General features: G+C 71.6%; 98 protein-coding genes, 2 tRNA genes, 3 pseudogenes and 1 riboswitch (2 of these 104 only partly in view). Of the genes and pseudogenes, 44 read left to right on the forward strand and 59 right to left on the reverse strand.

Translation table 11 applies throughout. From position 1 onward, the window contains the following. The 3 genes in view from ACGFQC_RS05650 to ACGFQC_RS05660 are tightly spaced (each overlapping or abutting the next) and all read right to left on the reverse strand, a layout consistent with a single transcriptional unit that may run on beyond the window. On the reverse strand, positions 1-323 hold the 5' portion of the coding sequence (locus tag ACGFQC_RS05650; protein ID WP_363090987.1) for a DUF742 domain-containing protein. It extends 139 nt beyond the left edge of the window; the window shows 323 of its 462 coding nt (coding positions 1-323); its start codon is at positions 321-323; its stop codon lies beyond the left edge, outside the window. Beyond that, positions 320-823, reverse strand: a complete 504-nt coding sequence (locus ACGFQC_RS05655; RefSeq protein ID WP_363090988.1) for a roadblock/LC7 domain-containing protein — start codon at positions 821-823, stop codon at positions 320-322. The genes ACGFQC_RS05650 and ACGFQC_RS05655 overlap by 4 nt, the downstream gene beginning before the upstream one ends. Continuing rightward, complete coding sequence (locus ACGFQC_RS05660; RefSeq protein ID WP_363090989.1) at positions 820-3,672, reverse strand: nitrate- and nitrite sensing domain-containing protein; 2,853 nt, start codon at positions 3,670-3,672, stop codon at positions 820-822. Before ACGFQC_RS05660 ends, ACGFQC_RS05655 begins: the two co-directional genes overlap by 4 nt. Before the next feature lie 368 nt (positions 3,673-4,040). Here ACGFQC_RS05660 and ACGFQC_RS05665 point away from each other — a divergent pair, with 368 nt between their 5' ends. Continuing rightward, entirely contained in the window at positions 4,041-4,826 is a 786-nt protein-coding gene (locus ACGFQC_RS05665) for a protein phosphatase 2C domain-containing protein (RefSeq protein WP_363090990.1), read from the forward strand. Positions 4,827-4,880: 54 nt separating this feature from the next. Here ACGFQC_RS05665 and ACGFQC_RS05670 read toward each other — a convergent pair whose 3' ends face one another. From ACGFQC_RS05670 to ACGFQC_RS05680, 3 genes are all read right to left on the reverse strand, one after another. Further along, the gene (locus tag ACGFQC_RS05670; RefSeq protein WP_363090991.1) at positions 4,881-5,396 is read right to left on the reverse strand and encodes a MarR family transcriptional regulator; all 516 of its coding nucleotides are present in this window, start codon (positions 5,394-5,396) and stop codon (positions 4,881-4,883) included. 530 nt (positions 5,397-5,926) lie between these two features. Beyond that, the gene (gene lon / locus ACGFQC_RS05675) at positions 5,927-8,350 is read right to left on the reverse strand and encodes an endopeptidase La (RefSeq protein ID WP_363090992.1); all 2,424 of its coding nucleotides are present in this window, start codon (positions 8,348-8,350) and stop codon (positions 5,927-5,929) included. Positions 8,351-8,437: 87 nt separating this feature from the next. After that, positions 8,438-8,881 carry a hypothetical protein gene (locus ACGFQC_RS05680; protein ID WP_363090993.1) on the reverse strand — a complete coding sequence of 148 codons (444 nt, stop codon included), beginning with the start codon at positions 8,879-8,881 and terminating at the stop codon, positions 8,438-8,440. A gap of 67 nt (positions 8,882-8,948) precedes the next feature. Here ACGFQC_RS05680 and ACGFQC_RS05685 point away from each other — a divergent pair, with 67 nt between their 5' ends. The 7 genes from ACGFQC_RS05685 to ACGFQC_RS05715 all read left to right on the forward strand — a co-directional run bounded on the left by ACGFQC_RS05685 (position 8,949) and on the right by ACGFQC_RS05715 (position 18,293). Further along, positions 8,949-9,626 (forward strand): spermidine synthase, encoded by a 678-nt coding sequence (locus ACGFQC_RS05685; protein ID WP_363090994.1) that lies wholly within the window; start codon positions 8,949-8,951, stop codon positions 9,624-9,626. 123 nt (positions 9,627-9,749) lie between these two features. Beyond that, positions 9,750-10,490: a response regulator transcription factor gene (locus tag ACGFQC_RS05690; protein WP_363090995.1), complete on the forward strand. Its 741-nt coding sequence runs from the start codon at positions 9,750-9,752 to the stop codon at positions 10,488-10,490. Next, a complete protein-coding gene (locus tag ACGFQC_RS05695) occupies positions 10,487-11,590 on the forward strand; it encodes an ATP-binding protein (RefSeq protein WP_363090996.1) in 1,104 nt (367 codons plus the stop codon). Before ACGFQC_RS05690 ends, ACGFQC_RS05695 begins: the two co-directional genes overlap by 4 nt. A 311-nt stretch (positions 11,591-11,901) precedes the next feature. Then, a complete protein-coding gene (locus ACGFQC_RS05700; RefSeq protein ID WP_363090997.1) occupies positions 11,902-15,681 on the forward strand; it encodes a multifunctional oxoglutarate decarboxylase/oxoglutarate dehydrogenase thiamine pyrophosphate-binding subunit/dihydrolipoyllysine-residue succinyltransferase subunit in 3,780 nt (1,259 codons plus the stop codon). A gap of 173 nt (positions 15,682-15,854) precedes the next feature. Next, positions 15,855-16,034, forward strand: coding sequence for a DUF6104 family protein (locus ACGFQC_RS05705; RefSeq protein ID WP_073491365.1), 180 nt, complete (start codon positions 15,855-15,857; stop codon positions 16,032-16,034). A 203-nt stretch (positions 16,035-16,237) separates the two neighbouring features. Further along, positions 16,238-17,173, forward strand: coding sequence for a DUF4097 family beta strand repeat-containing protein (locus tag ACGFQC_RS05710; RefSeq protein ID WP_363091051.1), 936 nt, complete (start codon positions 16,238-16,240; stop codon positions 17,171-17,173). A gap of 1 nt (position 17,174) precedes the next feature. Beyond that, a complete protein-coding gene (locus ACGFQC_RS05715; RefSeq protein WP_363090998.1) occupies positions 17,175-18,293 on the forward strand; it encodes a helix-turn-helix transcriptional regulator in 1,119 nt (372 codons plus the stop codon). 112 nt (positions 18,294-18,405) lie between these two features. Here the strand turns inward: ACGFQC_RS05715 and ACGFQC_RS05720 are convergent, their stop codons facing one another. From ACGFQC_RS05720 to ACGFQC_RS05735, 4 genes are all read right to left on the reverse strand, one after another. Next, entirely contained in the window at positions 18,406-18,990 is a 585-nt protein-coding gene (locus ACGFQC_RS05720; protein ID WP_363090999.1) for a Clp protease N-terminal domain-containing protein, read from the reverse strand. After that, entirely contained in the window at positions 18,990-19,199 is a 210-nt protein-coding gene (locus ACGFQC_RS05725; RefSeq protein ID WP_363091000.1) for a sigma factor-like helix-turn-helix DNA-binding protein, read from the reverse strand. The genes ACGFQC_RS05720 and ACGFQC_RS05725 overlap by 1 nt, the downstream gene beginning before the upstream one ends. A 107-nt stretch (positions 19,200-19,306) precedes the next feature. Beyond that, complete coding sequence (locus ACGFQC_RS05730; RefSeq protein ID WP_363091001.1) at positions 19,307-20,272, reverse strand: zinc-binding dehydrogenase; 966 nt, start codon at positions 20,270-20,272, stop codon at positions 19,307-19,309. 352 nt (positions 20,273-20,624) lie between these two features. Continuing rightward, positions 20,625-21,857 (reverse strand): NADP-dependent malic enzyme, encoded by a 1,233-nt coding sequence (locus ACGFQC_RS05735; RefSeq protein WP_363091002.1) that lies wholly within the window; start codon positions 21,855-21,857, stop codon positions 20,625-20,627. A 603-nt stretch (positions 21,858-22,460) separates the two neighbouring features. Between ACGFQC_RS05735 and ACGFQC_RS05740 the strand changes: the two genes are divergently transcribed. The 4 genes from ACGFQC_RS05740 (at position 22,461) to ACGFQC_RS05755 (ending at position 26,017) form a co-directional block, all read left to right on the forward strand. Then, on the forward strand, positions 22,461-23,429 hold the full coding sequence (locus tag ACGFQC_RS05740) for an ABC transporter substrate-binding protein (RefSeq protein WP_363091003.1): 969 nt from the start codon (positions 22,461-22,463) through the stop codon (positions 23,427-23,429). A gap of 38 nt (positions 23,430-23,467) precedes the next feature. Beyond that, positions 23,468-24,406 (forward strand): amino acid ABC transporter permease, encoded by a 939-nt coding sequence (locus ACGFQC_RS05745; RefSeq protein ID WP_363091004.1) that lies wholly within the window; start codon positions 23,468-23,470, stop codon positions 24,404-24,406. Further along, on the forward strand, positions 24,403-25,176 hold the full coding sequence (locus ACGFQC_RS05750; RefSeq protein WP_363091005.1) for an amino acid ABC transporter ATP-binding protein: 774 nt from the start codon (positions 24,403-24,405) through the stop codon (positions 25,174-25,176). Before ACGFQC_RS05745 ends, ACGFQC_RS05750 begins: the two co-directional genes overlap by 4 nt. 211 nt (positions 25,177-25,387) lie before the next feature. Next, on the forward strand, positions 25,388-26,017 hold the full coding sequence (locus tag ACGFQC_RS05755) for a CGNR zinc finger domain-containing protein (protein WP_363091006.1): 630 nt from the start codon (positions 25,388-25,390) through the stop codon (positions 26,015-26,017). On the opposite strand, the gene sodX is transcribed toward ACGFQC_RS05755, so the two are convergent. Then, entirely contained in the window at positions 25,921-26,355 is a 435-nt protein-coding gene (gene sodX / locus ACGFQC_RS05760; RefSeq protein ID WP_363091007.1) for a nickel-type superoxide dismutase maturation protease, read from the reverse strand. The genes ACGFQC_RS05755 and sodX overlap by 97 nt on opposite strands. A gap of 145 nt (positions 26,356-26,500) precedes the next feature. Here sodX and sodN point away from each other — a divergent pair, with 145 nt between their 5' ends. After that, complete coding sequence (gene sodN, locus ACGFQC_RS05765) at positions 26,501-26,896, forward strand: superoxide dismutase, Ni (protein WP_356566376.1); 396 nt, start codon at positions 26,501-26,503, stop codon at positions 26,894-26,896. A 179-nt stretch (positions 26,897-27,075) separates the two neighbouring features. After that, positions 27,076-27,828 (forward strand): VOC family protein, encoded by a 753-nt coding sequence (locus tag ACGFQC_RS05770; protein WP_363091008.1) that lies wholly within the window; start codon positions 27,076-27,078, stop codon positions 27,826-27,828. A 79-nt stretch (positions 27,829-27,907) separates the two neighbouring features. On the opposite strand, the gene ACGFQC_RS05775 is transcribed toward ACGFQC_RS05770, so the two are convergent. From ACGFQC_RS05775 to ACGFQC_RS05790, 4 genes are all read right to left on the reverse strand, one after another. Continuing rightward, entirely contained in the window at positions 27,908-28,156 is a 249-nt protein-coding gene (locus ACGFQC_RS05775) for a hypothetical protein (RefSeq protein WP_363091009.1), read from the reverse strand. Positions 28,157-28,174: 18 nt separating this feature from the next. Continuing rightward, positions 28,175-28,759 (reverse strand): dihydrofolate reductase, encoded by a 585-nt coding sequence (locus tag ACGFQC_RS05780; protein ID WP_363091010.1) that lies wholly within the window; start codon positions 28,757-28,759, stop codon positions 28,175-28,177. Positions 28,760-29,058: 299 nt separating this feature from the next. Continuing rightward, a complete protein-coding gene (locus tag ACGFQC_RS05785; RefSeq protein WP_363091011.1) occupies positions 29,059-30,183 on the reverse strand; it encodes a family 2 encapsulin nanocompartment cargo protein polyprenyl transferase in 1,125 nt (374 codons plus the stop codon). Positions 30,184-30,292: 109 nt separating this feature from the next. Next, positions 30,293-31,699 (reverse strand): family 2B encapsulin nanocompartment shell protein, encoded by a 1,407-nt coding sequence (locus tag ACGFQC_RS05790; RefSeq protein WP_363091012.1) that lies wholly within the window; start codon positions 31,697-31,699, stop codon positions 30,293-30,295. Positions 31,700-31,873: 174 nt separating this feature from the next. Here ACGFQC_RS05790 and ACGFQC_RS05795 point away from each other — a divergent pair, with 174 nt between their 5' ends. Next, positions 31,874-32,785: a pyridoxal-phosphate dependent enzyme gene (locus ACGFQC_RS05795; protein ID WP_363091013.1), complete on the forward strand. Its 912-nt coding sequence runs from the start codon at positions 31,874-31,876 to the stop codon at positions 32,783-32,785. A gap of 40 nt (positions 32,786-32,825) precedes the next feature. Here ACGFQC_RS05795 and ACGFQC_RS05800 read toward each other — a convergent pair whose 3' ends face one another. Continuing rightward, positions 32,826-34,424 carry a Na+/H+ antiporter gene (locus tag ACGFQC_RS05800; RefSeq protein WP_363091014.1) on the reverse strand — a complete coding sequence of 533 codons (1,599 nt, stop codon included), beginning with the start codon at positions 34,422-34,424 and terminating at the stop codon, positions 32,826-32,828. Positions 34,425-34,484: 60 nt separating this feature from the next. Between ACGFQC_RS05800 and ACGFQC_RS05805 the strand changes: the two genes are divergently transcribed. The 3 genes from ACGFQC_RS05805 to ACGFQC_RS05815 all read left to right on the forward strand — a co-directional run bounded on the left by ACGFQC_RS05805 (position 34,485) and on the right by ACGFQC_RS05815 (position 36,581). Further along, positions 34,485-34,745 (forward strand): UBP-type zinc finger domain-containing protein, encoded by a 261-nt coding sequence (locus ACGFQC_RS05805; protein ID WP_363091015.1) that lies wholly within the window; start codon positions 34,485-34,487, stop codon positions 34,743-34,745. Between the two features lie 271 nt (positions 34,746-35,016). Then, a complete protein-coding gene (locus ACGFQC_RS05810; RefSeq protein ID WP_363091016.1) occupies positions 35,017-35,430 on the forward strand; it encodes an anti-sigma regulatory factor in 414 nt (137 codons plus the stop codon). A 17-nt stretch (positions 35,431-35,447) separates the two neighbouring features. Then, entirely contained in the window at positions 35,448-36,581 is a 1,134-nt protein-coding gene (locus ACGFQC_RS05815) for a SigB/SigF/SigG family RNA polymerase sigma factor (RefSeq protein WP_393287862.1), read from the forward strand. Between the two features lie 30 nt (positions 36,582-36,611). On the opposite strand, the gene ACGFQC_RS05820 is transcribed toward ACGFQC_RS05815, so the two are convergent. Further along, positions 36,612-37,109 (reverse strand): hypothetical protein, encoded by a 498-nt coding sequence (locus ACGFQC_RS05820; protein ID WP_363091018.1) that lies wholly within the window; start codon positions 37,107-37,109, stop codon positions 36,612-36,614. 147 nt (positions 37,110-37,256) lie between these two features. Here ACGFQC_RS05820 and ACGFQC_RS05825 point away from each other — a divergent pair, with 147 nt between their 5' ends. Further along, on the forward strand, positions 37,257-38,225 hold the full coding sequence (locus tag ACGFQC_RS05825; RefSeq protein ID WP_363091019.1) for a diacylglycerol kinase family protein: 969 nt from the start codon (positions 37,257-37,259) through the stop codon (positions 38,223-38,225). A gap of 319 nt (positions 38,226-38,544) precedes the next feature. Beyond that, positions 38,545-38,802, forward strand: a complete 258-nt coding sequence (locus tag ACGFQC_RS05830; protein WP_006142322.1) for a WhiB family transcriptional regulator — start codon at positions 38,545-38,547, stop codon at positions 38,800-38,802. 169 nt (positions 38,803-38,971) lie between these two features. Here the strand turns inward: ACGFQC_RS05830 and ACGFQC_RS05835 are convergent, their stop codons facing one another. Then, positions 38,972-40,438 (reverse strand): PAS domain-containing sensor histidine kinase, encoded by a 1,467-nt coding sequence (locus tag ACGFQC_RS05835; RefSeq protein WP_363091052.1) that lies wholly within the window; start codon positions 40,436-40,438, stop codon positions 38,972-38,974. 616 nt (positions 40,439-41,054) lie between these two features. Between ACGFQC_RS05835 and nagB the strand changes: the two genes are divergently transcribed. Next, entirely contained in the window at positions 41,055-41,840 is a 786-nt protein-coding gene (nagB, locus tag ACGFQC_RS05840) for a glucosamine-6-phosphate deaminase (RefSeq protein WP_363091020.1), read from the forward strand. An 86-nt stretch (positions 41,841-41,926) separates the two neighbouring features. On the opposite strand, the gene ACGFQC_RS05845 is transcribed toward nagB, so the two are convergent. The 4 genes from ACGFQC_RS05845 to ACGFQC_RS05860 form a co-directional block, all read right to left on the reverse strand. Continuing rightward, on the reverse strand, positions 41,927-43,420 hold the full coding sequence (locus ACGFQC_RS05845; RefSeq protein ID WP_363091021.1) for a glycoside hydrolase family 3 protein: 1,494 nt from the start codon (positions 43,418-43,420) through the stop codon (positions 41,927-41,929). An 8-nt stretch (positions 43,421-43,428) separates the two neighbouring features. Next, positions 43,429-44,304: a carbohydrate ABC transporter permease gene (locus tag ACGFQC_RS05850; protein ID WP_363091022.1), complete on the reverse strand. Its 876-nt coding sequence runs from the start codon at positions 44,302-44,304 to the stop codon at positions 43,429-43,431. Next, positions 44,301-45,287 carry a sugar ABC transporter permease gene (locus tag ACGFQC_RS05855; RefSeq protein WP_363091023.1) on the reverse strand — a complete coding sequence of 329 codons (987 nt, stop codon included), beginning with the start codon at positions 45,285-45,287 and terminating at the stop codon, positions 44,301-44,303. Before ACGFQC_RS05855 ends, ACGFQC_RS05850 begins: the two co-directional genes overlap by 4 nt. A 326-nt stretch (positions 45,288-45,613) precedes the next feature. After that, positions 45,614-46,897: an extracellular solute-binding protein gene (locus ACGFQC_RS05860; protein WP_363091024.1), complete on the reverse strand. Its 1,284-nt coding sequence runs from the start codon at positions 46,895-46,897 to the stop codon at positions 45,614-45,616. A gap of 422 nt (positions 46,898-47,319) precedes the next feature. On the opposite strand from ACGFQC_RS05860, the gene ACGFQC_RS05865 reads away from it, so the two are divergent. The 6 genes from ACGFQC_RS05865 (at position 47,320) to ACGFQC_RS05890 (ending at position 55,384) form a co-directional block, all read left to right on the forward strand. Continuing rightward, positions 47,320-48,084 carry a GntR family transcriptional regulator gene (locus ACGFQC_RS05865; RefSeq protein WP_363091025.1) on the forward strand — a complete coding sequence of 255 codons (765 nt, stop codon included), beginning with the start codon at positions 47,320-47,322 and terminating at the stop codon, positions 48,082-48,084. Between the two features lie 123 nt (positions 48,085-48,207). Next, on the forward strand, positions 48,208-48,474 hold the full coding sequence (locus ACGFQC_RS05870; RefSeq protein WP_363091026.1) for a DUF3311 domain-containing protein: 267 nt from the start codon (positions 48,208-48,210) through the stop codon (positions 48,472-48,474). Then, positions 48,471-50,111: a monocarboxylate uptake permease MctP gene (mctP, locus tag ACGFQC_RS05875; RefSeq protein WP_363091027.1), complete on the forward strand. Its 1,641-nt coding sequence runs from the start codon at positions 48,471-48,473 to the stop codon at positions 50,109-50,111. Before ACGFQC_RS05870 ends, mctP begins: the two co-directional genes overlap by 4 nt. A gap of 408 nt (positions 50,112-50,519) precedes the next feature. Continuing rightward, positions 50,520-50,663: riboswitch (cobalamin riboswitch) on the forward strand. A gap of 122 nt (positions 50,664-50,785) precedes the next feature. After that, positions 50,786-53,155 (forward strand): ribonucleoside-diphosphate reductase subunit alpha, encoded by a 2,370-nt coding sequence (locus ACGFQC_RS05880; RefSeq protein ID WP_363091028.1) that lies wholly within the window; start codon positions 50,786-50,788, stop codon positions 53,153-53,155. Continuing rightward, complete coding sequence (locus tag ACGFQC_RS05885; RefSeq protein ID WP_363091029.1) at positions 53,155-54,165, forward strand: ribonucleotide-diphosphate reductase subunit beta; 1,011 nt, start codon at positions 53,155-53,157, stop codon at positions 54,163-54,165. Before ACGFQC_RS05880 ends, ACGFQC_RS05885 begins: the two co-directional genes overlap by 1 nt. A gap of 211 nt (positions 54,166-54,376) precedes the next feature. Continuing rightward, entirely contained in the window at positions 54,377-55,384 is a 1,008-nt protein-coding gene (locus ACGFQC_RS05890; protein ID WP_363091030.1) for a helix-turn-helix domain-containing protein, read from the forward strand. Here the strand turns inward: ACGFQC_RS05890 and ACGFQC_RS05895 are convergent. From ACGFQC_RS05895 to ACGFQC_RS05940, 10 genes are all read right to left on the reverse strand, one after another. Beyond that, positions 55,365-56,735, reverse strand: coding sequence for a cytochrome P450 (locus tag ACGFQC_RS05895; RefSeq protein ID WP_363091031.1), 1,371 nt, complete (start codon positions 56,733-56,735; stop codon positions 55,365-55,367). The two genes, ACGFQC_RS05890 and ACGFQC_RS05895, sit on opposite strands and share 20 nt — an antisense overlap. After that, positions 56,732-57,787, reverse strand: a complete 1,056-nt coding sequence (gene cyc1, locus ACGFQC_RS05900) for an epi-isozizaene synthase (protein ID WP_363091032.1) — start codon at positions 57,785-57,787, stop codon at positions 56,732-56,734. The genes ACGFQC_RS05895 and cyc1 overlap by 4 nt, the downstream gene beginning before the upstream one ends. A gap of 331 nt (positions 57,788-58,118) precedes the next feature. After that, complete coding sequence (def, locus tag ACGFQC_RS05905) at positions 58,119-58,769, reverse strand: peptide deformylase (protein ID WP_363091033.1); 651 nt, start codon at positions 58,767-58,769, stop codon at positions 58,119-58,121. Positions 58,770-58,839: 70 nt separating this feature from the next. Then, complete coding sequence (locus ACGFQC_RS05910) at positions 58,840-59,820, reverse strand: hypothetical protein (RefSeq protein ID WP_363091034.1); 981 nt, start codon at positions 59,818-59,820, stop codon at positions 58,840-58,842. Between the two features lie 105 nt (positions 59,821-59,925). Further along, positions 59,926-61,182 carry an HD domain-containing protein gene (locus tag ACGFQC_RS05915; protein WP_363091035.1) on the reverse strand — a complete coding sequence of 419 codons (1,257 nt, stop codon included), beginning with the start codon at positions 61,180-61,182 and terminating at the stop codon, positions 59,926-59,928. A gap of 151 nt (positions 61,183-61,333) precedes the next feature. Beyond that, positions 61,334-62,713: an HD-GYP domain-containing protein gene (locus ACGFQC_RS05920; protein WP_363091036.1), complete on the reverse strand. Its 1,380-nt coding sequence runs from the start codon at positions 62,711-62,713 to the stop codon at positions 61,334-61,336. 213 nt (positions 62,714-62,926) lie between these two features. Then, a complete protein-coding gene (gene rsrA, locus ACGFQC_RS05925; RefSeq protein ID WP_363091037.1) occupies positions 62,927-63,229 on the reverse strand; it encodes a mycothiol system anti-sigma-R factor in 303 nt (100 codons plus the stop codon). Then, on the reverse strand, positions 63,226-63,921 hold the full coding sequence (sigR, locus tag ACGFQC_RS05930; protein WP_363091038.1) for an RNA polymerase sigma factor SigR: 696 nt from the start codon (positions 63,919-63,921) through the stop codon (positions 63,226-63,228). Before sigR ends, rsrA begins: the two co-directional genes overlap by 4 nt. Positions 63,922-64,169: 248 nt before the next feature. Continuing rightward, on the reverse strand, positions 64,170-64,844 hold the full coding sequence (locus ACGFQC_RS05935; RefSeq protein WP_363091039.1) for an alpha/beta family hydrolase: 675 nt from the start codon (positions 64,842-64,844) through the stop codon (positions 64,170-64,172). A 28-nt stretch (positions 64,845-64,872) separates the two neighbouring features. After that, on the reverse strand, positions 64,873-65,688 hold the full coding sequence (locus tag ACGFQC_RS05940; RefSeq protein WP_363091040.1) for an SOS response-associated peptidase: 816 nt from the start codon (positions 65,686-65,688) through the stop codon (positions 64,873-64,875). A 50-nt stretch (positions 65,689-65,738) separates the two neighbouring features. On the opposite strand from ACGFQC_RS05940, the gene ACGFQC_RS05945 reads away from it, so the two are divergent. The 4 genes from ACGFQC_RS05945 to ACGFQC_RS05960 all read left to right on the forward strand — a co-directional run bounded on the left by ACGFQC_RS05945 (position 65,739) and on the right by ACGFQC_RS05960 (position 69,324). Then, positions 65,739-66,461, forward strand: coding sequence for a M50 family metallopeptidase (locus ACGFQC_RS05945; protein ID WP_363091041.1), 723 nt, complete (start codon positions 65,739-65,741; stop codon positions 66,459-66,461). A 116-nt stretch (positions 66,462-66,577) separates the two neighbouring features. After that, positions 66,578-67,903, forward strand: a complete 1,326-nt coding sequence (gene aroA, locus ACGFQC_RS05950) for a 3-phosphoshikimate 1-carboxyvinyltransferase (protein ID WP_363091042.1) — start codon at positions 66,578-66,580, stop codon at positions 67,901-67,903. Between the two features lie 11 nt (positions 67,904-67,914). After that, entirely contained in the window at positions 67,915-68,925 is a 1,011-nt protein-coding gene (rsgA, locus tag ACGFQC_RS05955; protein ID WP_363091043.1) for a ribosome small subunit-dependent GTPase A, read from the forward strand. A 75-nt stretch (positions 68,926-69,000) separates the two neighbouring features. Continuing rightward, positions 69,001-69,324 (forward strand): multidrug efflux SMR transporter, encoded by a 324-nt coding sequence (locus ACGFQC_RS05960; RefSeq protein ID WP_363091044.1) that lies wholly within the window; start codon positions 69,001-69,003, stop codon positions 69,322-69,324. 161 nt (positions 69,325-69,485) lie between these two features. On the opposite strand, the pseudogene ACGFQC_RS05965 reads toward ACGFQC_RS05960, so the two are convergent. Further along, a pseudogene (locus tag ACGFQC_RS05965) lies at positions 69,486-70,019 on the reverse strand (IS701 family transposase); the annotation flags it as partial. Between the two features lie 85 nt (positions 70,020-70,104). Next, positions 70,105-70,710: a hypothetical protein gene (locus tag ACGFQC_RS05970; RefSeq protein ID WP_056789649.1), complete on the reverse strand. Its 606-nt coding sequence runs from the start codon at positions 70,708-70,710 to the stop codon at positions 70,105-70,107. 167 nt (positions 70,711-70,877) lie between these two features. Here ACGFQC_RS05970 and ACGFQC_RS05975 point away from each other — a divergent pair, with 167 nt between their 5' ends. Continuing rightward, a complete protein-coding gene (locus ACGFQC_RS05975; protein ID WP_363093106.1) occupies positions 70,878-72,092 on the forward strand; it encodes a helix-turn-helix transcriptional regulator in 1,215 nt (404 codons plus the stop codon). Between the two features lie 96 nt (positions 72,093-72,188). Next, positions 72,189-73,375, forward strand: a pseudogene (locus ACGFQC_RS05980) (IS701 family transposase). Positions 73,376-73,536: 161 nt separating this feature from the next. On the opposite strand, the gene ACGFQC_RS05985 reads toward ACGFQC_RS05980, so the two are convergent. Then, entirely contained in the window at positions 73,537-74,172 is a 636-nt protein-coding gene (locus tag ACGFQC_RS05985) for a TetR/AcrR family transcriptional regulator (RefSeq protein WP_363092871.1), read from the reverse strand. Between the two features lie 259 nt (positions 74,173-74,431). Here ACGFQC_RS05985 and hisN point away from each other — a divergent pair, with 259 nt between their 5' ends. Further along, positions 74,432-75,232 carry a histidinol-phosphatase gene (gene hisN / locus ACGFQC_RS05990; RefSeq protein ID WP_363092870.1) on the forward strand — a complete coding sequence of 267 codons (801 nt, stop codon included), beginning with the start codon at positions 74,432-74,434 and terminating at the stop codon, positions 75,230-75,232. Positions 75,233-75,374: 142 nt separating this feature from the next. Next, positions 75,375-75,770, forward strand: coding sequence for a CBS domain-containing protein (locus ACGFQC_RS05995; protein WP_363092869.1), 396 nt, complete (start codon positions 75,375-75,377; stop codon positions 75,768-75,770). Positions 75,771-75,842: 72 nt separating this feature from the next. Here ACGFQC_RS05995 and ACGFQC_RS06000 read toward each other — a convergent pair whose 3' ends face one another. Then, positions 75,843-77,294, reverse strand: coding sequence for a catalase (locus tag ACGFQC_RS06000; protein WP_363092868.1), 1,452 nt, complete (start codon positions 77,292-77,294; stop codon positions 75,843-75,845). Between the two features lie 144 nt (positions 77,295-77,438). Here ACGFQC_RS06000 and ACGFQC_RS06005 point away from each other — a divergent pair, with 144 nt between their 5' ends. After that, positions 77,439-77,867 carry a Fur family transcriptional regulator gene (locus tag ACGFQC_RS06005; protein ID WP_363092867.1) on the forward strand — a complete coding sequence of 143 codons (429 nt, stop codon included), beginning with the start codon at positions 77,439-77,441 and terminating at the stop codon, positions 77,865-77,867. Positions 77,868-78,019: 152 nt separating this feature from the next. On the opposite strand, the gene ACGFQC_RS06010 is transcribed toward ACGFQC_RS06005, so the two are convergent. The 4 genes from ACGFQC_RS06010 to ACGFQC_RS06025 form a co-directional block, all read right to left on the reverse strand. Next, a tRNA-Met gene (locus ACGFQC_RS06010) sits at positions 78,020-78,093 on the reverse strand. A gap of 126 nt (positions 78,094-78,219) precedes the next feature. Next, positions 78,220-80,091, reverse strand: a complete 1,872-nt coding sequence (locus ACGFQC_RS06015; RefSeq protein ID WP_363092866.1) for a tetratricopeptide repeat protein — start codon at positions 80,089-80,091, stop codon at positions 78,220-78,222. A 206-nt stretch (positions 80,092-80,297) separates the two neighbouring features. Further along, positions 80,298-80,371: transfer RNA gene (locus tag ACGFQC_RS06020), tRNA-Met, on the reverse strand. Positions 80,372-80,412: 41 nt separating this feature from the next. Then, positions 80,413-83,382: a UPF0182 family protein gene (locus ACGFQC_RS06025; protein WP_363092873.1), complete on the reverse strand. Its 2,970-nt coding sequence runs from the start codon at positions 83,380-83,382 to the stop codon at positions 80,413-80,415. A gap of 164 nt (positions 83,383-83,546) precedes the next feature. On the opposite strand from ACGFQC_RS06025, the gene ACGFQC_RS06030 reads away from it, so the two are divergent. Continuing rightward, positions 83,547-84,089 (forward strand): PPA1309 family protein, encoded by a 543-nt coding sequence (locus ACGFQC_RS06030; protein WP_363092865.1) that lies wholly within the window; start codon positions 83,547-83,549, stop codon positions 84,087-84,089. A gap of 45 nt (positions 84,090-84,134) precedes the next feature. Here the strand turns inward: ACGFQC_RS06030 and ACGFQC_RS06035 are convergent, their stop codons facing one another. The 4 genes from ACGFQC_RS06035 to ACGFQC_RS06050 form a co-directional block, all read right to left on the reverse strand. Beyond that, a complete protein-coding gene (locus ACGFQC_RS06035; protein ID WP_363092864.1) occupies positions 84,135-85,235 on the reverse strand; it encodes a PDZ domain-containing protein in 1,101 nt (366 codons plus the stop codon). Positions 85,236-85,298: 63 nt separating this feature from the next. Continuing rightward, the gene (locus ACGFQC_RS06040; protein ID WP_363092863.1) at positions 85,299-85,463 is read right to left on the reverse strand and encodes a hypothetical protein; all 165 of its coding nucleotides are present in this window, start codon (positions 85,461-85,463) and stop codon (positions 85,299-85,301) included. A gap of 248 nt (positions 85,464-85,711) precedes the next feature. Next, entirely contained in the window at positions 85,712-86,170 is a 459-nt protein-coding gene (locus ACGFQC_RS06045; RefSeq protein WP_363092862.1) for a molybdenum cofactor biosynthesis protein MoaE, read from the reverse strand. A 120-nt stretch (positions 86,171-86,290) separates the two neighbouring features. Continuing rightward, positions 86,291-87,400 carry an SDR family oxidoreductase gene (locus tag ACGFQC_RS06050; protein ID WP_363092861.1) on the reverse strand — a complete coding sequence of 370 codons (1,110 nt, stop codon included), beginning with the start codon at positions 87,398-87,400 and terminating at the stop codon, positions 86,291-86,293. A gap of 193 nt (positions 87,401-87,593) precedes the next feature. On the opposite strand from ACGFQC_RS06050, the gene ACGFQC_RS06055 reads away from it, so the two are divergent. Together ACGFQC_RS06055 and ACGFQC_RS06060 are read left to right on the forward strand one after the other, a co-directional pair. Further along, positions 87,594-89,081, forward strand: coding sequence for a zinc-dependent metalloprotease (locus tag ACGFQC_RS06055; RefSeq protein WP_363092860.1), 1,488 nt, complete (start codon positions 87,594-87,596; stop codon positions 89,079-89,081). Beyond that, entirely contained in the window at positions 89,078-89,599 is a 522-nt protein-coding gene (locus ACGFQC_RS06060) for an NUDIX hydrolase (protein ID WP_363092859.1), read from the forward strand. Before ACGFQC_RS06055 ends, ACGFQC_RS06060 begins: the two co-directional genes overlap by 4 nt. Before the next feature lie 61 nt (positions 89,600-89,660). Here the strand turns inward: ACGFQC_RS06060 and ACGFQC_RS06065 are convergent, their stop codons facing one another. The 4 genes from ACGFQC_RS06065 to ACGFQC_RS06080 all read right to left on the reverse strand — a co-directional run bounded on the left by ACGFQC_RS06065 (position 89,661) and on the right by ACGFQC_RS06080 (position 93,551). Next, positions 89,661-90,416: an AIM24 family protein gene (locus ACGFQC_RS06065; protein WP_363092858.1), complete on the reverse strand. Its 756-nt coding sequence runs from the start codon at positions 90,414-90,416 to the stop codon at positions 89,661-89,663. An 18-nt stretch (positions 90,417-90,434) separates the two neighbouring features. Further along, on the reverse strand, positions 90,435-91,115 hold the full coding sequence (locus ACGFQC_RS06070; RefSeq protein ID WP_363092857.1) for an AIM24 family protein: 681 nt from the start codon (positions 91,113-91,115) through the stop codon (positions 90,435-90,437). An 11-nt stretch (positions 91,116-91,126) separates the two neighbouring features. Continuing rightward, entirely contained in the window at positions 91,127-92,815 is a 1,689-nt protein-coding gene (locus tag ACGFQC_RS06075) for a TerD family protein (RefSeq protein ID WP_363092856.1), read from the reverse strand. Positions 92,816-92,951: 136 nt separating this feature from the next. Beyond that, positions 92,952-93,551 (reverse strand): M48 family metallopeptidase, encoded by a 600-nt coding sequence (locus ACGFQC_RS06080; RefSeq protein WP_363092855.1) that lies wholly within the window; start codon positions 93,549-93,551, stop codon positions 92,952-92,954. 239 nt (positions 93,552-93,790) lie between these two features. Between ACGFQC_RS06080 and ACGFQC_RS06085 the strand changes: the two genes are divergently transcribed. Together ACGFQC_RS06085 and ACGFQC_RS06090 are read left to right on the forward strand one after the other, a co-directional pair. Next, complete coding sequence (locus tag ACGFQC_RS06085) at positions 93,791-95,008, forward strand: TOMM precursor leader peptide-binding protein (RefSeq protein WP_363092854.1); 1,218 nt, start codon at positions 93,791-93,793, stop codon at positions 95,006-95,008. Further along, on the forward strand, positions 95,001-96,371 hold the full coding sequence (locus tag ACGFQC_RS06090) for an AarF/ABC1/UbiB kinase family protein (RefSeq protein ID WP_363092853.1): 1,371 nt from the start codon (positions 95,001-95,003) through the stop codon (positions 96,369-96,371). The genes ACGFQC_RS06085 and ACGFQC_RS06090 overlap by 8 nt, the downstream gene beginning before the upstream one ends. Positions 96,372-96,538: 167 nt before the next feature. Here the strand turns inward: ACGFQC_RS06090 and ACGFQC_RS06095 are convergent, their stop codons facing one another. From ACGFQC_RS06095 to ACGFQC_RS06110, 4 genes are all read right to left on the reverse strand, one after another. Then, the gene (locus ACGFQC_RS06095) at positions 96,539-96,865 is read right to left on the reverse strand and encodes a hypothetical protein (RefSeq protein ID WP_363092852.1); all 327 of its coding nucleotides are present in this window, start codon (positions 96,863-96,865) and stop codon (positions 96,539-96,541) included. Then, positions 96,862-97,230, reverse strand: a complete 369-nt coding sequence (locus tag ACGFQC_RS06100) for a WhiB family transcriptional regulator (RefSeq protein WP_030038270.1) — start codon at positions 97,228-97,230, stop codon at positions 96,862-96,864. The genes ACGFQC_RS06095 and ACGFQC_RS06100 overlap by 4 nt, the downstream gene beginning before the upstream one ends. Before the next feature lie 176 nt (positions 97,231-97,406). Continuing rightward, the gene (locus ACGFQC_RS06105; protein WP_363092851.1) at positions 97,407-97,733 is read right to left on the reverse strand and encodes a hypothetical protein; all 327 of its coding nucleotides are present in this window, start codon (positions 97,731-97,733) and stop codon (positions 97,407-97,409) included. Between the two features lie 165 nt (positions 97,734-97,898). Then, complete coding sequence (locus tag ACGFQC_RS06110) at positions 97,899-100,103, reverse strand: ATP-dependent DNA helicase UvrD2 (RefSeq protein WP_363092850.1); 2,205 nt, start codon at positions 100,101-100,103, stop codon at positions 97,899-97,901. 186 nt (positions 100,104-100,289) lie between these two features. Here ACGFQC_RS06110 and ACGFQC_RS06115 point away from each other — a divergent pair, with 186 nt between their 5' ends. Further along, positions 100,290-100,547 (forward strand): mycoredoxin, encoded by a 258-nt coding sequence (locus ACGFQC_RS06115; RefSeq protein ID WP_363092849.1) that lies wholly within the window; start codon positions 100,290-100,292, stop codon positions 100,545-100,547. A 172-nt stretch (positions 100,548-100,719) separates the two neighbouring features. Here ACGFQC_RS06115 and ACGFQC_RS06120 read toward each other — a convergent pair whose 3' ends face one another. Together ACGFQC_RS06120 and ACGFQC_RS06125 are read right to left on the reverse strand one after the other, a co-directional pair. Beyond that, positions 100,720-101,517: a hypothetical protein gene (locus ACGFQC_RS06120; RefSeq protein ID WP_363092848.1), complete on the reverse strand. Its 798-nt coding sequence runs from the start codon at positions 101,515-101,517 to the stop codon at positions 100,720-100,722. Positions 101,518-101,594: 77 nt separating this feature from the next. Further along, positions 101,595-102,260 (reverse strand): recombinase family protein, encoded by a 666-nt coding sequence (locus tag ACGFQC_RS06125; protein WP_363092847.1) that lies wholly within the window; start codon positions 102,258-102,260, stop codon positions 101,595-101,597. An 820-nt stretch (positions 102,261-103,080) separates the two neighbouring features. Between ACGFQC_RS06125 and ACGFQC_RS06130 the strand changes: the two are divergent. Then, a pseudogene (locus tag ACGFQC_RS06130) lies at positions 103,081-103,176 on the forward strand (NrdH-redoxin); the annotation flags it as partial. Between the two features lie 82 nt (positions 103,177-103,258). On the opposite strand, the gene nudC reads toward ACGFQC_RS06130, so the two are convergent. From nudC to ACGFQC_RS06155, 5 genes are all read right to left on the reverse strand, one after another. Next, on the reverse strand, positions 103,259-104,203 hold the full coding sequence (gene nudC, locus ACGFQC_RS06135; RefSeq protein ID WP_363092846.1) for an NAD(+) diphosphatase: 945 nt from the start codon (positions 104,201-104,203) through the stop codon (positions 103,259-103,261). Positions 104,204-104,359: 156 nt separating this feature from the next. Further along, a complete protein-coding gene (locus tag ACGFQC_RS06140) occupies positions 104,360-105,763 on the reverse strand; it encodes a dipeptidase (RefSeq protein ID WP_363092845.1) in 1,404 nt (467 codons plus the stop codon). 43 nt (positions 105,764-105,806) lie between these two features. Next, entirely contained in the window at positions 105,807-109,424 is a 3,618-nt protein-coding gene (locus tag ACGFQC_RS06145) for an ATP-dependent DNA helicase (protein WP_363092844.1), read from the reverse strand. 160 nt (positions 109,425-109,584) lie between these two features. Next, complete coding sequence (locus ACGFQC_RS06150; protein WP_363092843.1) at positions 109,585-113,040, reverse strand: ATP-dependent DNA helicase; 3,456 nt, start codon at positions 113,038-113,040, stop codon at positions 109,585-109,587. Between the two features lie 308 nt (positions 113,041-113,348). After that, positions 113,349-113,762 (reverse strand): MGMT family protein, encoded by a 414-nt coding sequence (locus ACGFQC_RS06155; RefSeq protein WP_363092842.1) that lies wholly within the window; start codon positions 113,760-113,762, stop codon positions 113,349-113,351. 185 nt (positions 113,763-113,947) lie between these two features. Between ACGFQC_RS06155 and ACGFQC_RS06160 the strand changes: the two genes are divergently transcribed. After that, on the forward strand, positions 113,948-114,385 hold the beginning of the coding sequence (locus ACGFQC_RS06160) for a lysylphosphatidylglycerol synthase domain-containing protein (RefSeq protein WP_363092841.1). 2,268 nt of this gene lie beyond the right edge of the window; only the first 438 of its 2,706 coding nucleotides appear in the window; it begins with the start codon at positions 113,948-113,950; the stop codon falls past the right edge of the window.

Genomic DNA, 114,385 nt, shown 5'->3' on the forward strand with positions numbered 1-114,385 from the left:
AGCGGCATCTTCAGCAGCGCGGCGATCTCGGCCACCGTGCGCATCCGGCGGCACAGTTCGACGATGGCCCGCAGCTCCGGCATGACCCGGGTGGTGAGGGAGCCTCCCCCATAGCTCAACGCATGGGCGGTACCCCCGGTCAGTTCCTTGCGCTCCTCGGGCGCCTCGAGCTCGGCCGTGGTCGCCACGAACGTCTCGACGAGGAGGACGTGACCGAAGCGGGTACGGCCGCCGGTCAGCGAGTAGGGGCGGACGCGGGCCGGCCTGCGGTCGCCGCCCCGGACGGGGAGCTGCGGCCTGCGGTTCTGCGGCGCCTTGCTCATCGGCCGCTCCCCGTCGTCTCCGACTCCAGGGATCTGCGCAGTTCGCTGCGGAGTTCGGGGGTCAGGACGTGGCCGGCGCGGCCCACGAACAGGGCCATGTGGTAGGCCACCACGTTCATGTCGCAGTCGGCGGAGCCGTGCACGCCGAGCAGCGAGCCGTCGCTGATCGACATCACGAAGAGGCTGCCCTCGTCCATGGCGATCATCGTGTGCTTGACCCCGCCGAACCCGATGAGCTTGGCGGCGCCGATGGTGAGGCTGCCGATGCCGGAGACGATGGTGGCCAGGTCGGCGGCGGAACCGCGCGGGCCGGTGGGTCTGGCTCCCAGGGACTCGCGTGCCGCGTCGTGGCGGCCCGGGTCCGAGGAGAGCAGGAGCAGACCGTCGGAGGAGACGACGGCGACGGACTGGATGCCTGGCACCTCCTCCACGAGGTTCGTCAGCAGCCAGTGCAGGTTGCGGGCTTCACTGCTCAGTCCGAAGGTACTGGACGCGGTCAACTGCTTGCCTCCTCGACTGTGCCCCCCGTGTCTTCTGCGGCGTGTGCGTGTGCTTCCTGGGACGACGGGACCTTGTTCCGGGCCGTCTGTTCGGCGATCTCCGCCTCCACGTCGCGGTATCCGGCCTCCGCCCCCCGACGGAAGCCACCGAGGCGGCGGCGGAGAGCGTCGGCGTCCACGGACCCGCTGCGCTGGCGGGGGGCCTGGGTGGGTGAGGACAGTTTGGGGGTGCGCTTCGGGAGACCCTTGTCGGTGACGACGTCTTCCGAGGCGTCGGGGGTCCGGGTGTGCTCCGCCTCGTCGGCGCCTTCGACGGCCTCGGGGACAGGTGCGGGGGCGGATTCCGGTGCGGGGGCGGCCTCGGGTGCGGGGACGGCCTCCGGCTCGGGAGCGGCCTCGGGGGCGGGAGCGGCCTCGGATGCGGGAGCGGCCTCGGGGGTGGAATCGGCTTCCGGTCCGGGAGCGGCGGGTTCGGCGGCCGCTGTGTCCGTCTCCTGTCCGGCTTCCGCGTGCGCGTCCGCCGTCCCCTCCGCATCCGTGTCCGCGTCCGTGCCCGCGTCCGCCGGGATGAGGAGTTCCATCGTCGTCTCGGCCGGGGTCTCCGGCTCCGCCGCCCTTACGGCCTGCTCGGCGGCCTCGACCAGCGGGTCGCCGCCGGACTTCGGGCGGCCGGGCAGGACGTTGGAGTTGGCCTCCGCGTCCGCGCCGGGCAGGGCGAAGGCCTGCGTCGCGGAACCCGGGGCCGACGCGGGGACCGCGGCGGCCGGCGAGGCGGCGAGCAGGGGTGTCGGGAGGACGACGACGGCCGCGATCCCGCCCTTCTTCTGCTCGCGCAGCTGCACGCGCACCCCGTGCCGGCGGGCGAGCCGCGCCACGACGTACAGGCCGAGGCCGAGTCCCTCCTCGCCCTCCTGCTCGTACGGCGAGTCCGGGGCGAACTCGGCGAGGCGGGCGTTGAGGCGGGCCAGGCGCTCCTCGGTCATGCCTATGCCCTCGTCCTGGACGGAGAGCATGACCTCGCCGTTCTCCAGGAGCCAGCCGGAGACCTCGACGGGCAGGTCCGGCGGGGAGAACGAGGTGGCGTTCTCCATGAGTTCGGCCAGCAGGTGGCTCAGGTCGTCCGCGGCGAAGCCGGCCACGTGCGCGTGCGGCGGCAGCGCGGAGATGCGGACGCGCTCGTAGCGCTCGATCTCGCTGACGGCGGCGCGGACGACGTCGACCAGCGGGATGGGGCCGGCGTGCTGCTGGACGTGTTCCGTGCCGGCGAGGACCAGGAGGTTCTCGCTGTGCCGGCGCATGACGGTGGCGAAGTGGTCCAGCTTGAAGAGGGTGGCCAGCCGGTCGGGGTCCTGCTCGCGCTCCTCCAGGCCCTCGATGACCGCGAGCTGCCGTTCGACGAGGCCCAGCGTGCGCAGCGAGAGGTTGACGAAGGTGCCGCCGATGCTGCCGCGCAGTCGTTCCAGCTGGGCGGCGGAGTCGGCGAGTTCGGCGCGCAGCTCCTCGCGGGCGTCGGCCATCCGCTGGCGCTGTCCGACGAGGTGCTTGCGGTCGGACTCCAGGGTGGTGACGCGCTCGTGGAGGGCGACGGCGTGCTCGTGCAGGGCGTTGACGGAGCGGACGACCTGGGCGAACTCGTCGTTGCGGCCGGTGAACCGGAGGGGCTCCTCGGCGGCCGGGTTCTCGGCGCCGGCCAGCCGGGCGGACCCGATGCGCAGGACGGCGAGCGGACGGGTGAGGCTGCGTGCCATGGCGGTGGCGATGCCGACGGCCAGCAGGATCAGCGCGCCGAGCAGCGCGATACGGATCTCCAGCGCGGTGACGTCGTCGTCGCGCAGCTGGGCGAGGTCCTTGGTGCGGCGGTCGTAGAGGGCGGACTCGGTGCCGCGCATCAGCTCGACGCGTGCGGCGAGCGCCGCGTCGAGCTTCTTGGTGCTGGTCCCGAGGTCGTCGTCGTTCAGTTCCGGCTGGTCGGTGAGGGACGCGAGGTACTTCTCCGCGTTCTCGACGTCCGTGCCGGTGACCGTGGAGTCGTAGGACTCGACGGCCTGTTCGGGCGCGTTCTCCCGGAAGGCGGCCACGGACGCGTCGGAGCGCAGACGGGCCTGCTGGGCGGCGGCCGTCAGGGCGTCGCGCCGCTCCGTGTCGGCGTCGGAGGAGACCTTCTCGGTGGAGGTCCCGCCGGTGACGGGGTCGTAGACGCTCTCGGTGGACGTGGGCACGTTCAGTGCGGCGAGCAGCAGTCCGCGGGTCGCGGCGGCCTGCTGGACGGCGGTGTCGAGTTCGGCGAGGGCGTACGCGCCGGAGCCCGCGCGGGACGGCATCCGCTCGGCGAGCAGCTCGGCCAGGCCGTGCAGCGCGGTGATCGCCTCGGAGTAGGCCTGGTGGGCCTGGAGCGCGGTGCTCCGGCCGGTGAGGGCCTCCTGGCGCACGGTCGCGATGCCGTCGAGGTCCTTGCGGAGCGCGGCGGGCGTGTCGGTGTCGGCGGTCAGCTCGCGCACCTGCCGGTCCACGCGGGCGCTGCCCTCCGCGGAGGGGGCCTTGGACTTGGTCCGGCCGGCCGCGACGTAGACGGTGACCTCGTCGCGCTCGTCGGCGAGCGCCTGGGCGAGCGCGAGCGCGTCCTGGGTCTGCTCGGCCAGGGTGACCAGGTCCTGGGAGTCCTTCAACCGCCCGGAGGCGTCGAGGACGGCGGGCGCGCCCGCTCCGGCGATGGCGGCGGCGACGACTGCCACCGCGACGATCAACCGGTTGCGTACGTGGGTGGGGCGGCCCTTGCCGACGGGGGTGCGCTCCGCGCCCCCCTCGGAGGCCGTGTTGCCGCCTGGGCGCCGAGGCCGCGTCTTCTGCACCGGTGCTCGCATTCCTGACTCGTGTACCCATGGGCCGGATGACACACCGTCAAGTGGCGTGTCCTGTCCGGTACGGTTCCCGACCCTCCCAGTGCCGGTGGGCAGGGGTCGCGCATCGCATGCCCCGCCACCCGAAGGAGTGAACATCGGAGGGGAGTTGGCGGGCAAGTTCCCCTGGCGTGTGCGACGGCGGTGCCCGGCGGGCCGGTTGGACGTGAGCGGCAGCCTTTGGCAATATTCGCCGCCACGCCTTACCGGAGTGCTTCATTACCGCCCAAAACAGGCTTCTGACCTGCGCGGGTACGTCGGCTCGGCAAACATTGCCGGCCTTTCACGGAGGGCGTGAAGGGGTCGTGCAGACTGGCCGGATGCGTACGGAACTTGTGTCGGAGCCCGGTGATCGCGGCCGGCCCAACGAGGACTTCGCGAGTGTCGGGCTTCCCGCCTGCGGACAGGGCGGTGTGCTGGTCGTCCTGGACGGGGTGACGCCGCCCACGGGCAGCTCGGGCTGTCTGCATTCGGTCCCCTGGTTCACCGCACGGCTGGGCGGCGCCCTGACCGAACTGACCCTTTCCCTCCCGGATGTCCCCCTGACGGAGGCGCTGGGCCGCGCCCTCGCGCGTACCGCCGAGGCGCACGCCGGAACCTGTGACCTTTCTCACCCGCGCACCCCGCAGGCAACCGTGGCCGTGGCGCGCTGGTCGCCGGAACGGGTCGACTACCTGGTGCTGTCCGACGCGGTCCTGCTGCTGGCCTCTCCCGACGGCACGGTCACGGCGGTCCGCGACGACCGCCTCGACCTGGTGCCGCGGGCCCTGCTGGCCAGCGCGGAGATCTGCGACGCGCGCGCCCGCAACCGGGAGGGCGGCTTCTTCACGGCCGCCGCGGATCCGTCGGTGGCCGTCCGTGCGGTGACCGGTTCCGTCCCGCGCGGGGGCGTGGCGGCCCTGGCCGCCCTGAGCGACGGGGTCACCCGCTGGGTGGAGACGTTCCGGGAGGGGGACTGGACGGACCTGTTCACCCACGTCGCCGGGCAGGGCGCGCAGGCGGTGGTGGAGCGGGTACGCGAACTGGAACGGGCGGACACGGAACGGGTGTTCCTGGGCCGGGCCAAGACGCATGACGACGCCACGGCCGTCTACGTGGAGCTCTGATCCCCCCATGCACAGGCCCCCGCACAGGCTCTCGCGCGAGTCCGCGCTGCGGGTCTACCTGGCCATTCCCTGGTTCAACTCGTGCAGCAGGCGGGCGAGTTCGGCGACGGCGCCGCGGTCCCAGTGGGCGAGCTGGCTGACGTACCGTGCGCGGCGGGCCTCGCGGACGCGGCCGACCCGGGTGCGGCCCTCCTCGGTCAGGGCGACCAGCCAGGCCCGTCCGTCGGCCGGGTCGGGCTCGCGGGTGACCAGTCCCAGCTGTTCGAGGGCGCGCAGCTGACGGGACATGGTGGCCTTGCCGACGCCGATGTAGGCGGCCAGCTCGGTCGCACGCTGCCGGCCCAGCTCCTCCAGCCGGACGAGGAGGCCGTAGGCGGCCGGCTCCAGGTCGGGGTGGACCTCGCGGGCCATCTCGCCCTGGTTGGCGCGGGCGCGGCGCAGCAGCACCGTCAGCTCCCGCTCGAGGGAGAGGAACTCCCGGTCCACGCCGCCCGGCGGCTCCTCGGGTGCACCGCCCGGCGGCGTCCCGGGTGCGTTCCCGCGTCCGTCGCCGTTTCCGTCCTCGTGCACGTCAGCACTCCTGATCAGGTTCCCCGCGCTGGAATTTCCCGCCCGTTTCCGCCATCGCCGCAGCTCTCCCAGTATTTCGCAGGCTCGGACCTTCGGCGTGCTCCGACCCCCCTTCCGCACTCCGGCTCTCCGTTCGCGGCTTCTTCCGGCGGCCGGCACCGGCCGCCGCGCTCCCCCACCGGTCCGCGACCCTCGCCGGTCGGCCACCCCTCGCCGGTCGGCCACCCCCGCCGGTCGGCCGCCCCCCGCCGGTCCGCGGCCCTCGCCGGTCGGCCACCCCCGCCGGTCGGCCGCCCCCCGCCGGTCCGCGACCCTCGCCGGTCGGCCACCCCCGCTGATCAGCCACCTCTGCCGGTTCGGCCGGGCGCCGGACCGGCTGGTCGTCCCGCCGCCGGCCGGGCACGCGCACGGCCGGCGGCTGCCGGGGCTGCCGGGCCCGCGGCACGGTGAAGGCCCGGGCCTCCCTCACGAAACCCGGGCCTTCCCTCATCCGGTCCCCGAGCGGGCCGGACCCGCGGCCGGAACCGGCATCACGCGGCGACCGGAACCTCCGGCGCGGCCCCGTTCGTCGCCGGGGCCAGCGCCAGCTCCAGGACCTGGCGGACGTCGGTGACGGCGTGGACGTCGAGCTTGTCCAGCACCTCCGCGGGGACGTCGTCCAGGTCGGGCTCGTTGCGCTTGGGGATGACGACGGTCGTCACACCCGCCCGGTGCGCGGCGAGCAGCTTCTGCTTCACCCCGCCGACGGGCAGGACGCGGCCGGTGAGGGAGACCTCGCCGGTCATCGCCACGTCGGTGCGCACGAGCCGTCCGCTCAGCAGCGACGCCAGGGCCGTCGTCATCGTGACGCCCGCGCTCGGGCCGTCCTTGGGCACCGCGCCCGCCGGGAAGTGGATGTGCACGCCCCGGTCCTTCAGGTCGGCGACCGGCAGTTCCAGTTCGGCGCCGTGCGAGCGCAGGAAGCTCAGCGCGATCTGCGCCGACTCCTTCATCACGTCGCCGAGCTGACCGGTCAGGGTCAGACCCGCGGCGCCCGTCTCCGGGTCGGCCAGGGACGCCTCGACGAAGAGGACGTCGCCGCCGGCACCGGTGACCGCGAGCCCGGTGGCGACACCCGGCACCGCGGTGCGCCGCTCGGCCGGGTCCTGGGCGGACTCGGGCACGTGGTGCGGCCGGCCGATCAGCTCGCGCAGGTCCTCCTCGCGGACGGTGAGCGGCAGCTCCCGCTCGCCCAGTTCGTGCTGGGCCGCGACCTTGCGCAGCAGCCGGGCGACGGACCGCTCCAGGGTGCGCACGCCGGCCTCGCGCGTGTACTCGCCGGCCAGCTTGCGCAGCGCGCCCTCCTCCAGGGTCACCTCGTCCGCGGCGAGCCCGGCCCGCTCCAGCTGGCGCGGGAGCAGGTGGTCACGGGCGATGACGACCTTCTCGTCCTCCGTGTAGCCGTCGAGGCGGACCAGCTCCATGCGGTCGAGGAGCGCCTCCGGGATGGCCTCCAGGACGTTGGCGGTGGCCAGGAAGACGACGTCGCTCAGGTCCAGCTCCACCTCCAGGTAGTGGTCCCGGAAGGTGTGGTTCTGCGCCGGGTCCAGCACCTCCAGCAGGGCCGCCGCCGGGTCGCCGCGGAAGTCCGATCCCACCTTGTCGATCTCGTCGAGCAGGACCACCGGGTTCATGGACCCGGCCTCCTTGATCGCGCGCACGATCCGGCCGGGCAGCGCGCCGACGTACGTACGGCGGTGACCGCGGATCTCGGCCTCGTCGCGCACGCCGCCGAGGGCGACGCGGACGAACTTGCGGCCCATGGCGTGGGCCACGGACTCGCCGAGGCTGGTCTTGCCGACGCCGGGCGGGCCGACGAGCGCGAGCACGGCGCCGCCGCGCCGGCCGCCGACGACCCCGAGGCCCCGGTCGCTGCGGCGCTTGCGCACCGCGAGGTACTCGGTGATCCGTTCCTTGACGTCCTCGAGGCCGGCGTGCTCGGCGTCCAGGATCGCCTTGGCGCCCCGGATGTCGTAGACGTCCTCGGTCCGCTCGTGCCACGGCAGTTCCAGGACGGTGTCCAGCCAGGTGCGGATCCAGGAGCCCTCGGGGGACTGGTCGCTGGACCGCTCCAGCTTGTCGACCTCCTTGAGGGCGGCCTCACGCACCTTCTCGGGCAGGTCGGCGGCCTCCACGCGGGCGCGGTAGTCGTCGGACTCCTCGCCCTCCTGCTCGCCGTTCAGCTCGCGGAGTTCCTTGCGGACGGCTTCCAGTTGGCGGCGCAGCAGGAACTCCCGCTGCTGCTTGTCGACGCCTTCCTGGACGTCCTTGGCGATGGTCTCGGCGACGTCCTGCTCGGCGAGGTGGTCGCGCAGCTGGCGGGTGGCGAGCCTGAGCCGGGCGACCGGGTCGGCGGTCTCCAGCAGCTCCACCTTCTGCCCGGTGGTCAGGAACGGCGAGTAGCCGGAGTTGTCGGCGAGGGCGGAGACGTCGTCGATGGCCTGGACCCGGTCGACGACCTGCCAGGCGCCGCGCTTGCGCAGCCAGGCGGTGGCGAGCGCCTTGTACTCCTTGACCAGCTCGGCGACGTGGCCGGGCAGCGGATCGGGCGCGCTCTCGTCGATCCCCGTCCCCTCGACCCACAGCGCCGCGCCGGGGCCGGTGGTGCCGGCGCCGATCCTCACCCGGCCGCGGCCGCGGATCAGGGCGCCCGGGTCACCGTCGGCCAGCCGGCCGACCTGCTCGACCGTGCCCAGCACGCCGGTGCTCGCGTACGACCCGTCGATGCGCGGCACCAGGAGGACCCTGGGCTTGCCGGGCTCGGACCGGGCGGCGGCCTGCGCGGCCTCGACCGCGGCGCGTACGTCGTTGTCGTTGAGGTCGAGCGGAACCACCATCCCGGGCAGCACGACCTCGTCGTCGAGCGGCAGCACGGGCAGGGTGAGCGGTGTGAACGCTGCGGACTCAGCAGCCATGATCTCCCCTTAGGCAGTCAAGTTGAGTTATGCCGACTCAATGCACGTGAGTCTCCGAATGTTCCCCACCCCGGCCGCCGTTCGCTGTCAGCGATCACGCCCGTCACCGCCGACCAGTCGCGCCACGCGCGCGGCACGGGCGCCGGGCACCGCCGCTCCCTGCCGCTCCCTGCCGCTCCCTGCCGCTCCCTGCCGCTCACGCGGAACGCTCCCCCGGGGCCGCCCCCAGGGCCAGGTCGCGACACCGATCACCGGCGCGCCCAGGTGGCCCCAGTCGCCCAGCGGGTCCGCGGGGGCGAGCAGGCCCTTCAGGAGCATCCCGCCGGACACCGCGAGCAGCAGTGGGCGCGGCCAGGGAACCGGCAGGCCGGCCAACGCGCCGACGCCCGCCGTGACGCCGAAGCCGAAGCCGAAGCCGTGGTCGAGGCGGTGCAGCGAACCGTCCGGAAGGCGACCCGGAAGGGTCGACTCACGGCGACCTCGCGGACACCGGCGGTACCGGCGGACGTCAACCTCGCCCGACCCGGTCACCTCCGTTCGAACGCCCGCCGCCCGATATTCCTCAACCAACCGTCAGGGCCGGTGCCAAGATGGTCCGATGCCCATCTCCTACGACTCCCCCGAGGTTCTGGACCGTCGTGAGGGCCCCTACGGCGAGGTCGTCCTGCGCCGCCACGGGGAGCTGCTCCAGATCATCGCCAACGGCTGCTTCCTGATGGACACCTCCGACGGGCGCTCGGAACGCCTCCTGATGGACGCCGCGCTCACCGCGCTGGACGGCCGCCCCGCACCGGACGTGCTGATCGGCGGCCTGGGCGTCGGGTTCTCGCTCGCACACGCCGCCGCCGACCCCCGGTGGGGCCGGATCACGGTAGTCGAGCGCGAACGCGCCGTCATCGACTGGCACCTCGACGGCCCGCTCGGCGCCGTCTCCCGCGCCGCCCTCACCGACCCGCGCACCACCGTCGTGGAAGCCGATCTCCTCGACCACGTCAATGAGACATCCGACACGTTCGACGCCCTGTGCCTAGACATCGACAACGGGCCCGACTGGACCGTCACGGAAGGCAACGACGGCCTGTACTCACCGGCCGGACTCGCAAGCTGCGCAAGGCTGTTGAGGCCCGGCGGGGTGCTCGCGGTATGGTCCGCCCGGCCGTCTCCCAAATTCGAGGGAACCTTGGGGAATGCCGGGTTCCAACAGGTGCGTACCGAAGAGATCCCGGTTGCCCGAGGCGTGCCGGACGTCGTGCACCTCGCCGTCCGACCTGGATAGCAAAGCCGTGGTGACTCCCCGTACGCTGCTGCCCTGACGCAGGTGATGAAGGCGTCAACCGCAGTCATGCGCAGAAAAGGAATCACCCCACTGGTTCCGGAAAGCACACTTCAGGGGCGGGCGATGGAGCAGACACACACCGCACACAACGGCACGACGACGGCGACACCCGGTGCGCAGCGCCGGGTGCTGGTGGTCGAGGACGACCCCACGATCGTCGACGCCATCGCGGCCCGCCTGCGCGCCGAGGGATTCCTCGTGCAAACGGCGGGTGACGGCCCGGCGGCCGTCGACACCGCGGAGGCCTGGCAGCCCGATCTGCTGATCCTCGACATCATGCTGCCCGGCTTCGACGGTCTGGAGGTCTGCCGTCGCGTGCAGGCCGCCCGCCCGGTGCCGGTACTGATGCTCACCGCGCGCGACGACGAGACCGACATGCTGGTCGGGCTCGGCGTCGGCGCCGACGACTACATGACCAAGCCGTTCTCCATGCGGGAGCTGGCCGCGCGCGTGCACGTCCTGCTGCGCCGCGTGGAGCGCGCCACGGTCGCGGCCTCGACGCCGCGCAGCGGGATACTGCGGCTCGGCGAGCTGGAGATCGACCACGCGCAGCGCCGGGTCCGGGTGCGTTCGGAGGACGTGCACCTCACGCCCACCGAGTTCGACCTGCTGGTGTGCCTGGCCAACACCCCGCGCGCGGTGCTCTCCCGTGAGCAGCTGCTGGCGGAGGTGTGGGACTGGGCGGACGCCTCGGGCACCCGCACCGTCGACAGCCACATCAAGGCGCTGCGGCGGAAGATCGGGGCCGAGCGGATCCGCACGGTGCACGGCGTGGGCTACGCGCTGGAGACCCCGACGCCATGAGCCGCGGGCCGGACGGACCGAGAAGCCCCGGGGAGCCCTGGGGCGGTGTGCGCCCGTTCTCGATCAAGACCAAGCTGGGGGCGCTGGTCGTCATCGCGGTGCTGATCACCACCGGGCTGATGATGATCGCCATGCGCACCGAGACCGAGCTGCGCTTCATCATGGTCTTCTCGATGATCGCCACCCTGCTGATCACACAGTTCGTGGCGCACTCGCTCACCCTGCCGCTGGACGAGATGAACACGGTGGCCCGGTCCATCTCGCACGGCGACTACACCCGCCGGGTGAGCGAGAAGCGCCGTGACGAGCTGGGCGACCTGGGCCGGACGATCAACGTCATGGCGGACGAGCTGGAGGCGCAGGACCGTCAGCGCAAGGAGCTGGTGGCCAACGTCTCGCACGAGCTGCGCACCCCCATCGCGGGTCTGCGCGCCGTCCTGGAGAACGTGGTCGACGGGATCGCCGAGGCCGACCCCGAGACCATGCGCACGGCGCTGAAGCAGACCGAGCGGCTCGGGCGGCTGGTGGAGACCCTGCTGGACCTGTCCCGCCTGGACAACGGCGTTGTACCGCTGCGCAAGCGGCGCTTCGAGGTGTGGCCGTACCTGTCGGGGGTGCTGAAGGAGGCCAACATGGTCGCCTCGGCGCGCGCCACGATGGGCTCGGGCGGCAGCCACACGCGCACGGACGTCCATCTGCACCTGGACGTGACCCCTCCGGAGCTGACCGCGCACGCGGACCCGGAGCGCATCCACCAGGTCGTCGCCAACCTCATAGACAACGCGGTCAAGCACAGCCCGGCGCACGGACGGGTGACGGTCAGGGCGCGGCGCGGGCGGCTGCCGGGGTCGCTGGAGCTGGAGGTCCTGGACGAGGGCCCCGGCATCCCGCGTTCGGAGTGGCACCGCGTGTTCGAGCGGTTCAACCGGGGCGCCGTCCGCCGTCCGCACGGTCCGGGCAGCGACGGCGGCACCGGACTGGGACTGGCGATCGCCCGCTGGGCGGTCGATCTGCACGGCGGCCGGATCGGAGTGGCCGAATCCGAGCGGGGTTGCCGGATTCTTATCACTCTTCCGGGAGACTCCTCCGTCCCAAATTGACGTAAAGTCTGCGGCGGAGCCACAAGATCCACAGGCGTTCGCGTGGTCGGACCCGTGTGATCAGGGAACCCGCCGGCCCAGGTGGCCCAGGTCCGCACGCCGAGCGTGCGAGACCCGCATCGACCTGCGTCGACGCATTCGTTTTCGCACGCAACCGCGTTTGTTTCCCGCCATTTCCACCCCCGAAACAGCCCTTGCGATGTGACTTACGCGACGATGCGGCGGCCCGGCCTGACCTTCACCCACTGGGAGGCGTAGCCTTTATTCCCGCTGTCCACCACCTTGTGAAGCGGAAGAGGGCGGTTGCCGCCGTGTCGCCACAGTCCCCCAGTAACGCATCGAGCATCTCCACCGACGCAGACCATGCGGGCAAGAATCCCGCTGCCGCGTTCGGAGCGAACGAGTGGCTCGTCGACGAGATCTATCAGCAGTACCTCCAGGACCCGAACTCGGTAGACCGTGCCTGGTGGGACTTCTTCGCCGACTACAAGCCGGGCGCGGCCGCGCCGTCGGCTCCGGCGGGTACTGCGGCCGCGGGGGCCGCAGCAACCTCCACCACGTCCGCGGCGCCCGCCGCACCGGCAGCTCCGGCCCAGGCCGCTCCGGCAGCTCCGGCCCAGGCCGCGCCCGCCGCCCCGAAGCCCGCCGCGGCTCCGGCGCCCGCGAAGGCCGCGGCCCCGGCCGCGAAGCCGGCCGCCAAGGCCGCGCCCGCCGCCGCCCCCGACGGCCCCGAGTTCGTGACGCTGCGCGGCCCGTCCGCCGCGGTCGCCAAGAACATGAACGCCTCGCTGGAACTGCCCACGGCCACGTCCGTGCGCGCGGTCCCGGTGAAGCTGCTGTTCGACAACCGCATCGTCATCAACAACCACCTCAAGCGCGCCCGGGGCGGGAAGATCTCCTTCACGCACCTGATCGGCTTCGCGATGGTGCAGGCCATCAAGGCCATGCCGTCGATGAACTGGCACTACGCGGAGAAGGACGGGAAGCCCACCCTCGTCAAGCCGCCGCACGTCAACTTCGGTCTCGCCATCGACCTGGTGAAGCCCAACGGCGACCGCCAGCTCGTCGTCGCCGGCATCAAGAAGGCCGAGACGCTGAACTTCTTCGAGTTCTGGCAGGCCTACGAGGACATCGTCCGCCGCGCCCGCGACGGCAAGCTGACGATGGACGACTTCACCGGCGTCACGGTCTCCCTGACCAACCCCGGCGGCCTCGGCACCGTCCACTCCGTCCCGCGCCTGATGCCCGGCCAGTCGGTCATCATGGGCGTCGGCTCCATGGACTACCCGGCGGAGTTCCAGGGCACCAGCCAGGACACCCTGAACAAGCTCGGCATCTCGAAGGTCATGACGCTCACGTCGACCTACGACCACCGGGTCATCCAGGGCGCCGCGTCCGGCGAGTTCCTGCGGATCGTCGCGAACCTCCTCCTCGGCGAGCAGGGCTTCTACGACGACATCTTCGAGGCGCTGCGCATCCCCTACGAGCCGGTCCGCTGGCTCAAGGACATCGACGCCAGCCACGACGACGACGTCACCAAGGCCGCCCGCGTCTTCGAGCTGATCCACTCCTACCGGGTCCGCGGCCACGTCATGGCCGACACCGACCCGCTGGAGTACCGCCAGCGCAAGCACCCCGACCTCGACATCACCGAGCACGGGCTCACCCTGTGGGACCTGGAGCGCGAGTTCGCCGTCGGCGGCTTCGCGGGCAAGTCCCTCATGAAGCTGCGCGACATCCTCGGCGTGCTGCGCGACTCGTACTGCCGCACCACCGGCGTCGAGTTCATGCACATCCAGGACCCCAAGCAGCGCAGGTGGATCCAGGACCGCATCGAGCGCTCGCACACCAAGCCGGAGCGCGAGGAGCAGCTGCGCATCCTGCGCCGCCTGAACGCGGCGGAGGCCTTCGAGACCTTCCTGCAGACGAAGTACGTCGGCCAGAAGCGCTTCTCCCTGGAGGGCGGCGAGTCCGTCATCCCGCTGCTCGACGCGGTGCTCGACTCGGCCGCCGAGTCGCGCCTCGACGAGGTCGTCATCGGCATGGCCCACCGCGGCCGGCTGAACGTACTGGCGAACATCGTCGGCAAGTCGTACGCCCAGATCTTCCGCGAGTTCGAGGGCAACCTCGACCCGAAGTCGATGCACGGCTCCGGCGACGTGAAGTACCACCTGGGCGCCGAGGGCACCTTCACGGGCCTGGACGGCGAGCAGATCAAGGTCTCGCTGGTCGCCAACCCCTCGCACCTGGAGGCGGTGGACCCGGTCCTGGAGGGCGTCGCGCGCGCCAAGCAGGACATCGTCAACAAGGGCGGCACGGACTTCACCGTCCTGCCGGTGGCCCTGCACGGTGACGCGGCCTTCGCCGGCCAGGGCGTGGTGGCCGAGACCCTGAACATGTCGCAGCTGCGCGGCTACCGCACCGGCGGCACGGTCCACATCGTCATCAACAACCAGGTCGGCTTCACCGCGGCCCCCGAGTCCTCGCGCTCCTCCATGTACGCGACGGACGTGGCCCGCATGATCGAGGCCCCGATCTTCCACGTGAACGGCGACGACCCGGAGGCCGTGGTCCGCGTCGCGCGGCTCGCCTTCGAGTTCCGCCAGGCCTTCAACAAGGACGTGGTGATCGACCTCATCTGCTACCGCCGCCGCGGTCACAACGAGTCGGACAACCCGGCCTTCACCCAGCCGCTGATGTACGACCTGATCGACAAGAAGCGCTCGGTGCGCAAGCTGTACACCGAGTCCCTCATCGGTCGCGGCGACATCACCCTGGAAGAGGCCGAGCAGGCGCTGCAGGACTACCAGGGCCAGCTGGAGAAGGTCTTCACGGAGGTCCGCGAGGCCACCGCGCAGCCCGTCCCCGGCAGCTCCCCCGACCCGCAGGACGGCTTCCCGGTCGCGGTGAACACCGCGATCTCGGCGGAGGTCGTCAAGCGCATCGCCGAGTCCCAGGTCAACATCCCCGACCACATCACCGCGCACCCGCGTCTGCTGCCGCAGCTCCAGCGCCGGGCCACGATGGTCGAGGACGGCACGATCGACTGGGGCATGGGCGAGACGCTGGCCGTCGGCTCCCTCCTCCTGGAGGGCGTCCCGGTCCGCCTGGCCGGCCAGGACTCCCAGCGCGGCACGTTCGGCCAGCGGCACGCCGTGATCATCGACCGGGAGACCGGCGAGGAGTTCACGCCGCTGATGTACCTCTCGGACGAGCAGGCGCGCCTGAACGTCTACAACTCCCTGCTGTCCGAGTACGCGGCGATGGGCTTCGAGTACGGCTACTCGCTGGCCCGCCCCGACGCGCTCGTGCTGTGGGAGGCGCAGTTCGGCGACTTCGTCAACGGCGCCCAGACGGTCGTGGACGAGTTCATCTCGTCGGCGGAGCAGAAGTGGGGCCAGACGTCCGGCGTCACCCTGCTCCTGCCGCACGGCTACGAGGGCCAGGGCCCGGACCACTCGTCCGCCCGCCCGGAGCGCTTCCTCCAGATGTGCGCCCAGAACAACATGACGGTCGCCATGCCGACCCTGCCGTCGAACTACTTCCACCTCCTGCGGTGGCAGGTGCACAACCCGCACCACAAGCCGCTGGTCGTCTTCACCCCGAAGTCGATGCTGCGCCTCAAGGCCGCCGCGTCGAAGGCGGAGGAGTTCACGACGGGCCAGTTCCGCCCGGTCATCGGCGACGCCTCGGTGGACCCGGCCGCCGTCAGGAAGGTCGTCTTCTGCGCCGGCAAGGTCTACTACGACCTGGAGGCCGAGCGTCAGAAGCGCGGCATCACGGACACCGCGATCATCCGCATCGAGCGCCTGTACCCGCTGCCGGGTGCCGAGCTCCAGGCGGAGATCGCCAAGTACCCGAACGCCGAGAAGTACCTGTGGGCCCAGGAGGAGCCGGCCAACCAGGGCGCCTGGCCGTTCATCGCCCTGAACCTGATCGACCACCTGGACCTGGCCGTCGGCGCGGACGTGCCGCACGGCGAGCGCCTGCGCCGCATCTCGCGGCCGCACGGCTCGTCCCCGGCGGTCGGCTCGGCCAAGCGCCACCAGGCCGAGCAGGAACAGCTGGTGCGTGAGGTGTTCGAGGCGTAGGCGTCCTCGACCACCGGACAGCGGCGGGGCCGCACCTCTTCACGGGGTGCGGCCCCGCCGTTTCGTGGGGTGCGGCCGGCTGTCACGCGGGGGCGGCCTGGCTGTTCCGCGGGGGCGGTACGGCTGTTCCGCGGGGTGCGGCCCGGCTGTTTGCGCCCGCTTATCCTTGACCCATGTACTTCACGGACCGTGGCATCGAAGAGCTGGAGAAGAGGCGCGGCGCGGAGGAGGTCACCTTCGAGTGGCTCGCCGAGCAGCTGCGGACGTTCGTCGACCTGAACCCGGACTTCGAGGTCCCGGTGGAACGGCTGGCCACGTGGCTGGCCCGGCTGGACGACGAGGACGACGAGTAGGTCCACCGGCGGCACGCCGGTCGTGTGCGGGGGCGCCCTGAGGGGCGCCCCTTTTGCGTGTCCGTCGGCTGCGGGAGCGGCACGCCCGTCGGCCGCGGGAGGCCGGTCACCGGAAAGAGCGCCTTGACTTCCGAGGTCCGCGATATATCGTGTTTTACGTGAGACGCGATATGGCGTGTCGTGCCGTCGAGGAGGTCATCACCATGTCCGAGTGGTCCGTCGCCGAGCCGAGGAAGCTCTCCTTCGACGAGCCGGTGAGTGAGCTGCACGTCCGCATCGTCGACGGAACGGTCAACGTGGTGGGCACCGACGAGGGTTCCGCGCGTCTGGAGGTCTCCCACATCGAGGGGCCCCCTCTCGTCGTGACCCACCAGGACGGGGCGCTGACGGTGGCGTACGAGGACCTGCCCTGGAAGGGCTTCCTCAAGTGGCTCGACCGCAAGGGCTGGCAGCGCAGTGCCGTCGTCTCGCTCGCCGTCCCGGCCGGCACCCGCGTGGAGGTGGGCGTGGTGAGCGCCGGCGCGGTGGTCTCCGGTATCGACGGCCGTGCCGAGGTGAGGGGCGTCTTTGGCGACACGACCCTCGTCGGCCTGGCGGGGCCGGTCCGCACGGACACCGTCTCGGGGAACGTGGAGGCGCAGGCCCTCACCGGCGACCTGCGCTTCAACTCCGTCTCCGGGGACCTGACCGTCGTCGAGGCGGGCTCCTCCGTGAAGGCCGACTCGGTGAGCGGCTCGATGATCGTCGACCTCGACCCGACGGGCCGCCCCACCGACATCAGCCTGACCAGCGTCTCGGGCGAGATCGCCATACGCCTGCCCCACCCGGCGGACGCGCAGGTGGAGGCGAACACCGCGAGCGGCTCGGTCTCCAACGCCTTCGAGGACCTCCGGGTGAGCGGCCAGTGGGGTGCCAAGCGGATCACCGGCCGTCTCGGCACGGGCAGCGGCCGCCTCAAGGCCACGACGGTCTCCGGATCGATCGCCCTGCTGCGGCGGCCTCCGGTGGAGGACGGGCCCTGGGAGGCCGGGTCGGCTCCGGGCGACGGTGAGTCCGCCGGTCCGGGAGACTGTCCCCCGTCCGGGGACGGTTCAGCGTCCGGCCCGGACGACAGCACGACCGACAAGAAGGTGCTCTGACATGCCTCCCGTCTTCGCCCACGGCCGCCTCCGCCTCTACCTGCTCAAGCTCCTGGACGAGGCTCCGCGCCACGGTTACGAGGTGATCCGCCTCCTGGAGGAACGCTTCCAGGGGCTGTACGCGCCGTCGGCGGGCACCGTGTACCCCCGGCTGGCGAAGCTGGAGGCCGAGGGCCTGGTCACCCACACCAGCGAGGGCGGCCGCAAGGTGTACGCCATCACCGACGCGGGCCGGGCCGAGCTGGCCGACCGCAGCGGTGAACTCGCGGATCTGGAGCTGGAGATCCGCGAGTCGGTCGCCGAACTGGCCGCGGAGATCCGGGCCGACGTGCGCGGAGCGGCGGGCGAGCTGCGGCGTGAGATGCGGGCGGCGGCCTCCGAGGCCCGTCAGGGCACCGGGGCGAACACCGGGCCCGGCGCCGGGGAGTACGGGGAGTACGGCGACAGGGAGTCGTGGCGGGTCGCCAAGGAGGAGATGCGGCGCGCCAAGCAGGAGTGGAAGGAACAGGCCCGCCGGGCCAAGGACGAGAGCCGGCGGGCCCGCGAGGAGGCCCAGCGGGCTCGCCGCCAGGCCAAGGAGGCCCAGGACCGGGCCGTGGCCCAGGCTCAGGAGGAGGTCCAGCGCATAGCGCGACGGGTCCAGGATCAGGTCCAGGACCACTTCGCGCGGGGCGACTGGCCGACGGGCGTCCGAGAGGGGCTGACCGAACTGGCCAAGGAGTTCGGCGAGTTCGGAAAGGACTTCGGGAAGGAGTTCGGCAAGGACTTCGGCTTCGGCCGGGGCGGCGCCGGGAGCCCGGAGCGTGCCGGGGAGACCGAGGGGCCGAAGGCCGCCGCGGGACCGGAGGGGTCGGCGGGAGGCGCGGGTGGGGCCGAGGGTCCGGTCTACACCGAGACCCCCACGGACTTCCCGGCCGGCTTCGAGCCGTCCTGGGCCCACGAGGCGCCCGGCGACGACCCGGCCCGTGACCTGGACCGGCTCCTGGACCGCTTCCGCGACGACATCCGCGACGCGGCCCGCGACCACGGCGTCACCGCCGACCAGCTCCGTGAGGCCCGCCGCCATCTGTCGACGGCGGCGGCCCGCATCGGGGCGATGCTGCGGACCGGCAAGGACTGAACGAAGACACCCGGGCGTCAGCCACCGCCCTGACCGGCCTCACCGCTGCCGCCCGCCGCCCGCCGCCACCGGGCCCGTCTCCAGCCCTCTCCCCCATTCGGCCCTCCCCGGCTCAGCCCGCCCGAGCCTCTCCCCCGGCGTACAGGACGCGGGTCAGGGAGGTGTGGGTGACGCCGTGGTCGGCGAGGACCTCTGCGGATGGGCCGGGGCGGGCGGCCAGGGCGAGCAGGAGGTGTTCGTCGCCGATGCACCGGTCGTGGTGAGCCAGGGCGATGCGCAGGGACTTCACCAGGACGTCCTTGGCATCCCGCCCGAAGCCGGGGCGCCCGAGGCCCCCGGGACGGCCGGTCCGCCGTCCCGTCTCCCGCCGCTCCCCGGACATCGCGCCGACCCCGTGCACCTCCTCGACCCGGGAGACGATCTCCGACACGTCGATACCGAGGCCGGCAAGGGCGTCGGCGTCCGCCCGGGAGAGGCCCGCGCGCCGACGCGCCTCGTCCAGCGCCTCACGGACCGGCCCCCTGCCCTCCACCGGGAGGCCGAGGGCCGCTAGCGCGAAGGAGCCGCGGCTCGCCTCACGGTCCAGCAGGGCGAGCAGCAGATGCTCGGGGCCCACGGTCCCCCCACCGGCGTTCTCGCAGTGCGCGACCGCACCGCGCACCACCTCCCGGGCGTCCTTCGTGAACCGCTCGAACATCACTGCCTCCCGTACTTCTTGTGCACGGCCTGCCTGCTGACCCCGAGTTCCGCGGCGATCTCCTGCCACGACCAGCCCTGCAGGCGCGCACTGCGCACCTGCACCGCCTCCAGCTGCTCCAGCAGCCGGCGCAGGGCGGCTACGGCACGCAGCCCGACCCGTGGATCGCGGTCACCCGCCCGTGCGGCGAGATCCGTTGCTTCGGTCATGATGTCAACTTACGTTGACACACCTGCCATGTCAACCGTGGTTGACGAGGCAGGTGTGCGAAAGGCGGGCCCGGAGCCGGACCCGCCGTCAGGGGCGCGAGAAGCCGTCAGGAGTTGGTGAGGACGATCTTGCCGAACTGGTCGCCGGACGCGAGCCGTTCGAAGCCCTCCCGGGCCCGGTCCAGCGGAAGCACCTCGTCGATGACGGGCCGGACGCCGGTCGCGGCGCAGAAGGCGAGCAGGTCCTCCAGTTCGTCCTTCGTGCCCATCGTGGAGCCGACGACCTTCAGCTCCAGGAAGAAGATCCGGGTCAGTTCGGCGTGGGAGGGGCGGTCGCCGCTGGTCGCTCCGGAGATGACGAGGGTGCCGCCGGGCCGCAGCGACTTCACCGAGTGGGACCAGGTGGCGGCGCCGACGGTCTCGATGACGGCGTCCACGCGCTGGGGCAGCCGCGCCCCGGGCTCGACGGCCTCGACGGCACCCAGTTCCAGGACCCGCTTCCGCTTGGCCTCGTCACGGCTGGTCGCGAAGACCCGCAGTCCGGCCGCCTTGCCGAGCACGATCGCGGCCGTGGCCACGCCGCCCCCGGCGCCCTGCACGAGCACCGAGTCACCGGGTCGCACCCCCGCGTTGGTGAACAGCATGCGGTAGGCCGTCAGCCAGGCGGTGGGCAGACAGGCGGCCTCCTCGAAGGACAGCTCCTTCGGCTTGGGCAGGATGTTCCAGGTCGGCACGGCGACCCGCTCGGCGAAAGTGCCCTGGTAGTGCTCGGTGAGGATGGACCGGGGCTCCCGGGGGCCGACCCCGTGGCCGGTCTGGCCGATGACGGAGTGCAGCACGACCTCGTTGCCGTCCTCGTCGACGCCGGCGGCGTCGCAGCCGAGGATCATCGGCAGCTTGTCCTCCGGGAGGCCGACGCCCCGCAGGGACCAGAGGTCGTGATGGTTGAGGGAGGCGGCCCGGACGGTGACGGTGCTCCAGCCGGGGCGGGCGTCGGGGGCCGGTCGCTCCCCCAACTCCAGTCCGGAAAGCGGCTGGTCGCGGTCGATTCGAGCGGCGTAGACGGCGAACATGCCCCCGACGATAGGGGCCCGCGGCTCCCGGCGAAACCGGGGGACACTGTGAGACATGCCCTCTTGCGCGACCGGCTCACGGACGCGAGCGGACGCCCCCGAGGGAGCGGGGAGACGCGCGGCCGGCCTTCAGGACCGCAGCCGCCGCACCACTGCCACCGCCGTCATCACCGCCACCACCTCATGACCGCTGTCACCGTCATGACTGCTGTCACCGCCGTCAGCGCCGGCGCCGATGGTCGCCGCTGTCACCCGGGAGGCGAGGCTCTCTCCTCGACCCACCCGAACGGGCGCCCGGGCGGGTAAAAAACGGTCCCGCCCGAGGAACGGGCGGGACCGTCTCAGCCGTACGTCAGCGGCGGGCGACCCCTTCGGCACGGGCAGCCGCGGCGACCGCCGCGGTGACCGCCGGAGCGACCCGCTCGTCGAACGGCGAGGGAATGACGTAGTCCGCCGCGAGGTCGTCGCCGACGACACCCGCCAGCGCCTCGGCCGCCGCGATCTTCATGCCCTCGGTGATCCGGGACGCCCGCACCTGGAGCGCACCGGCGAAGATCCCCGGGAACGCCAGCACGTTGTTGATCTGGTTCGGGAAGTCCGACCGCCCGGTCGCGACGACCGCCGCGTACTTGTGGGCGATCTCGGGGTGGATCTCCGGGTTGGGGTTGGCCATCGCGAACACGAAGGCGCCCTTCGCCATCGAGGCGACCGCGTCCTCCGGGACCGTACCCCCGGAGACGCCGATGAAGACGTCCGCGCCGGACAGCGCGTCCCCGAGGGAGCCGGTGATGCCGGCCTTGTTGGTGAACCCGGCCAGCTCGCGCTTGACGTCGGTCAGGTCCTCGCGGTCCGCCGAGACGACACCCTTGCGGTCGGTGACCGCGACGTCCCCGATGCCGGCCTCGACCAGCATCCGGGCGATGGCGACACCGGCCGCGCCGGCGCCCGAGATGACGACCCGCAGGTCGGCGATGGAGCGTCCGCTCAGCCGGGCCGCGTTACGCAGCGCCGCCAGCGTCACGACCGCCGTACCGTGCTGGTCGTCGTGGAAGACCGGGATGTCGAGCCGCTCCTGGAGCCGGCGCTCGATCTCGAAGCACCGCGGTGCCGAGATGTCCTCCAGGTTCACTCCGCCGAACGAGGGCGCGAGGCGCACCACGGTCTCGACGATCTCGTCCACGTCCGTGCAGGCGAGCGCGATCGGCACCGCGTCGACCCCGCCGAACTGCTTGAAGAGGATGGCCTTGCCCTCCATCACCGGAAGGGAGGCCTCCGGCCCGATGTCCCCGAGGCCGAGCACGGCCGTGCCGTCGGTCACGACGGCGACGACGGACGACTTCCACGTGTAGTCGTTCACCAGGTCCGGCTGTTCCGCGATCGCGGTGCACACCCGCGCGACGCCGGGCGTGTAGGCGAGGGACAGGTCGTCCTTGTCACGGATCGGAACGGTGGCCTGCACGGCCATCTTTCCGCCCCGGTGCAGCGCGAACACGGGGTCGAACGAGTCGAGAGGCTCCGCACCGCCCTCCTGGCCCCTATGGTCCGTTTCGCTCTCGCTGCGAGGATTGACGATCTCCGCTGCCACTGTGTCTTACCCCTTAGGTCTTCATGGATGAGGGTGGCCACTCCTGGTTGAGAAGTGGGCGGGCATCGCGCAGGACCCAGCGGTGATACGTACGGGCACTGCGCGTCGGGCGCGCCGCACACGCGCCCTGGGCCCCGGATGAGGGGTGTGAAGAACCTTCTTACCGGACGGACGCCACCGACGACGAGTCCATTCGGTGCAAGGTCACATGCCGCCGCGGGCAGGACTCCACCTCTCCACCTGCACCGTCATATCCCAGTGACATGACTCATGCGTGAAGCGCGAACAAGTCTCGGCCAAACCCTTGACAAGAAGTGACTTCGCGGGCCCATGGCGGAGCGTGTTCGTCCACATGGCGAGATGGACCGAAGATATTCCGGCCGGGAGCGGGGATACCCGCAGATGGTTCGGCCTGCCCTGGTCGCGATGTACCGGACTGATCGGATTCGGGTGTCGCCCGTTATCCGATTTTGACATGGCTGGCCCCCTGATTGGCGTAGTCCGAATGGCAAGATGCCGTCATCACACGAGGTCGCGACACCCGAAGGTGTGTGTTCTCGTCGACCCATCGGCATCTCCATCCATCCGCCGGAGGCACTCACCATGACCGCACGCTCCATCCGTCGTACCACCGCCGCGCGCACCCGGCTCGCCGCGGTCGGAACCCTCGCGGTCACGGGCGCCCTGCTGCTCACCGCGTGCGGTGACCAGACCAAGGACAACGACTCCGGGAGCAGCGACACCGCCTCGGCCGCCACGGCCCCGCTGGCCGACAAGCTGCCCCAGGCCATCCGTGACAAGGGCGTCATCAAGGTCGGTTCCGACATCGCGTACGCGCCGGTCGAGTTCAAGGACAGCTCCGGCAAGGTCGCCGGTATCGACCCCGACATCGCGGCCGCCATGGGCGAGCAGCTCGGCGTGAAGTTCGAGTTCCAGAACGCGACGTTCGACACCCTCATCGGTGGTCTGGCGTCCAAGCGCTACGACATCGCCATGTCGGCCATGACCGACACCAAGGACCGCCAGGAAGGCGTCGACTCCGACACCGGCAAGAAGGTCGGCGCGGGCGTCGACTTCGTCGACTACTTCACCGCGGGCGTCTCCCTCTACACCAACAAGGGCGACGACCAGGGCATCAAGACCTGGGACGACCTGTGCGGGAAGACGATGGCCGTGCAGCGCAACACCTTCTCCCACGACCTCGCCAAGGACCAGGCGGAGAAGTGCACGAAGGACGGCAAGGCGGCCCTCAAGATCGAGGACTTCGCCACCAACCCCGAGGCCGAGACCCGGATGCGCGCCAAGGGCGCCGACGTCGTCTCCGCGGACTTCCCCATCGCCGCCTACTCCGTGAAGAACGCCGGGGGCGGCAAGTACTTCGAGATCGTCGGCGACCAGGTCGAGGCCGGCCCGTACGGCATCGCCGTCGCCAAGGGCAACACCGAGCTGCGTGACGCGCTCCAGGCGGCCGTCCAGGCGATCATCGACAACGGCGAGTACAAGAAGATCGTCGAGAAGTGGGGTGTCGCGGACGGCGCGGTCACCGAGTCCAAGATCAACGGCGGTTCCTGAACCGACACCGTTCGACTCGGCTCTGAAAGGCTCCACCCGTGACTGTTGACGTCAACAAGACGGACGGTCCCGACGCGACGCCCCCCGCCGGACCGGAGGCCATCAAGGCCGTCCCGGTCCGGCACCCGGGGCGATACGTTTCGGCGGTCGTCGCGCTGGCCCTGCTCGGCTCGGTCGTCTACGCCTTCGCGCAGGGCAACATCAACTGGGGCGCGATCCCCGACTACTTCTTCGACGACCGCATCCTGCACGGCGTCTGGAACACCCTGCTGCTCACCGTGCTGTCCATGGTGATCGGCATCGTCGGCGGCATCCTGCTCGCCGTGATGCGCCTGTCGAAGAACCCCGTGACCTCGTCGGTCGCCTGGTTCTACATCTGGTTCTTCCGCGGCACCCCGGTCCTGGTCCAGCTGTTCGTCTGGTTCAACCTGGGCCTGGTCTTCGAGTACATCAACCTGGGTCCGATCTACAAGGACTACTGGTCGTCGTTCATGACGCCGCTGCTGACGGCGCTCCTCGGCCTGGGCCTCAACGAGGCCGCCTACATGGCCGAGATCTGCCGCGCCGGCCTGCTCTCGGTCGACGAGGGACAGACCGAGGCGTCGCAGGCGCTCGGCATGAGCCACACCAAGACGCTCCGCCGGATCGTCATCCCGCAGGCGATGCGGGTGATCGTGCCGCCGACGGGCAACGAGGTCATCAACATGCTGAAGACGACCTCGCTCGTCTCGGCGGTGCAGTTCGCCGACCTCTTCAAGGAGGCCCAGGACATCGGCCAGAACGCCGGCTCCACGGTGGAGATGTACTTCCTCGCCGCCGCCTGGTACCTGATCATGACCTCGATCCTGAGCGTCGGGCAGTACTACGTCGAGCGGTACTACGCCCGTGGTTCGAGCCGCAGCCTGCCGCCGACGCCGCTCCAGCGCGTCAAGGCCGCCGTCCTGCCGGCGCGCCGCTCGAAGGGAGTCCCGGCATGACGCAGCCTTCCCACCCCATGGTGAAGGCCGAGGGCGTCCACAAGTCCTTCGGCCCCGTCGAGGTCCTCAAGGGCATCGATCTCCAGGTGGACTCCGGTGAGGTGTTCTGCCTGATCGGCCCGTCCGGCTCCGGCAAGTCGACCTTCCTGCGGTGCATCAACCACCTGGAGAAGGTCAACGCCGGACGCCTGTACGTCGACGGCGAGCTGGTCGGCTACCGCCAGAAGGGCGACAAGCTGTACGAGCTCAAGGACAGCGAGGTCGCGCTGAAGCGCCGGGACATCGGCATGGTGTTCCAGCGGTTCAACCTCTTCCCGCACATGACCGCGGTCGAGAACGTCATGGAGGCCCCCGTCCAGGTCAAGCGCCAGAACAGGGGCCAGGCCAGGGAGCGCGCCATGCAGCTGCTGGAGCGGGTCGGCCTCGGCGACAAGGCCGGCAACTACCCCTCGCAGCTCTCCGGCGGGCAGCAGCAGCGCGTGGCGATCGCCCGCGCCCTGGCCATGGACCCGAAGCTGATGCTGTTCGACGAGCCGACCTCGGCGCTGGACCCGGAGCTGGTCGGTGACGTCCTGGACGTCATGCGCGACCTGGCGGAGTCCGGCATGACGATGGTCGTCGTCACGCACGAGATGGGCTTCGCCCGCGAGGTCGGCGACAGCCTGGTCTTCATGGACGGCGGTGTGGTGGTCGAGTCCGGCGACCCGCGCGAGGTCCTGACCAACCCGCAGCACGAGCGGACCCAGGCGTTCCTGTCCAAGGTCCTCTGACCGGACGCGACGCACCGCCGAGGGGCGGTACGGGGATCTGCCCCCGTACCGCCCCTCGCGGCATGTCGGCGCCGGCAGCGGGGGTGTCCGAGAGCGAGCCGCCGTGGAGCCGGGAGCCCGCTCCCACGTCGTCCGCGTAATACCCTGGGAGCGCAGTCAGCCGTTACCCGGCCGCACCGACGACCACAGAGCCCATCCGTAAGGACTTCACGTGGAACTGGCCTATTACTCGGACTACGCCGTCCGCCTCGTCAACAGCGAGGAACCGGCCCGGGGCAAGGACTCGCTGACCTCGGTCGAGGCCGTCCGCGGCCTGTTCGGCGGCAACGTGTCGGCGGCCCGCCGCGCCACCGACGCGGACGTCACCCGGTTCCGCTCGGTCCGGGCCCGGCTGCGCGCGGTCTTCGAGGCGGCCGACCGCGGTGACGAGACCCTCGCCGTCGACCTGTTGAACTCCCTCCTGCTGGAGTTCCCGGTCAGCCCGCAGATCTCCGGGCACGACCACCGCGACGACGACGACCGCCCGCTGTGGCACATGCACCTCGCCGACCACCCGTCGAACGCGACCGCCGGCTTCGCGGCCATCGCCGCGATGGGCCTGGCCTTCCACCTGACGGAGCACGGCGTCGACCGGCTGGGCGTGTGCGAGGCGGGCCCGTGCCGCAACGCCTACCTGGACACCTCCACGAACCGCTCCCGGCGCTACTGTTCCGACCGCTGCGCGACCCGCGCCAACGTGGCCGCCTACCGCGCCCGCAAGCGCCTGGAGGCCGACCGGTCGGCGAGCACGGGCCTGGCCGCGGACAGCGCCCAGCGCAGCGCCGCCAGCGGCGAACGCTGATCCGCCTTCCGGGGCCGGTAGCGGAACCGCACCTTCCCGAGGATCAGCTCGTCGGGCACGGTGCCGTAGTCGGTGCTGTCACCGCCGGCGAACACGTTGTCCCCGAGCACCCACCAGCCGCCGTCACGGCGCTCCACGGCCCGCTTGACGACGAGCAGGTCCTGCTGGAAGGGGTGCCGCAGCACGATCACGTCCCCCGGCCGCACGCGGGCCCCGTACCGCACCACCAGCTGGTCGCCGTGGTGCAGCGTGGGAACCATGGACGGGCCGGTCACCTCGGCCAGCCCGAACGGCGCGGCGGCCCTCCCGCGCTCGGCGTCCTGCGACGGCTCCGACATCGCCGGCACCTCCCCTGGTCCGTTCCTCCACAGTCTCAGTCTGACCCCGGACTTTTGTCCTAAGCCCATGGGGGCACTCGCGAAAACCGCTCCCCCAGGGAGTAATGTCCCACCTGAGAAGACGATCACGAGGAAGGAACGCTCCATGCTTTCCCGCCTGTTTGCCCCCAAGGTCACGGTCAGCGCGCACTGCGACCTGCCCTGCGGTGTGTACGACCCGGCCCAGGCCCGCATCGAGGCGGAGTCGGTGAAGGCCGTGCAGGAGAAGATGGCCGCCAACGACGACCCGCACTTCCAGGCGCGCGCCACCGTCATCAAGGAGCAGCGCGCCGAGCTCGCGAAGCACCACGTCTCCGTGCTGTGGAGCGACTACTTCAAGCCCCCGCACTTCGAGAAGTACCCCCAGCTGCACCAGCTGGTCAACGACACCCTCAAGGCCCTGTCGGCCGCGAAGGCGTCGACCGACCCGAAGACGGGCGAGAAGGCGCTGGAACTCATCGCCGAGATCGACAGGATCTTCTGGGAGACGAAGAAGGCCTGACACCCGGCCGTTCCCGACACCGGCGGTCGGTGCACCACCGCGGGACGAGGGACTTCCCGGAGGGGCCCGGTCGGCACACGACCGGGCCCCTGCGGCGTTCCCGGGCGGATGGTCGCGCGTCCTCGCGGGCGCCCGGAAACCGGGGCGGTCCCGCGCGGGCACCGGCCTACGATCGCCGCATGAGCTCCCGCACCCGCGTCCGCTGGACGTACGCCTTCCTCGACCGGCCCGCCGAGCGCTTCGAGCGGGCCTGCGCGTTCTGGACCGCCGTCACCGGCACGGTCCTGTCCGAGCCCCGCGGGGACAAGGGCGAGTTCGTCACCCTCCTGCGGGAGGGGGCCGACGCCTGTGTGAAGGCGCAGGCGGTCGGTGACGGGGCGGGCGGGGCGCACCTCGACTTCTGCGTCGAGGACGTGGCGGCCTTCGTCGCGGCGGCGCTGGACGCGGGCGCGCGCACGGTCGCCGCCCACGACGGCTGGGCCGTACTGCGCTCCCCCGCAGGCCAGTTGTTCTGCGCGGTCCCCTGGCACGGCGAGTCCGTACGCCCGCCCGTGGTGGCCGCCGGCCGCCTGGACCAGGTCAGCATCGACCTCCCGCCGTCCGCGTACGACGCCGAAGTCGCCTTCTGGAGCAGCCTCCTGCCCGACTGGACGTCCCGGCCGGGCTCACTGCCGGAGTTCCACGTGCTGGCGCCGCCACCCGGGATGCCCGTGCGGATCCTGCTCCAGCGCCTCGGTGAGGAGCGGCCCGTCTCCGCCCACCTCGACCTCGCGTGCGGCCAGGACATCGAGACGGTGCGGGCCCGGCACGAGCGACTGGGCGCGCGGTTCGTCGCCGGCCACCCCCACTGGACGGTGCTGCGCGACCCGGCGGGCGGCCTGTACTGCCTGACCGGCCGCGACGCGGAGACGGGCGGGCTGCCGCGCGGGTAGGCGCCACGGACTCCCACGGCCGCCGGTGTCCCCCGCCCCTCCCCGGTCGGCCACCGGGGAACGCCCTGCCGGACGGACGTCAGGAGGCGGGCGCGGCGGGGGTGCCGGGCTGGTCGGCGTGCTCCGCGGACTCGGGGCGGCCGTGCTGTTCGACGGGCTCGGAGTGGCCGTGCCGTGCGGCGCCGGGTTCGAGGAACGAGTCGCAGTCGGGGTTGTGGCACGGGCCCGCCACCCAGCGCGGTACCCATGCGCCCAGCGTCTTGTGGCGCTGGATCACCGTGTCCACGGTCTGCCCGCAGTCGGGACAGACGTGCTTTTCCCTGTCCATCTCCTCAGGGTAGGCCGGTCATCGCTTCCGCGCGTACCTGCGGACGAGGACTCCGTTGGTGAAGGTGCGCACGGACTCCAGGCTGAAGTCGGTCACGGAGAAGTCGGCGCCGAACATCGGCATGCCGGAGCCGTAGACCTGCGGGTAGGTCTTGATGACGAGTTCGTCGATCTCGTCGAGCAGTGCGCCCGCGATGCGTGAGCCGCCGCAGAGCCAGATGCCCAGCTCACCGTCCTCGGCCTTGAGCCGGCGCACCCGGGCGACCAGGTCCGCGTCGATGATCTCGACGTTCGGGTCGGGTGAGGGGCCGAGGGTGCGGGAGGCGACGAACTCGCGCAGGTGGCCGTAAGGGCTGGTGATGCCCGCGTCGAGGGCGAGCTGGTAGCTGGCCCGGCCCTGGATCACGCTGTCGAAGTTCGGGTTCTCGACGCCTTCGAGGCCCATCTGCTCACGGCCCTGGGCGGCGATGGTGTCCGGGTACGTGGAGGTGAGGTAGCCGAGGAACTCCTCGTCCAGGAAGGCGTACATCGACGACGCGTCGCCCTGCGGGTCTCCGATGAAGCCGTCGATGGAGCAGGCGACGTAGTAGGTGAGCTTGCGCAAGCCGGTCTCTTTCCGTGGTCCGAACTGAACAACTCCATTTGTAGTACTTCACTTGTAGTGATGACAAGTGTTTTTCCGGACCGGACCGGTGACCGCGACAAGTGGGAGAAGGGATTCCGCATGTCCGGGGGTCCTGAGCGGCGGCCCGCACGCGAAGAGGCGGGTCCCGCGCGCCGTGGGGATGCGCGGGACCCGCCGGGCCGGGCCTCTCGGGACCGTACGGAGTCAGGAGCCGTACGGTCCCGGAGCCCCGGGGGCCGCGAGAAGCGAGGGCCGTCCCGGCGGTGGGCCCGGCCTGCTCACATGCTGCGGCGCGTCACGAATTCCGCCAGGGACAGCAGGCCGCCCGCCGCTTCCGGGTCCGGGACGGCGCGGGCCAGCTCGGACATCGCCCGGGCCATGCGGTCCGCCGCCTGTTCCTGGGCCCATTCCCGGCCGCCGGCCCGCTCGACGGCCAGGGTCATGCGCTCCACGTCGTCGCCCTGCTCGCGGGGGGACGCGTACAGCTCCGCCAGCTCCGCGGCGGCCGGGGTGCCGGAGCCGAGCGCGGCGATCACCGGCAGGGACTTCTTGCGGGCGACCAGGTCGGTGCCGGCCGGCTTGCCGGTGTGCCGCGGGTCCCCCCATATGCCGATCACGTCGTCGATGAGCTGGAAGGCGAGCCCGGCCTGACGGCCGAACCCGTCCAGCGCCTCGACATCCTCCTCGGCCGCTCCCGCGTACAGCGCGCCGAGGGCGCAGGCGCAGCCGAGCAGGGCCCCGGTCTTGGCCTCGGCCATGGCGAGCACCTCGTCGAGGGTGACCTCGGCCGGGCCCCGCTTCTCCAGGGCGGTGTCCGAGTGCTGGCCGGCGCACAGCTCGATCACGCAGTCCGCGAGCCGGGCGGCGGCGGCCGAGGACGCCGGATGCGGGTGCGCGGCGAGCATCCCGAGAGCGAGCGCCTGGAGCGCGTCCCCCGCGAGGACGGCGTCGGCGTCACCGAACACCGTCCAGGCGGTGGGACGGTGCCGGCGGGTGGTGTCTCGGTCCATCACGTCGTCGTGCAGCAGCGTGAAGTTGTGGACCAGTTCGACGGCGGCGGCGGCCGGGAGAGCCGCCGTCCTGGCCGCCGGGCCACCGAGCGCGCCGGCCGCGGCGAGCACCAGCGCGGGCCGGATCGCCTTGCCCGCGTTGCCCGCGGCCGGTGTGCCGTCGGCGTGTTCCCAGCCGAAGTGGTAGAGCGAGATCCGCCGCATCGAGCCGGGCAGCGAGTCGATCGCCGCCCGGAGCGCGGGGTCGACCCACCCCCGGGTCTCCTCCAGGATCGCGGCCGCCTCGTGTCCGTCGAGCGCTCCGGGGCCGCTGTCGGTCCGGCCCGGGACGCCCCTTCCCCTCTCCCGTGCCGCGCCGGGGTGCGGCCTGGTCCGCGTCACGTACTCGGTCATCGAGCCCCCCTCGCCAAGTCCGCGCACGGCGGCGGATGCGCGGCCGAGCGCGGACTCCCTGGGTGTACCCGCCCGAGTGGGCGGGGACACGGCGTCCGCACCGGTGAGGTCACCGCCAGCGGCCGATCTCGACGTTCTCCAGCACGCCCAGCGCGTCCGGAACCAGCACCGCCGCCGAGTAGTAGGCCGTGACCAGGTACTTGATGATGGCTTGTTCGTTGATGCCCATGAACCGCACGGACAGGCTCGGCTCGATCTCGTCCGGGATGCCGGACTGGCGCAGGCCGATGACGCCCTGGTCCTGCTCGCCGAGACGCATCGCGATGATCGAACTGGTGCGGGCCTCGGTCACCGGGATCTTGTTGCACGGGTAGATCGGCACCCCCCGCCAGGTGGGGATCCGGTTGCCGGCGACGTCGATCGTCTCGGGGACGAGTCCCCGCTTGTTGAGTTCGCGGCCGATCGCGGCGATCGCGCGCGGGTGGGCGAGAAGCATCTTGGTGCCGCGCCGGCGGCTGAGCAGCTCGTCGAGGTCGTCCGGGCCCGGCACGCCGTCGTGCGGCTGGATCCGCTGGTCGTACTCGCAGTTGTGGAGCAGACCGAACTCACGGTTGTTGACCAGCTCGTGCTCCTGACGCTCCTTCAACGCCTCGACCGTCAGCCGCAGCTGCTGCTCGGTCTGGTTCATCGGCTGGTTGTACAGGTCGGCCACGCGCGAGTGGATGCGCAGGACGGTCTGGGCGATGCTCAGTTCGTACTCGCGCGGCCGGGCCTCGTAGTCCACGAAGGTGTGCGGGATGTCCGGCTCGCCGGCGTGCCCCGCGGCCAGGTCGACGGCCTTCTCACCGTAGCGGTTGGTCGACTGCGCGGGGATCGAGCGCAGGCTCTGCAGGTGCCCGGCCAGTGATCCGGCGCGCTCGGCGACCTGCTCGAAGTCCTGGCGGGACAGGATCAACACGGTGCAGGCGGTGTCCGCGCGGGCGGTGTACTCCCAGATGGCGTCCGGGTCGAGCAGTGCCTGGTCGCCGAAGTACGCACCGTCGGCGAGGACTCCGAGGACCTGGTCGTCGCCGTAGGGGCCGGTGCCGACCTTCTCGACCCTGCCGTGCGCGAGGAGGTGGACCTTGTCGGTCCGGCTGCCGAAGGAGACGATGACCTCGCCCGGCGCGTACTCCCGCTGCCGGCAGCGGGAGGCCAGCTCCGAGAGCACGTCCTCGTCCTCGTAGGACCGCAGCGCGGGCAGCTCGCCCAGCTCCGCGGGGATGACCTCGACACGGTCTCCGGTCTTGACGAAGGTGACGCGACCGTCACCGACGGCGTACGTCAGGCGCCGGTTCACCCGGTACGTGCCACCCTGCACGTCGACCCAGGGCAGATTCCGCAGCAGCCAGCGAGAGCTGATCTCCTGCATCTGCGGTACGGACTTGGTGGTGGTGGCCAGGTTCCGCGCGGCCGCGGTGCCAAGGCTCTGCTGCGGCTTGCCCTGCTCAGCGCGGACTTCTTCGCCTACCGACATAGAGAATTGCCCTCCCGGTGATGCGCCGGAGCCGTACTGCGCCGACGCACTGTTCTCGCGGACAAGCCTTCCATCACGCAAAGTGTTCGTGCCATTACCCGAAAGAGCGGGAATGGATCATCGACGGTGTGGGCAGGCCGGATTTCCGCGCGAGCGGTGTTCGACAATGACGGGGTGACCAGGTCCCTTCCGTTCGACTCCGCCGCCCTGCGCCCCCGGCTGCCCTCACCGCTGGAGGAGGTGGCCGACGACCGGTTCGCCCGGCACGGTGTACGGCTGCTCCTCAAGCGGGACGACCTGATCCACCCGGAGCTGATCGGCAACAAGTGGCGCAAGCTCGTGCCGAACCTGGCGGCGGCGGCCGGTCGGCCGGTCGTCACGTTCGGGGGCGCGTACTCCAACCACCTGCGGGCGACGGCCGCCGCCGGCCGGCTGCTGGGCCTGCCCACGGTCGGGGTGGTGCGCGGCGACGAGCTGGCCGGCCACCCGCTGAACCCCTCGCTGGCCCGCTGCGCGGCCGACGGAATGCGGCTGCACTTCGTCGACCGGGCGACCTACCGCCGCAAGACCGACCCCGTCACACTGGCGGCGGTCCTGCGCGCGGCGGGCGCCGAGGACGCGTACGTGGTGCCCGAGGGCGGCAGCAACGCGCCGGCCGTCCGCGGCTGCCGGGCCCTCGGCGAGGAGCTGCGCGCCCATGCCGATGTCGTGGCCCTCGCCTGCGGCACCGGCGGCACCCTCGCGGGCCTCGCCGCCGGCCTGGGTCCCGGCCGGCGGGCCCTCGGCATACCGGTCCTCAAGGGCGGCTTCCTCGACGGCGCGATACGGGCCCTGCAGCAGGAGGCGTTCGGCGGCCCGGTGGGCGACTGGCGCCTGGACGAGCGCTTCCACTTCGGCGGGTACGCCCGCACCACACCCGCACTCGAGGACTTCGCGCGGGACTTCGAGGAGCGGCACGGCCTGCCGGTCGAGCGCCTCTATGTCGCCAAGTCGCTGTACGGACTCGTCGCCCTCGCCGAGGAGGGCGCCTTCCCGCGCGGGACACGGCTCGCGGCGGTCGTGACGGGCGCGCCGTTCACGTCCTGACCGGCCCGCCCGCCCCACGCTCCGGACCGGGCGGAAGGCCTCAACCCGCCTCCCGGTAGGCGGCGGCCTCCTCCAGGTCCAGCCTGCGCAGCAGCGTCCGCAGCATCTCGTCGTCGATGTGGCGGCCGTCGCGCAACCGCACGAAGACCTCCCGCTCGGCGCTGATCACCTCGCGGGACAGCCGGCGGTAGGTGTCGTCGACGGTCTCTCCGGTGACCGGGTTGACCTGGCCGAGGCGTTCCCAGACGGCGTTGCGGCGGCGTTCGAGGACGGTGCGCAGGCGGTCGGCGAGGGGCGGGGGCAGGGCGTTGCGTTCGTCGGACAGCAGTTCCTCCAGCCGCTGCTCGGCGACCCGGGAGGCCTGGGCCTGCGCGTTGGCCTCGGCGAGGGTCGCGGCCTGCGGATCGGGGGCGGGGAACTTCAGCAGGCGGATCAGCGGGGGCAGGGTCAGCCCCTGCACGACCAGGGTGCCGATGACCGTGGTGAAGGTCAGGAAGAGGATCAGGTTGCGGTGCGGGAAGGGCGCCTCGCCGTGGTCCACGGTGACGGGGATGGAGAAGGCGATGGCCAGCGAGACCACGCCGCGCATGCCGGCCCAGCCGATGACGATCGGCCCCCGCCAGGTCGGGTTCTCCTCGCGCGCGCGGACGCGGGCCGACAGCAGCCGGGGCAGGAAGGTCGCCGGGTACACCCACAGGAAGCGGACCGCGACGACCACGAGGAAGAGGGCGAGCGCGTACAGGACGGCGTCCAGACCCTCGTAGTCGCCGAGCCCCCTGAGGACGATCTGGAGCTGCAGGCCGATGAGTGCGAAGACCGCCGACTCCAGCACGAAGGCGACCATCTTCCACACCGCCTCCTCCTGGAGCCGGGTGGCGAAGTCGACCTCCCACGCGCGGTGGCCGAGGTAGAGGGCGACGACGACGACGGCGATGACGCCGGAGGCGTGGAACTGCTCGGCGGCCGCGTACGCGACGAACGGGATGAGCAGGGAGAGGGTGTTCTGGAGGAGCGGTTCCTTCAGGTGGGTGCGCAGCCAGTGCAGCGGGGCCATCAGGATCAGGCCGACGGCGGTGCCGCCGACCGCCGCGACCAGGAACTCCTCGATGCCGCCGGCCCAGGACGCGCCCTCGCCGACGACGACCGCGAGGGCCACTTTGTAGGCGGTGATCGCGGTCGCGTCGTTCAGCAGGGACTCGCCCTGGAGGATCGTGGTCACCTTCGACGGCAGGCCCACCCTGCGCGCCACCGCCGTCGCCGCGACCGCGTCCGGCGGTGCCACCACCGCGCCCAGCACCAGCGCCGCGGTCAGCGGCAGTCCGGGGACCATCAGATGGGCGGCCCAGCCGACGGCGAGCGTCGCGAAGAGGACGTACCCGACCGACAGCAGGGCCACGGGCCGCAACTGGGCACGGAGGTCGAGGTAGGAGCTGTCGGTGGCGGAGGTGTACAGCAGCGGGGGCAGCAGGAGCGGCAGCACGATGTCGGGGTCGAGGGTGTAGTCCGGCACCCCTGGGACGTACGACACGGCCAGGCCGACGGCGACGAGCAGCAGCGGCGCCGGCACCGGGGTGCGCCGGGCCGCCGCGGCGACCGCCGCGCTGCCCGCCACCAGCAACAGCAGTGGCATCACGTCCATGTCCCGCCCACCCTCGTTTTTCCGCGCGGTCGTCCGTACGACCGTCGTAATCTGGCAATCATGAAACAGTGCACGCACGCCGAAGCGCTGCCGCACCCCGGACCCGTCCCGCTCGGCGAGACGTGTCCTGAGTGCCTGCGGGACGGCACCGACCCGGTGCAACTACGGCTCTGCATGACGTGCGGCCACGTGGGCTGCTGCGACTCCTCGCCGGGTCGGCACGCCACAGAACACCACAAGGACTCGGGTCATCCGATCATGCGGACCTTCGAACCCGGTGAGGACTGGCGCTGGTGCTTCGTCGACCACGTCCTCGTCTGAGCCGTGCCGGGGACGGTCCGCCCGTCCACCGGGTACGGTTCGGGCATCTGACGCCTGGGTACGTCAACCCGGCGCGCCCTCTTCCCTTTTGGGCCGGCAGACCCCTAGACACGGAGCGTATTCACAGCTTTACTGTGAGTGACGACGGGGGGTCGGGGTCCCGGGGACAGGACGGACGAGGGCGCGGTAGCGTCACCGCTGCACCACCCACGCGTTATCCCGGGGGGCGACCCTCGGCCCCCGGAAAGCTTGTACCACCTTGGAGGTGAGGGTGTCCCAGATCGCAGGCGAGCCCGCGACCCAGGACTTCGTGGAAGTCCGGCTGCCGGCTGCGGGTGCCTACCTGTCGGTGCTGCGGACGGCCACGGCCGGCCTCGCGGCCCGTTTGGACTTCACCCTGGACGAGATCGAGGACCTGCGCATCGCGGTGGACGAGGCCTGCGCGATCCTGCTCCAGCAGGCCGTGCCCGGTTCGGTGCTCAGTTGCGTCTTCCGCCTGATCGACGACTCGCTGGAGGTCACCGTCTCGGCGCCGACCACCGACGGGCACGCCCCCGCGCGCGACACGTTCGCGTGGACCGTGCTGTCCGCCCTCGCGGGCAAGGTCTCCTCTGCCGTGGACGAGGACAGAACCGTTTCGATCAGCCTCTACAAACAGCGCGGCGCGGGACCCGGGCCGGCGTGACGAACGGGGACGGGCCGGTGCGGGACGAAGAGCGCAGCACATGGGAGCTGCCGGCCGAGAGCGCCGGGACGGCGGTCTCGGCGGGCGGTTCCCGACGCATGGCGGACGGCATCGACGGCATTCCCGAGCAGGCCCGGCCGCATCCGGAGGACGACCCGGCCTCCGCGGGAACCGGCTTCCCGGAAAGTGCCGAGCAGGAACCGTCTCGGGAGAGACGGATCGGGGGCACCCCAGGCCGGGCCGAGGAAGAGGCTCGACAGAGGGCGACGGGCGGGACGATGAGCGAGCACGAGCGAGACCACGAACACGGCGGCGTGCCGGGCACGCGGCACGAGCCTCAGCAGCCCGCGCCGCACCGGCTCGCGCCCCAGCAGCCGGTGCCCCAGGCACGCGAGCCCCAGGACCGCAGCGGGGCACGCGCGAAGTTCGTCGAGCTGCGCGGGCTGAAGGAGGGCAGCCCGGAGTACGCGGAGCTGCGCAACCAGCTGGTCCGCATGCACCTGCCGCTCGTCGAGCACCTCGCGCGCCGCTTCCGCAACCGCGGGGAGCCGCTGGACGACCTCACCCAGGTCGCCACCATCGGCCTGATCAAGTCGGTCGACCGCTTCGACCCGGACCGCGGCGTGGAGTTCTCGACGTACGCGACACCGACGGTCGTCGGTGAGATCAAGCGGCACTTCCGTGACAAGGGCTGGGCGGTGCGGGTGCCGCGCCGGCTCCAGGAGCTTCGGCTGTCGCTGACGACGGCCACGGCCGAGCTGTCCCAGCTGCACGGCCGCTCGCCGACCGTGCACGAGCTGGCCGAGAGGCTGGCGATCTCGGAGGAGGAGGTCCTGGAGGGCCTGGAGTCGGCCAACGCCTACTCCACCCTGTCGCTCGACGTCCCCGACACCGACGACGAGTCCCCGGCGGTCGCCGACACCCTCGGCGCCGAGGACGAGGCGCTGGAGGGCGTCGAGTACCGCGAGTCGCTCAAGCCGCTCCTGGAGGATCTGCCGCCGCGCGAGAAGCGGATCCTGCTGCTGCGTTTCTTCGGCAACATGACGCAGTCGCAGATCGCGCAGGAGGTCGGCATCTCCCAGATGCACGTCTCCCGCCTGCTGGCGCGCACGCTGGCCCAGCTGCGGGAGAAACTGCTCGTCGAGGAGTGACCCTGCCGCGGCGGGATCCGGTGGCAGCCGCTACTTCTTCTCTCCGCCGCCGGCGTCGCCGGGCCCCCGGATGCCGAGGGCCCGGGTCGTCTCGCCGTTGACGATCAGGACCAGCGCGGCGACTGCGGCGGCGGCCAGCGCGATGCCCGCCGGGATCGCCATGCTGTCGGCCTGGAGCAGGTTGTAGGCGACGGGCAGCGCCATGATCTGGGTGATGACGGCCGGCCCGCGGCTCCAGCTCCGGCAGCCCAGCAGCCCACGTGCGGCGAGCAGGGGCAGCAGGGCGAGGACCACCAGCGTCACCCCGCCGGTGACGGCCTGCTGCCGGTCGTCGGGGTCGCCGGTGAGGCCGAGGACGAGGATCCAGAGCCCGCCGACGACCAGCGCCAGCCCTTCCAGGGCGACGAGCGCGGCGGCGTACGTCAGACGGCGCGGGCGGGGGCCCGCGGGTTCCGCACCTTCCGCGTTCCCGGCGTTCTCCGTGGTCTTCGGGGTCTTCGGGGTGGCGGGGTTCTGCTCGCTGCTCACCCCAGAAGGGTAGCCGCCGCTCCCCGGCCCGTCCCTGTGCCCCTCCGGCCCCGCACATCCCGTCGTGTCACGGCTCACGCCATGGGTGCGGGCCGATCCCCGTTCGGCCTTGTGCCTCGGTACCACCCAGTAGGTACGCTGCCCTCCATGCGTGCACTTCTCGTGGTCAATCCGGCGGCAACCACTACCAGTGCACGGACGCGTGACGTCCTCATCCACGCGCTCGCCAGCGAGATGAAGCTGGAGGCGGTCACCACCGAGTACCGCGGGCACGCGCGGGACCTGGGGCGGCAGGCCGCGCAGAGCGACGACATAGACATGGTCGTCGCCCTCGGCGGCGACGGCACCATCAACGAGGTGGTCAACGGACTGCTGCACGCCGGCCCCGACCCCGAGAACCTGCCCGGCATAGCCGTGGTCCCCGGCGGCTCCACCAATGTCTTCGCCCGCGCCCTCGGCCTGCCCAACGATCCGGTCGAGGCGACCGGCGCCCTGCTGGACGCCCTGCGCGAGGGCAGGGAGCGCACGGTCGGACTGGGGCTCACCTCCGGTACGCCGGGCACGGAGGACGAGGCGGTGCCGGCGCGCTGGTTCACCTTCAACGCCGGTCTCGGTTTCGACGCCGGGGTCGTCGGCCGGGTCGAACAGCAGCGTGAGCGCGGCCGGAGATCCACCCACGCGCTCTACGTCCGCCAGGCCGTGCGCCAGCTCCTCGGTGAGCCGCAGCGCCGGCACGGTTCGATCACGCTGGAGCGGCCGGGCGCGGACCCGGTGACCGATTTGGTGCTGTCCATCGTGTGCAACACGGCTCCGTGGACCTATCTGGGCAATCGTCCGGTGTACGCCTCACCTAAGGCCTCGTTCGATACCGGGCTCGACGTACTCGGTCTCAGCCGTCTGTCGACGGCTTCGGTTGTCCGGTATGGGACCCAGTTGCTCACTTCGTCCCCCGAGCGGGGACCCCATGGCAAGCATGCCGTGTCCTTGCACGATCTGGACCAGTTCACCTTGCATTCGAAGGTCCCGCTCCCCCTTCAGATGGACGGTGACCACCTGGGGCTGCGTACCAGCGTGACGTTCACAGGCGTACGCCGTGCACTGCGTGTGATTGTGTGAGCAGAAAGGGCTGAAGTCCTTTCACTCGAACGTTTAGACCAGGGTCCACCCCATGGAAGTACGGCTGTGACCTAGTCGACACCGAGGAATCAAAAAAAACTTTCCGGAAGGGGTTGTATCCGCCGCTGAGGTTTGCGAGTCTCTACGTGGCGATCGGGACGGCCCGCAGGACCGGCCTCCACTGATCACCGGAACCCCTCTTCAATCCACAGGACCGCGCCAGGGAACCTGGCTGATGGCCCTTCACTTGTTGAGGGATTCGTGAAAGCGTTCACATTCACAAGCAACGTGCATGTAATACCAAGGAGAGGTAGCAGCCATGGACTGGCGTCACAACGCCGTTTGCCGCGAGGAAGACCCCGAGCTCTTCTTCCCCATCGGCAACACCGGTCCTGCGCTGCTGCAGATCGAGGAAGCCAAGGCCGTCTGCCGTCGCTGCCCCGTTATGGATCAGTGTCTGCAGTGGGCGCTCGAGTCCGGCCAGGACTCCGGCGTCTGGGGTGGCCTCAGCGAGGACGAGCGCCGCGCGATGAAGCGCCGCGCCGCCCGCAACCGGGCCCGTCAGGCCTCCGCCTGACGACACCCGCCCCGCAAGCCTGAGCTTGGCGGCGCGTACGGCGTGTACGCATCTCCCGCCCCCGAGCCGCAGCGCGCAGTACCCCCGATGCGCAGCACCCGCTGGCAACGAGCATTCGAGCCCCGGACCCCCGAACGGTCCGGGGCTTCTTGCTGCGCCCGTCCGGGAGTCACTTCTGCGCCCGCACCGGAATGTCCAGGATCACCTGTGTACCGCGCTCCGGCGCCGGAACCATGTCGAAGGATCCCCCCAACTCCCCCTCCACCAGCGTCCGTACGATCTGGAGGCCGAGGTTGCCCGAGGTGTGCGGGTCGAATTCTTCGGGCAGGCCGACGCCGTCGTCCTGGACCGTGACCAGCAGGCGGCCCTCCTTCGTGGTGCCGCCGCGGACCGCCGAGACCTCGACCGTGCCGGTGTCGCCCTCGCGGAAGCCGTGTTCCAGCGCGTTCTGCAGGATCTCGGTGAGCACCATGGACAGCGGGGTGGCGACCTCCGCGTCGAGGATGCCGAAGCGTCCGGTGCGCCGGCCGGCCACCTTGCCCGGCGAGATCTCCGCGACCATCGCCAGGACGCGGTCGGCGATCTCGTCGAACTCCACGCGCTCGTCCAGGTTCTGGGACAGCGTCTCATGGACGATGGCGATCGATCCGACGCGCCGGACCGCCTCCTCCAGCGCCTCCCTGCCCCGCTCGGACTCGATCCGGCGGGCCTGGAGTCGGAGCAGGGCGGCCACGGTCTGGAGGTTGTTCTTCACCCGGTGGTGGATCTCCCGGATGGTCGCGTCCTTGGTGATCAACTCGCGCTCGCGGCGACGCAGTTCGGTGACGTCCCGGCACAGGACGAGCGAACCGATGCGGGTGCCCTTGGGCTTGAGCGGGATGGCCCGGAACTGGATGACGCCGTCGTGCGCCTCGACCTCGAACTCGCGCGGCGCCCAGCCGCTGGCGACCTTGGCGAGCGCCTCGTCCACCGGGCCCCGGGTGGGGGCGAGTTCGGCGGTGGTCAGGCCGAGGTTGTGGCCGACCAGGTCGGAGGCGAGGCCCATCCGGTGATAGGCGGAGAGCGCGTTCGGGGAGGCGTACTGGACGACCCCGTCGGCGTCGAGGCGGATCAGGCCGTCGCCGACGCGCGGGGCCGCGTCCATGTCCATCTGCTGGTCGGGGAAGGGGAAGGAGCCGGCCGCGATCATCTGCGCCAGGTCGGAGGCGCTCTGGAGGTAGGTCAGCTCCAGGCGGCTCGGGGTGCGCACGGTGAGCAGGTTGGTGTTGCGGGCGATCACGCCGAGCACCCGGCCCTCGCGCCGCACGGGGATGGACTCGACCCGGACGGGGACCTCCTCGCGCCACTCCGGGTCGCCCTCGCGCACGATCCGGCCCTCGTCGAGGGCGGCGTCCAGCAGGGGGCGGCGGCCGCGCGGGACGAGGTGGCCGACCATGTCGTCCTGGTAGGAGGTGGGTCCGGTGTTGGGGCGCATCTGGGCGACGGAGACGTAGCGGGTGCCGTCGCGCGTGGGGACCCACAGGACCAGGTCGGCGAAGGAGAGGTCGGAGAGCAGCTGCCACTCCGAGACCAGCAGGTGCAGCCACTCGAGGTCGGAGTCGCCGAGTGCGGTGTGCTGGCGTACGAGTTCGTTCATGGAGGGCACGTCTGCGAGCGTACCTGGGGGTATGTGCGGGGCCTAAAAACGCCTGCGGCACGCGCCCGGAGACACCCGCGGGCCGCGGCGCCTGAGAGGGACCCTCAGCCCTCCCGGCACCGCAGCCCGGAGCAATACCGGCCGCGGGGTGTGCGGTCCCGTCGGCCGAGGGTGAGGATCCGGGGCAGTCAGGGCAGAGAGCTCCGGGTCCTCGGTCCGCCTTCCTGTGCGGGGAAGGCGGAAGTCTGCTGTGCTACTCCACCATTGTGGACTAGACCACTTCGGCTGTCCATGTGCGGGAGCCTGTGCGTTCGTCGGCCAGGGCAGATGTTCGGACGCCCTAGCATCCATGACGCAGCCTAGCCTGTGCGGGCCCCTCTGCGGAGCCGGATGACAGGGCGGTTTCCGGACCACCCGGGACACGGCCGCCCCCCACCACCCTCCCGGTCGCCTCCACCACCCCTCCCCCGCCGTCCCCACTCCCTCCCGGCCCCCTCTCCCACCACCCGGAACTCCGCCGCCACCTGGGCGGAGATACCCGGTTCTGTTAGATTGGTCTAAACCACATAGGCCCTTCCGGGCCCCGTCGAGCCCCTCTCCAGAACGGCAGGCCAGCGTGGAAGTTGTCATCGTTGCGGACGCCAGGTCGGGCGGCGAACTCGTCGCCGAGGCCATCGCACAGCTGCTGCGGCGCAAGCCCGACGCCCTGCTCGGAGTGGCCACCGGTTCCACCCCGCTGCCCGTCTACCAGGCGTTGACGGCCCGGGCGCGGTCCGGCGCCGTCGACACCTCGCGCGCGCGCATCGCCCAGCTCGACGAATACGTCGGCCTGCCCGCCGAGCACCCCGAGTCCTACCGCTCGGTGCTGCGCCGGGAGGTGCTGGAGCCGCTCGGCATCGGCATGGACGCCTTCCTGGGGCCGGACGGCACCGCCGGGGACGTACAGGCCGCGTGCGAGGCCTACGACCGGGCGCTGGCCGCGGCCGGCGGGGTCGACCTCCAGCTGCTCGGGATCGGGACGGACGGGCACATCGGGTTCAACGAGCCCTGTTCCTCGCTGGCCTCCCGGACGCGGATCAAGACGCTCACCCAGCAGACCCGGATCGACAACGCGCGGTTCTTCGACGGGGACGTCGAACAGGTCCCGCACCACGTCATCACGCAGGGCATCGGGACCATCCTGGAGGCACGGCACCTGGTGCTGCTCGCCACGGGTGAGGGCAAGGCGGACGCCGTCGCCGCGACCGTCGAGGGGCCGGTGGCGGCCGTCTGCCCCGCCTCGGCGCTCCAACTGCACCCGCACGCGACCGTCGTCGTCGACGAGGGCGCCGCGTCCAAGCTGAAGCTCGCGGACTACTTCCGCCACACCTACGCCGACAAGCCGCGGTGGCAGGGCATCTGAGGGGCGTGCCCCGCACCGCCCGGCAGTACGGCACGGGCGCCGGATCCCTTCGAGGGGATCCGGCGCCCGTGCTGTCGCAGGAGGCGTCACCTGCCCGCGATGACCTCCGCCGCCGCCCGCCCGCAGACCCGGGCCGCGCCGTGGGTGGCGAGGTGGAGGGCGCCGCGGGCCGGGGACCGGGGGACGCCCATCTCGACGACGATCGTGTCGGGGCGGGCGCCGAGGATGGTGTCCAGGGCCGCCGTCATCCAGGGGTGACGGTGCTCGTCGCGGACCACGGCCACGATCCGCCGCTCTCCTGCCGCGATCAGTGCCGCGTGTCCCGCGTCCTCGCCGGCGAAGCCGCCCGTCTCGGTGCCGGGCAGGAGCCGGTCGAGCTCCGCGGCCACGCCCCAGGGCGTCTCGTCGCCGACGGCGATGTTGGCGACCGGGGTGAGGGCGGCCACGTACGGGGCGTCGGTGAGCGGGGTGTAGGGGCCGGCCGCGGTGCGGCGCAGGGCGCGGCGGGCGGCGACGAGGCCGATGTCGGTGTGCGCGCCGGTCCGGCCGGCGGACGGGGCGGCCGCGGCGGAGGCCGTCCAGCGGGCCAGGGCACGGACGCGCTGGGCCGCTTCGGCGAGGCGTTCCTCCGGGAGGTCGCCCGTGCGGACCGCGGCGACGAGGGCGTCGCGCAGGCGTCGTACCGTCTCGTCGTCGGCGAGGCCGCCGCCCACGCAGATGGCGTCGGCGCCGGCCGCGACGGCCAGGACGCTGCCGCGCTCGATGCCGTAGGTGCCGGCGATCGCCCGCATCTCCATGCCGTCGGTGACGATCAGGCCGTCGTAGCCGAGTTCGCCGCGCAGCAGGTCCGTCAGGATGCGGCGGGACAGGGTCGCCGGGTGGTCCGGGTCCAGGGCCGGGACCAGGATGTGCGCGCTCATCACGGCCCGGCTGCCGGCCGCGATGGCCGCGCGGAACGGGGCCAGTTCGCGCTCGGCCAGCACGGCCGGGTCCACGTCGATGCGGGGCAGGGCGAGGTGGGAGTCGACGGCCGTGTCCCCGTGGCCGGGGAAGTGCTTGGTGCAGGCGGCGACGCCGGCCGCCTGCAGGCCGGTGACGTAGGCCGCGGTGTGCCGGGCGACCAGGCCGGGGTCGGCACCGAAGGACCGCACGCCGATCACCGGGTTGTCCGGGTTGGAGTTCACGTCGGCCGAGGGGGCCCAGTTGAGGTCGACCCCGCAGGCCGCGAGGCGGCGGCCCAGCTCGAAGGCGACCTGCCTGGTCAGGTCCACGTCGTCCACCGCGCCCAGGGCGTGGTTGCCGGGGAAGCTGGAGCCGGTCCGTACCTCGAGACGGGTGACGTCGCCGCCCTCCTCGTCGATCGCGACGAGCACGTCGTCGCGTTCGGCGCGCAGCTGTGAGGTCAGCGCGGCGAGTTGTTCGGGAGAGGCGATGTTGCGGCCGAACAGGCCGACCGCGGCCAGGCCCTCGCCGAGCCGGCGCAGCAGCCAGTCGGGGGCACTGGTGCCGGCGAAGCCGGGCTGGAGGACTGTCAGGGCGTCGCGCGTCAGGGTGTCGGTGCCTCTGGCGAATGTCGTCATCGGGGGCGTCATCCCTTCACGGCGCCCGCGGTGAGACCCGCGGCCATCTTGCGCTGGACGAGGAGGAACAGCACGACGATCGGCACGGCCATCATGGTGGCGCCGGCCATCATCGGGGCGTACTCGGTGCCGTGCTTGGTGGAGAAGTTGCTCAGCCAGACGGTGGCGGTCTGGTTCTTCTGGCTGAGCAGCATCAGGGCGTAGAGGTACTCGTTCCACGCCTGGATGAAGCCGTAGACCGAGGTGGCGACCATGCCGGGGGCGAGCAGCGGGAAGACGACGCGGACGAAGGCGCCGGTGCGGGAGCAGCCGTCGACCATCGCGGCCTCCTCCAGCTCCTTCGGGATGTTGACGATGAAGCCGCGCAGGGTCCACACGGTGAAGGGCAGGACGAAGGTCAGGTAGGTGATGACCAGGCCGGTCAGCCGGTCGTACTGGCCCAGGTCGTTCAGGAGCAGGAAGACCGGGATGATCATGGCGACCAGCGGGACCATCTGGACCGCGAGGATGCCGACGATCACGATCTTGCGGCCGCGGAAGGCGAACCGGGAGATGGCGAGGGCGGCCAGCATGCCGACGACGACGCCGATCGCGACGACAGCGAGCGAGACGAGGAGGCTGCGGGCGACCGGACCCCAGAAGTCGGCGATGTCCATCGCCCGGCCGAAGTTGGAGAGGGTCAGCGAGGTGGGCAGCAGGCTCGGGTCCGGGTCGATGGCGTCCTTCGCCGGCTTGAACGCGGTGTTGAGCATCCAGTAGACGGGGAAGCCGGCGACGGCGAAGACCAGGAGGCCGACGAGGTTCCAGCCGAGCTTGGACCTGCGGCGGCCCGGGCCGCCGGAGCCTTCGGCGGAGCCGCTCCTCGCCGTGGCGATGGCGCTCATTCGACCTCTCCGATCTTCAGCATCTGGCGCATGTACACGGCGACCACACCGAGCAGCAGGAGCACGGTGATCAGGGCGATCGCCGAGCCCTGGCCGTAGTCGTTGACGACGAAGGCGCGGTCGTAGGAGTACGTCGTCAGCAGCTGGAACTCGGCCTCGGGATGGCCGTTGCGCATCACGAAGACCTGCGGGAAGACGCCCATGTCCCAGATGACCGACAGCGTCGTGAGCATCACGATGATCGGCTTGAGGATGGGCAGGGTGACGTACCGGAAGACGCCCCAGGCGCCGGCGCCGTCGAGGCGGGCGGCCTCCTCCAGTTCCTTGGGGACCTGGGTGAGACCGGCGCTGAGGGTGATCACGACGAACGGGACGGCTCCCCAGATCACCAGCAGCATGATCACGGCCAGGCCCTGCGGCCCGCTCGCGAACCAGTTGTGGCCGATCAGGTCGACGCCGGGCAGCCTGCTCAGGACCGCGTTGAGGATGCCGTAGTCAGCGTCGAACAGCCACTTGAAGACCGTGGTGGCGACGATGATCGGCATGCCCCAGCTGGCCACCAGCGCGATGTTGACGAGCGTCTTCACCCAGCCGGACACCCGCTGGAGCAACAGCGCGATCAGCATGCCGACGACCATCGTGAAGACGACGCAGCCGGCCGCGAAGACGATCGTGCGCACGACGACCGCCCAGAACTCGCCGTCGCCCAGCACCTCGGTGAAGTTGTCGAACCCGACCGACTCGGCCGGCTGGAAGCCCCACAGCTGTGACTGCCCGAACTTCTGGAAGGAGAGGGTGACCAGGCGGACCAGCGGATAGCCCATCACCAGCAGGAGGACCAGCAGGCAGGGGGCGAGCAGCAGCCAGGGGGTGCCGGCACCGGAGGAGGCCCCCTTGGCGCGGGGCCGCCGTGGCGCGGGCGGCGGCGGTGCGGGCCGCGGTGGCGGCAGCTTGGCGGGGGTGGTCGTGTCTGCGGCACTCATCGCGCGCTCCTCAGCGGTCCCTCAGGTCGTACGGAGGCCTGGCTCCGTGGGTGTACGGCGGCGCACCCCCGCAGGTGTACGGCGGCCGGGGCTCCGCGGATCGGACGGCGGCGGAACCCCCGCGGATCGGACGGCGGGGCGGGTCCCGCGGATCGGACGGCGGGGCGGGTCCCGCGGGCCGGACGGCGGGGCGGGTCCCGCGGGCCGGACGGCGGCAAAGCCCTCGGGGGCCACGGCGGCCGGGCCCCGTAAGGCGTACCACGGGGTGGACGCCCCGCGGGCCGTACGGACGGCGGGGCTCCGCCGCGGCGGAGCCCCGTCCGCCGTCACTTGGTGTTGATGACCTTGTCGATCGCGGCGTCCGCCTCCTTGGCGGCTTCCTCGACCGTCTTCTTGCCGGTGCCGATGCCCTGCAGCATGGTCTGCAGGACCTGGGCCTTCTCGACCTGGCCCCAGCCGGGCGCCATCGGGACGAACCAGTTGGACTCGGCCGCGGTGGCCGGCACGACCGTCTTGGGGTCGTTCTTCAGGGTCGCGAGGTCGGTCTTGTTGTTGGGCAGGTTCCCCTTGGCCATCAGACCCTTCTGGCCGGCGGGACCGGTGAACGCGTTGATCCATTCGGCGGCGAGTTCCTGCGCGTCCGACTTGACCGGGACGGCGAGGTCGGAACCGCCGAGGAAGACGGGGAGGTTCTTGCCGGACGGGCCGGGCATGACGAAGTTCTCGAGGTTGCCCTTGAGCTTGCCGCTCTTGTCGTTCTCGGGGGCCTCGGCGCTCCCGCCCTCCCAGGCGGCACCGAAGATCATGCCGGACTTGCCCTGGCCGTAGACGATGTGACGGTCGGACTCGTCCTTGGTCTTGTCGCCGTGCATGTACGCGTCGACGACGTTCTTGAACTCGGTGAGGCCCTTGACGGACTCGGGCGAGGAGAGGTTGCCCTTCCACCGGCCGCCCTCCTCCTTCGCGATGGAGCCGCCGGCGTCGTAGACGAAGGACATGGCCGCGTACCAGTCGCGGGTGGGCTGGTACCAGGCGCTGAACTTGTCGCCCTCCTTCTTCTGGACCTTGTCCAGGGCGGCGGTCAGCTCCGCGTAGGTCTTCGGGGCCGCCTTGACGCCGGCGGCGGCGAAGAGGTCCTTGCGCCAGTTGCCGACGCGGCCGCCCGCGTAGTAAGGCACGCCGTAGGTCTTGCCCTCGTACGTCACCGAGGCCTTGAGGCCGTCCAGCCAGGCGGAGGAGTTGTCGAACGCGGCGGCGTCCAGGGGGGCGAAGGCGCCCTTGACCATGTAGCCGAGCATCTCGGTGTTGCCCATCTCGACCACGTCGGGGACCTTGTCGGTGGCGAGCACCGCGTCGAGCTTGGCGTTCTTGTCGGGCCAGCCGTAGTACTCGTGGGTGATCTTGACGCCGGGGTGCTTCTTCTGCACCGCCGCGTCCGCGGCCTTCACCAGGTCGGGCCAGTTGTTCTGCGCGTCGACGGTCAGCCAGACCGTCAGCTCCTTGGCGTCGGCGCCCTTGTCCGAGCCCCCGCTGTCCTTGTCGTCCCCGCACGCCGCGATGGAGACCATCATGCCCGCGATACCGATCGCGGCTATCAGCTTGCGCTTCACGCCAACCCTCCTCAGGGATGCCACAAACCCCCCTGCCTCCCCGCCGCGGTCGAGCGTCAACGCGTACCGTCCGTGGGGCCAGGACCTGGACCAATGGTGTAGACCAGTACCGGGAGCTTGGCTCAGACCAATAGGGCTGTCAAGGGTGTTCGACCGGGGTCGAGTCGTCCGTTACGGGACCGCGATATGCAGGGACTTTTCAATTCGGGGGCACCCGATCGGCCCTCTCCGACGGAACGAACCACCTCCACGCGAAGGCGTGCTGGACTAGACCAACGAAGGTCCCGGAGGTATACAGAGGGGATCACGGAGCGCGCGAGGTCACCGCACCGGACACCCCGCCCACGAACCCGTGCCACGATGTGAGCCGCGGCCGACGTCAGCGTCGGCCGGTTCGGCACCCGGAGCCGGGAAGGCAGGCCATGAGCACCGACGTCAGCAGTGCGGAGAACGAGGGTGGGGCGACCGTCCGTACCGCGCGCGTGCCCAAGTACTACCGCCTGAAGAAGCACCTCCTCGACATGACCGAGACGCAGTCGCCCGGCACCCCGGTGCCGCCCGAGCGCACGCTGGCGGCCGAGTTCGACACCTCGCGCACCACCGTGCGCCAGGCGCTGCAGGAACTGGTCGTCGAGGGCCGGCTGGAGCGCATCCAGGGCAAGGGCACCTTCGTCGCCAAGCCGAAGGTCTCCCAGGCGCTCCAACTCACCTCGTACACCGAGGACATGCGCGCCCAGGGCCTCGAACCCACCTCGCAGCTGCTGGAGATCGGCTACGTCACGGCCGACGACCGCCTCGCCGGACTGCTCGACATCACCGCGGGCGGCCGCGTGCTGCGCATCGAACGGCTGCGCATGGCCAACGGCGAGCCGATGGCCATCGAGACCACCCACCTGTCGGCCAAGCGCTTCCCGGCCCTGCGCAGGTCGCTGGTGAAGTACACGTCCCTCTACACCGCGCTCGCCGAGGTCTACGACGTCCACCTGGCCGAGGCCGAGGAGACCATCGAGACCTCCCTGGCCACCCCGCGCGAGGCGGGCCTGCTCGGCACGGACGTCGGCCTGCCGATGCTGATGCTGTCCCGCCACTCCGTGGACAAGGAGGGCCGGCCGGTGGAGTGGGTGCGGTCGGTGTACCGGGGGGACCGGTACAAGTTCGTCGCACGGCTCAAGCGGCCTGTGGAATAGCGCTGTCGAGTCATCCGGCGGAGCGACGGGACCGATATCCGGACGAGGTCTTCCGCTTCCCTTTATCCGTCCCCTACATTTCGTGCGCGTTGCACGTGATCTGCTAGGGGACGGAGCCGCCCGATGTCAGAAGCCCCAGAAGTGACCGCAGGGCCGGTGGTGACGCCGTTGCGCGTCGTCATCGGCCTGTGCCTGTTCGCGCCCTTCGTGGCGATGCTGTGGGTCGGTTCGTACGCGAAGACCGACCCCGCGTTCATCGGCATCCCCTTCTTCTACTGGTACCAGATGCTGTGGGTGCTGCTCTCCACCGCGCTCACGGTGATCGCCTACAAGCTGTGGCAGCTCGACCAGCGCGGCCGCGGCAACCGGGGCGGGGGTGCGGCGAAGTGAAGGACGGCGTGAACGGCGTCGCACTCGCCGTCTTCATCTTCTTCTTCCTGGCCGTCACGGTCATGGGCTTCCTGGCCGCGCGCTGGCGCAGGGCCGCCGACGAGCACAGCCTCGACGAATGGGGCCTGGGCGGAAGGTCGTTCGGCACCTGGGTCACCTGGTTCCTGCTCGGCGGCGACCTGTACACGGCCTACACGTTCGTGGCGGTGCCGGCGGCGATCTACGCGGCCGGCGCGGCGGGCTTCTTCGCGGTGCCGTACACGATCCTCGTCTACCCGCTGATCTTCACGTTCCTGCCGCGTCTGTGGTCGGTGTCGCACCGGCACGGGTACGTGACGACCTCGGACTTCGTGCGCGGCCGGTTCGGCTCCAAGGGGCTGTCCCTGGCCGTGGCCGTCACCGGCATCCTGGCCACCATGCCGTACATCGCGCTCCAGCTCGTCGGCATCCAGGCCGTGCTGGACGTGATGGGCGTCGGCGGCGGCGAGAACACCCACTGGTTCGTCAAGGACCTGCCGCTGCTGATCGCCTTCGGCGTGCTCGCGGCGTACACCTACTCGTCGGGACTGCGGGCGCCCGCGCTGATCGCGTTCGTGAAGGACACGCTGATCTACATCGTCATCGCGGTGGCGATCATCTACATCCCCATCAAGCTCGGCGGGTTCGACGACATCTTCGCCAAGGCGGGCGACGCCTTCGCGCAGACCAACCCGGCGACCGGCAAGCCGCGCGGTGCGCTCGCCCCGGCCGAGGCGGGCCAGTGGACGTACGCCACGCTGGCGTTGGGCTCCGCGCTGGCGCTGTTCATGTACCCGCACTCGATCACCGCGACGCTGTCCTCACGCAGCCGTGAGGTGATCCGCCGCAACACCACGATCCTGCCGCTGTACTCCCTCATGCTCGGCCTGCTCGCCCTGTTGGGCTTCATGGCGATCGCCGCCGGGGTGAAGGTCACCAACGGCCAGCTGGCGATCCCGCAGCTCTTCGAGGACATGTTCCCGGCGTGGTTCGCGGGCGTGGCCTTCGCGGCGATCGGCATCGGCGCGCTGGTGCCGGCCGCCATCATGTCCATCGCGGCCGCGAACCTCTTCACCCGCAACATCTACAAGGACTTCATCAAGCCGGACGCCACGCCCAAGGAGGAGACCCGCGTCTCCAAGCTGGTCTCGCTGCTGGTGAAGGTGGGCGCGCTGGCCTTCGTCCTCACCATGGACAAGACGGTCGCCATCAACTTCCAGCTGCTGGGCGGCATCTGGATCCTGCAGACCTTCCCGGCCCTGGTGGGCGGCCTGTTCACCCGCTGGTTCCACCGCTGGGCCCTGCTGGCCGGCTGGGCCGTCGGCATGGTCTACGGCACGGTCGCGGCGTACGGCGTCGCCTCCCCGACGCAGGCGCACTTCGGCGGCTCGTCGAAGGAGATCCCCGGCATCGGGGAGATCGGTTACATCGGTCTGACGGCGTTCGTGCTGAACGCGGTGGTGACGGTGGTGCTGACCTTCGTCCTGAAGGCGCTCAAGGCCCCGGAGGGCGTCGACGAGACGTCTCCGTCGGACTACACGGCGGACGCCGGCGACCCGGGCGTCCAGGTGGAACTGCCGCCGGCGACGGCGGGGGCGGGAGCGGGAGCGGGGCACTAGGGTCTTTCGTTCGGGTCGGGCCGGATCAGGGAGCGGGGTCCGGTGCCGGGGGCACCTCCCACGCCTTTCGGGCAGGGGGAACCTCGCGAGGCGGAGGAGGGAGTCGGGGCGGGGCCCTGGCGACCGACGACAACGCGGCGGTGGGGGTGCCTCCCGCTCGGGCGGAGCCGGGAGCGGGGGAGCGGTGCCGGACCCCGCGAGCCCGGCCTGATCCAAACGACAGGCCCTGGCGCGGGGCGCCCCGACCACCCCCCGTCCGCATCCCGCAGCGGGCCGCCGAGGGCCAGTCGCCCCGGCGGCCCGCCGTCGTACGCGCCCGTGCCGGGAGGACGGGGCTCTGCCGCCTCGGAGTTGACGCTGCGAAGCCAGCCCGACACAACATCTGGGGGTCACGCGGCAGCCCGGCACAAGATGTATGCTCATGCTCGCTGTCGCCGCAGGGGAATCCGGTGCGAATCCGGAACTGTCCCGCAACGGTGTACTTGCGTGCGCGCACACCCATATGCGCACGCATGGTCAGTCCGAGCACCTGCCGGCAGCGCACCCGGTCCGTCCGGCTCGGGTGCCCTGACGTCCGGGCCTCGCGGAATGGGCCGGTGGACGCGACGCGCCCCGCGCTCGTGTGCTGCCCCCTGCCCTGCGCAAGGCCCCCGCCGAGCGAGGGAGAGCCCCACGTGACCATCGCGCCAGCCGAACCGGCTTCAGCGGCCCCGGAGACCGACGGTCCCGGAGCCGCACTGCTGCGGACCCTGACCGAGCTGACCGCCGACCTCCCCGACACCGACCCCGGCCGGGTCGCCGCCGCCGCCCTGCGGGGCCGGTCCGCGCGGGCGGACGAGGCGGAGCTGCGCGAGCTGGCCACGGAGGCGGCCGCCGGTCTGATCTCCGAGGACCCCGCCTACTCCCGGCTGGCCGCCCGGCTGCTGACGATCGGCATCCGCGCCGAGGCCGCCTCCCAGGGCGTCACCTCCTTCACCGCCTCCGTCGCCGTCGGCCACCGCGAGGGCCTGATCGCCGACCGCACCGCCGCGTTCGTGCGGCTGCACGCCGCCCGGCTCGACGCGCTGGTCGACACGGCCGCCGACGACCGCTTCGGCTACTTCGGCCTGCGCACCCTGCACAGCCGCTACCTGCTGCGCCACCCGCTGACCCGCAAGGTCGTCGAGACGCCCCAGCACTTCCTGCTGCGGGTGGCGAGCGGCCTGGCCGAGGACGACACGGCGAGGAGCGTCGACGAGGTCGCAGCCCTCTACGGGCTGATGAGCCGCCTGGACTACCTCCCCTCCTCCCCCACCCTGTTCAACTCCGGCACCCGGCACCCGCAGATGTCGTCCTGCTACCTCCTCGACTCCCCCCTGGACGAGCTGGACTCGATCTACGACCGCTACCACCAGGTCGCCCGCCTCTCCAAGCACGCCGGCGGCATCGGGCTGTCGTACAGCCGCATCCGCTCGCGCGGGTCGCTCATCCGCGGCACCAACGGGCACTCCAACGGCATCGTGCCGTTCCTGAAGACCCTGGACGCCTCGGTCGCCGCCGTGAACCAGGGCGGCCGGCGCAAGGGCGCGGCCGCGGTCTACCTGGAGACCTGGCACTCCGACATCGAGGAGTTCCTGGAGCTGCGCGACAACACCGGTGAGGACGCGCGCCGTACGCACAACCTCAACCTGGCGCACTGGGTGCCGGACGAGTTCATGCGGCGGGTCGACGCCGACGGGCAGTGGTCGCTGTTCTCCCCGGCCGACGTGCCCGAGCTGGTCGACCTGTGGGGCGACGAGTTCGACGCGGCCTACCGCGCAGCCGAGGCCGCGGGCCTCGCGAGGAAGACCATCGCGGCCCGCGACCTGTACGGCCGCATGATGCGCACCCTCGCGCAGACCGGCAACGGCTGGATGACCTTCAAGGACGCGGCCAACCGCACCGCCAACCAGACCGCCGAACCGGGCCACGTGGTCCACTCCTCGAACCTGTGCACGGAGATCCTGGAGGTCACCGACGACGGCGAGACGGCGGTCTGCAACCTGGGTTCGGTGAACCTGGGCGCGTTCGTCGACACGGCCCCCGGGGCCACCGATGTCATCGACTGGGAGCGGCTGGACGAGACCGTCCGCACCGCCGTCACCTTCCTCGACCGGGTCGTCGACATCAACTTCTACCCCACCGAGCAGGCGGGCCGCTCCAACGCCCGCTGGCGCCCGGTCGGGCTGGGTGCGATGGGCCTCCAGGACGTCTTCTTCAAGCTGCGGCTGCCCTTCGACTCGCCCGAGGCCAGGGCCCTCTCCACCCGGATCGCCGAGCGGATCATGCTCGCCGCGTACGAGGCCTCCGCCGACCTCGCCGAGCGCAACGGCCCGCTGCCCGCCTGGGAGAAGACCCGCACCGCCCGGGGCGTGCTGCACCCGGACCACTACGGTGTCGAGTTCTCCTGGCCGAAGCGCTGGGCGGCGCTGCGCGAGCGCGTCGCGGCGACCGGCATGCGCAACTCGCTGCTCCTGGCCATCGCGCCGACCGCCACCATCGCGTCCATCGCCGGTGTGTACGAGTGCATCGAGCCACAGGTCTCCAACCTGTTCAAGCGCGAGACGCTGTCCGGCGAGTTCCTCCAGGTCAACTCCTACCTGGTGCGGGAACTCAAGGAGCTGGGCGTCTGGGACGCCCGCACCCGCGAGGCCCTGCGCGAGGCGAACGGCTCGGTGCAGTCCTTCACCTGGATCCCCGCGGACGTACGGGCGCTGTACCGCACGGCGTGGGAGATCCCGCAGCGCGGCCTGATCGACATGGCCGCCGCCCGCACCCCGTTCCTGGACCAGGCGCAGTCCCTGAACCTGTTCCTGGAGACGCCGACGATCGGCAAGCTCTCCTCCATGTACGCGTACGCCTGGAAGTCGGGCCTGAAGACGACGTACTACCTGCGCTCCCGCCCGGCGACCCGCATCGCCCGCGCGGCACAGGCGCAGACCCCGATCCCCGTGCAGCAGCCGGCCCCCGAAGAGGCCGTCGCCTGCTCCCTCGAAAACCCCGAGTCCTGCGAGGCCTGCCAGTAATGCCTGAGAACAAGAACCTGCTCGACCCGGGCTTCGAGCTGACCCTGCGTCCGATGCGCTACCCCGACTTCTACGAGCGCTACCGGGACGCCATCAAGAACACCTGGACCGTCGAGGAGGTCGACCTCCACTCGGACGTCACCGACCTGGCGAAGCTGACGCCCGCCGAGCAGCACCTGATCGGGCGGCTGGTCGCGTTCTTCGCGACGGGCGACTCGATCGTGGCGAACAACCTGGTGCTGACGCTGTACAAGCACATCAACTCCCCCGAGGCGCGGCTCTACCTGAGCCGGCAGCTGTTCGAGGAGGCCGTGCACGTCCAGTTCTACCTGACCCTGCTGGACACCTACCTCCCCGACCCGGAGGACCGCGCCGCCGCCTTCGACGCGGTCGAGAACATCCCGTCCATCCGGGAGAAGGCCGAGTTCTGCTTCCGCTGGATGGACTCGGTGGAGAAGCTGGACCGGCTGGAGTCGGCGTCCGACCGCCGCCGTTTCCTGCTCAACCTGATCTGCTTCGCCGCCTGCATCGAGGGCCTGTTCTTCTACGGCGCCTTCGCCTACGTCTACTGGTTCCGCAGCCGGGGTCTGCTGCACGGCCTCGCCACCGGCACCAACTGGGTCTTCCGTGACGAGACCATGCACATGTCCTTCGCGTTCGAGGTCGTCGACACCGTCCGCAAGGAGGAGCCGGAGCTGTTCGACGACCGGCTCCAGGAACAGGTCACCGACATGCTGCGGGAGGCCGTCGAGGCCGAACTGCAGTTCGCCCGCGACCTGTGCGGGGACGGCCTGCCGGGCATGAACACCGACTCGATGCGCCAGTACCTCGAGTGCGTCGCCGACCAGCGGCTCAGCCGCCTCGGCTTCGCCCCGGTGTACGGCTCGGAGAACCCGTTCTCCTTCATGGAGTTGCAGGGCGTTCAGGAGCTGACCAACTTCTTCGAGCGCCGTCCGTCGGCGTACCAGGTCGCGGTGGAGGGCACCGTGGACCTGGACGAGGACTTCTGAGTCCGCGGTCCGCGCAGTCGGCGGTCGATCCGGCGTTCGCGGGCCAGTCCCGCGAGCGCCGGACCCGTGAGGAGGAGGAAGACGGCCAGGACCGTGAGGATGTCGGTGAGTGCGTTCATGAGGTAAGCATCGTGCGAGTGCGACGCTCCTGACAGTGGCAGGACTGCCGTACACCTTTGAATTCCTGCCACCCCGGGTGCACACTGACCGCATGCTGAAGAACGTGGCCGCGGTCCTCCTCGACGGCGTGCACCCCTTCGAACTGGGCGTCGTCTGCGAGGTGTTCGGCATCGACCGCAGCGACGAGGGGCTCCCGGTCTACGACTTCGCCGTCGCCTCGGCCGAGGGGCCCACCCTGTCCACCCACGCGGGGTTCACGGTGAACACGGAGCACGGGCTCGAACGGCTGGAGAGCGCCGACCTGATCGCCCTGCCGGCCGGCGACGCGTACACGGCGCGGGAGTTCCCGCCCGAGCTGCTCGACGCGCTGCGCCGGGCCGTGGACCGCGGGACCCGGGTGCTGAGCGTGTGCTCCGGGGTGTTCGTGCTGGCCGCGGCGGGTCTGCTGGACGGGCGGCGCTGCGCGGTGCACTGGCGGCACGCGGAGCAGCTCGCCCGCGAGTACCCGCGCACGACCGTCGAGCCCGACGTGCTCTACGTGGACGAGGACCCGGTGATCACCTCGGCCGGCACGGCCGCCGGCATCGACGCCTGCCTGCATCTGGTGCGCAAGGAACAGGGGCCCGAGGTCGCCAACGGGATCGCCCGGCGGATGGTCGTACCGCCGCACCGGGACGGCGGGCAGGCCCAGTACGTCCAGCGGCCGCTGCCGCGTTCGTCCTGCGACACCGTGGGCGAGGTGCTCGCGTGGATGGAGCAGCACCTCGACCAGGAGGTCACCGTCGAGCAGCTCGCCGCCCGCGCCCACATGTCGCCGCGCACCTTCGCCCGCCGCTTCCGGCAGGAGACCGGCACCACGCCCTACCGCTGGGTCCTGCGCCAGCGGGTGCTGCTCGCCCAGCATCTGCTGGAGGCGTCCGACGAGACGGTGGACGCGATCGCCTGGCGCACCGGCTTCGGCACGGCGGGCGCGCTGCGGCACCAGTTCGTGCGGGCGCTGGGCACCACCCCGAACGCCTACCGGCGTACGTTCCGCGGTCCCGAGGCCGTCTGGACGTACGCCGGCGGCGCGCCAGGTCTCAGCGCGGGACGGGCTTGAGCAGCAGCCGCTGGGGACGCAGCGTGATGCCCACCCGGGTCGCGTCGTCCGAGCCGGGGACCTGCTCGAAGCGGAACCCGTCCGCGAGGACCGCCGTGACCAGCGTGAGCAGCGCCATCGAGAAGTGGTCGCTCGGGCACTTGCGGTTGCCCACGCCGAACGGCCGCATCGCGTACTTCGGGATGTCCTTCGACCGCTCGGGGCGCCAGCGGTCGGGGTCGAACTCCAGGTGCCGCTCGTAGGACCGCGGGTCGCGCTGGATCGCGTACGGGCTGTAGACGATGTCGGCCCCGGCCGGAATGCGACAGCCACCGAGTTCGGTGTCGGTGACCGCCCGCCGTGTCAATATCCATACGGCCGGACGCAAACGCATGGCCTCGATGACGACGTTGTTGGTGTGCGTGAGCTTGCGCACGTCGTCGAATGCGACGGGCCGCCCTCCGGTCACCTCTCGAACCTCGGCACGCACCCTGTCCGACTGTTCCGGGTGGTCCGCGAGTACCAGCAGCAAGGACATGATCGTGGAAGCGATGGTTTCGCTGCCGGGGGTGAGGATCGCGACGACCTGGTCGTGGATCTCCTGTTCCCCGATCGGGTCGCCATTGTCGTCCTTCGCCTCCAGCAATGCCGTCAGCAAATCGTCCGGCTTTTGACCGGATGCCCGGCGTTCGGCGACGATCTCGTCGACCAGGAGATGCAAATCGGCCAGCGCCCGGTTGAATTCGCGGTTGGCAGGAAGCGGCAGCCGGTAGAGCGGTCCGAGGGGCACCACCATCCGGTGGTACATACCTTGGAAGACGCTGGCGAGCGCGGTGCACAGCCGCTCGGCGCGTTCGTCCATGAACCGCCCGCGCAACAGGCAGCGGGCCGCGACCCGCACCGCGATCCGGAACGACTCCGAGGTGCAGTCGATCGTCTCGCCGCCCTTCCAGCGCTCGGCGAGCGCGCGCGTCTCCTCCTCCATGATCGGCCCGTAGGCGGGGATGGCGTCGAGCCGGAACGCGGGCTGGACGGTACGCCGCTGACGGCGGTGGAGCGGTCCGTTGGCCGTGGCCACGCCCTCCTTGCCGAGCAGGCCCTCCAGGGACTCCCACAGGGGTCCGGCGATGATGTAGTCGGGGCTCAGGGCCAGCGCCCCGGTGAGGGCCGGCGTCGTGACGGCGTACACCGTCTTCGGCCCGAGCCTGATGCGGACGACGTCGCCGTGGTCGCGCAGCTGCGCCATGAAGGCCAGCGGGTCGCGGGCGAGTTTCCAGCCGTGGCCGAGAAGCGGAACCCCGCCACCGGCCAGGGGCGGCTCGCGCAGTTCCGGTGCGTCGGACGTCACGGGTTTCACGGACTCGACGGTCATTTCTCACCTGCCGCTTCGTTGTTGACGTACGGGGGCGTGGACCGGTCGTCCCAGCTGTCGACCATGTAGCGGCCGGACTCGTGGTGGAACCAGTAGACGGAACTGAACCAGTTCCGCATGTTCGCGAGGCAGGCGCGCACGGCGGCGCCGAGTTCTTTTCCGGGGACCGTCCCGTCGGCCAGCCGGTCGGCCAGCATCAGGACGTCCTTCTCGACGACGAGGAATTCGGATATGCATTCCTCGACGCGCCGCCTGACTTCCTCGACCGCTTCTTCGAGCGTCAGTCCTTCATGGGTGACGAGACTGATTCCGAGATTGTGCACCTCGTCGCCCGCTATTTCCTTCGGGAGCGAGCAGAGGTCGTTGTACCAGGCGGCGAATTCCTGACTCAGCAGAGCCGCACGCCGATAGGCCGGGTGTTTCCGCACCGGGTCCGGGAGTTCGCGGCCCGCACTCGGCTCCAGCAGGTCCGTCCAGATCCAGTGCGCGAAGGTGAGCCGGCGCAGGGCCAGATACTCCTCCACGCCCGGGACGCGCCCTGCCAGCCGGTTGTGGAATTCGCGGTCGTACGCCTCGATCACCTCGTGGAAGTGCCGGGCGAACCGCGCGTTCCACGTCTCGGGGAGGAAGGAGTACAGCCGGTCCACACTGTCCGCGAGTCCGGCGACCAGCGGATCCTCGTGCCGCAGGTGCTCCTTCGGGAAGTCGAGGGCCTCGTGCAGGCGGAGCCGCAACTCCCGCCAGGCGACGGCCCGGCCGTGCACGACATCACGGTCGTGCCGGTCGTCCCAGACGAAGAACCACGCGCTGTAGTCGGCGATGGCCTGCATGACCTCGTCGGGTGCGCCGAGGTAGTAGCCCGCCATCAGGTCGGTGTAGCACAGGCCGTCGGCATATTCCGCGACCTTGTCCGGGGACATGAGCCGCCTTTCCAGCAGCCACGATCGCGTGTTCTCCTGCAACTGAGGCCAATACGGATGCAGTTGCCGGGGAAACACCGCCTCGACGACCGGAAGGGAGAGCGACGGGGGAACCGCGGTCACGGTCCCCACGGCCCGGTATGTGGTGCTGTATGTGGTGCTGTATGTGGTGCTGTATGGGAAAGCCGGCACGAACAACCCCTCTCAGCCGCCAGTTGGCGCACGCCCCTCCGCTGTGCCGGGCGTGCGCCGTCGCGTATCCCCGCGCTTCCCATTCAGCACTACAACTGACCTCCCTGGGAACGGATTTGCTTCATTCGCTACCCCGACACGCCGAGATTCCCCCTTGCGTGACCGGTGATGGACCAGTGGACGGCGAAGGCGGTCGACCGTGCGCCGGACACACGAACGACGCCCGGCCGGTGGTGATTCCGGTCGGGCGTCGGGCGGAGGGCGGGGCGGCTCAGTCGTTGGCGACCACGGGGTAGCGCGGCTCGTTCTCGGCCATCTGCCGCAGCGCGTCCTTGCGTTCGCGCTTGGAGAGACGGTCGATGTAGAGGTACCCGTACAGGTGATCCGTCTCGTGCTGCAGACACCGGGCGAAGTAGCCCGTGCCGCGCACCTTGATCGGGTTGCCCTTCTCGTCCTGGCCGGTCACCTCGGCGTAGTCGGGCCGGGCCAGCGGCGCGTACGCGGTGGGCACCGACAGGCAGCCCTCGTTGCTGTCGTCCAGCCTGCGCCGGTCCGCGGGCAGTTCGACCAGTTCGGGGTTGCAGACCACACCGGTGTGCCGGACGCCCTCGTCGTCGGGGCAGTCGTAGACGAACACCTTGAGGTCGACGCCGATCTGGTTGGCGGCCAGGCCCACGCCCTCGGCGGTGTGCTGCGAGGCGAACATGTCCGCGACGAGCTGCTGGAGTTCCTCGCCGAACTCGGTGACGTCCTTGCACTCCTTGTGCAGCACCGGATTCCCGACGACGGTGATGGGCCGCGAGGTACCGGCGTCCCGCCAGGCCCGCTCGCGCTCCTCCGTCTCCTCGGTGTCGATGACGAAGCCCTCGTCGTCCACGGGGAGCACTCCCGCGTGCTGGTGATCGGTGTCCTGCTGCGCCATGACCGACGTATGCCTTCCTGCAACCTGGAGAAACCTACGAGTACAGCCTAAAGGGATCCGGCTCCGGGTCTCAGCAGACCTCTTCGAGGTCCCGCCAGTCACGGGAGTCCGGACTGTCCGCGACCCAGCCGTCCAGCAGTCCCCTCACCAGCGAGGCCGGCGCGGCCACCCCGCACTCCCGCTCGGGCACCCACAGCTGTCCGTCGGTGCGGTGACCGAGCGGCCCGGGGTGCCCCGGCTCGCTGTGGTCGTGCGGGTCGAGGTGCTCGCCGTCGCCCTCGTCGGACGGCATCCGCGACTCGGAGCACATCCGGCACAGCAGCCGCACGGAGGACGACCAGTCCTCGGCGGCGAAACCCGCGTCGGCGGCGAGCTGCTCCAGCGCGTCGCGGTCCGCCTCCGTGGCCGCCTCCAGCAGGACCACCCAGGTGGGGACGGGCGAGGGCGCCCACAGCTCGATCTCGTCGAAGACGGGGTAGGAGTGCCCGACGGAGGTGGTGCGCTCACCGTGCGGCACCCCGTCGTGCAGCACGACCTCGCCCCAGCGCCGCCCGGAGGACGGCAGCGGGATCGACAGCACCTCGGTCCGCGCGGGGTCCAGCCGCCGCCCCCACACCACCTCGGCCTCCCCCTCGGGTGACAGTCGTACGGCGGCGCTGCCCAGGTCCATGCCGAGTGGCTCGCCGGCGGCGGTGGCACCGCCCGGGACGTGCAGCCCGTAGGCCTGCCAGGAGCGCCGGGCCAGCGGCCAGTCCTGGAGGGCGGTCGCGGCGATGCCGACGTTCCACCAGTCGGGGGCGCCGGTCCCCCGGTCGAGCAGGGCGACGGCGCGGAGCCCCGCGGTGCGGGCCTGCTCCCAGTCGTGCCGGAACTTGTGCAGCAGGGCGAGGTTGAACCAGGACTCCGACAGCCAGGGTTCGAGGTCGGCGGCACGGGTCAGCAGCGCGCCCGCGTCCTCGTACCGGCCGTCCCCGATCAGCGTGAACGCGCGGTCGGTGGCCTGCCGCCAGGAGGCGGAGGGCCGGTGCCGTCCCTTGCCGAAGATCCTCACGATTCCCGCCTGCCAGTTCCGTTCTGTGGGCTGGCCAGTGCCCCCGGACACTCTCTCCCTCGCATCCAACCACGTGTGGCTGGAGGGCCGCTCATTACCCATGGGTTACCCACCCGCGGGCAGGGTCAGACAGTCCCGCGACAGGACCCTGGCCAGGGCTTCCACCACGTCGGGGGCGTACTCCCCGCCGGCCCCCAGCCGCAGTTCCTCCAGCGCGGTGAGCGGCCCGCCGGGGCCGGCGTCGCGCACCTTCTCCTCGTAGGCGTTGACCACCCGCACGATCCGGGCGGCCGTCGGCTGCTCAGGGTAGGGGTCCGCCTGGCGTTCCACCACCGTCGCGACCCGGGCGCCCGCCCCGGTCCGGCGGACGACGGCCCCACCCAGCAGTGCGATGCGCCGCTGCTCGGCGGGCGGCAGACCGGCCGTGGCCCCGGCCGGAACCGGGTCGACGAGGCTGAGCTGACCGATGTCGTGCATCAGGGCCGCGTACTCCAGCACGGTCAGTTCCGGTTCCGTCAGCCCCAGGTCCCGGCCGACCGCCTGACTGAGCCGGGCGACCCGGCGGGCGTGCCCGGCCGGGGTGTACCCGGCGATCTCGGTGGCACGGGCCAGGGAGGCGATGGTCTGCCGGTAGGTGGCGCGGACGGCGGCGTACCGGCGCAGGGACAGCTGGGTGAGCAGCAGCGGCACCGAGAACACCGGCAGCGCCCACAGGCCGACGACGGCCACCGCCAGCGCCATCACCGCGCCGGTCGCACACACCGCCGACCCGATCCCCGGCACGGACCGCAACTCGTCACGGAGCAGCTGCGGGAACGGCCAGCCGGTGCGGGAGTGCGCGAGCGCGGCGGCGACGACGGCTTCGCACAGGGTGGTGAGGACGAGCAGGGCGAGCAGCAGCAGCGCGTAGGCGGGGCCGCTCCAGCGGTCGAACACCCCGTGGTTGTAGAGGGGCTGGAAGCAGACGGCGGCGAACCCGACGGCCAGCACCCGCCGGACGAGGTGGTCCAGGACGGGCCCCCGTCCCCGGGCGAGGTGCGGCACGCTGCCGAGCAGCGAGGCGACCGCCACGACGGAGACGACCTGGGCGGTACCGTGCCGCGTGGCATGCCCGGCATGCTCCCCGAGCAGCGCGTACGACAGGGCTGCGGCGGCGCCGAGCGGCGCGGCCCCGCGCGGCCCGGGCCCGCTCCACCGGGTCACCTCGCCGACGGCCACGAGCACCCCGAACGCGAGCGCGACCGACCGCTCCGCCAGGCCGGAACGGAGGACGGCCAGGAGGGAGACCCCGACGAGGAGCCCGGCGAAGGTGTGCAGCACGCGCAGGGGCCGGCGGGCGTGCGCCGCGCGGCGGCCGCTCACTCCCGGGCTCCGTACCGTGCCGGAGCGGCTTCGAGGAGGACCGCGAGGCCGCCCGTCACCGGAAGCGGGGGCGGTGCCGCTCCGGGCCCGGCCGGCGGGCGCCGGACCGCCCCCGGCGGTTCCCCGGCCGCCCATGGGCACCCCGCGCCCCTCACCGCCGGGCCTCCGGCCGCTCGGCGACCGTGCCCGTGCCCAGGGACGGAGACGGGGACGTGGACGGTGACGGGGATGTGGACGGGGACGGTGAAGGTAGAGAGGGCGGCGTCGGCGCCGGCAGGCGGGGTTCGTCGGCGGTGACGACCGGGTGCCAGCCGTCACGGGTGATCACACGGGTCAGCGCGGTGACCATGCGGGGGTCGAAGTGGGTCCCCGCGCACCGTTGGAGTTCCTCCAGCGCCACCCGCACGGGGCGGGCCCGGCTGTAGGAGCGGTTCGAGGTCATCGCGTCGAAGGCGTCGGCGACCGCCACCACCCGCGCCGGTTCAGGGATCTGGCCGCCCGCCAGCCCGTAGGGGTAGCCGCTGCCGTCCAGCCGCTCGTGGTGGTGGAGGATCGCCGAACGGGCCTCGCCGAGGAAGGAGATGCCCCGGGTGATCTCGTGCCCGTACTCGGGGTGCAGTTCGATCACGCGCCGTTCCTCCGGCGTCAGGGGTCCGTCCTTGCGGAGCAGGCGGGTGGGCACGCCCAGCTTGCCGACGTCGTGCAGGATGCCGGCGAAGCGGATGACCTCGACCCGGTCCTCGCTCATGCCCAGCTCACGGGCGATCATCGTCGAGGCCCGTCCGACGCGTTCGCTGTGCCCGCGCGTGTAGCCGTCCTTGATGTCCACGGCCTGCACCAGCGCGCGGATCGTCGCCTGATGGGCGGCGCGCTCCCGGTGGTACTGCGCGAACACCCACCAGGACACGCCCATCGGGAACAGCACGAGCAGCGCGGCGACCGGCCCGTAGGGGCTGCGCCACAGGACGGCCATCATCAGGCCGGCCAGTCCGTGCACCCCCAGGGGCGCCAGGGAGCGCGGGAACAGCCCGTGCCAGGCCCGCCGCGGCGGCAGCCCCTCGGCCAGGGCGAGCATCCCGCCGTCCAGGGCGGCGAGCACCAGGCACAGGACCAGGACGGCCGCCCCGGTCGGCAGGAGGAGGGCGGGGGTGCCGGACGCCTCGACGGCCTCCCGGCCGCCCAGCGCGTCATGGGTGCGGGCCGCGGCCCACACGCCGAGCGCCAGCCGGGCGGCCCGCCACACGCGCCGCAGCGTGCCGGGGCGCTGTTCCACCAGGGACAGCAGCGCACCCGGCAGCGGCACGAGCGCGGCGGCCGCGGCCGGCAGCAGAAAGGCCCCGGCCAGCAGGACGGGGTAGAGGGTGCCGGCGAACCGGCGGCGGGCGACGCGCTCACCGCCCGCGTACAGCGGGGCGAGCAGCAGGACCGGCCACCAGGGCGCGCGGTCCGTCGGCGACGGGATCAGGCAGCACACCGCGCCCAGGGCGGCGCAGACGACGTACACCCGCGCCCTTACCGGAATGCCGTCCATGTCGCCCTCCCCCGGCCACGGCTGGTCCAGGCTCCGGAGCCTAGGGTGGCGGGAGGTGGCGACGCGGGCGCATCACTCGCGGATTAGCACATTCGGGTGATGTCGGCCGATCCCGGGGAGACGTACGGACCGGGAGGCCTCGGGACTCAGGTCCCGGGAGGCCTCAGGACTTCAGGTTCCGGCAGGCCTCAGGACTCCAGGTCCCGGCAGGCCTCAGGACTCCTGACGGGTGACCGACACGTCGTGCTCGGGCACCGCCTGGCCGGAGCGGATCAGTTCGAGCCGGCCCATCACCTTCGAGCGCAGGTCACTCGGTACGTCGTCATGGCCGCAGCAGCGCTTGACCAGCTTCTTGACGGCCTCTTCCAGCCCGTACTTCTCCAGGCACGGCGAGCACTCGCTGAAGTGCTGCTTGAACTTGTCGCGGTCGACGTCCGGCATCTCACTGTCGAGAAACTCGTAGAGATGGTCGAGGACCTCACCGCAGTCCGTCTCGTGCGGCTCTCCGCAGCTCATGAGCCCGAGCCTTTCGCTTCGTTCGACTCTCCGGCGCCGGCCGGGACCAGCCCGCGCTCACGGGCGTAGTCCTCGAGCATGCCGCGCAGCTGACGGCGGCCCCGGTGCAGCCGGGACATCACCGTACCGATGGGTGTCCCCATGATGTCCGCGATCTCCTTGTACGCAAAGCCCTCGACGTCCGCGAGATAGACGGCGATGCGGAATTCCTCGGGGATCGCCTGGAGGGCCGCCTTCACGTCCGAGTCGGGCAGGTGGTCCAGCGCCTGCGACTCGGCGGAGCGCAGACCTGTGGACATGTGCGACTCGGCGCGTGCCAGCTGCCAGTCCTCGATCTCCTCGGCCGCGCTGCGCTGGGGTTCGCGCTGCTTCTTGCGGTACGAGTTGATGAAGGTGTTGGTCAGGATCCGGTACAGCCAGGCCTTGAGGTTGGTGCCCTCGCGGAACTGGTGGAAGGACGCGTACGCCTTGGCGTACGTCTCCTGCACCAGGTCCTCGGCGTCCGCCGGGTTGCGCGTCATGCGCAGGGCGGCCGAGTACATCTGGTCGAGGAACTCGAGCGCGTCCCGCTCGAAGCGCGCGCTGCGCTCCGCGGTGGACTCCGCGCCCGTCCCCACGTCCGTGCCCTGGCCCTCGGGCAGCTCCGCCTGGCCGTTGTCGGTCCCTGCGTCGGTACCGGTGACCGGACCCACCTCCTCAAGATCGCGGGCAGAACCGAAACCGGTCCCACTCGAATCGGAGGATAGACGACTACCCGTCCCACCCGCCGCTCGAATAGGAGCGGTCCTGGCCGCGTGCAGCACCGTCCAGTCCAGGTCGGTGCGGCTGGGGCAGATGGTCGAACCCATGCGCCGGACTTCCTCTCCTACGACATCGGTGCTGCGTGTTCAGCACTTCTGTCCGGCTCAACAGTCGTCCGCCCCTCGGCATTCCCCGCCGTTCACCCGAGTGACGCGGCCCACCCGGCGACCGCCGCGGTGATCGTCCCCAGGGCTTGTTCCTGGGTGACCGGGGCCCTTTTGGGCACGGCGAACCCGTGATCACCGCCGGGCACCTCGACGAGTCCGTACGTCCCTGCGGGGAACTCCCCGGGCCTGCCGAAGGGGTCGTTGCCCCCTTGGACGACGAGTGTGGGCACTCCGGCACCCAGCAGTTCGGCGGCCCGGGACCTCTCCGGCCTGCCGGGCGGGTGGAGCGGGAAGCTGAGCGCGAGCACGGCGTGGGCACCGAGTTCGGTCGCGGTACGGCAGGCCACGCGGGCGCCCGCACTGCGCCCGCCGGATATGACCGGCAGGCCGGGGTCCGCGACGGCCGCCCAGATCCCGCGCCAGCCGACGTCGAGCGTCTTCGGCGCGGGTGCCACCTTCTTCCCCGCGACCCGCCAGGGCTGCTCGACGAGGGCCACGCTGACACCGTGCCCGGGGAGGACTTCGGCGAGCGCGCGCAGGTCACGCGCCTCGATGCCGCCGCCGGCCCCGTGGCTCACGGCGAGGACCAGCCTCGGCCGCTCCGCCCGGTGCCAGGTGATGCGGGCGGGCCCGGCGTCGGTGTCGACGGCCTGGATCGTCCCGGTGGTCCCGGTGGTCCCGGGCGTCTTGTTCTTCTTGCTGGTCACGTCTGCCGCATCCGTCCCGTCGGTCACGTCAGAAGAGTGTGCCCTCCTCGGGGCCCTCCAGCTCTTCCAGCAGCTCCGGGCCGTTGTTGCGGACGTTGCTCACGGCGGTCGGCACCGGATAGGCGCGCATCAGGCCGGGCGGCGGCGGTTCGAGCAGGGGACGCACGTCCTCGACGTCCGTCCGGGACGGGTCCAGCCAGGCGTCCCAGCGGTCGGGGGTGAGCATCAGGGGCATCCGGGGGTGGATGTCGTACAGCGTGCGCGGCCCCTCGGCGGGGGGCACCGCGAGCGGGGTCGTCTCCGCCTCGGTGGTGACGATCGAGCAGGTCGCCCACCACGCCTGCGGATGGTCGTCCGGCAGCGTGCGGTCGCGCCAGAACTCGTACAGCCCGGCCATCGCGAAGACCGAGCCGTCGGCCGGGAGCACGAAGTAGGGCTGCTTGCGGGGCCGCTTCTTCCGGCCCTCGACCTCCAGGTCGCGCTCCTGCCGCCCGGTGACCCACTCGTAGTAGCCGTCGGCCGGAATCACGCAGCGACGGGTGGCGAAGGCGCGGCGGAACGACGGCTTCTCGTGGACGGTCTCCGCGCGCGCGTTGATCATCCGGGCGGCGCCCTCGGGCGTCTTCGACCAGGAGGGGACCAGGCCCCACCTGAGCTTGCGCAGCTGACGAACCGGGCGCGGGTCCGGCACGTCCTTCAGAGGACGGTCCAGGATCACGTGGACCTCCTTGGTGGGGGCCACGTTGTAGTCGGGTCCGAGGGCTTCCCCGGGCTCCCACTTGTCGACGTCAAAGACTTCTACGAGATCCTCGGGCCTGCGACCCGCCGCATAACGTCCGCACATACGTGCCACACTGCCAGATTCCGCAGGACGAGAGGGAGCCACCGGAAATCATGGACAGCATCGCCGCCACCGCGCTGCCCGACCTCTGGGACCGGCTCGTCGGCACCCAGTCCGACCCCGACCTGTGGGTGGTGATCGCCACCATGGCCGCCGCGCTCGCGGTGGTCGTGCCGCACACCCTCTGGCGCCTCTCCCGCAACGCCATCACCATCGCCCACGAGGGCGGCCACGGTCTGGTCGCGCTGCTCACCGGCCGCCAACTGACCGGCATACGGCTGCACTCCGACACCAGCGGCCTGACCCTCAGCCGGGGCAAGCCGCACGGCCTCGGCATGATCCTGACCGCGGCCGCCGGTTACACCGCTCCCCCGCTGCTGGGCCTGGGCGGCGCCGCGCTGCTCGGCGCCGGCCGCATCACGCTGCTGCTGTGGCTGGCGACGGCGCTGCTGGTGGTGATGCTGGTGATGATCCGCAACGCGTACGGGGTGCTGACGGTGTTCCTCACGGGCGGCACGTTCCTGCTGGTGTCCTGGCTGGCCGGTCCCCAGGTGCAGGCGGCGTTCGCGTACGCGGTGGTGTGGTTCCTGCTGCTGGGCGGCGTGCGCCCGGCCTTCGAACTCCAGGCGAAGCGGTCCCGCGGCGGCGCCGGGGACTCTGACGCGGACCAGCTGTCCCGCCTGACCCACGTGCCGGCGGGCCTGTGGCTGTTCCTCTTCCACGCGGTGAGCCTGTGCGCGCTGCTGGGCGGCGGGCGCTGGCTGCTGGGGGTGTGAGGGGCGCCTCAGCGGGCGCGCGAGGGGGCGCGGGCCGCCCGGACACGGGCACGCGCCTCCCCGGCCGGCCCCCATGCCGGACAGCCCGGGCCATGCCCTGCTTATACAGTGGGCCCATGGCCCCGAACCCCGCCCACACCGCCCTCTGGCCCGCCCCGCACGCGAGCGAGGCCGTCGACGCGACGGTCCACGTGCCGGGGTCCAAGTCGGTCACGAACCGCGCTCTCGTCCTGGCCGCCCTGGCCTCCGAGCCCGGCTGGCTGCGCCGTCCCCTGCGCTCCCGCGACACCCTGCTCATGGCGGCCGCCCTGCGCGCGATGGGGGTGGACATCGAGGAGGGCGTGGGGCCCGACGGAACCGGCGAGGCCTGGCGGGTGTTCCCCACGGGGCTCCGCGGCCCGGCCACCGTCGACGTCGGCAACGCGGGCACGGTGATGCGCTTCCTGCCGCCGGTCGCCACGCTGGCCGACGGCCCGGTCCGCTTCGACGGCGACCCGCGCTCGTACGAGCGTCCCCTGGCCAGCGTGATCGACGCCCTGCGCGCGCTCGGCGCCCGCATCGACGACGACGGCCGGGGCTCGCTGCCGCTCACCGTGCACGGCGGGGGTGCCCTGGACGGCGGCCCGGTCGAGGTCGACGCCTCCTCCTCGTCGCAGTTCGTGAGCGCCCTGCTGCTGTCGGGGCCGCGCTTCAACCAGGGCGTCGAGGTCCGGCACACCGGCGCCACGCTGCCCTCCCTGCCGCACATCCGGATGACGGTGGACATGCTGCGCGCGGTGGGCGCCCAGGTGGACACCCCGGAGTCGGGCGGCGAGCCGAACGTCTGGCGGGTCACGCCGGGCGCGCTGCTCGGCCGGGACCTGACCGTCGAGCCGGACCTGTCCAACGCGCAGCCGTTCCTCGCGGCGGCGCTGGTGACCGGCGGCCGGGTCGTCGTCCCGGACTGGCCGGCCCGGACCACCCAACCGGGGGACCGGCTGCGGGAGATCTTCACCGAGATGGGCGGTTCCTGCGAACTGACCGAGTACGGCCTGGCCTTCACCGGGTCGGGCGCGATCCACGGCATCGACGTCGACCTGAGCGACGTCGGCGAGCTGACCCCGGGCATCGCGGCGGTCGCCGCCCTCGCCGACTCCCCCTCCACCCTGCGGGGTGTGGCGCACCTGCGGCTGCACGAGACGGACCGCCTGGCCGCGCTCACCAAGGAGATCAACGAGCTGGGCGGCGACGTCACCGAGACCGCCGACGGCCTGCACATCCGCCCGCGCCGGCTCCACGGCGGGATCTTCCACACCTACGACGACCACCGCATGGCCACGGCCGGCGCGGTCATCGGCCTGGCCGTGGAGGGCGTACAGATCGAGAACGTGGCGACGACGGCGAAGACGCTGCCGGACTTTCCCGACCTGTGGACCGGGATGCTCGGGGCGTCCGGGGTATAGGGACTTTCGCCATGCGCCGCTACGGCAAGCACACCGACGAGGACGACATCCGCAGCCGCCCGAACCGCAAGGGCAACCGGCCGCGCACGCACATCCGCCCCAAGCACGAGGACGCGGCCGACGGCATGGTCCTCACCGTCGACCGGGGCCGGCTCACCTGCCTCGTCGAGGACCGCGTCGTGATGGCGATGAAGGCCCGCGAACTGGGCCGCAAGGCGGCGGTCGTCGGTGACCGGGTCGCCCTGGTCGGCGACCTGTCGGGGGCGAAGGACACCCTCGCGCGCATCGTCCGCATCGCGGAGCGCACCTCGGTGCTGCGCCGCACCGCGGACGACGACGACCCGTACGAGCGCGTGGTGGTCGCCAACGCCGACCAGCTCGCGATCGTCACCGCCCTGGCCGATCCCGAGCCGCGCCCGCGGCTGATCGACCGCTGCCTGGTCGCGGCGTTCGACGGCGGCCTGACCCCGCTGATCGTCATGACGAAGTCGGACCTGGCGTCCCCGGACAAACTGCTGGAGCTGTACGGCCACCTCGACATCCCCTACGTCGTCACCAACCGCGAGCAACTGGCGAGCGGCGCCGCGGCGGAGCTGGTGCGCGAGCAGCTGGCCGGGCGGGTCACGGCGTTCGTCGGCCACTCCGGCGTCGGCAAGACGACCCTGGTGAACGCGCTGGTCCCCGAGGAGCGGCGCCGGGTGACGGGCCATGTCAACGCGGTCACGGGCCGCGGCCGGCACACCACCACCTCGGCGCTCGCCCTGCCCCTGAACGGCACCGACGACTGGGTCATCGACACCCCCGGCATCCGTTCCTTCGGGCTGGCCCACATCGACCCGTCGCGCGTCATCCTCGCCTTCCCCGACCTGGTGCCGGGCACGGAGGGCTGCCCGCGCGCGTGCAGCCACGACGAGCCGGACTGCGCGCTGGACGCGTGGGTGGCCGAGGGGCACGCGGACCAGGCGCGGCTGTACTCGTTGCGGCGCCTGCTGTCGACGAGGGAGCGCACGGACGGCGACTGACCTCCGCGTGTTTGCGGGTGCCGGGGTTCGGTAAGTGCATAATCGCACCGAGCCGCTCACAGGGGAGGACAGCACATGGCGTGGCTGCTGGTCATCGTCGCGGGAATGCTCGAGACCGGCTTCGCCGTCTGCCTGAAGCTGTCGCACGGTTTCACCAGGCTGTGGCCGACGATCGCGTTCTGCGTGTTCGCCCTGGGCAGCTTCGGCCTGCTGACCCTCTCCCTCAAGAAACTCGACGTCGGTCCGGCCTACGCGGTCTGGACCGGCATCGGCGCGGCCGGCACCGCGATCTACGGAATGATCTTCCTGGGCGACCTGGTCTCCGTCCTGAAGATCGTCTCGATCAGCTTCGTGATCATCGGCGTGATCGGCCTCCAGCTGTCGGGCTCGGCCCACTAGTACTGCAACGGTGTTTGTTCTGAGTGTTGGGCAGTTGTCAGGGGCTGTGTCCGCGTCGTTTGTGGTGACTCGGCCGTGCCTGGTACTGCCGTCCGCGGTGCCATGTCGACCAGTGCGGGATGTGGCGGTCGGGGTGGGGCGGCGGTCGGTGAGGCGGGTGATCAGGCGCCGGATCTCGGCGAGGCTGTAGTGGATGAGCGGGGAGGATCCGTTTCTGCTCTTTCCTCGTCCAGCTGGTGGGCGCGCAGGAGGGTGAGGCAGGCGTGGGCGGCCATGGCCAGGGTCGTGTGGCGGTGCCAGCCGGGGTAGCGGCGGGCCTGGTAGTCGTCCAGGCCGCATTCCTACTTCGCGCTCTGGACGCATTCCTCGACGGCCCAGTGGCTGCCGGCGATGCGGATCAGCTCGTCCAGCGTGGTGTCGGCGGGGCAGTGGGCGGTGTAGTAGGAGATCTCCTCGGGCCGGCTGACGCTGCGGCGGGCGAGAACCCGGTGTCGGCGGTCGGGCCGGTGCCAGGTCCGCACCTCGACGCGGGCCCAGTCGTAGATCCGCCGGCCGTGGGCGCCCTCGCCGCAGGATCGGCGTTTCCACTTCTGCCGGGGCAGGCCGGGGAACAGGTCGTGGAGGGGGTGGTCGAGGGCGAGGCGGGTGACGACGGTGTCGTGCCGGGTGGTGGCCATGACGTGGAAGACGTCGGCGGAGCAGGTGGGCACGACAGCGGCGCGCCCGGGTTCCGGCCGCGCCGCTGTCGAGCTGTGGTCAGCCCTCGGGGGAGTCCCCGGGTCAGTGGAGCTTGTTGACGGCGGTCTTCGTCGTGGTGCGGAAGGCGGTCAGCGGGGCGTCCTCGAGGTCGCCCATCTGGCCCCAGCGGACGAGGGTGACGGTGCGGCCGTCGCGGCCGACGGAGAACAGGTGGATGTCGGAGATGCCGATCTGCGGGTCGGCGGTGTCCAGGCTGTAGACCCAGGCGCCCTCCTCGACGGCGAGCTTGCCGTGGGAGGCGCTGACGGCCTGCAGGCCCGGGTTCTGCTGCTCCAGCAGGGGGCCGCAGCCGGCGAGGGCCCCGCGGAGGGTGTCGACCAGCTTCACGGCGTCGGCCTCGGTACGGGCGACGGTGGTGACCTGGACGCCGTTGGTGTCGAGCTCGGTGCTGAACTCGCGGTAGCGGGTGTTCTGCGCCGGGATCTTGTACGGGGCGCAGAGGACGCCGCCGTTCTCCGGGACGCCGGTGAAGACCTGGGTGGCGGTCCACGGCGTCGACGACGGCGGCATCTGGGAGGCGGCGAGGAAGGCGGGCTGGGCAGCGGCCTGCGCCGGGGCTGTGGCGAGGGCCGCGAGGCCCAGTGCGGCAGCGGCTGCGGTGGCGAGTGCGGTGCGGAGCTTGTTCATGGTGGTGGATCCCCCGTCGGGTCGTTCGTTCGGTCAGTGCTCAACCAGCGTGGGGCCGGTGCCCGCCGGCTGCAACGATCACGCGCCCACCAGCCGTCCCGGAACCATTCCACCCCCGCTGACGTGCAAGGACGTGAAGGATGGGACGCAGGGTCGAGGGGGATGGAATGCCGAAGGACGCCGCCGTCGAGGAGTTCGCGGGGCTCGTGCGCGCGCTGAAGGCGCGGGACGGGAGGAGTTACGAGGCGCTGGGTCGGCGGCTGAGCGTCAGCGCGTCCACCCTCCACCGCTACTGCTCGGGCGCGACCGTCCCGGAGGAGTTCGCCGTGGTCGACCGCCTCGCCCTGCTGTGCGGGGCGGACGAGGAGGAACGGCGGGCCCTGGAGGCGGCCTGGACGGAGGCGGACCGCGCCCGCCGCCGAGCGGCCTCGCCCGCGCCCACGCCTGTGCCGGCCGTGTCGGCCGCGCCGGAATCGAACCCGGAACCGTCCGCGCCGGAACCGGGCCCCGGCCCCGCCCCGGACCCGACCGCGCCGGACCCGTCCGCCGCGGATCCGTCCGCGCCGGAGGCGCCCCGCGCCCGCCCTCGTCGTGGCGCCCCCGCTCCCCTCCTCGTCGTCGCCGCCGTCGCCCTCGTCGTGCTCGCCCTCGCCGCCGCCCTGCTCGGCCACCCCACCCGTACGGCTTCTGCCCCCGCTCCCGCTTCCACCGCTCCGGGGCGGACCGCGGCCCCCCTCCCCTTCACCTGGAGCATCGGTTCCCAGCTCTGGGAGGGCGGCTGCGGGCACACCTACCTCGTGGACCGGGCCCCCCGCGCGGTCGCCCCGCCGCCGGTCGCGGCCGACTCCGAGGCGTGGGCCGGGACGCACGGTGCCGTGCACGGCGGGGAGGCGCTGGTGCGGATCACGGTCCAGGGCCGGTCGCCGTCCGACGCCGTCGTCCTCCATGCCCTGCACGTGCGCGTGGTCGACCGCGCCGCGCCGCTGCCGTGGAACGCGTACCGGATGGACAACGGCTGTGGCGGCGCCGTCACCCCGCGCCACTTCGCCGTGGACCTCGACCGGCCGCGCCCGCTCGCGAGGCCCGTCGACGGCCTTGACGCCTCCGGCGCCGAGGTCCGGAAGATCCCGGCCGTCTCCTTCCCGTACAAGGTCACCTCCTCCGACCCCGAGGAGCTGCTGGTCTCCGCGCGGACGGCGGGCTGCGACTGCCGCTGGTACCTGGAGCTGGAGTGGAGCGCCGGGGGCCGTACGGGGACGGTGCGGATCACGGACGGCGGGAAGCCGTTCCGCACGAGCGGGACCAGGGGGAGGCCGGCGTACGTGCACGACTCCGCCGAAGGGCGCTGGATCACAGACTCGGACTCTGGACAGACCGGGTGACCGATGAGTAACTTCGACTGACATGGACTGAGCAAGCGCTTAGTACTGCAACGGTCTATGCCGTGGCTGTTGGCCAGGTCGTTCGTTGGTGTGGTCATGGGTGGGGGCCTTGCTGATGTCAGGTTGTGGGCGGGTGAGGTGGACCGGTTGCACGAGCGGTTCGTGCATCGGTTGAGCAGGACTGAGCCGCGGGAGTCGGCGCTTGCCCATATGCGGGGGCTGATCGCTCCGCTGGAGCGGAAGAACGGCTGGACACTGGCCGAACAGGCAGGTCACACGGCTTTGGACCGTATCCACCGGCTGCTGAACAGGATCGAGTGGGACGCCGACGAGGTCCTCGGCGATGTGCGGGACTACGTCGTCGAGCACCTCGGCGAGACCCGGGCGCCGTCCTGGTCGTCGACGACACCGGGTTCCTGAAGAAGGGGGTGCGTTCGGCCGGTGTGCAGCGGCAGTACTCCGGGACCGCCGGACGCACCGAGAACAGCCAGATCGGCGTGTTCCTCGCCTACGCCACCGGCCGCGGACGCACACTGATCGACCGCCGCCTGTATCTGCCCACCTCCTGGACGGACGACCGGGAACGCTGCCGCCGGGCCGGCGTCGACGACAGCATCGGCTTCGCCACGAAAGTGGTCATGGCCAGGGCGATGGTCCGCAAAGCGATCGCGGACAAGATCCCGTTCCGGTGGGTGACCGCGGATGCCGCCTACGGCTACAGCAAGGGCTGGCGGTCCGAGCTCGAGCAGGCCGACGTCTTCCACGTCATGGCCACCACCCGGCACGACACCGTCGTCACCCGCCTCGCCCTCGACCACCCCCTCCACGACCTGTTCCCCGGCCTGCCCCGGCAGAAATGGAAACGCCGATCCTGCGGCGAGGGCGCCCACGGCCGGCGGATCTACGACTGGGCCCGCGTCGAGGTGCGGCCCTGGCACCGGCCCGACCGCCGACACCGGGTTCTCGCCCGCCGCAGCGTCAGCCGGCCCGAGGAGATCTCCTACTACACCGCCCACTGCCCCGCCGACACCACGCTGGACGAGCTGATCCGCATCGCCGGCAGCCACTGGGCCGTCGAGGAATGCGTCCAGAGCGCGAAGCAGGAATGCGGCCTGGACGACTACCAGGCCCGCCGCTACCCCGGCTGGCACCGCCACACGACCCTGGCCATGGCCGCCCACGCCTGCCTCACCCTCCTGCGCGCCCACCAGCTGGACGAGGAAAGAGCAGAAACGGATCCTCCCCGCTCATCCACTACAGCCTCGCCGAGATCCGGCGCCTGATCACCCGCCTCACCGACCGCCGCCCCACCCCGACCGCCACATCCCGCACTGGTCGACATGGCACCGCGGACGGCAGCACCAGGCACGGCCGAGTCACCACAAACGACGCGGACACAGCCCCTGACAACTGCCCAACACTCAGAACAAACACCGTTGCAGTACTAGGGCCTGCCCGGCGGGGGCGACCGCACCTCCCGGTCCGTCCCCTGCCGGTGCAGAGCCGCCCGCACCACATCCCCCACCCCGCCCCCGGCCCCCTCCCCCGGCGGGGCCACCACGCAGGACAACGCGAGCCGCACCGCCAACTCGCAGACCGGCGCCGCCTCACCACCGCTCCCCCCGTCCAGCGCAACCGCGGCCCGATCCCGTACGGCCGCCACCAGATCTCCCGGCGAGGGCAGTGCCGCGTCCGCCCGGCGTTGCGCGGGCACGGCGCAGGACGACGACGCCGCGGCCAGGTCCAACGAGGGCAGGCGCGCGCTCCAGCACCCGGTGAGCAGGGCCCGCACCACCGCGTTCCCCCGGGCCGCGGAGACCGTCCACTCCGCGACCGCGACCAGCCGCTCCCGCCCGTCCACCGGTGCCCTCAACGCCCGCTCGACGCCGGCGAGATATCCGTCGGCCTCCCGTCTGACGAGCGCCCGGGCCAGCCCTTCCTTGCTCCCGAACTCGTTGTAGAGGGTCTGCCGGGACACCCCGGCCGCCGAGGCGACGTCCACCATCCGCACGGCGGCCCACGGCCGGCGTGCGAGTGCCGCGAAAGCGGCGTCCAGTAGGGATTCCCGCGCAGGCATCATCGCCTCCCTGGGACGAGCGGCTCTGCGCCCAGGTTTGACGCGCCGGTAGGCACTGTCAAGGGTCCGCGGGACGCGGCCCGCACCAGCACACGGTCCCCGCGCACCGCCGCCACCGCCGCACGCCGCCCCCACCGTGAGCCGCGCGCGGCTCCGCGCCCCGCCCGGTCGGGCTCTCGTCAGGCCCTCGGCAGGATCCTCGCCAGGTCCCCGCCGGGCCCGGTGTGGCCCCACCCCCGCCACGGCGGATACCGTTCGTCCCATGCCGGACTACCACGACGACCTCCGCCTCGCGCACGTCCTCGCGGACGCCGCCGACGCCGCGACCATGGCCCGCTTCAAGGCCCTCGACCTCAAGGTCGAGACCAAACCGGACATGACCCCGGTGAGCGAGGCGGACAAGGCCGCCGAGGAGCTGATCCGCGGCCAGCTCCAGCGAGCCCGCCCGCGCGACGCGATCCTGGGCGAGGAGTACGGCGTCGAGGGGACCGGTCCCCGCCGCTGGGTGATCGACCCGATCGACGGCACGAAGAACTACGTGCGCGGCGTCCCCGTCTGGGCCACCCTCATCTCGCTGATGGAGGCCGCCGAGGGCGGCTACCGGCCCGTCGTCGGTGTCGTGTCCGCCCCGGCCCTGGGCCGCCGCTGGTGGGCCGCCAAGGGCCACGGCGCCTACACCGGCCGCAGCCTGACCTCCGCGAGCCGCCTGCGCGTCTCCCGCGTCTCGCGGCTGTCGGACGCCTCCTTCGCGTACTCCTCGCTCGGCGGCTGGGAGGAGCAGGGGCGGCTGAACGGCTTCCTGGACCTCACCCGAGCGGTCTGGCGCACGCGCGCGTACGGCGATTTCTGGCCGTACATGATGGTCGCCGAGGGCTCGGTGGACCTCTGCGCGGAACCCGAGCTGTCCCTCTGGGACATGGCTGCCACGGCGATCGTCGTGACGGAGGCCGGCGGCACGTTCACCGGCCTGGACGGCCGTCCGGGCCCGCACAGCGGCAACGCCGCCGCGTCGAACGGGCTGCTCCACGACGAGCTGCTGGGCTACCTCAACGAGCGCAGCTGACCGACACATATGAGCGCGTGCGCCCTCAGCTGGACGCGCGCGCCCTCTTGTTGGCCCCTGCCTTACCTGCCACCCTGGCGACACCCCCACTTGTGAATTTGTGAATCCGCGCACCAGCGGATTCGTAGGAGGTGTTCAGCCCATGCTCGTCCGCGACGCCATGAGCACGGTGGTGCTCACCATCGGCCCCGCACACACCCTCCGGCAGGCCGCCGCCCTGATGTCCGCACGCCGCGTCGGCGCGGCCCTGGTGCTCGACCCGGACGCCGGTGGCATCGGCATCCTCACCGAGCGGGACATCCTCAACTCCGTGGCCCGGGGCGAGGACCCGGAGACGGAACGCACCCACGCCCACACCACCAACGACGTCGTCTTCGCCGCCCCCACCTGGACCCTGGAGGAGGCGGCCGCGGCCATGGCGCACGGCGGCTTCCGGCACCTCGTCGTCCTGGACCGCGAGGAGGCCGTCGGCGTCGTCTCCGTCCGCGACCTCATCCGCTGCTGGGCCCCCGCACGGCAGCCCGCACCGGCCCTGTGAGCACGGACGGGCCGGACTCCCCGAGGGGAGTCCGGCCCGTCCGGTCACGACAAGCGGTCCAGTGCTGGAGTATCAGCCGCGCAGGGCCTGGACCGCGGCCTCCAGCCGCTTGCCGTAGTCTCCGTCGGCCCGACGGAAGTTGTCGATCGCCCGCTCCACGACGTCGTCGCGGGAGACCTTGGCGATGAAGCCCGCCAGGTTGCCGATCAGGCGCTCCTTCTCGTCCTGAGACATCAGCCGGTAGAGGTTGCCCGCCTGCACGAAGTCGTCGTCCTCGGCGTGGACGGGCGCCGGGTGGTTGCCCGTGCCGCCGGTCACGGCGGTCGCGGACCACAGCGGACGGTCGGTCTGCGACGGTCCGCCGAAGCTGTTCGGCTCGTAGTTCTTCGCCCCGCCGTGGCGGCCGTCGTACAGAAGGCCGTCCCGCGCGTGGGTGCGCGCCACGGTGGCGTGCGGGCGGTTCACCGGCAGGTGGTCGGCGTTGATGCCGACGCGGTAGCGGTGGGCGTCGCCGTAGGCGAAGAGGCGGCCCTGGAGCATCTTGTCCGGCGAGGGGCCGATGCCGGGCACGAAGTGCGCCGGCGAGAAGACCGACTGCTCGACCTCGGCGAAGACGTTCTCCGGGTTGCGGTTGAGCTCCAGCTTGCCGAACTCGATCACCGGGTAGTCCGCGTGCGGCCACACCTTGGTGAGGTCGAACGGGTTGAACCGGTACGTCGCCGCGTCGGCCACCGGCATGATCTGCACGCCCACGGTCCAGGTCGGGTACTCGCCGCGCTCGATGGCCTCGCGCAGGTCCCGCTGGTGGGAGTCGGGGTCCTCACCGGCGAGCCGGCCCGCCTCGGCCTGGGTGAGGTTCTTGATGCCCTGGTCGGTCTTGAAGTGGTACTTGACCCAGAAGGCCTCGCCGGCGGCGTTGTTCCACTGGTAGGTGTGCGAGCCGAAACCGTCCATGTGGCGGTAGCTCGCCGGGATGCCGCGGTCACCGAACAGCCAGGTCACCTGGTGGGTGCTCTCGGGGCTGAGGCCCCAGAAGTCCCAGACGTTGTCCGCCTCCTGCGAGCCCGTGTACGGGTCGCGCTTCTGGGTGTGGATGAAGTCGGGGAACTTGATGGCGTCCTTGATGAAGAACACCGGGGTGTTGTTGCCGACGAGGTCGTAGTTGCCCTCCTCGGTGTAGAACTTCAGCGCGAACCCGCGCGGGTCGCGCACGGCGTCCGCGGACCCGAGGTTGCCCGCCACGGTCGAGAACCGCAGGAACGTCTCCGTCCGCTTGCCGACCTCGGAGAGGAACGCCGCCCTGGTGTACGGCGTGACATCGGCGGTCACCGTGAAGGTGCCGTAGGCGCCGGCACCGCGGGCGTGCACCACGCGCTCCGGGATGCGCTCACGGTTGAAGTGCGCCAGCTTCTCCAGAAGCAGCTGGTCCTGGACGAGGACGGGGCCGCCGACGCCCGCGGTCTCGCTGTTCTGGTTGTCGGCGACCGGCGCGCCGGCCTCCGTCGTGAGCGGTCCCTGCGTCACGTGCGTCTCCTGCGTCATTCCCGACCGTTCCCGTCGCTTGGCCAAAGTCAGGATTGATCCTACAATGGACATTGTCTAAGTCAAGTGAGCATCCAAAGTCACACCTGTTCGGAACTCGTCTCCCCCTCCTGTTAGGCTGGTGCCATGAGCGACCTTCTGGAACGGCTGCGCGGACGCGGATGGCGAATGACCGCGCAGCGGCGCGTCGTGGCCGAGGTCCTCGACGGCGAACACGTCCACCTGACGGCCGACGAGGTCCACGCGCGGGCTGTCGCCAAGCTGCCCGAGATCTCCCGGGCGACCGTGTACAACACGCTCGGCGAGCTGGTCTCCCTCGGCGAGGTGCTCGAGGTCGCCACCGACAAGCGCGCCAAGCGGTACGACCCGAACGCGCACCGGCCGCACCACCACCTGGTCTGCGCCCAGTGCGGCGCGATCCGCGACGTCCACCCGAGCGGCAATCCGCTGGCGGACCTCCCCGACACCGAGCGCTTCGGCTTCACCGTCTCGGGCGTCGAGGTGACGTACCGGGGCGTCTGCCCGAACTGCGCGGCGGCGTCGGTGTCGGCCTGACCCACGCGACACACAAGCCCCGGCGTCCGTCCTGGACGCCGGGGCTTCGCGCTGTTCCGACACTGCCTGAATCCGACACTGCCTGGGTCAGACACAGCCCGAACATGAGCCGAGGGCCGGAACCCTTTCGGATTCCGGCCCTCGGCCTTCAGTAGCGGGGACAGGATTTGAACCTGCGACCTCTGGGTTATGAGCCCAGCGAGCTACCGAGCTGCTCCACCCCGCGTCGTTGAATGCAACGTTACGTCACGGGAACAGGAAGAAGCAAATCGATTGGCCGCACCACGCCGTCACAGGTCGGGGCATCCCGACCGGGACGGTGGGCCGGGATGGCGGGGCGGGGCCACGAACCTCACGCCGACAGTTCCTCCCGGAGGGCGTCCCGCAGCCGCGCGGCCCGTTCCGCCACCTCCTCCGGCCCGAGCGACACCGCCCGATCCGCCCACCGCTGCCCTTCCGCCAGCTCCCCCCGACGCGCGTAGACGAGGGCGAGCCGCAACGCCGCCCGTCCGTGCCCGGCGTCGGCCGCGTGCGTCCACCACACGGCCGCCTCGGGCTCGCTGCCCTCCCGCGCGAGCAGCAGCCCCAGGTTGAAGGCGCCGTTGCGCGACCCGGCCTCCGCGGCCGTCCGGTACCACCGCGCCGCCTGCACCACATCGCCCCGCGCGGCGGCCAGCATCCCGACCCGCACCTGCGCGCGCCGGTGCCCCTGGATCGCCGCCCGCTCGTACCACTCCTCGCATTCGGTCTTCTCGTGCACGATCTCGCCCAGCTCGTGCGCCGGCTGGGGCGGCCGACGGGCGTCGAGCACGGACGCCAGCCGGTACGCCGCCTCCGCGCTGCCCCCGCCCGCCGCGCACCGCAGATGCCGTTCGGCGGCCTGTTCGTCGCCCTCCCGCAGCCGGGCGATGCCGACCTGGAGCGCCGCCTCGGTGTGCCCGGCCGCCGACGCCCGCTCGTACCAGCGCAGCGCGACCGCGTCCTCGCCGCGGCCGGCGAACAGGATCCCGAGGTTGAAGGCGGCGTCGACGCTGCCCGCCTCGGCGGCCTTGGAGAACCACGGCTCGGCTCCGGCCGCGTCCCCGCCCTGGAGCAGCAGGACGGCCAGCGCGTTGGCGGCCTCGCGGTGCCCGGCGTACGCGGCGCGCCGGTACCACTGCTCGGCCTGCGCGGTGCGGCCCTGCTCGGCGCAGAGCAGGGCGAGGTTGTAGGCGCCGTTGTCGTCCCCGGCGTCCATGGCGGCCCGGTACCAGCGTTCGGCGGTCTGGGTCTGGCCCCGCTCGGCGTACAGGGCGCCCAGCGCGTTGGCCGCGTTGCCGTCGCCGTCCTGGGCCGCGCGCAGCCACCACATGGCGGCGTTCTCGGTGTCGCCTGCGTCGCGCAGCAGGAAGCCGAGGGCGCAGGCCGCCCGGGGCTCGCCGTCCTTGGCGGACGTCAGGTACCAGCGCCCGGCCTCCTTCAGCTCGCCCCGCCGCTCCAGGATGGCCCCGAGGTGCAGCGCGGCCCGCCGGTGTCCGCGCGCGGCAGCCTGCCGGTACCACTGCTCGGCCTCCGCCGGCACGGCGACACCGTTGTCCGCCGCGTCCCAGCGCCCGTCGGCGAGCTGCGGCTCCCTGCGGTCGAGTGCCCGCGCGAGCCGGTACGCCGCCTCCCGGTGCCCGCGTTCGGCGGCGGCCCGCATCCAACGCTCGGCACCCGGGTGGTCACCCCGGTGCTCCAGCAGGTCGGCGAGGGCGTAGGCGCCCAGGACGTGCCCTTGTTCGGCGGCCTGGCGCAGCCAGTACTCGGCGGCGGGTTCGTCGCCGCGCTCGCGGTGGTGGCGGCCCAGCGCGTGCGCCGCGGGGGCGGAGCCGGCGACGGCGGCGACCCGCCACCAGCCGGCGGCCTCGTCGGGGTAGCCGCGCTGGAGGAGGAGGACGCCGAGGTTGTTGGCGGCGGCACGGTCGCCCTCCGTGGTGGCCGCACGCAGATGGGGTTCGGCTCCGTCGAGATCGCCGCGGCGCAGCAACAGGGCCCCGAGGACGCTCATCGCCTCGACGTCGCCGGCCTCGGCGGCGAGCCGTCGGCGCGCCTCCTCGACGGCGTCCCCCGTCTCGTCCCGGCCCTCGTCCCGACCCATGTCCGGGGTCTCCTCCGAGGTCTGGTACGGGGTCCCTTCCTCACCGGAAGGATGCACAAATCGCCCTGTCTCGAACAGAGTTGCCTTGTCCCCCATAACGTCCATCGTCGCACCACCTGCAACCCGGTCACACCTGGTATACCGCAGTCCGTGAGGTCACTTCAGCGTTTTGTCGACATGCCCACAGAGAGACAAGTCAAACACAGATGCCCCAACTCCCCACGTCGGCACGGCGGTACATCTTGCGGGGACATGCGTTCGCACACCACGAAGGCCCGGATCCTTTTCAGGATCCGGGCCTTCGCCTGGAGTAGCGGGGACAGGATTTGAACCTGCGACCTCTGGGTTATGAGCCCAGCGAGCTACCGAGCTGCTCCACCCCGCGTCGTGTTCCACAACCGTACCACGACGCGGGGTGGTCCTTGATCAGCCGCTGGGACTGCCGCTCGGACTCGGCGTGGGACTGGCGCCGGTGCCGGGCTTGGCACTCGCGCTCGGCGAGCTGCTCGGACTCGAGCTGCCGGCGCCGTTCTTGTCCGCCGCGGCCTGCGCGTCCTCGGCACGCTTCAGTGCGGCCTCGAGATCCGCCTGCGCCTTGGCGTACGCCTCCCAGTCGGGCTTCTTGAGGGCCTCCTGGCCCGCGGTGAAGGCCTCCTGGGCGTCCTGCAGCGCCTCCTGGACCGTCGTATTGCCGGTCGCCGGTGGCGGGGTGGTGGTGTCACCGTCGTCCGTCGGCGGCTTCGGAGTCGCCCCCTCCGTGCCGAAGACCTTGTTGAGGGCCTCGTCGAGGGAGTCCTCGAAGGCGGTGACGCCTCCGTAGGACACCAACACCTTGCGCAGCAGCGGGTACTTGAGTCCACCACCGCGTACGTAGACCGGCTCCACGTACAGCAGTCCCCCGTCGAGCGGAACCGTCAGCAGGTTGCCGTACTCGACCTCCGAGTCACCGCCCTTCAGCAGCCTGATGGACTCGGCGATGTCCTGTTCGGAGTTGAACTGGCTCTGCACCTGTTTGGGTCCGTCGACGGTCGTGCTGGTCGGCAGCTTCAGGACTCTGATCTTGCCGTAGCCGGAGGTGCCGGCCTCGGAGTCGACCGCCATGAACGCGCTGAGGTTGTCCCGGCCGTTGGGCGTGAACGTCGTCGTCAGCGAGAACGCCTGCGCCTTCTGGTCGGGCATCTTCATGCTCAGGTAGTACGGCGGCACCGCGTCGTTCGACTGGTTGGTCGGGTCGTTGGGCACCTGCCAGACCTCGCTGCCGCTGAGGAACGTCGTCGCGTCCTTCACGTGGTACCGGGTGAGCAGCTCGCGCTGGACCTTGAACAGGTCCTGCGGGTACCGGAGATGGGCCATCAGCCCGGCGGAGATCTCCGACTTCTTCTCCACCGTGCCGGGGAAGGCCTTCATCCAGGTCTTCAGGACCGGGTCCTTGGTGTCCCACTGGTAGAGCTTGACCTCGCCGGTGTACGCGTCGACGGTCGCCTTCACCGAGTTGCGGATGTAGTTGACCTGGTTCTGCTGGGCCACCACCGCGCGGTTGTTGTTGGTGGCGGTCAGCGAGTCGGCCGTCGTGTCGCCGAGGGTGGTCCGCGAGGCGTACGGGTAGCCGTTGGTGGTGGTGTACGCGTCGACGATCCACTGCACCCGGTCGCCCACGACCGCCGGGTAGGCGTCGCCGTCGATGGTCAGCCACGGGGCGACCGCCTCGACGCGCTGCTTGGGCGTGCGGTTGTAGAGGACCCTCGAGCCCTCGCCGATCGCACCGGAGTACAGGATCTGCGGCTCGCCGAACGCCACCGCGTACGCCGCCCGGTTGACCGCGTTGGAGAGGTTGACCCCGCTCTTGCCGGTGTAGCTGGTGGTCTTCTCACCCTGGTCGTCGGAGTAGTCGATCTCCTTCTGGGGACCGCCGACGATCGAGTACGTGGTGGTCTTCTCGCCGTAGTAGATCCGCTGCTCGTACTTGCCGAGCACGCCCTCCGACGGCAGGTTGGACTCGGTGAAGGCCGGGCGGCCGTCGGCGTCGGCGGTGGTGCCCTTGGCGGCGACCACGCCGTAGCCGTGGGTGTAACGGAAGTGGTTGTTGATCCAGTTCTGCTTGTCCACGCCCGCGAGGTTCAGTTCGCGCAGGCCGATGACCGTGTCCTGGTCCTGGCCGTTCACGCTGTAGCGGTCCACGTCCAGGTTGGTCGGGAAGGCGTAGTACTTCCGGATCTGCTGGAGCTGCTGGAAGGTCGGCGACACGATGTTCGGGTCCAGGACGCGGATGCTCGCCGCGCCGGCCACGTCGTCGCGCAGCGTCGTCTTGTCCTCGGTCTTGCTCGTCCCCGAGTAGTCGGTGACCTGGGTGCCCTCGATGCCGTAGGCCTCGCGCGTCGCCTTGAGGTTCTTCTCGACGTACGGCGCTTCCTTGGCCTGCTCGTTGGGCTGGACCTGGAACTTCTGGACGATGGCCGGATAGAGGCCGCCGATCAGGATCGCGGAGAGCACCATCAGGCCGAAGCCGATGACGGGCAGCTGCCAGGTGCGCCGCCACAGCGTGGCGAAGAACAGCAGGGCGCAGATGACCGCGATGCAGAACAGGATCGTCTTGGCCGGCAGGTAGGCGTTGGCGTCGACATAGCGCAGGCCGGTCCAGTTGTCGGTGGCCTTGAAGTCGCTGGACTTCACCGCCAGGCCGTACCGGTCGAGCCAGTACGCCACCGCCTTGAGGGCGACGAAGATGCCCAGCAGCACCGACAGGTGTCCGGTGGCCGCGGCTGTGGCGCGCGCGCCGGGACTGGTGACGCGCAGCCCGCCGTACAGGTAGTGGGTGAGCGCGGCGGCGATCAGGGAGAGGATCGTGGCGGCGAAGCCGAAACCGAGGAGGAACCGGTACCAGGGCAGGTCGAAGGCGTAGAAGGACACGTCGAGGTGGAACTGCGGGTCCTTCTGCCCGAAGGACACTCCGTTGATCCACATCAGCCAGGTCCGCCACTGCCCCGACGCCGAGGCTCCGGCGATCAGTCCGACGAGGGCGGTGATCCCGAGCAGCAGCCACTTCTTGTAGGGCGCGATGCCCATGCGGTACCGGTCGAGGCTCTGCTGCTCCATCGACATGGCGCTCAGCGGTGGCCGCAGGCGGTGGGCCAGCCAGATGTTGAACCCGACCGCGAGGGCCATCAGCAGACCGAAGACGAAGAAGAGTCCGATCTTGGTCGACAGTGTGGTCGTGAACACGGAGGAGTAGTTCACCGACCGGTACCAGAGCCAGTCCGTCCAGAACCCGGCGAACATGGTGAACACCATGGCCAGGACGGCAAGCACGCCCAGTGTCATGAGCAGGGTCCGGACCCGCCGGGACGGGCGGCCCACTCTGATCCGTGGCCCGGTCGGGCCTCCGCCGCGGTCCGGCATCTGGAAAGCCAAGGTTCGCACCCCGAGGTTCGCTGTTGATCCGTCAGGCCCGCGTCTTCGTGGGCCCTCCGTGGCCCCCCGTGATCGTGGGCCCACACCTATGCAACTTACTCACCCTTTACTCGGTTCCCGATTCCGGCCGGGAACGAGGCAGGATTGTGACCATGTCCAACACTCCCATGGCGGCGAGCCCGCTCACCCGGGCCGTACTCGAGATCGACGAGTACGCCTCCGGCCTCGGCTGGGACCAGCCCGCCCGCCTCTTCGCCCTCGTAGACACCGCACGACTGCGGACCCAGGAACCCGCGCTCGCCGCCCAGCTCGGTCTGGAGAACGCACCGGAGACCACCGGTCTCACCCCGATCGAGCAGGACGAAGTGCCAACGGACAAGCCGCTCGACGAGTTCCTCGCGACGATCGCCTGGCCCGACGCCGTGGCCGGCTGCGCGCTGACCGTGGAGCGTCTGATGCTGCCCCCGTCCGCCGAGGCCCAGGTCCCGCAGGGGCTGAGCGGGGCGAAGCTGACGCGGTGGGTGGCCGATCACCCCGACCGCCAGGAGGTGCGGATGACGGTGGCGGTCCTGCGTGACGGCACCCGGGACTCGGCCCTGCGGCTGCGCGAGAAGGACTCCCCGACGGAGGTCCTCACCGGTTCACAGCTGGTCCCGGGCCTCGCAGAGGCCCTGTCGGCGACGTTCGAGGAGTAGCCCCCACGGCGTCGCCGCACGGCCCGGCGGCCTCCCGGCGTCGCCTCAGGACTTGCCGGCCGTGCACTTCGGCAGGTCGGCGGTGTCGCCGCCGCGGATGTCCTCCAGGGCGCCCAGGGCGTCCTCGATGGTGTTCACCTTGACGAGCGTCAGCCCGCTAGGAATGTCCTCGGCGGCGGACGCGCAGTTGTCGGCCGGCGTCAGGAAGTACTGGGCGCCCTTGTCGCGGGCCCCGACGGTCTTCAGCTGGATGCCGCCGATCGGGCCGACCTTGCCGTCGTCGTCGATGGTGCCGGTGCCGGCGACGAACTTCCCGCCGGTCAGGCTGCCTGGAGTGAGCTTGTCGTAGATGCCGAGCGCGAACATCAGGCCGGCGCTCGGGCCGCCGACGTCGGCGAGCTTGATGTCGATGGTGAACGGGAACGTGTGGTCGGTGCCGGCGGAGATCCCGACGACGGCCCGCTTCTCCGCGCCGTCGTCGGAGGCCGCCGTCCTGATCGTGACCTTCTGGGTCCTGGTCGCCGTCTTCCGCGCCTTCTCGGCGGCGGCCTGGTCCTTCGCCGGCACGATGGTGAAGACGACGTCCTCGCCGGGCTCGTGCTTCGTCACCAGCTTCGCGACGTCGGAGGGGGCCTTCACCGCCGTACCGTCCACGGCCTTGATCACGTCTCCGGCGTGCAGCCGGCCCTCGGCGGGCGAGCCCTTCACCACGGTGGAGACGATCACCCAGGACTGCACCGGGACGTCCAGCTCCTTCAGGGCGGCGACCTTGGCGCTCTCCTGGGACTGGCTGAACTCCTCGGCGTTCTCCTGGGTGGACTGCTCCTCGGTCTTGCCGTCCGGGTAGAGCGTGTCGTGCGGGACGACCTTGTTGTCGTGCGCGAGCCAGCCGTGGACCGCCTCGACGAGGTTCATCCTGTAGTCGGCGCTGGTCACCCGCACGGTCGTCATGTTGAGGTGACCGTCGGTCGGGTAGGTCTTGCGCCCGTCGATCTGGAGCACCGGCTCGCCGCCGTGCTCCCCGAGCGTGTTCACCGTCGGCCCCGGGGACATCTCCGCGTACGGCACGCGGATGAGTACTCCCGCGCAGAGGAGCGCGATCAGCATCAGGGTGGAGGCGAGCATCGTCGCGGTGCGGCGTGGCATGACTCGACAGTACGGGACGCCTCTGTCGGCGCACTGTCAGGGCCACCGCCCGGGTAACGGACCTCAGGTGCCCGAGTGGGACCTCTCCATGGCCGCGCGGAAGCGGGCGTAACCGTCCAGCTCGGGGCCGTCGCCGCGGGCCCTGCGAGTGCGGTTGGCCCAACTGCCCCACAGCCCCGCACCGATCGCGGCGACCAGCGGAATCAGCAACCAGGCGAGAGCCCCCATGCCGACCTCCCAACCCCACGTGCGACCGCAGCTGACTGATCAGCAGATTAACCTTCCGCACTGACAACGCTCACGGCAGGGGTGGGGTTACGCAACCGGACGGGTGGCCGCTTCAGCAGGCTCCGATCCCTCAAGGACGGCACTACACACCGACCCGCCCTCCCGCCACCCGACCACCACCCCTCAAGGACGGCGCTACGCACCGACCCGCCCTCCCGCCACCCGACCACCACCCCTCAAGGACGGCGCTACGCGCCGACCCATTCGTCGGTGCCGTCGGAGAACCTCTGGTGCTTCCAGATGGGCACCTCGTGCTTGAGGTCGTCGATCAGCTTGCGGCAGGCCTCGAAGGCCTCGCCGCGGTGCGGACAGGACACGGCGACGACGACCGCGAGATCGCCGACCCTGAGGTCCCCCACCCGGTGCACGGCGGCGAGCGCCCGCACCGGGTACTCGGCGACGACCTTCTCCGCGATCCGCCGCATCTCCGCCTCGGCGCTGGGATGACTGGAGTACCCGAGGCTGTCCACGTCGGCGCCACCGTCGTGGTTGCGCACGGTTCCCACGAACAGTGCCGTCCCACCGGCCGCGTCCTCCCCGACGGCCCGGAAGACCTCGTCCAGGGACAGCGCGCCGTCCCGGATCGCGATCAGCTTGACGGGATCCTGCGCGGCCTGCTCACCGGGGTGATCGTTGCTGGGTGCCATGACTCCATCGTGCCGCACCCCGCGGACAAGCGGGAACAGCGGAACGACCTGGCACGCGCGCGTAGGCCTTGGAGCCTCCTCCGAGGGTGCCCCCGGAGGGGCCGGCCGCCCCGACCACCGCTACCGCCGCCGCGCCTTGCGCGCTCGGCGCACCACGGCGGCGGCACCGAGCAGAGCCACGGTCGCCCCCGCGGCCCCCGCGGCCGTCGCGTCCTTGCGGCCCAGTCGCCGCCCGGCCACGGTGTGCCGCCCGGAGACCTCCTCCAGCAGCTCCGCCAGTACCTCCTCGTTGGTCCAACGGGGCCGCCACCCGGCGTCATGCAGCCGGCTCCCGCTCACCACCCACGGGTACATCGTGTACGCCAGGTCCCCCGCCGGGGACGGCGTGAGCCCGATCCGGTGCAGCCGGGCCGCCGCGCCGAGCGCCACCGCCGACGGCAGCTCCATCCGCCGGATCCCGCTCAGCTCCTCGACCTCCTCCTGCTCCAGCCACCCGTCACAGCCGACGGCGAGTTCCCCGTCGACCTTCTCCAGGACGGCGTACTCCAGCGCCCCGCACAGGTCCTCGACGTGGCAGAACTGCCAGACCGGCCGCGATCCGGCGACGACCAGCAGCCGTGGCGACTCGAAGTACCTGGTCAGCGCGGTGTCCGTGCCGCCCACCAACACCGCCGGCCGGACCACGGTGACGTTGAGACCCGGATGGGCGCGCGGGGCGCGGCGGGCGAGCCGCTCGATCTCCAGGAGGTCCCCGACGCCGGTCGCCTCCGCCGTGGCCTTCAGCTCCGCGTCCTCCGACAGCGGCAGCTCGTTGTCCGGCAGCGCACCGTAGACCATCGCGGAGGTGCACAGGACCACACGGTGCACCCCGGCGGCCGCGGCAGCGGTCAGCACCGTCTGGGTCCCGCGCACGTTGTAGGCCGTTCGGGCGGCGGCTTCGCTCCCCAGGTCGAGATCGAGCGCCAGATGGACGACGACGTCCGCGCCGCGCAGCTTCTCGGCGATCGCCGGGTCGCGGACGTCGAGGATGTGCCACTGCGCCGCGTCGCACTCCCCCCGCCGCTCGTCGATGGCGATGACCTGCTTGATCTCGTCGGACGCGGCGAGCCGCTCGGTCAGTAGCGCGCCCACCCCGGTCGCGGCACCGGTCACGGCGACGACGGGGCCGCGCGGCCCGCCCGGGGTCGACGGGTTTCGCGCTGCGCGAACCTGCGGATCTGGGGAACTCACCAGGTGTCTCCAGCGGTTGTTTTCCATACGGGCGCGAGTGACGCGTTCGTACCAGGTGGCATCCATCCTGCCGCAGGCCGCGAGTCGGCGAAGCACCGAGGCCCGATCGAGCCCGGGTGTCTACGCTGGGGGGTGTTGCAGGGCAGCCGCGCCGCCGGACCAGAGCCGGTGGCCTTACCAGCCGAGGAACCCCGTGAGTGACACCCCATTCGGATTCGGCCTTCCGCCGGAGGAGCCGGACGACGGCGACGAGGGCAAGAAGAAGGACCCGCAGGGCGGCGGTGGTCAGGGACCGGCCAACCCGTTCGGCTTCGGCGGGCTGCCCGGCGCCGGTGGCTTCGGCGGCCCGGGCGCGGACAATCCCCTCGCCGCCATGTTCGGCTCGCTGAACCCCACCGACCTGGGCGCGGCGTTCCAGCAGCTGGGCCAGATGCTCTCCTACGAGGGCGGCCCGGTGAACTGGGACATGGCCAAGCAGATCGCCCGCCAGACGGTCTCCCAGGGCACCTCCGAGGGCGTCAAGGACGCGAGCGTCGGCCCCGCCGAGCGGACCGCCGTGCAGGAAGCCGTCCGCCTGGCCGACCTGTGGCTGGACGACGCGACCTCACTGCCGTCCGGTGCCGGCACCGCCGTGGCGTGGTCGCGCGCCGAGTGGGTCGAGGCGACCCTGCCCGCGTGGAAGGAGCTGGTCGACCCGGTCGCCGAGCGGGTCGGCGCGGCCATGGGCGATGTCCTGCCGGAGGAGATGCAGGCCATGGCGGGCCCGCTGATCGGCATGATGCGCTCGATGGGCGGCGCCATGTTCGGCTCGCAGATCGGGCAGGCCGTGGGCGTGCTCGCGGGCGAGGTCGTCGGTTCGACCGACATCGGCCTGCCGCTCGGCCCGGCCGGCAAGGCCGCGCTGCTGCCGCTGAACATCGAGTCGTTCGGCAAGGACCTGGGCGTCCCGAAGGAGGAGGTGCGGCTCTACCTGGCCCTGCGCGAGGCCGCCCACCAGCGCCTGTTCGCGCACGTGCCGTGGCTGCGCTCGCACCTGTTCGGCGCGGTCGACGGCTACGCGCGCGGGATCAAGGTGGACACGGCGAAGCTGGAGGACGTGGTCGGGCAGTTCGATCCGCAGAATCCCGAGCAGTTGCAGGACGCCCTTCAGCAGGGCATGTTCCAGCCGGAGGACACCCCGGAGCAGAAGGCCGCCCTGGCCCGTCTGGAGACGGCTCTGGCGCTGGTGGAGGGCTGGGTCGACGCGGTGGTGCACGCGGCCGCCAAGCCACGCCTGTCGTCCGCGGACGCGCTGCGCGAGACCCTGCGCCGCCGTCGCGCCACGGGCGGTCCGGCGGAGCAGACCTTCGCGACGCTGATCGGACTGGAGCTGCGCCCGCGGCGCCTGCGGGACGCGTCCCGGCTGTGGGCCTCGCTGACGGACGCGCGCGGTGTGGACGGCCGTGACGCGCTGTGGGCGCACCCGGACATGCTGCCGACGGCCGCCGACCTGGACGACCCGGACGGCTTCGTGCACCGCGAGCAGATGGACTTCTCCGAGTGGGACAAGATGCTCGGCGAGGCGGCGAGCGGCGGCACGGGTTCCGGCTCGGGCGCGGGTTCCGGTTCCGGTTCCGGAGAGAAGCCGTACCTGAAGAAGGACGACGACACCGACGACGGCAAGGGCGACAGCACCGAGTGAGCCTGCACGACGACGCGGTTCTCGTACTGAAGGCGTACGGGGACCAGGAAGAGCTGCGCCAGGAGTACCTCGACCACCTGACGGCGCACCCGGACGCGATGTGGAAGGCCTGCGAGGCCGGGCATCTGACGGCCAGCGCCCTGGTGATAGCCCCCGAGCGGGGGCAGGTGCTGCTGACCCTGCACAGGAAGTTGCGGATGTGGCTCCAGATGGGCGGCCACTGCGAGCCGCAGGACGCCTCCCTGACGGCGGCCGCCCTGCGGGAGGCCACCGAGGAGTCCGGCATCCCGGGTCTGACACTGCTGCCGGGCGGTCCGGTCCGGCTGGACCGCCATCCGATCCCGGCCCCGTGCCACTGGCACTTCGACGTCCAGTACGCGGCCCTGGCCCCGCCCGGCGCCACCCAGGCCATCAGTGACGAGTCCCTCGACCTGCGCTGGTTCCCCTACGACGCGGTCGCGGAGGTGGCGGACGAGTCGGTCGTCCGCCTGCTGGAGGCGGCACGGGCGCGCCTGTGAGGCGGAACGGGTAAGGGGCGACCGACCGGGTGGTCGCCCCTTACGTCTGCTTTCCGGACGGTCAGCTCCAGGCGTTGCCCTGGTTCTGCGTCCGCGCTCCCTGCTGGCCCATGCCGTACTGCGCGGCGAGACCAGAGCCGATCTGGGTGTTCTGGGGCGGCAGCAGTTCACTCGGCTGGACGAGCGCGAAGCCGGTTCCCATGAAGCTCAGCTCCCAGCCCTCACCGGTGCTGCCGCGACGCCGCCACACCCCGGAGGAGTGCGTCTGCGCCTGCATCTGCACCCGCAGCCCGGTGGACCAGGCGACGATGGCGTCGGCGTCGCAGTTGACGTACTTGTCGGGCGTGACCTGCAGCATCAGAGGCGCGCCCGAGGTCATCAGGGCGACCCGGCCACGGCCGGTGATGTTGAGCTGGTACTTCCCGGAGCCGGAGATGCCGTAGAGGCTGTCGACGGCGATGACCTCGTGGTGCAGCGCGGAGTCCATGGCGAGGACGTAGCTGCTGTCGACGGTCAGTCCCTCGTGGTCGACCTCCACGACGTGGACGTGCTGGGCGAGGTTGGCGAGGTAGACGATGCCCTGCCCGTGGCAGCGCATCAGGTCCAGGCCCTCACCGGTCCGCGCACGCGCACGTGACCGGCTGTTGCTCTGGAACTCGGCGTCGAACTCGACGAGACCCTGGTAGGCGACCATCGTGCCCTTGCGGGCGAGGACGTCGTCCTGGCCCTCCAGTGCGACGCGGAGCATCTGCTTGTTCTGCAGGCTCCAGCGTTCCTGGGTCTGCTGGTCGTTGTAGGCGAAAAGCGGGCTCTGCATGGTGACTCTGGCTCCCCCTCAGCCCCGGACCCGAAGGCGGTCGGTGCTGTCCTCGCTGGGCTGGACGACGACGATGCCCTCTCCGGAGAAGGCCATCTGGTAGGCCTCGCCGCTGCCCCGGCCGATCAGCGACTGCGCCTTGAAACTGCGCTTGCCCTTGACCTTGAGGTTCGGGGACCAGGCGACGAGCGCGTCCGGATCGACGTAGGTCTCGTTCTCGCCACCGCCGCAGTCGACGACGATCGGCTTGCCCCGGGAGGTCAGCGCGACCCATCCCTGCCCGGAGATCTTGGTGTTCCACAGGCCCTGCCCGGCGAACTTCGCCATCCCCTTGACCCGCTCGACTCCCCAGGTGAGGTGTGCGTCGAAGGCGAGCAGGTTGGTGGCGTTGACGGAGATGCCGTCGCCGTTGAGGTTGATCACGACGACGTTCGCGCCGTAGTCGGCGAGGTAGAGCAGGCCGTCGCCGGAGCACTTCATCAGGGGCGCGCCCTCGCCGGTCATCCAGTCGCGCGCGATCTGGCGCACGGCCGGCGGGTTGGGCTCGTACTGGATGAAGCCCTCGTAGGCGACCATCGAGCCCACGCGCGCGAGGAGGTCGTTCCCGGTCTGGAGGGCCACCTTCAGCATGTGGTTGCCGTGGTTCTCCATGCGGGCGGTGACGGGTGCGGGGGCGTAGCCCGCGAGCGGCTGGTTCATGACGGGCTCCCTCAGACCTCGTACGGCTGGACGACGATGAAGTTGCCGGGAGCGGCCCGGAACTGGAGGTTCACGCTCTCTCCCGTGTCGCCCGGATAGGCGTTGCGGCGCATGCGCACCTGGCTCGAGACGACGACCTGGGCCGCGGCCGACCAGGCGACGACGGCGTTGCAGTCGGCGAAGGTCGTCGGCGTGACCGGCAGGACGACGGGCGTGCCGTGCGTCTTCACGACGACGGTGCCGGTGCCCGTGAACTGCATGGTGAAGAGGGCGCCGCCGGGAATGCCGTGCCCCTCGATGCGGCGCACCTCGTACTGGAGGCTCTCGTCGAAGGCGAGGACGTTCTCCGCGGAGACGCAGATGCCGTCCCCCTGGAGTTCGATGGGGTGCAGCATCGTGGAGTCCTCGGCGAAGAACACCTGCCCCTGGCCGGTGCAGCGCATCAGCTGCATCTCCTGGCCGGTCGCGTTGCCGACGATCCGGCCGGCGAAACCGGCGCCCTTGTAGCTGAAGTCGACCTTGCCCTGGTAGAGCACCATGCTGCCCTGCCGGGCGAGCACGGGCTGGCCGCCGACGCCGAGGTCCACGCGGAGCAGCTTCCGGTTCTGCGGTGTCCAGCGCTGCCCGGTAGGCGTCTCCTTGAACTGCTGGAGAGCCGCGGCCACACCGGCGCCGCCCTGGGGCGCGCCCTGCGGCACGCCGTAGGTCTGCTGGGCCGGCACCTGGCCGAACGCCGGCTGCTGTCCGTAGCCGGGCGGCGGGGTCGGCTGCCCGTAGCCCGGCGCGGGTGTGGGGGCCTGCGGCGCCTGGGACCGGCCGTAACCGGGCGGCGGCGGGGCGGTCGGCGCGCCGGGCTGGCCGTACGGCGGCTGCTGGCCGGGTGGGCCGTACGGCGCGGGGGCCGGGGCCGGCGGCGGGACCTGTACTCCGCCGGGCGGGGTCATGGGCGCGATGACCGTCGGTGCGGCGTGCACCGGCGGCTGGGGCGCGGCCGGAGGCGGGCCGGCCGGCGGGGCGAAGCCCTGTGCTGCGGGCTGCGGCTGCTGGGCGGCGGGGGCCGGAGCGGGCGCGGACGGGGCGCCGAACGCGGGCGGCGCGGACGCCTGGGCGGGCGGGGCGAAGCCGGGAGCGGCACCGGACTGCGGCTGAGGCGCGGCGGCGGGCGCCTCTTCCTCGGCGACCTCACCGCCGAAGTTCTTCAGCAGCGCGTCCAGACCGCCGTCGAAGCCCTGCCCGACGGCCGCGAAACGCCACACGTCCTTGAGGTAGAAGTCGCCCAGCATCACGGCGCGCTCGGTGGAGAACTCCGAGCCGTCGAAGGAGTAGCGGGCCACCTCCTGGCCGCCCGCGACGATCCGCAGGTAGCCGGGGGCGATCTGCGACATCTGGCCGGCGCCGTCGAGGGTCGCGGTGAAGGACAGCTTCCGGATCTGCGGGGGGATCCGGTCCAGAGTGACGCGGAAGGACTCCGTGTCGCCCGCCTGGGCGCCCAGGAGCTGGACGGACTCCTCGGGGGACTTCGGCTGGTTGAAGAAGACGAAGTACCGGTCGTCCGAGAGCCGCTCGTCGGCGTCGAGGCCGAAGCAGCTTATGTCGAAGGTCAGGCCGGGACCGGAGATCTGCACGCCTACGTACAGATCCGTGCCCGCGGTGAGGTCACTGATCCTGGCCTTGTGGCCGCGTTGGAATTCCCTGGACATGCGTAACGACCGTCCCCCATCCCGATTGCGAGTGCGTCGCGTCAGGCTAACTGCAAACCCGGACATCGGACGATGTCGGTACAGACCCGGTACACAAACCGTGCGGGAGACCCCCGGGCCTCCCGTGTGCGAAGGCTCACTCCCCGCCGGTTCCGGGCGGGTGGGGCAGCCGCCCGGCCGCGACCACACCTTCCAGGTAGCCGCGGGCCCGCTCGGTGCGCGGGTACGCCTCCAGCAGCCGCCAGAAGTCGGGGCCGTGGCCGGGCACCAGCAGATGCGCCAGCTCGTGGAGGAGCACGTAGTCGACGACGTACTCCGGCATGCCCTTGAGGCGGTGCGACAGGCGGATGCTGCCCTCGGCGGGGGTGCACGAGCCCCAACGGGTGTTCTGGTTGGTGACCCAGCGCACCGTGGTGGGCCGGGCCCGGCCCGCGAAGTACTGAACCGACAGCCGCTCGGCGCGTTCGGCCAGTTCGGCGTCGCCCGGGGCGCGCCGGCGGCTCTCCTGGGCGGCGAGCTTGTCGAGCATGACGCTCACCCAGCGTTGCTCCTCGGCCTCGGACATCCGGGCAGGGATGAGCACGATGGTGCGATCGCCCTCACGGTAGGCGGAGACCGTCCGGCGTCGACGGGCGCTCCTGCGCACCTCGATCGCGCTCGCCCATGAGCCGCTCGGCGGCTGGCTCGTCGTGCTGCGCTGTGGCGTTCCGGCGCGGTGCGGTGGGTCGGCGGGCACGCCCTGACGTTACCCGCTGCGCACGGGGGAAGTCCCGGCTCCGGGACGGTTCGGTTTCGATCCCGCGCCTCGCTTTTGCCTCGTACGACGGATTTGTACGACGAATCCCGTTCCCTGTGGACAACTTTCGGCGCCCTCCGGTGCCGCCGGGCATGCTGGCAGTCGTCGGCGGATCCAGGTCGCCCCATGGTTCCGCTCCGCCGGCGTACGGGGAGATTCCAGTCTGACGGGGGCCTTCGATGCATCCGATGGTGAAACCCGCGCTGCGGCGCGGCTGGCGTGACCTGAACACCGTGCAGTTCGGGCTGGCCCCGGCGCACGCGCTGACGCTCGGCCCGGTGGACACGGCGACGGGCAGCTTCCTGGACCTGCTGGACGGCACCCGCGGGCTTCCTCTCCTGCGTGAGGAGGGGCGCCGGATGGACCTGCCGGACGGACACGTGGATCAGTTGGTGCGGCGGCTGGCGCGGGCCGGTCTGCTCGACGACGCGCGCGGGGGTGGGGCGGAGGGAGCCGCCCTGCGGGAGAAGAAGGACGTCATGGACCGGCTGCGCCCGGACCTGGCGTCGCTGTCGCTGACCACCTCGGAACCGGGCGAGGCCATCGAGCACCTGACCGCCAGGCGTCGGCTACGCGTGCAGGTACGGGGCGCGGGCCGGGTGGGCGCCGTGGTCGCCTCGCTGCTCTCGGGCGCCGGGGTCGGTGAGGTGGACGTGCGCGACGGCGGCGTGGTGGAGCCGGAGGACGTCGCCCCGGGCGGGCTGCCCGCCGAGGCGGTCGGTGAGCGCCGGGACGAGTCCGCCCGTCGTGCGGTGCGCCGGGCCGCACCGGACCGGCCACCCCGCAGGAGCACCCGCTCACCGGCCGGGACGGACGTGCCCGGTTTCTCCTTGGTGGTCCTCACCCCGAGGGACGACGTGTCCGTGCACGCTCCGGCCCCGTCCGAGACGGAGCCCTTGATCGCCTCGGGCACACCGCATCTCCACGCCGGAGTGGTGGAGGCCACCGGAGTGGTGGGCCCGCTCGTCCTGCCCGGTGAGACTGCCTGCGCGGGGTGCCTTCACCAGGCGCGCACCGACCGGGACCCGGCCTGGCCCCGGCTGGTCGCGCAGTGGCACTCCGGGACGCGGCGCGCCGTCCGCGCCTGCGACCTGACGCTGGCCACCACGGTCGCGGGGCTGGCGGCGGCACATGCGCTGGCCTTTCTCGACGGCATGCTCCCGTCCAGCGCTGGCGCACGCTGGGAGGTGTCCGTGCCCGCCCTCCAGTGGCACGCGCGTCCGGTGTGGGCGCACCCCGCATGCCCGTGCGGGGCGGCGGAGAAAGGTAATGAGGAACACACCTTCTCCGAGGACACGGAGTCGCGCGCGACAATGGCGGAGCAACGGCATTCGAAGGAGTTACGCCGTACGGCAGACGCGGCGCGGCTTTCTGGGACCTGGAGGGCGCATGTCTGATCTTCCCCGGAAGGCGGTCACCCGGACCGCCAAGCTCGCCGCGCTCCCGCTCGGCATCGCGGGCCGGGCCACCTGGGGCCTGGGCAAAAGGATCGTGGGCGAGTCCGCGGAGATCGTCGGTCGTGAGCTGCAACAGCGCACCGCGGAGCAGTTGTTCAAGGTCCTGGGCGAGTTGAAGGGCGGTGCGATGAAGTTCGGGCAGGCCCTGTCCGTCTTCGAGTCCGCCCTGCCCGAGGAGGTCGCCGGTCCCTACCGCGCGGCCCTCACCAAGCTCCAGGAGGCGGCGCCGCCCATGCCGACCCGCACGGTGCACTCCGTGCTCGCGGAGCGGCTCGGCAAGGACTGGTCCGAACTGTTCCTCACGTTCGACGACAAGCCCGCCGCGGCCGCCTCGATCGGCCAGGTGCACCGTGCGGTGTGGCACGACGGGCGGGAGGTGGCGGTCAAGGTCCAGTACCCCGGCGCGGGCGAGGCCCTGCTCTCGGACCTGAATCAACTGAGTCGTTTCGCCAAACTGCTGGGGCCCCTCATCCCCGGCATGGACATCAAACCGCTGATCACCGAACTGCGGGACCGCGTCTCGGAGGAACTGGACTACGGGCTGGAGGCGCAGGCCCAGCAGGCCCATGCGGAGGAGTTCGTCGACGATCCCGATGTCGTGGTCCCGGCGGTGGTCCACCAGTGCGACCAGATCCTGGTCACGGAATGGATCGACGGCGTCCCCCTGTCCGAGGTGATCTCCGCCGGCACCCCCGAGCAGCGCAACCGCGCCGGCCAGCTGCTGTCGCGTTTCCTCTTCTCCGGGCCTGCCCGCACCGGCCTGTTGCACGCCGACCCGCACCCCGGCAACTTCCGTCTCGTGCCCGGTGGTCCGGAGGGCGAGGACGACTGGCGCCTGGGCGTCCTGGACTTCGGCACCGTCGACCGGCTCCCGGGCGGTCTGCCCGAGCCGATCGGCACCTCCCTGCGCATGACCCTCGACGGCGAGGCGGGAGCGGTCTACGAGTTGCTGCGCGAGGAGGGCTTCGTCAAGGAGTCCATCGCGCTGGAGCCCGACGCTGTCCTCGACTACCTCCTGCCGATCATCGAACCGGCGGTGGTCGACGAGTTCACGTTCACGCGCGACTGGATGCGCAGCCAGGCGGCCCGGATCGCCGACCCGCGCTCCCCCGCCTATCAGCTGGGCAGGCAGCTCAACCTCCCTCCGGCCTACCTGTTGATCCACCGGGTGACGCTCAGCACGATCGGCGTGCTGTGCCAGCTCGGTGCGACGGTGCGACTGCGGGAGGAACTGGAGGAGTGGCTTCCGGGATTCGTCGCGGACGAGGGCCTGGAGGCGGAGGATTCGGTCGCCGAGGCGTGAGCGGCCGCCGGGCACGGCGGATCGTGCGGCCGAGCCGGCCGCCCTCGGCCGCGTCGCCGGCATCCGTGGCACAACGCGCCACGGGGGCCGGTCCGTTCGGACGGACCGGCCCCCGCGTGGAGAGCTTTGCCTCCCTGTCGGAAGGCCACCGCTTCAGGTGAGAAGGGTCACTGCATCACGGCCATGGCGAGCGCCCGGCGAGCACGCAGCGAGGCGCGCTCGGCTCGGCGCTGCATCCGGCGAGCGGTCACCAGGCGCATGGCCCGGCGTTCCTGCTCGGCCGCGTGCAGCCGGTCGTGCATATGCGCACGAGCCAGGGCTTCTGGGATGAGTTGCATCTCGCGGGTCCTGTTCTGACGCGAGTCGTTCGCGTCGGTGGTGGTGACGTCTTGGGTCGCGGAGCCTGCGGGCTCGCTGGTGGACGGCTTCATCGGGGCCTGCTTCTTGGGGTCGTGCGTGACGGGACGGTCGATCGTTCCTGCGATGGTGTTCATGCCGTGACCGGGTTCTTGCGCGGACGGCCACGCGGCCGCTTCCGGGCGACGACGACACCCTGGACGAACAGCTCGCCACCCCAGACGCCCCAGGGCTCGCGCCGCTCCTTGGCGCCGGCGAGGCAGGCCTCGACCAGCGGGCAGGTGCGGCAGAGGGACTTGGCGTACTCCACGTCCGCGGGCGACTCGGCGAAGAAGACCTCCGGGTCGTAGGAGCGGCACGGGACGGGTACGCCGAGGTTCTCGATGGCGTCGTCGAGCGCGGTGAGCGCCGTGAGCGGGGTCAAGGTGGAGTCCTCCGTGAGGCCGGGCGGGGGGATCGTTTCGGAAGGCGGTACGGACGGGGCGTGCGCTTCGAGTTGCACGGGTCGTCTTCCTCGTCTGGTCGTTCCGGCCCTGTTGGGCCGGGGGCGGCTTGGTACCGGGTTCTTTTCTTGTCCCGAGGCCCCTTCGCTCTGCCGTCCCCGGTCGGGGACAAACAGAAGGGCCGCGGATCCCGGGTGGGGTTCCGCGGCCCTGAAGGCGCCGACCTGATCGACGATCAGGCTGGATCACTCCAGGGTTCTGGCCCACGGAAGGCCCACATCAGGTGGTGCTGCGTCGTCTGCTTCCGAGCTCCGGCACCGGTCGCCGTAAAGGCATAGGCCTTCGCCTGTGCCTTTACTGCCGCTTCCAGTGCCTTGGTCGGTCGCTCGCTGCGGTCACGGGCAACAAGACCCGCGGGGGCAACGGAGGAGGACGCCGACCGGTCGGCACGAATGCCGGACAGACCGGTGCCCAGGTTCGAGGCGGCGAGAATGCACGTGGAGACGTTCGAGCGATCGGTCAGTTTGGCGGTGCTGACGGAGTTGGTGTTGATGATGATCACTGGAATCGCCTCCTCTCGGCGTCTCGGGGGACCAGGACGAACCGGTCCGACGGATATGCAAGTACAGCACGGAACCAGGGCCTCGGAGAAGGCCTCTGTTCTCGTGCCTAAGAACCTATGGGGACTCCTGGGGCATGCGCAAACTATTTTTCCGACGAGTTCGGATCAGCCGTCGCCGTCCTCCGCCGCCAGATCCTGGCCTGCGCAGATGGCCAGGACATCGGTTCCGTAGCGGTTGAGCTTGCGGGTGCCGACACCCGGGATCCGCGCGAGTTCGCCCGGTTCCTCGGGGGCGGTCTCGGCGATCGCGATCAGCGTCTTGTCCGTGAAGACGCAGAACGCGGGCTGCCCGGACCGCCGGGCCTGGACCGCGCGCCAGGACCGCAGCCGCTCGTAGAGCCCCTCGTCCATGTCGGAGGGGCAGTCCTCGCAGCGCATCAGCTTCATCTCGCCGCCGTCGGTCAGGGTGCGCCCGCACATCCGGCAACGGGCCGGGGTGCGCTGGGTCCGGCGCGGCCCGACCGCCACACCCCTGGTCGCACTCCCGAAACCGCGCTCGACGCCCCCGGCGCCGGCCCCGGCGCCGCGCCCGGACGCGCTGCCCGAGCCGGGGCGCAGCCCGTCGAGGAACCGGCTGGGCCGGCGGCTCGGGCGGCCGCCCGGCGAACGGCAGAGCGCCCAGGAGACATGGAGGCGCTCACGGGCCCGGGTGACGCCGACGTAGAGCAGGCGACGCTCCTCCTCGATCTGCTCGTCGGTGCGCGCGTAGGTGATCGGCATCATGCCCTCGGCGACGCCGACCAGGAAGACGACGTCCCACTCCAGGCCCTTCGCCGAGTGCAGGGAGGCGAGGGTGACGCCCTGAACCGTCGGGGCGTGCTGGGCACCCGCGCGCTCGTCGAGTTCGGCGATCAGGTCGGCGAGGGTCGCGTCCGCTCGGGCGGCGGTGAAATCCTGCGCCAGGTGCACCAGGGCTGCCAGCGACTCCCAGCGCTCCCGGACGGCACCGGAACCGGCCGGTGGCTGGGGCGTCCAGTTCTCGCCGGACAGGACCGCGCGCACCTGGGAGGGCAGGTCGACGACGTCCTCGAGGAGGGCGTCGTTGCCGCCGAAGCGGGCGGCGGCGCGCAGCGCGTTGATCGCCTTGCGCACCTCGGGACGGTCGAAGAACCGCTCGGCGCCGCGCAACTGGTAGGGGACGCCGGCGTCGGCGAGGGCCTGCTCGTAGGTCTCGGACTGGGCGTTGGTGCGGAACAGGACGGCGATCTCGGCGGGCTGGACGCCGGCGGCGAGCAGCTCACGGATGCGGCGGGCCGCGCCCTCGGCCTCGGCGGGCTCGTCGGTGTACTCGGCGTAGACGGGTTCGGGTCCCGGTGCGCGCTGGGAGATCAGTTCCAGGCGATGGTCGGCGGCCCGGCCGCGGGCCTGGGCCAGCAGACCGTTGGCGAGGTGGACGACCTGGGGCGTGGAGCGGTAGTCGCGGACCAGTTTGACGACGGTGGCCCCGGGGTGGCGGGTACGGAAGTCGAGGAGGTGGTCCGGGGTGGCACCGGTGAAGGAGTAGATCGTCTGGCTGGCGTCGCCGACCACGCACAGGGAGTCCCGGTCGCCGAGCCACAGCTCCAGCAGACGCTGCTGGAGGGGGCTGACGTCCTGGTACTCGTCGACCACGAAGTGCTGGTACTGGGCGCGGACCTGCTCGGCGATGTCCTGTCGGTCCTGGAGGACGGCGACGGTCAGCAGGAGCACGTCCTCGAAGTCGATGACGCCGCGCTCGCGCTTGAGGTCCTCGTAGGCCGCGTACAGCTGGGCGGTCTCGGCGGGCGCGCGGGGCGTCTCGCGGCCGGCCTTGGCGGCGGCCGCCGGATAGTCGGCGGGGACGGTCTGGGTGACCTTGCACCACTCGATCTCCGCGGTGGTGTCCCGCAGCTCACCCCGGTCCAGGCGGATACGGCAGGCGGCTGCCGCGTCGGCGACGAGCTGGACCTTGCGGTCGACGAGGCGGGGCAAGGAGCCACCGATCGCTTTCGGCCAGAAATACTGCAGCTGACGCAGGGCCGCGGAGTGGAAGGTGCGGGCCTGGACACCCTGGGCGCCGAGCTGGCGCAGCCGCCCGCGCATCTCTCCGGCGGCGCGGTTGGTGAACGTGACGGCGAGGACGCTGGAGGGATGCAGGATGCCGGCGCGCACGCCGTAGGCGATGCGGTGGGTGATCGCCCGCGTCTTGCCGGTACCGGCTCCGGCCAGCACGCACACCGGCCCGTGCAGGGCGGTGGCCACCTCGCGCTGCTCGGGGTCGAGCCCTTCGAGCACCGCGTCGGCCGAGTCCGGTACCTGCGGGAAAAGGGTGGAGTGCGTTGCTGCTGTCACACAGCCATGCTGCCAGGTCGCCGGAGGCGCCTGAGCCGGTTGTCCACAGGTGGGCACCGGCAGTCGTACTAATGCGGCGAGGGTCACCCTCCACCGTCCGCAGGCACGGGAATGGTGTGCCGTGCGCGTACGTTCTTCCCCTGCGACCACCTGTTACCCCGGACCTGCCGAAGGAGCACGAGAGACATGCTGGGCACTGTGACGATGTACAGCACCACGTGGTGCGGTTACTGCCAGCGGCTGAAGAAGCAGCTGGACCGCGAGGGCATCGCGTACACCGAGATCAACATCGAGCAGGACCCGGAGTCCGCGGCGTTCGTGGAGAAGGCGAACGGCGGAAACCAGACGGTGCCCACCGTTCAGGTGGTTCCCTCCGGTGGCGGTACTGAGGTCGTGATGACGAACCCGAGCCTCGCCCAGGTGAAGCAGGCGCTCGGCGCCTGACTCCCGCGAGACGCAACCCCCGACCGGCCTGACGCTGATCGGGGGTTTTGTGTGTCCTGGAGACCCCGGCACCAGACTCTGCACGCCTCGCAGGAACGCAGCGGGACCGAACGCTCGGCTTGGCGGCCATCGCAGGCAGAAGCTCTCGGCGCATGACAGCCGGGCCACCGGTTCAGAGCGTGAGTACGGGCCGGGTGGAGAAGTCCTCGCAAAGGTCTTCACCGTCCGGGCCGTACACAAATTCGGCCATGGACGGATTACGGTTGGAGGTGGCCAGGGGCAGCCATGCGAGCAGGTGACCGTAGCCGCCGCACACCGACTCGCCACCGTCTCCGCCGTGGACCGCCGCGATGTCGCTCGTCAACTCCGTACGGTAGGTGTCGTAGGCGATGTGCAGGCCGAAGGCGTTCAACTGGTTCTGCGGGCCGGTGCGGTCCCCGTATGGGATGCGGTCGAGGGGGCAGTCGTTCCCCCACCGAAACAGGGTCTCTGCCCCAGCTCCACAAGCGTGCTCCCACTCGTCGGAGCTCGGCATCCGCAGGCCGCGAGCCGCGAGAACAGCCGGCATGTCAGCAGGCAACCCGGTCAGGCTCTCGTCCTCCACAGCCATGAGCACAGTGGCCAAGACAACGCTCCGGCGGGGGCTGAGCACCTGCGCGAGGTGGGCCCGCAGGTCGGGTGCGTAGCCGAAGCCCTGGTCCAGGCTCTCGGCGTAGTCGGCAGTCTGCTGTGGGGTCGGTTGCCAACGGTCCAGGTCGAAGCCGAGGGACACCGGCCCTCCGGGTATCAGAGCGAATTCCTGCTCGTTCCGCTCGATCCGGACGCGATGCAGCGGGGCACCGAGGTGCTCCGTGGTCTCGATGAGGGTCACCCGACCGTCCACCAGGCCAGCGGCCTCCTCGGCGACGCGGCGTGCCGTAGGCAGTTCGAAGGACCGCCACTGGCCGAGAGTGAGATCAGCGAGAGACATGGACCGCAGTGTTGCACGCAGGTCTGACACGGCTCGCGACCACCGCGCTCCGGAGCTGAACTGCGGTCGCGAAAGCCTCAGAGAGCGCGAGCAGCAGGCACCGGCGGCGGGCCATCGCTGCCTTTCCTGGTTCGGGACGCACTGTGTACGCCTGCCTCAGGCGCTCTCGCCGAGGTGGCGGTACCAGAGTTGGGACGGGAGATCCCGAGCGCCTTGGCGATCGCGCTGACGCTCTCGCCCTTCGCCTTCCTGGCACGGGCCACGGTGAGCACGTCCTCATCCACCACAGTCGGCCGTCCGCCGGTACGCCCCTGCGCCTTGGCTGCGTCCAGTCCTGCGGGGGTGCGCTCCTTGATGAGGCTGCGCTCGAACTCCGCCATGGCGCCGACCACCTGAAGCATGAGACGGCCGTCTGCGGTACCAGGGTCGATGTTGGCCAGCGCACCCGTGAGTACCTTGAACCCGATACCCCGCTCTCGAAGGGTGTCGACCATGGTCACAAGGTCGATGAGCGACCGGGCGAAGCGGTCGAGCTTCCACACGCACAGGGTGTGGCCAGGTCTGGCGTAGTCCAGTGCGGCCGTGAGCTCTGGCCTGTTGGTGTTCTTCCCGCTGGCCTTGTCCTCGAAGATGCGGGCGCACCCTGCGGTCGTCAGTGCGTCGCGCTGCAACTGCGCTTCCTGGTCATCGGTGGAGACGCGGGCGTAACCGATGAGCTGGCCAGTGATCGTGTTCGTCGTCACGTCCGGGGCTGTCTCAAAACTCGTCTCAATACGTCAAGTCCGGGACGGGAGTTTCGAGACGGGTTTTGAACAGTGCTGCGCCCCCCTTCCGGGGTGCCTGCTGTCTCGTCTCACAAACCTTGGTTTTCGAGACGCCCGATCCTGGTCACGCCGCGCCACGGCTAGAGCATGGATCGTCGGCGAACGAGAGCGCGACGGCAGAAGGGTGGGGTATGCCCCCTTGAGCCCGGCAAGAGGGACCGCCAGGTCTTACCGGCTTAAATCCTGCCACGGTTTCGGGCCCGTTCGAGAAGCACCTCACATACGATGACCTGCGCTTTTGTCTGTGGCGACCTGTAGATTCCGAGGTCCCGTGGGACCGCGGGGAAGGGAGGCCGGAGATACAGGAACGTGTCATGTATGGCGCCGCGCGCTGGTGCGCTCGGACATGAAGCCCGCAGAGAAGTTGGTCGGCGTCGCGACGGCTTTGTACGCGGACTACGAGACCGGCGAGAACGTGTGCCCGTCGAACGGGGCCATCGCCAGGGAACTCGGCTACGGCGGGAAGGCTCCGGTCCTTCTTGTTGTTGAGCCGGTCCCCCAGGGACGGTCGTACCCACGGCGAGATGGACGCCGACACGCCGATGTCGACGGCGAAGTCGACCAGCTCCATTTCCTCGGCGTCGGCCCGCTTGCTGATGCGGGTCCGCTGCGTTTCCTCGCCGGTCTGGTTCTCGTTGCCCACAGACAGACGGACCACACCAAGAGCCCTGGGCTTGTCGTTCACCCTTGCCCCTCCCCAAGACATGGGCAGCCCTCCCCGGCCGCCACAAGGCACGAGGGAAGTCCACAGACCGTGCTGACGGTTCTGTTCGCCGACGGTTCGACGCCGACGAACCCCTCGCTGGCACAGGTCAAGCAGAAGGTCCGCGCGTAGCTCGCCGGACGCCTCGGCAGTACGGCGAAAAGCGAAGAGGGCGGTCCCTGGGTGTCAGGGGCCGCCCTTCTTGCGTCCGGTCTCACATGACGCTGCGGGTCGGCAGCGGCTTGCCGTACCAGAGTTCGATCAGGCGGGCCGCGATGGAGATGCCGTAGGGGGGCAGGACCTCGCCGGATTCGAAGGCCGCACCGAGTTCGTCGCGGGAGAACCAGCGGGCCTCGTGGATCTCGTCCCCGTCGACGTCGATGTCGGTGGAGGTGGCGCGGGCCATGAAACCGAGCATGAGGCTGGACGGGAACGGCCACGGCTGGCTGGCGACGTACTCGACCTGTCCGACGACGACGCCGGCCTCCTCGAAGACCTCCCGGCGCACCGTCTGCTCGATGGACTCGCCGGGCTCGACGAAACCGGCCAGCGTCGAGAAGCGGCCTTCCGGCCAGTGGACCTGGCGGCCGAGCAGGATGCGGTCCTCCTCGTCCGTGACCGCCATGATCACCGCCGGGTCGGTACGCGGGTAGTGCTCGGCGCCGCAGGCGGGGCAGCGGCGGATGTGGCCGGCGGCGGCGATGACCGTGCGCTCGCCGCAGCGGGAGCAGAAGCGGTGGGTGCGCTGCCAGTTCTCCAGGCCGACCGCGTGCACCATGAGGCCCGCGTCGCGCGGCGACAGCAGCAGTCCGGCCTCGCGCAGGCCCGCGGGGCGGGCGGACTGGTCGATGCGGCCGGGCAGCGCGTCCTTCTGCAGGGCGAAGTAGCTGACGCCGTCTGCGTCGGTGCCCAGGAAGTAGCGGTGGGCCTCGGTGAGCGGGGCCTCGAAGGAGGGTGTCATGACGAGTTCGGTCCGGCCCTCGGACGTCTCGTCGATGAGGACCTGGCCGCCGGAGACGACGAAGCAGCGTGTCGTGGGGTGACTCCACGCCGCCGCGAGCCAGGCCTCGTCGAGCCGGTGGTGGGCGGCGCGGTCGATACCGCTCGGGGCGGTGAGCGAGATGGGTCGGTCGGCGTTCTGGTCGGTCCAGGTGGTCACAGGTGCTTCCAACTCCCCCGGTGGAACGGTTGTTTCGGCGGGCGGTTCAGCGGGTCGTGCGGCAGGGGGGCGACCGGGCCGGGTGCGGTGTCGCCGTGCGGGGCGGCTTCTCCAGTGTGCCCCGGGCGCGGTGTCGCTCCGGACCGGGCGGGGTCGTCAGGGCGCACGGCGCCAGGTGTCGGCGAGGTCGCCCCAGAGGTAGGCGGTGGTCTCGACGCCCTTCAGGAGAAGGTCCAGCTCCACCTTCTCGTTGGGGGCGTGCCAGCCGTCGGAGGGGACGGAGACGCCCAGGAAGAGCACCGGGGCGCCGAGTACCTCCTGGAGGTCGGCGGCGGGGCCCGAGCCTCCCTCGCGGGTGAAGCGGACGGGTCCTTCGAAGGCGCGGCCCATGGCGCGCACGACGGACTGCAGGGCCGGGTGGTCCAGTGGGGTCAGGCACGGGCGCGTGGCGGGGCGGAACGTGATCTCGTGACGGATGCCGGCGGGCACCTGCTCGTCGGCCCAGGCGCGGACCGCCTTCTCCACATGGGCGGGGTCCTGTCCCGCGACCAGCCGGAAGGACAGCTTCACGAAGGCGGAGGACGGGACGATCGTCTTGCTTCCGGGGCCCTGGTATCCGCCGCCGATGCCGTTGACCTCGGCGGTGGGGCGGGCCCAGATGCGTTCCAGGGTGGTGTGCCCGGCCTCGCCGTGGGTGGCGTGCGACTTGGCGGTGCGCAGCCAGCGCTCCTCGTCGAAGGGCAGCTCGGCGAAGAGCTCGCGTTCGCGGTCGGTGAGTTCGACGACGCCGTCGTAGAAGCCGGGAACGGTCACGCGTGCGTGCTCGTCGTGCAGGGCGGCGACGAGGCGGGCGGCGGCGGTGGCCGGGTTGGGCACGGCGCCGCCGAAGGAGCCGGAGTGGATGTCCTGGTCGGGTCCGGACAGGCGGATCTCGCACTCGGCGAGCCCGCGCATGCCCGTGCACACCGTCGGGGTGTCCTCGGACCACATGCCGGTGTCGGAGACGATCACGGCGTCGGCGGCGAGCCGCTGGGCGTGCTCCTCGACCAGGGCGCGGAAGTTCGGGGAGCCGGACTCCTCCTCGCCCTCGATCAGCAGCTTGAGGTTGACGGCCGGGGCGGTCCGGCCGGTGGCGGCGAGGTGGGCGCGCACGCCCAGGGTGTGGAAGAAGACCTGGCCCTTGTCGTCGGCCGCCCCGCGCGCGTGGAGACGGTTTCCGCGGACGACCGGCTCGAAGGGGTCACTGTCCCAGCCGTCCTCGCGGGCGGCGGGCTGCACGTCGTGGTGGCCGTAGACCAGGACGGTGGGCGCCTGCGGGTCTCCGGACGGCCACTCGGCGAAGACGGCGGGCGCGCCGGGCGTCTGCCAGACCTCGGCGGCCGGGAAGCCGGTCTCCCTGAGCTTGGCGGCGAGCCAGTCGGCGCTTCGGCGTACGTCGGGCGCGTGGTCGGGCTGGGCGGAGACCGACGGGATGCGCAGCCACTCGGCGAGGTCGTCGAGGAACGCCGCACGGTGGCGCTCGATGTACGTGCGGACGGCGCTGTCCGGGGTCTGGCTCATGGTCACGAGCCTATCCGGCCGCGCCGGCCTCCTGGCCGGGCACTCACGCACGGTTCACTTCCGCGGCTGGTCCCCCACGACCGTCCGCCGGCGCCTCCTCCCCCGTCAACAGGCGCTCCAGCGCGGCCCGGTCCGGCAGATCCCCGGGCCGTACGACCTCGCCGGTGCGCACGTACACGAACGCCGCTGTGACCGATTCCACGGGCACGCCCTGCTGCTCGGCCCACGCGAGCCGGTAGACGGCGAGCTGGAGCGGGTCGCCGTCGCGTCCCCGGCCGGTCTTCCAGTCGACGATCTCGTACGTCACGCCGTCGTGGTCGAGGACCTCGTAGACGGCGTCGATACGGCCCCGTACGACGCGGCCGCCAAGGGTGAGCTGGACGGGGACCTCGACGCGGTAGGGGGTGCGGTGGGCGTACTCGGTGCGCTCGAAGGCGTCCTTGAGCGCTGCCAGGTCGCGTTCGTCGGCGATCTCCGCGTCCTCACCGGGCAGCTCCTCCGGTTCCAGGAAGGGCAGGGGCAGCTCCTCGAAGCGGGCCTCCACCCACGCGTGGAACCTCGTGCCCCGGCGTGCGGCCGGCTGGGGTGGGCTCGGCATGGGGCGTGCGAGCTCCTGGGCGAGCCCGTCGGGGTCGGCGGCCAGGCGCAGTACCTGCGACGCGGTCAGCGTCACCGGCAGGGGTACGTCCGTGACGCCCTGCCGGGCACGCAGCAGCTCCTCGGTGAGCGCGTCCAGATCGCGGTCCCAGGAGGCGACCGTGCGGGCTTCCTCGGGTGTGAGGCGGGCCGGGCGCAGCTCGGGGGGCGACGCCTGGTGCGGGACGACGGGGCGGACGGTGGCCCACTCGCCGCCGCGGACCGGGGGCTGGGTGCGGGGGCGGCCGGGGGTGGTCTCCGCGAAGGGGTCCGGATCGTCGTGCGGGGCCGTCTCGTCGTACGGAGCCGGATTGTCGTACGGGACCGGATCGTCGTAGGGGTCCGGTTCGTCGTACGGGGCCGGGTCGTCATAGGGGTCCGGCCCGCCGTACCTGTCGGATTCGTCGTACGGATGCGGCTCGCCGTACGGGTCCGGCTCGTCCTCGGCCGGCGGTGGGGGCCAGTCGGGGTCGTCGTGGGTCTCGGGTGCGTGTGCGGCCGTGGGGGCGGCGGTCCCGGCCGCGGCGAGGTCGTCCAGATGGGTGAGGACGGTCTCGGCGGCGGCGCGGCGGCGGGCCAGCGCGGCGTCGTCCAGGGGCAGCGGCCAGACCTGGTCGGCGGACGCCCGGTGGAGGACGGGGTTCTCCTCGTCCTCCCCGGGTCCGTCGGCCCAGGCCTCGATCTCGCCGTACCCGGCGGCGCAGTGGTCGTGCAGGGCCTGGAGGAAGGCGGAGGGGCCGCGGGGCTTCTTCTGGGTGGGCCCCCACCAGTGGCCCGAGCCGAGGAGCAGTGAGCGGGGGCGGGTGAAGGTGACGTAGCCGAGGCGCAGTTCCTCGGTGTGCTGGTGGTCCTTCATGGCCTCGTGGAAGACCTTCATACCCCGGGAGTCCCAGGCCTCGACGTCGGGCAGTGTGTCGGCGTCGCCGCGCAGCCCGTGCGGCAGCACCTTGGCCTGGGCGGTCCACTTCTCGCGGCCCTGGCCGCTGGGGAAGGTGCCGGTGACCAGTCCGGGGACGGCGACCACGTCCCACTCCAGGCCCTTGGACCTGTGCGCGGTGAGGACCTTGACGGTGTTCTCCCCGCCGGGCAGGGCGTTGTCCAACCCCTTCTCGTACTGGGCGGCGGTGCGCAGGAAGCCGAGGAAGGCGAGCAGGCTCGCCTCGCTCTCCGCGGCGGCGAAGGCGGCGGCGACGTCGAGGAAGTTCGACAGGGTCTCGCGGCGGCGGGCGGCCAGGGCGTGCGGGGACGCCGACAGTTCGACCTCGAGGCCGGTGACGGCGAGAACGCGGTGCAGGACGTCCATCAGCGGGTCGGCCAGGGAGCGGCGCAGGTCGCGCAGTTCCGCCGCGAGCCGGGCGAAGCGCACGCGCGCGTCCGGCGAGAAGGGCAGTCCGTCGTCGGTTCCCTCCAGGGCTGTCTCCAGGAAGGTGTCCAGGGCGTCCGCGAGGGATGTCACCTCGGAGGGGTCGACCCCCTCGACGGCCTCGGCGAGGCGCCGGTCCGGGTCGTCGCCGTCGCCGTCACCCCCGCGCGTGGGGGACACGAGCAGCCGCGCGCGCCGCCCCAGCAGGGCGAGGTCACGGGGACCGATGCGCCAGCGCGGGCCGGTGAGCAGGCGGACCAGGGCGGCGTTGGCACCGGGGTCCTGGAGGACTTCGCAGACGGCGACGAGGTCGGCGACCTCGGGCAGGTGCAGCAGGCCCGAGAGGCCCACCACCTCGACGGGTACGTCACGGGCGACCAGGGCACCCTGGATTTCGGCGAAGTCGGTGGCCGTACGGCACAGGACGGCGATCTCGCCGGGCGCCTTGCCGGTGTTCACCAGGTGCGCGACGGAGTCGGCGATCCAGTCGATCTCCTCGGCGTGGGTGGTCAGGAGGGCGCAGCGGACCATTCCGTCGTGCTCGGCGCCGGGGGCGGGGCGCAGTGCCTCCACGCCCGCGTGCATGGCGCGCAGCGGTTCGGCCAGACCGTTGGCGAGGTCGAGGAGGCGGCCGCCGCTGCGCCGGTTCTCGCTGAGTGCCTGCCTGGTCGCGGGGCTGCCGTCGGCGAGGGCGAAGTGCTCGGGGAAGTCGTCGAGGTTGGCGACGGACGCGCCGCGCCAGCCGTAGATCGCCTGGCAGGGGTCGCCGACGGCGGTGACGGGGTGGCCGGTTCCGCCGCCGAAGAGGCCCGCCAGGAGGGTGCGCTGGGCCACGGAGGTGTCCTGGTACTCGTCCAGGAGCACCACGCGGAACTCGTCTCGCAGGACGCGGCCCACCTCGGGGATTCGGGCGAGCTGGGCGGAGAGGGCGATCTGGTCGCCGAAGTCGAGCAGGTCGCGCTCGCGCTTGGCGGCCCGGTAGCGCACCACCAGCTCGGCGAGTTCGCGCCGGGCGGCGGCGGTCTCGGGCACCTTGCGCAGATCGGCGTTGCTGAGCCTGGCGCCCTCCAGGGTGCGCAGCAGACCGGCGTCCCATGCGAGCAGGTCCTCCGGGCGGACCAGGTGCTCGGACAGCTCGGAGTCGAGGGCGAGCAGGTCGCCGACCAGGTCGGCGAAGGAACGGGTGAGTGCCGGGTAGGGGCCGGGTGCCTCGCGCAGCACGCGCGCGGCGAGTTGGTAGCGGGTGGCGTCGGCGAGCAGCCGGGATGTCGGCTCCAGGCCGATGCGCAGGCCGTGGTCGGTCAGCAGGCGGCCCGCGAAGGAGTGGTACGTGGAGATCACCGGTTCGCCCGGCGGGTTGTCCGGGTCGATGACGTCGGGGTCGGTGACGCCGGCCCTGACCAGGGCCTTGCGGACGCGCTCGGCGAGTTCGCCGGCGGCCTTGTTGGTGAAGGTCAGGCCGAGGACCTGTTCGGGGGCGACCTGGCCGGTGCCGACCAGCCACAGCACGCGCGCGGCCATCACCGTCGTCTTGCCCGACCCGGCTCCGGCCACGATCACCTGTGGGGCGGGCGGTGCGGTGATGCAGGCCGTCTGCTCCGGGGTGAAGGGGATCCCGAGGAGCTCCTTGAGCTGCTCGGGATCGGTGATACGGGCGGGCATGGAGAGAGGCTAACGGCGGCCACCGACAGTCGATGACAAAGCGCCTGCCGTGGCATAGAACGCGCAGGTCAGGATGGTTGGTGCGGTCCGTCACACCAGACCGCCCGGGCCACGCCGCGCGCCGCACGGGTCGCTTGCGCGCCGTGGTTCGCCGGCGGGCTCACTCCACCACGTGGCGTCCCTCGGGCCGGGCGCTGCACGAGGCACGGAAGGCGCAGTGCGTGCAGTGCTGGCCGGCGGTGGGCGTGAACCGTTCGTCGAGGACCTTGCCGGCCGCGGTGGCCAGCAGTTCACCGACCCACTCGCCCTCGAGCGGCTCCTGCGCCTGCACCTTGGGCAGGATCTCGCCGCCGTCCCGCTTGGCGGCGCCCTGGCGCAACTGCACGAGTTCGGCGCCGCCCGGTTCGGGGCGGGCGCCATCGAAGGCCTCGTCGACGGCGCCTTCGCGGACGGCCAGCTGGTACACGGCGAGCTGCGGATGCCGTTCCACCTCGCGCGCGGTGGGCGCCTGTTTGCCGGTCTTGAAGTCGACGACGTAGGCACGGCCGTCGCCGTCGGCCTCGACGCGGTCCATCTGGCCGCGGATGCGGACCTCGTACTCGCCCGCCTCCAGGGTGACGTCGAAGTCGTGCTCGCTCGCGACGGGCGTGCGGCCGACGCGGTCCATGACGTGCCACTTCAGGAACCGTTCGAGCGCCATGCGCGCGTGTTCCTTCTCCTGCGCCGACTTCCAGGGCGCGTCGAAGGCGAGCGCGTTCCACACGGAGTCGAGGCGCTCGGTGAGAACGGCGAGGTCTGCCGGGGTGTGTCCGGAGGCGACCTCGTCGGCGAGGACGTGCACCACGTTGCCGAAGCCCTGGGCGACCGTGGCGGGGGCGTCGGCCTTCACCTCCCGGCCCAGGAACCACTGGAGGGCGCAGGTGTTGGCGAGTTGGTCGAGGGCGCTGCCGGAGAGGACGACGGGCCGGTCGCGGTCGCGCAGCGGCACCTTGCTCTCGGTCGGCTCGAACATGCCCCACCAGCGGTAGGGGTGCGCAGACGGCACCAGGGGCCGACCGTCCTCGTCGGCCAGGGCTGCCAGGCGGGCGAGGCGGCGCGCCGCGGCTTCCCTGAGCGGTTCCGAGACGCGCGGATCGACCGTGGTGGCGCGTAGTTCCGCGACCAGCGCGGCGACCGACAGGGGGCGGCGCGGGCGGCCCGTGACGTCCTTGGGTTCGACGCCGAGTTCGGTGAGGAAGCGGGAGGGCTGGTCGCCGTCGTCCGCGGGTGCCTTGACCGCCGTGACGACGAGCCGGTCGCGCGCGCGCGTGGCGGCCACGTAGAACAGGCGGCGCTCCTCCGCGAGCAGGGCGCCCGGCGTGAGCGGTTCGGCGAGTCCGTCGCGGCCGATGCGGTCGGCCTCCAACAGGGAGCCGCGGCGGCGCAGGTCGGGCCACAGCCCTTCCTGCACGCCCGCGACGACGACCAGGCTCCACTCCAGTCCCTTGGCGCGATGCGCGGTCATCAGACGTACGGCGTCGCGGCGCGCGGCGCGTCGGGTGAGGGTGTCGGCGGCGATGTCCTCGGCCTCGATCTCGGCCAGGAAGTTCAGCGCGCCGCGCCCGCCGGTGCGCTCCTCCGCGCGTGCGGCGGTGGCGAACAGCGCGCACACGGCGTCCAGGTCGCGGTCGGCGTTGCGGCCGGCCGCGCCGCCGCGGCGGGCGGACCGTTCCAGGCGCGCGGGCCAGGGCGTGCCCTCCCACAGGTCCCAGAGCGCCTCCTCGGCCGTGCCGCCGCCCGCGAGACGTTCCCGGGCCTTCCTCAACAGCGCGCCCAGCCGCTGGGCACCGCGCGCGTACACGGGATCGTGCACGGCCAGGCGCTCCGGTTCGGCGAGGGCGCGCGTGAGCAGTTCGTCCGACGGTGGCGGCAGAGGGTTGCCCGCGGCCCGTTCCTCGTCCCGCAGGGCACGTCCGAGGCGGCGCAGGTCGGCGGCGTCCATGCTCGCGAGGGGTGAGGTGAGCAGGGTGAGGGCGGTTTCGGTGTCGAGCCAGGAGGCGTCCGGTGCGGCTCGCCGGGCGATGGCGGTGTCGGCGTCGGGTGCGTCCGGGGCTGGTGCGTCTGTTCCCTCCGCGTCGACGGCTGCCTCACCGTCGGCGCGGAGGACCTCACCGCCCGCGGACCCGCCGCCCTCCCCCGCGCCGTCCTCTCCCGGTCCGTCGGGCCGCACCGTGCCCGAGGCCGCCTCCGCCGTGGCCACCGCGCGCAGTGCCGTCAGCAGGGGGGCCACCGCGGGCTCGTGGCGCAGGGGCAGGTCGTCGCCGTCGATGTCGAGGGGGACGCCCGCGGCCGTCAGGGCGCGGCGGACCGTGGGAATCGTGCGGGAGCCGGCCCGCACCAGGACGGCCATCTCGCCCCAGGGCACGCCGTCCTCCAGGTGCGCCCGGCGCAGGATGTCGGCGACGTTGTCGAGCTCGGTGCCGGATGTCGGGTACGTGTAGACCTCGACACGGCCGCCCTCGCGCGCGGGGGCGAGGTCCCGGTGGGCGCGGACCTTCTCCGCCGGGAGGCGGGTCAGGGGCATGCGCTGGGTCACGAGCCGGGTGGCGGCCAGCACCGCGGCCGCGGAACGGCGGGAGGTGCGCAGGACCTCGACGGGGGCCGGGCGCCCGTCATGGCGCGGGAAGGCGCGCGGGAACTCCAGGATGCCGTTCACGTCGGCGCCCCGGAAGGCGTAGATCGACTGGTCCGGGTCTCCGAAGGCGGCCAGGGTGCGGCCACCGCCCGCGAGGGCGTGCAGCAGCCGCACCTGGGCGGGGTCGGTGTCCTGGTACTCGTCGACGTAGACGGCGTCGTACTGCGCGGCGAGCCGCCGGGCGTTCTCGGGGCGGTGGGCGAGCAGGACGGCGCGGTGGACGAGTTCGGCGTAGTCGATCACGCCGTGCAGGTCGAGGACGTCGAGGTACTCGGCGAGGAAGGAGGCCGCGGCCCGCCAGTCGGGGCGGCCGATGCGGCCGGCGAAGGCGTCCAGGGCGTCGGGGCCGAGGCCCAGTTCGCGGCTGCGGGCGAGCACCGCCCGGACCTCGTCGGCGAAGCCGCGCGTGGTGAGGCAGGCGCGGAGGTCGTCGGGCCAGCGCACGTGCGCGAGGCCCCGCCGCTGGAGTTCGATCTGGCCGGCGAGCAGTTCGCGGACGGCCACGTCCTGTTCGGGGCCGGAGAGCAGCCGCAGCGGTTCGGCGAACAGGTCGCTGTCCTGTTCGGCGCGGACCAGGGCGTAGCAGTACGAGTGGAAGGTGGTGGCGCGGGGCGCCCGGGCGGCGCCCATGCGCAGCGCCATCCGGTCGCGCAGTTCGACGGCCGCCTTGCGGCTGAACGTCAGCACCAGGATGCGCGCGGGGTCGCCGCCGCGCGCCACGCGAGCCGCGACCGACTCGACGAGCGTGGTGGTCTTCCCGGTGCCCGGACCCGCGAGGACCAGCAGTGGTCCGGTGGTGTGGTCAACCACGGAGCGCTGTGCGGCGTCCAGACGGGGGGGATCCACTCGCACCGGCCGGGTCCGGACCAGCCGGTACGCGCCACGGCTCCCCTGCCGCCCCTGGGGGTGCGGCAGGCGCCTGGTGGAGGAAGAGGAGCTCACGTGTTTCGCCGGTCCTGGTGGGTGTGCAGATCGTCACGTCCGGCGCGGGGCGCCGTCGCGAGGGGTTCGTGGTGGGACGGGTGCCGCCCGAGGCGGGCGGTGGTCCCGGGATGAGGGCGACGCGTGCGGCCGACGCTACGCCGACGGGCGGGTCGGAAGGACGGCTTCCGCTTCTTCCCTCAGGGCCCGTGCGACCCACAGGCCACCCAGGTCCCTCGCCCCTCGAACGTACGCCATGTCACGGACGTGCCCCGTTTCCCCCGTACGGGCCACAAGCTCCCCTCGGGCGGGGTCGATGGCGGAAGCTGTCAGATGTGACCCTCCGCACGCTCACCGCCGTCCCACCTCGCCCGTCTCATGTCCAGGCGCGGCAGATGCCCCTCGGCGGCCCGGCTCGCCCCCTTCAGGGGCGTGCCCTCCGCGCGGTACCGGTCGAGGGCCCGCAGTTCGTGGCCCGGCAGCAGCACTCCGTCGGCGCGCACGACACGCCACCAGGGAACGGCTCCGCCGTAGAGGGCCATCACCCGGCCGACCTGGCGCGGGCCGCCCTCCTCGAGCCATTCGGCCACGTCGCCGTAGGTCATGACCCGCCCTCGCGGGATCAGCTCCGCGACCTCGAGGACGCGCTCGGCGTACTCCGGCAGCGCGTCACCGGCGTGGTCCGGTGGCGTGTCACCGGTGTGCTCCGGGCGGGCGGCGTCCGGAAGGCTCTGCTCGCTCATCCGCCCCATCCTGCACCACCCCACCGACAACGCGACGGGTCGAGAACTCCGTGTGACCCTCGTCCCACGGTGGCGCTTCGGGCAGACTGTGCGCCCCGCCTTCGCACCCTGATGCCCCCGTGTGTCGGTGCGGCATGCCACCATCGTGCGGGCGGTGACCGGTGATACGAGACCAAGAAGAGACGATGAAGCAGCAGGGTGTGCATCCCGAGGACGCGGAGGGCACCTCTGACGCTGCGTCGCGCCCGGACACCGCCGGTCCGGCGGGAGAGGACGAGGACCTGGTCGAGGTGACGCACATCGACGAGGTCGAGGGCGACGAACCGCTCCTCCCCGCGCGCGTGCACCGTCCCTCCGACCTCATGCGGCTGCTGGTCGGCGTACTGGCCGTCGTCGTCCTGCTGGGCATCGCCGCCTTCGCACACGGAACGACCTCGGGCCTGGAACAGGACATCAACAAGGGCACCGGACAGGCGCCCGACCTCCTCATCAAGATCGCGGGACTGGCGTCCAGCATCGCGATCCTGCTGGTGCCCGTGGCGTTCGCGATCGAGCGGCTCATCAAGCGGGACGGACTGCGGATCGCCGACGGCGTGCTCGCGGCGGTCCTCGCCCACGGAGTG

Source organism: Streptomyces sp. NPDC048734 (genome assembly GCF_043198675.1).
Classification (GTDB): Bacteria; Actinomycetota; Actinomycetes; order Streptomycetales; family Streptomycetaceae; genus Streptomyces.

Coding starts and splice junctions, on each gene's coding strand:
- ACGFQC_RS05665 (WP_363090990.1), top strand. CDS start 4,041: ATGCGTACGGAACTTGTGTCGGAGCCCGGTGATCGCGGCCGGCCCAAC.
- lon (WP_363090992.1), bottom strand. CDS start 8,350: ATGGCTGCTGAGTCCGCAGCGTTCACACCGCTCACCCTGCCCGTGCTG.
- ACGFQC_RS05685 (WP_363090994.1), top strand. CDS start 8,949: ATGCCCATCTCCTACGACTCCCCCGAGGTTCTGGACCGTCGTGAGGGC.
- ACGFQC_RS05690 (WP_363090995.1), top strand. CDS start 9,750: ATGGAGCAGACACACACCGCACACAACGGCACGACGACGGCGACACCC.
- ACGFQC_RS05695 (WP_363090996.1), top strand. CDS start 10,487: ATGAGCCGCGGGCCGGACGGACCGAGAAGCCCCGGGGAGCCCTGGGGC.
- ACGFQC_RS05705 (WP_073491365.1), top strand. CDS start 15,855: ATGTACTTCACGGACCGTGGCATCGAAGAGCTGGAGAAGAGGCGCGGC.
- ACGFQC_RS05710 (WP_363091051.1), top strand. CDS start 16,238: ATGTCCGAGTGGTCCGTCGCCGAGCCGAGGAAGCTCTCCTTCGACGAG.
- ACGFQC_RS05715 (WP_363090998.1), top strand. CDS start 17,175: ATGCCTCCCGTCTTCGCCCACGGCCGCCTCCGCCTCTACCTGCTCAAG.
- ACGFQC_RS05720 (WP_363090999.1), bottom strand. CDS start 18,990: ATGTTCGAGCGGTTCACGAAGGACGCCCGGGAGGTGGTGCGCGGTGCG.
- ACGFQC_RS05725 (WP_363091000.1), bottom strand. CDS start 19,199: ATGACCGAAGCAACGGATCTCGCCGCACGGGCGGGTGACCGCGATCCA.
- ACGFQC_RS05730 (WP_363091001.1), bottom strand. CDS start 20,272: ATGTTCGCCGTCTACGCCGCTCGAATCGACCGCGACCAGCCGCTTTCC.
- ACGFQC_RS05740 (WP_363091003.1), top strand. CDS start 22,461: ATGACCGCACGCTCCATCCGTCGTACCACCGCCGCGCGCACCCGGCTC.
- ACGFQC_RS05750 (WP_363091005.1), top strand. CDS start 24,403: ATGACGCAGCCTTCCCACCCCATGGTGAAGGCCGAGGGCGTCCACAAG.
- sodX (WP_363091007.1), bottom strand. CDS start 26,355: ATGTCGGAGCCGTCGCAGGACGCCGAGCGCGGGAGGGCCGCCGCGCCG.
- sodN (WP_356566376.1), top strand. CDS start 26,501: ATGCTTTCCCGCCTGTTTGCCCCCAAGGTCACGGTCAGCGCGCACTGC.
- ACGFQC_RS05770 (WP_363091008.1), top strand. CDS start 27,076: ATGAGCTCCCGCACCCGCGTCCGCTGGACGTACGCCTTCCTCGACCGG.
- ACGFQC_RS05775 (WP_363091009.1), bottom strand. CDS start 28,156: ATGGACAGGGAAAAGCACGTCTGTCCCGACTGCGGGCAGACCGTGGAC.
- ACGFQC_RS05785 (WP_363091011.1), bottom strand. CDS start 30,183: ATGACCGAGTACGTGACGCGGACCAGGCCGCACCCCGGCGCGGCACGG.
- ACGFQC_RS05790 (WP_363091012.1), bottom strand. CDS start 31,699: ATGTCGGTAGGCGAAGAAGTCCGCGCTGAGCAGGGCAAGCCGCAGCAG.
- ACGFQC_RS05800 (WP_363091014.1), bottom strand. CDS start 34,424: ATGGACGTGATGCCACTGCTGTTGCTGGTGGCGGGCAGCGCGGCGGTC.
- ACGFQC_RS05805 (WP_363091015.1), top strand. CDS start 34,485: ATGAAACAGTGCACGCACGCCGAAGCGCTGCCGCACCCCGGACCCGTC.
- ACGFQC_RS05825 (WP_363091019.1), top strand. CDS start 37,257: ATGCGTGCACTTCTCGTGGTCAATCCGGCGGCAACCACTACCAGTGCA.
- ACGFQC_RS05830 (WP_006142322.1), top strand. CDS start 38,545: ATGGACTGGCGTCACAACGCCGTTTGCCGCGAGGAAGACCCCGAGCTC.
- ACGFQC_RS05835 (WP_363091052.1), bottom strand. CDS start 40,438: ATGAACGAACTCGTACGCCAGCACACCGCACTCGGCGACTCCGACCTC.
- ACGFQC_RS05845 (WP_363091021.1), bottom strand. CDS start 43,420: ATGACGACATTCGCCAGAGGCACCGACACCCTGACGCGCGACGCCCTG.
- ACGFQC_RS05850 (WP_363091022.1), bottom strand. CDS start 44,304: ATGAGCGCCATCGCCACGGCGAGGAGCGGCTCCGCCGAAGGCTCCGGC.
- ACGFQC_RS05855 (WP_363091023.1), bottom strand. CDS start 45,287: ATGAGTGCCGCAGACACGACCACCCCCGCCAAGCTGCCGCCACCGCGG.
- ACGFQC_RS05865 (WP_363091025.1), top strand. CDS start 47,320: ATGAGCACCGACGTCAGCAGTGCGGAGAACGAGGGTGGGGCGACCGTC.
- ACGFQC_RS05870 (WP_363091026.1), top strand. CDS start 48,208: ATGTCAGAAGCCCCAGAAGTGACCGCAGGGCCGGTGGTGACGCCGTTG.
- ACGFQC_RS05885 (WP_363091029.1), top strand. CDS start 53,155: ATGCCTGAGAACAAGAACCTGCTCGACCCGGGCTTCGAGCTGACCCTG.
- ACGFQC_RS05890 (WP_363091030.1), top strand. CDS start 54,377: ATGCTGAAGAACGTGGCCGCGGTCCTCCTCGACGGCGTGCACCCCTTC.
- ACGFQC_RS05895 (WP_363091031.1), bottom strand. CDS start 56,735: ATGACCGTCGAGTCCGTGAAACCCGTGACGTCCGACGCACCGGAACTG.
- def (WP_363091033.1), bottom strand. CDS start 58,769: ATGGCGCAGCAGGACACCGATCACCAGCACGCGGGAGTGCTCCCCGTG.
- ACGFQC_RS05920 (WP_363091036.1), bottom strand. CDS start 62,713: ATGGACGGCATTCCGGTAAGGGCGCGGGTGTACGTCGTCTGCGCCGCC.
- rsrA (WP_363091037.1), bottom strand. CDS start 63,229: ATGAGCTGCGGAGAGCCGCACGAGACGGACTGCGGTGAGGTCCTCGAC.
- ACGFQC_RS05940 (WP_363091040.1), bottom strand. CDS start 65,688: ATGTGCGGACGTTATGCGGCGGGTCGCAGGCCCGAGGATCTCGTAGAA.
- ACGFQC_RS05945 (WP_363091041.1), top strand. CDS start 65,739: ATGGACAGCATCGCCGCCACCGCGCTGCCCGACCTCTGGGACCGGCTC.
- aroA (WP_363091042.1), top strand. CDS start 66,578: ATGGCCCCGAACCCCGCCCACACCGCCCTCTGGCCCGCCCCGCACGCG.
- rsgA (WP_363091043.1), top strand. CDS start 67,915: ATGCGCCGCTACGGCAAGCACACCGACGAGGACGACATCCGCAGCCGC.
- ACGFQC_RS05960 (WP_363091044.1), top strand. CDS start 69,001: ATGGCGTGGCTGCTGGTCATCGTCGCGGGAATGCTCGAGACCGGCTTC.
- ACGFQC_RS05970 (WP_056789649.1), bottom strand. CDS start 70,710: ATGAACAAGCTCCGCACCGCACTCGCCACCGCAGCCGCTGCCGCACTG.
- ACGFQC_RS05975 (WP_363093106.1), top strand. CDS start 70,878: ATGCCGAAGGACGCCGCCGTCGAGGAGTTCGCGGGGCTCGTGCGCGCG.
- ACGFQC_RS05985 (WP_363092871.1), bottom strand. CDS start 74,172: ATGATGCCTGCGCGGGAATCCCTACTGGACGCCGCTTTCGCGGCACTC.
- hisN (WP_363092870.1), top strand. CDS start 74,432: ATGCCGGACTACCACGACGACCTCCGCCTCGCGCACGTCCTCGCGGAC.
- ACGFQC_RS05995 (WP_363092869.1), top strand. CDS start 75,375: ATGCTCGTCCGCGACGCCATGAGCACGGTGGTGCTCACCATCGGCCCC.
- ACGFQC_RS06005 (WP_363092867.1), top strand. CDS start 77,439: ATGAGCGACCTTCTGGAACGGCTGCGCGGACGCGGATGGCGAATGACC.
- ACGFQC_RS06015 (WP_363092866.1), bottom strand. CDS start 80,091: ATGGACGTTATGGGGGACAAGGCAACTCTGTTCGAGACAGGGCGATTT.
- ACGFQC_RS06025 (WP_363092873.1), bottom strand. CDS start 83,382: ATGCCGGACCGCGGCGGAGGCCCGACCGGGCCACGGATCAGAGTGGGC.
- ACGFQC_RS06030 (WP_363092865.1), top strand. CDS start 83,547: ATGTCCAACACTCCCATGGCGGCGAGCCCGCTCACCCGGGCCGTACTC.
- ACGFQC_RS06035 (WP_363092864.1), bottom strand. CDS start 85,235: ATGCCACGCCGCACCGCGACGATGCTCGCCTCCACCCTGATGCTGATC.
- ACGFQC_RS06040 (WP_363092863.1), bottom strand. CDS start 85,463: ATGGGGGCTCTCGCCTGGTTGCTGATTCCGCTGGTCGCCGCGATCGGT.
- ACGFQC_RS06045 (WP_363092862.1), bottom strand. CDS start 86,170: ATGGCACCCAGCAACGATCACCCCGGTGAGCAGGCCGCGCAGGATCCC.
- ACGFQC_RS06065 (WP_363092858.1), bottom strand. CDS start 90,416: ATGCAGAGCCCGCTTTTCGCCTACAACGACCAGCAGACCCAGGAACGC.
- ACGFQC_RS06070 (WP_363092857.1), bottom strand. CDS start 91,115: ATGAACCAGCCGCTCGCGGGCTACGCCCCCGCACCCGTCACCGCCCGC.
- ACGFQC_RS06075 (WP_363092856.1), bottom strand. CDS start 92,815: ATGTCCAGGGAATTCCAACGCGGCCACAAGGCCAGGATCAGTGACCTC.
- ACGFQC_RS06085 (WP_363092854.1), top strand. CDS start 93,791: ATGCATCCGATGGTGAAACCCGCGCTGCGGCGCGGCTGGCGTGACCTG.
- ACGFQC_RS06090 (WP_363092853.1), top strand. CDS start 95,001: ATGTCTGATCTTCCCCGGAAGGCGGTCACCCGGACCGCCAAGCTCGCC.
- ACGFQC_RS06095 (WP_363092852.1), bottom strand. CDS start 96,865: ATGAACACCATCGCAGGAACGATCGACCGTCCCGTCACGCACGACCCC.
- ACGFQC_RS06115 (WP_363092849.1), top strand. CDS start 100,290: ATGCTGGGCACTGTGACGATGTACAGCACCACGTGGTGCGGTTACTGC.
- ACGFQC_RS06120 (WP_363092848.1), bottom strand. CDS start 101,517: ATGTCTCTCGCTGATCTCACTCTCGGCCAGTGGCGGTCCTTCGAACTG.
- ACGFQC_RS06140 (WP_363092845.1), bottom strand. CDS start 105,763: ATGAGCCAGACCCCGGACAGCGCCGTCCGCACGTACATCGAGCGCCAC.
- ACGFQC_RS06145 (WP_363092844.1), bottom strand. CDS start 109,424: ATGCCCGCCCGTATCACCGATCCCGAGCAGCTCAAGGAGCTCCTCGGG.
- ACGFQC_RS06155 (WP_363092842.1), bottom strand. CDS start 113,762: ATGAGCGAGCAGAGCCTTCCGGACGCCGCCCGCCCGGAGCACACCGGT.